This is a genomic window from Pseudomonas monachiensis, assembly GCF_047345015.1.
Classification (GTDB): Bacteria; Pseudomonadota; Gammaproteobacteria; order Pseudomonadales; family Pseudomonadaceae; genus Aquipseudomonas; species Aquipseudomonas monachiensis.
This window is the reverse complement of record NZ_CP178857.1, coordinates 662,501-777,843: the sequence shown is the minus strand read 5'-3', so window position 1 is coordinate 777,843 and position 115,343 is coordinate 662,501. Positions and strand designations below refer to the sequence as shown.

At 58.5% G+C, this 115,343-nt stretch carries 92 protein-coding genes, 3 tRNA genes, 2 rRNA genes, 1 other RNA gene and 2 pseudogenes (2 of these 100 running past the window's edge); 36 read left to right on the top strand and 64 right to left on the bottom strand.

The genetic code is table 11. From position 1 onward, the window contains the following. A pseudogene (locus tag ACMDB8_RS03385) lies at nt 1–602 on the bottom strand (DUF1631 family protein); its annotated part reaches 685 nt to the left of the window's first position; the annotation flags it as partial. A 262-nt stretch (nt 603–864) separates the two neighbouring features. On the opposite strand from ACMDB8_RS03385, the gene nadC reads away from it, so the two are divergent. After that, nucleotides 865–1,713, top strand: coding sequence for a carboxylating nicotinate-nucleotide diphosphorylase (nadC, locus tag ACMDB8_RS03380; protein ID WP_056728249.1), 849 nt, complete (start codon nt 865–867; stop codon nt 1,711–1,713). 52 nt (nt 1,714–1,765) lie between these two features. Here the strand turns inward: nadC and ACMDB8_RS03375 are convergent, their stop codons facing one another. The 17 genes from ACMDB8_RS03375 to rlmE form a co-directional block, all read right to left on the bottom strand. After that, a complete protein-coding gene (locus ACMDB8_RS03375; protein ID WP_056728247.1) occupies nt 1,766–2,071 on the bottom strand; it encodes a DUF6388 family protein in 306 nt (101 codons plus the stop codon). A gap of 133 nt (nt 2,072–2,204) precedes the next feature. Continuing rightward, a tRNA-Thr gene (locus ACMDB8_RS03370) sits at nt 2,205–2,280 on the bottom strand. Nucleotides 2,281–2,418: 138 nt separating this feature from the next. Next, nucleotides 2,419–4,524 carry a polyribonucleotide nucleotidyltransferase gene (gene pnp / locus ACMDB8_RS03365; protein ID WP_007915263.1) on the bottom strand — a complete coding sequence of 702 codons (2,106 nt, stop codon included), beginning with the start codon at nt 4,522–4,524 and terminating at the stop codon, nt 2,419–2,421. Between the two features lie 206 nt (nt 4,525–4,730). Further along, nucleotides 4,731–5,000 (bottom strand): 30S ribosomal protein S15, encoded by a 270-nt coding sequence (gene rpsO / locus ACMDB8_RS03360; RefSeq protein ID WP_015093441.1) that lies wholly within the window; start codon nt 4,998–5,000, stop codon nt 4,731–4,733. 143 nt (nt 5,001–5,143) lie between these two features. Next, nucleotides 5,144–6,061 carry a tRNA pseudouridine(55) synthase TruB gene (gene truB / locus ACMDB8_RS03355; RefSeq protein ID WP_056728245.1) on the bottom strand — a complete coding sequence of 306 codons (918 nt, stop codon included), beginning with the start codon at nt 6,059–6,061 and terminating at the stop codon, nt 5,144–5,146. Between the two features lie 3 nt (nt 6,062–6,064). Continuing rightward, a complete protein-coding gene (gene rbfA, locus ACMDB8_RS03350; RefSeq protein ID WP_007973108.1) occupies nt 6,065–6,466 on the bottom strand; it encodes a 30S ribosome-binding factor RbfA in 402 nt (133 codons plus the stop codon). 159 nt (nt 6,467–6,625) lie between these two features. Further along, complete coding sequence (gene infB / locus ACMDB8_RS03345) at nt 6,626–9,151, bottom strand: translation initiation factor IF-2 (RefSeq protein ID WP_056728243.1); 2,526 nt, start codon at nt 9,149–9,151, stop codon at nt 6,626–6,628. A 27-nt stretch (nt 9,152–9,178) separates the two neighbouring features. Further along, nucleotides 9,179–10,660, bottom strand: coding sequence for a transcription termination factor NusA (nusA, locus tag ACMDB8_RS03340; protein ID WP_007900474.1), 1,482 nt, complete (start codon nt 10,658–10,660; stop codon nt 9,179–9,181). Nucleotides 10,661–10,719: 59 nt separating this feature from the next. Next, nucleotides 10,720–11,178: a ribosome maturation factor RimP gene (gene rimP, locus ACMDB8_RS03335; protein ID WP_007915250.1), complete on the bottom strand. Its 459-nt coding sequence runs from the start codon at nt 11,176–11,178 to the stop codon at nt 10,720–10,722. 138 nt (nt 11,179–11,316) lie between these two features. After that, nucleotides 11,317–11,393, bottom strand: a tRNA-Met gene (locus ACMDB8_RS03330). Between the two features lie 97 nt (nt 11,394–11,490). Next, nucleotides 11,491–11,576, bottom strand: a tRNA-Leu gene (locus tag ACMDB8_RS03325). Nucleotides 11,577–11,598: 22 nt separating this feature from the next. Beyond that, complete coding sequence (gene secG, locus ACMDB8_RS03320; RefSeq protein WP_017336473.1) at nt 11,599–11,982, bottom strand: preprotein translocase subunit SecG; 384 nt, start codon at nt 11,980–11,982, stop codon at nt 11,599–11,601. Nucleotides 11,983–11,986: 4 nt separating this feature from the next. Beyond that, nucleotides 11,987–12,742, bottom strand: a complete 756-nt coding sequence (gene tpiA, locus ACMDB8_RS03315) for a triose-phosphate isomerase (RefSeq protein WP_056728241.1) — start codon at nt 12,740–12,742, stop codon at nt 11,987–11,989. A gap of 66 nt (nt 12,743–12,808) precedes the next feature. Then, on the bottom strand, nt 12,809–14,146 hold the full coding sequence (gene glmM, locus ACMDB8_RS03310; protein ID WP_056728239.1) for a phosphoglucosamine mutase: 1,338 nt from the start codon (nt 14,144–14,146) through the stop codon (nt 12,809–12,811). 16 nt (nt 14,147–14,162) lie between these two features. Beyond that, nucleotides 14,163–15,014 carry a dihydropteroate synthase gene (gene folP, locus ACMDB8_RS03305; RefSeq protein WP_056728237.1) on the bottom strand — a complete coding sequence of 284 codons (852 nt, stop codon included), beginning with the start codon at nt 15,012–15,014 and terminating at the stop codon, nt 14,163–14,165. Between the two features lie 8 nt (nt 15,015–15,022). Then, nucleotides 15,023–16,933: an ATP-dependent zinc metalloprotease FtsH gene (ftsH, locus tag ACMDB8_RS03300; RefSeq protein WP_056728235.1), complete on the bottom strand. Its 1,911-nt coding sequence runs from the start codon at nt 16,931–16,933 to the stop codon at nt 15,023–15,025. A gap of 199 nt (nt 16,934–17,132) precedes the next feature. Further along, a complete protein-coding gene (gene rlmE, locus ACMDB8_RS03295) occupies nt 17,133–17,765 on the bottom strand; it encodes a 23S rRNA (uridine(2552)-2'-O)-methyltransferase RlmE (RefSeq protein WP_056728233.1) in 633 nt (210 codons plus the stop codon). 105 nt (nt 17,766–17,870) lie between these two features. Here rlmE and ACMDB8_RS03290 point away from each other — a divergent pair, with 105 nt between their 5' ends. Continuing rightward, nucleotides 17,871–18,179 (top strand): YhbY family RNA-binding protein, encoded by a 309-nt coding sequence (locus ACMDB8_RS03290; RefSeq protein WP_007942889.1) that lies wholly within the window; start codon nt 17,871–17,873, stop codon nt 18,177–18,179. 9 nt (nt 18,180–18,188) lie between these two features. On the opposite strand, the gene ACMDB8_RS03285 is transcribed toward ACMDB8_RS03290, so the two are convergent. The 8 genes from ACMDB8_RS03285 to grpE all read right to left on the bottom strand — a co-directional run bounded on the left by ACMDB8_RS03285 (nt 18,189) and on the right by grpE (nt 28,655). Then, complete coding sequence (locus ACMDB8_RS03285; RefSeq protein ID WP_056728230.1) at nt 18,189–18,593, bottom strand: hypothetical protein; 405 nt, start codon at nt 18,591–18,593, stop codon at nt 18,189–18,191. Between the two features lie 28 nt (nt 18,594–18,621). Further along, nucleotides 18,622–19,098, bottom strand: coding sequence for a transcription elongation factor GreA (greA, locus tag ACMDB8_RS03280; protein WP_056728592.1), 477 nt, complete (start codon nt 19,096–19,098; stop codon nt 18,622–18,624). A 2-nt stretch (nt 19,099–19,100) separates the two neighbouring features. Further along, entirely contained in the window at nt 19,101–22,322 is a 3,222-nt protein-coding gene (carB, locus tag ACMDB8_RS03275) for a carbamoyl-phosphate synthase large subunit (RefSeq protein WP_056728228.1), read from the bottom strand. Nucleotides 22,323–22,439: 117 nt separating this feature from the next. After that, nucleotides 22,440–23,576, bottom strand: a complete 1,137-nt coding sequence (carA, locus tag ACMDB8_RS03270; RefSeq protein WP_046038697.1) for a glutamine-hydrolyzing carbamoyl-phosphate synthase small subunit — start codon at nt 23,574–23,576, stop codon at nt 22,440–22,442. 259 nt (nt 23,577–23,835) lie between these two features. Then, a complete protein-coding gene (gene dapB, locus ACMDB8_RS03265; protein ID WP_056728226.1) occupies nt 23,836–24,639 on the bottom strand; it encodes a 4-hydroxy-tetrahydrodipicolinate reductase in 804 nt (267 codons plus the stop codon). Between the two features lie 10 nt (nt 24,640–24,649). Further along, entirely contained in the window at nt 24,650–25,774 is a 1,125-nt protein-coding gene (dnaJ, locus tag ACMDB8_RS03260; protein ID WP_056728224.1) for a molecular chaperone DnaJ, read from the bottom strand. Between the two features lie 295 nt (nt 25,775–26,069). Beyond that, complete coding sequence (gene dnaK / locus ACMDB8_RS03255; protein ID WP_056728222.1) at nt 26,070–27,986, bottom strand: molecular chaperone DnaK; 1,917 nt, start codon at nt 27,984–27,986, stop codon at nt 26,070–26,072. 102 nt (nt 27,987–28,088) lie between these two features. After that, nucleotides 28,089–28,655, bottom strand: a complete 567-nt coding sequence (gene grpE, locus ACMDB8_RS03250) for a nucleotide exchange factor GrpE (RefSeq protein ID WP_056728221.1) — start codon at nt 28,653–28,655, stop codon at nt 28,089–28,091. A gap of 240 nt (nt 28,656–28,895) precedes the next feature. On the opposite strand from grpE, the gene recN reads away from it, so the two are divergent. Beyond that, entirely contained in the window at nt 28,896–30,569 is a 1,674-nt protein-coding gene (recN, locus tag ACMDB8_RS03245; protein ID WP_409078304.1) for a DNA repair protein RecN, read from the top strand. Between the two features lie 79 nt (nt 30,570–30,648). Here recN and fur read toward each other — a convergent pair whose 3' ends face one another. Beyond that, complete coding sequence (fur, locus tag ACMDB8_RS03240; protein WP_003197684.1) at nt 30,649–31,053, bottom strand: ferric iron uptake transcriptional regulator; 405 nt, start codon at nt 31,051–31,053, stop codon at nt 30,649–30,651. Between the two features lie 97 nt (nt 31,054–31,150). On the opposite strand from fur, the gene ACMDB8_RS03235 reads away from it, so the two are divergent. After that, entirely contained in the window at nt 31,151–31,678 is a 528-nt protein-coding gene (locus tag ACMDB8_RS03235) for an outer membrane protein assembly factor BamE (protein WP_056728218.1), read from the top strand. A 61-nt stretch (nt 31,679–31,739) separates the two neighbouring features. Here ACMDB8_RS03235 and ACMDB8_RS03230 read toward each other — a convergent pair whose 3' ends face one another. The 3 genes from ACMDB8_RS03230 to ACMDB8_RS03220 are packed head-to-tail and all read right to left on the bottom strand — an operon-like array spanning nt 31,740 to nt 33,892. Next, nucleotides 31,740–32,054 carry an RnfH family protein gene (locus ACMDB8_RS03230; protein WP_056728213.1) on the bottom strand — a complete coding sequence of 105 codons (315 nt, stop codon included), beginning with the start codon at nt 32,052–32,054 and terminating at the stop codon, nt 31,740–31,742. Beyond that, nucleotides 32,047–32,481: a type II toxin-antitoxin system RatA family toxin gene (locus tag ACMDB8_RS03225; protein WP_046038689.1), complete on the bottom strand. Its 435-nt coding sequence runs from the start codon at nt 32,479–32,481 to the stop codon at nt 32,047–32,049. The genes ACMDB8_RS03230 and ACMDB8_RS03225 overlap by 8 nt, the downstream gene beginning before the upstream one ends. Nucleotides 32,482–32,488: 7 nt before the next feature. Further along, on the bottom strand, nt 32,489–33,892 hold the full coding sequence (locus ACMDB8_RS03220) for a sodium-dependent transporter (RefSeq protein WP_223448143.1): 1,404 nt from the start codon (nt 33,890–33,892) through the stop codon (nt 32,489–32,491). 118 nt (nt 33,893–34,010) lie between these two features. On the opposite strand from ACMDB8_RS03220, the gene smpB reads away from it, so the two are divergent. Further along, on the top strand, nt 34,011–34,493 hold the full coding sequence (gene smpB, locus ACMDB8_RS03215; protein ID WP_008057382.1) for an SsrA-binding protein SmpB: 483 nt from the start codon (nt 34,011–34,013) through the stop codon (nt 34,491–34,493). Between the two features lie 116 nt (nt 34,494–34,609). Here smpB and ACMDB8_RS03210 read toward each other — a convergent pair whose 3' ends face one another. After that, nucleotides 34,610–35,377 (bottom strand): FCD domain-containing protein, encoded by a 768-nt coding sequence (locus ACMDB8_RS03210; protein ID WP_056728208.1) that lies wholly within the window; start codon nt 35,375–35,377, stop codon nt 34,610–34,612. 261 nt (nt 35,378–35,638) lie between these two features. Between ACMDB8_RS03210 and ACMDB8_RS03205 the strand changes: the two genes are divergently transcribed. The 12 genes from ACMDB8_RS03205 (at nt 35,639) to ACMDB8_RS03150 (ending at nt 54,102) form a co-directional block, all read left to right on the top strand. Then, nucleotides 35,639–37,333, top strand: a complete 1,695-nt coding sequence (locus tag ACMDB8_RS03205; protein WP_056728206.1) for a lactate permease LctP family transporter — start codon at nt 35,639–35,641, stop codon at nt 37,331–37,333. 150 nt (nt 37,334–37,483) lie between these two features. Then, nucleotides 37,484–38,308: a (Fe-S)-binding protein gene (locus ACMDB8_RS03200; RefSeq protein ID WP_056728203.1), complete on the top strand. Its 825-nt coding sequence runs from the start codon at nt 37,484–37,486 to the stop codon at nt 38,306–38,308. Continuing rightward, nucleotides 38,305–39,759 (top strand): LutB/LldF family L-lactate oxidation iron-sulfur protein, encoded by a 1,455-nt coding sequence (locus ACMDB8_RS03195; RefSeq protein WP_056728201.1) that lies wholly within the window; start codon nt 38,305–38,307, stop codon nt 39,757–39,759. Before ACMDB8_RS03200 ends, ACMDB8_RS03195 begins: the two co-directional genes overlap by 4 nt. Next, a complete protein-coding gene (locus ACMDB8_RS03190) occupies nt 39,759–40,430 on the top strand; it encodes a LutC/YkgG family protein (protein WP_056728199.1) in 672 nt (223 codons plus the stop codon). The genes ACMDB8_RS03195 and ACMDB8_RS03190 overlap by 1 nt, the downstream gene beginning before the upstream one ends. Then, complete coding sequence (locus tag ACMDB8_RS03185; RefSeq protein WP_223542508.1) at nt 40,427–43,237, top strand: FAD-binding and (Fe-S)-binding domain-containing protein; 2,811 nt, start codon at nt 40,427–40,429, stop codon at nt 43,235–43,237. The genes ACMDB8_RS03190 and ACMDB8_RS03185 overlap by 4 nt, the downstream gene beginning before the upstream one ends. Before the next feature lie 199 nt (nt 43,238–43,436). After that, entirely contained in the window at nt 43,437–43,712 is a 276-nt protein-coding gene (locus ACMDB8_RS03180; protein WP_056728196.1) for a hypothetical protein, read from the top strand. A 329-nt stretch (nt 43,713–44,041) separates the two neighbouring features. Continuing rightward, entirely contained in the window at nt 44,042–44,320 is a 279-nt protein-coding gene (locus tag ACMDB8_RS03175; protein WP_056728194.1) for a hypothetical protein, read from the top strand. Nucleotides 44,321–44,414: 94 nt separating this feature from the next. Then, nucleotides 44,415–44,811, top strand: a transfer-messenger RNA (tmRNA) gene (ssrA, locus tag ACMDB8_RS03170). A gap of 187 nt (nt 44,812–44,998) precedes the next feature. After that, a complete protein-coding gene (locus tag ACMDB8_RS03165; protein ID WP_409078305.1) occupies nt 44,999–46,255 on the top strand; it encodes an integrase domain-containing protein in 1,257 nt (418 codons plus the stop codon). Nucleotides 46,256–47,173: 918 nt separating this feature from the next. Then, nucleotides 47,174–49,771 carry a type I restriction-modification system subunit M gene (locus ACMDB8_RS03160; protein ID WP_409078306.1) on the top strand — a complete coding sequence of 866 codons (2,598 nt, stop codon included), beginning with the start codon at nt 47,174–47,176 and terminating at the stop codon, nt 49,769–49,771. Then, on the top strand, nt 49,758–50,915 hold the full coding sequence (locus ACMDB8_RS03155; protein ID WP_409078307.1) for a restriction endonuclease subunit S: 1,158 nt from the start codon (nt 49,758–49,760) through the stop codon (nt 50,913–50,915). The genes ACMDB8_RS03160 and ACMDB8_RS03155 overlap by 14 nt, the downstream gene beginning before the upstream one ends. Before the next feature lie 46 nt (nt 50,916–50,961). Next, nucleotides 50,962–54,102: a type I restriction endonuclease subunit R gene (locus ACMDB8_RS03150; protein ID WP_409078308.1), complete on the top strand. Its 3,141-nt coding sequence runs from the start codon at nt 50,962–50,964 to the stop codon at nt 54,100–54,102. A gap of 810 nt (nt 54,103–54,912) precedes the next feature. Here ACMDB8_RS03150 and ACMDB8_RS03145 read toward each other — a convergent pair. After that, nucleotides 54,913–55,947 (bottom strand): serine/threonine-protein kinase, encoded by a 1,035-nt coding sequence (locus ACMDB8_RS03145; RefSeq protein ID WP_409078309.1) that lies wholly within the window; start codon nt 55,945–55,947, stop codon nt 54,913–54,915. Continuing rightward, the gene (locus tag ACMDB8_RS03140) at nt 55,944–56,402 is read right to left on the bottom strand and encodes a hypothetical protein (protein WP_409078310.1); all 459 of its coding nucleotides are present in this window, start codon (nt 56,400–56,402) and stop codon (nt 55,944–55,946) included. Before ACMDB8_RS03140 ends, ACMDB8_RS03145 begins: the two co-directional genes overlap by 4 nt. Before the next feature lie 1,319 nt (nt 56,403–57,721). Between ACMDB8_RS03140 and ACMDB8_RS03135 the strand changes: the two genes are divergently transcribed. The 5 genes from ACMDB8_RS03135 (at nt 57,722) to ACMDB8_RS03115 (ending at nt 62,948) form a co-directional block, all read left to right on the top strand. Then, a complete protein-coding gene (locus ACMDB8_RS03135; RefSeq protein ID WP_409078311.1) occupies nt 57,722–59,119 on the top strand; it encodes a YfjI family protein in 1,398 nt (465 codons plus the stop codon). Further along, nucleotides 59,103–59,462 carry a hypothetical protein gene (locus tag ACMDB8_RS03130; RefSeq protein ID WP_409078312.1) on the top strand — a complete coding sequence of 120 codons (360 nt, stop codon included), beginning with the start codon at nt 59,103–59,105 and terminating at the stop codon, nt 59,460–59,462. Before ACMDB8_RS03135 ends, ACMDB8_RS03130 begins: the two co-directional genes overlap by 17 nt. Further along, a complete protein-coding gene (locus tag ACMDB8_RS03125) occupies nt 59,440–60,420 on the top strand; it encodes an integrase domain-containing protein (RefSeq protein ID WP_409078313.1) in 981 nt (326 codons plus the stop codon). The genes ACMDB8_RS03130 and ACMDB8_RS03125 overlap by 23 nt, the downstream gene beginning before the upstream one ends. Beyond that, the gene (locus ACMDB8_RS03120) at nt 60,417–60,710 is read left to right on the top strand and encodes a hypothetical protein (RefSeq protein WP_409078314.1); all 294 of its coding nucleotides are present in this window, start codon (nt 60,417–60,419) and stop codon (nt 60,708–60,710) included. The genes ACMDB8_RS03125 and ACMDB8_RS03120 overlap by 4 nt, the downstream gene beginning before the upstream one ends. A gap of 477 nt (nt 60,711–61,187) precedes the next feature. Further along, nucleotides 61,188–62,948, top strand: a complete 1,761-nt coding sequence (locus tag ACMDB8_RS03115) for a retron Ec67 family RNA-directed DNA polymerase/endonuclease (RefSeq protein WP_409078315.1) — start codon at nt 61,188–61,190, stop codon at nt 62,946–62,948. Nucleotides 62,949–63,182: 234 nt separating this feature from the next. On the opposite strand, the gene ACMDB8_RS03110 is transcribed toward ACMDB8_RS03115, so the two are convergent. The 3 genes from ACMDB8_RS03110 to ACMDB8_RS03100 all read right to left on the bottom strand — a co-directional run bounded on the left by ACMDB8_RS03110 (nt 63,183) and on the right by ACMDB8_RS03100 (nt 66,193). Continuing rightward, nucleotides 63,183–65,192 carry an ATP-binding protein gene (locus tag ACMDB8_RS03110; RefSeq protein WP_409078316.1) on the bottom strand — a complete coding sequence of 670 codons (2,010 nt, stop codon included), beginning with the start codon at nt 65,190–65,192 and terminating at the stop codon, nt 63,183–63,185. A gap of 249 nt (nt 65,193–65,441) precedes the next feature. After that, nucleotides 65,442–65,747 carry a hypothetical protein gene (locus tag ACMDB8_RS03105; protein ID WP_409078317.1) on the bottom strand — a complete coding sequence of 102 codons (306 nt, stop codon included), beginning with the start codon at nt 65,745–65,747 and terminating at the stop codon, nt 65,442–65,444. A gap of 182 nt (nt 65,748–65,929) precedes the next feature. Then, nucleotides 65,930–66,193 (bottom strand): hypothetical protein, encoded by a 264-nt coding sequence (locus ACMDB8_RS03100; protein ID WP_409078318.1) that lies wholly within the window; start codon nt 66,191–66,193, stop codon nt 65,930–65,932. Between the two features lie 204 nt (nt 66,194–66,397). Between ACMDB8_RS03100 and ACMDB8_RS03095 the strand changes: the two genes are divergently transcribed. The 3 genes from ACMDB8_RS03095 (at nt 66,398) to ACMDB8_RS03085 (ending at nt 67,634) form a co-directional block, all read left to right on the top strand. Next, nucleotides 66,398–66,859: an isochorismatase family protein gene (locus tag ACMDB8_RS03095; RefSeq protein ID WP_409078319.1), complete on the top strand. Its 462-nt coding sequence runs from the start codon at nt 66,398–66,400 to the stop codon at nt 66,857–66,859. Between the two features lie 174 nt (nt 66,860–67,033). Beyond that, nucleotides 67,034–67,384, top strand: coding sequence for a DUF6124 family protein (locus ACMDB8_RS03090; protein ID WP_409078320.1), 351 nt, complete (start codon nt 67,034–67,036; stop codon nt 67,382–67,384). Nucleotide 67,385: 1 nt separating this feature from the next. After that, complete coding sequence (locus tag ACMDB8_RS03085; protein ID WP_056728170.1) at nt 67,386–67,634, top strand: hypothetical protein; 249 nt, start codon at nt 67,386–67,388, stop codon at nt 67,632–67,634. Between the two features lie 58 nt (nt 67,635–67,692). Here the strand turns inward: ACMDB8_RS03085 and ACMDB8_RS03080 are convergent, their stop codons facing one another. The 4 genes from ACMDB8_RS03080 to ACMDB8_RS03065 all read right to left on the bottom strand — a co-directional run bounded on the left by ACMDB8_RS03080 (nt 67,693) and on the right by ACMDB8_RS03065 (nt 71,085). Beyond that, entirely contained in the window at nt 67,693–68,892 is a 1,200-nt protein-coding gene (locus ACMDB8_RS03080; RefSeq protein ID WP_056728167.1) for a type II toxin-antitoxin system HipA family toxin, read from the bottom strand. Further along, nucleotides 68,889–69,140 (bottom strand): helix-turn-helix domain-containing protein, encoded by a 252-nt coding sequence (locus ACMDB8_RS03075; RefSeq protein ID WP_056728165.1) that lies wholly within the window; start codon nt 69,138–69,140, stop codon nt 68,889–68,891. Before ACMDB8_RS03075 ends, ACMDB8_RS03080 begins: the two co-directional genes overlap by 4 nt. Nucleotides 69,141–69,548: 408 nt before the next feature. Beyond that, the gene (locus ACMDB8_RS03070) at nt 69,549–70,382 is read right to left on the bottom strand and encodes a phosphatase PAP2 family protein (RefSeq protein WP_056728163.1); all 834 of its coding nucleotides are present in this window, start codon (nt 70,380–70,382) and stop codon (nt 69,549–69,551) included. A 31-nt stretch (nt 70,383–70,413) separates the two neighbouring features. Further along, entirely contained in the window at nt 70,414–71,085 is a 672-nt protein-coding gene (locus tag ACMDB8_RS03065) for a histidine phosphatase family protein (protein WP_409078321.1), read from the bottom strand. Nucleotides 71,086–71,345: 260 nt separating this feature from the next. On the opposite strand from ACMDB8_RS03065, the pseudogene ACMDB8_RS03060 reads away from it, so the two are divergent. Together ACMDB8_RS03060 and ACMDB8_RS03055 are read left to right on the top strand one after the other, a co-directional pair. Next, nucleotides 71,346–72,359, top strand: a pseudogene (locus tag ACMDB8_RS03060) (methyl-accepting chemotaxis protein); the annotation flags it as partial. A 42-nt stretch (nt 72,360–72,401) separates the two neighbouring features. Further along, nucleotides 72,402–73,265: a methyl-accepting chemotaxis protein gene (locus tag ACMDB8_RS03055; RefSeq protein WP_413966579.1), complete on the top strand. Its 864-nt coding sequence runs from the start codon at nt 72,402–72,404 to the stop codon at nt 73,263–73,265. Between the two features lie 163 nt (nt 73,266–73,428). Here ACMDB8_RS03055 and ACMDB8_RS03050 read toward each other — a convergent pair whose 3' ends face one another. The 6 genes from ACMDB8_RS03050 to ACMDB8_RS03025 form a co-directional block, all read right to left on the bottom strand. After that, the gene (locus tag ACMDB8_RS03050; RefSeq protein WP_223542524.1) at nt 73,429–74,802 is read right to left on the bottom strand and encodes a DUF1329 domain-containing protein; all 1,374 of its coding nucleotides are present in this window, start codon (nt 74,800–74,802) and stop codon (nt 73,429–73,431) included. A 146-nt stretch (nt 74,803–74,948) separates the two neighbouring features. Further along, on the bottom strand, nt 74,949–76,904 hold the full coding sequence (locus tag ACMDB8_RS03045) for a DUF1302 domain-containing protein (protein WP_223542525.1): 1,956 nt from the start codon (nt 76,902–76,904) through the stop codon (nt 74,949–74,951). A 45-nt stretch (nt 76,905–76,949) separates the two neighbouring features. Continuing rightward, nucleotides 76,950–78,254 (bottom strand): phospholipase, encoded by a 1,305-nt coding sequence (locus tag ACMDB8_RS03040; RefSeq protein WP_409078322.1) that lies wholly within the window; start codon nt 78,252–78,254, stop codon nt 76,950–76,952. A 227-nt stretch (nt 78,255–78,481) separates the two neighbouring features. Next, a complete protein-coding gene (locus ACMDB8_RS03035) occupies nt 78,482–80,050 on the bottom strand; it encodes an FGGY-family carbohydrate kinase (protein ID WP_056728155.1) in 1,569 nt (522 codons plus the stop codon). Between the two features lie 20 nt (nt 80,051–80,070). Beyond that, nucleotides 80,071–81,660: a glycerol-3-phosphate dehydrogenase/oxidase gene (locus ACMDB8_RS03030; RefSeq protein ID WP_409078323.1), complete on the bottom strand. Its 1,590-nt coding sequence runs from the start codon at nt 81,658–81,660 to the stop codon at nt 80,071–80,073. Nucleotides 81,661–81,667: 7 nt separating this feature from the next. After that, complete coding sequence (locus tag ACMDB8_RS03025; protein ID WP_223542527.1) at nt 81,668–83,263, bottom strand: FAD-binding oxidoreductase; 1,596 nt, start codon at nt 83,261–83,263, stop codon at nt 81,668–81,670. 210 nt (nt 83,264–83,473) lie between these two features. Here ACMDB8_RS03025 and ACMDB8_RS03020 point away from each other — a divergent pair, with 210 nt between their 5' ends. After that, nucleotides 83,474–84,490, top strand: a complete 1,017-nt coding sequence (locus tag ACMDB8_RS03020; protein WP_409078324.1) for an AraC family transcriptional regulator — start codon at nt 83,474–83,476, stop codon at nt 84,488–84,490. A gap of 15 nt (nt 84,491–84,505) precedes the next feature. Here ACMDB8_RS03020 and ACMDB8_RS03015 read toward each other — a convergent pair whose 3' ends face one another. The 7 genes from ACMDB8_RS03015 to ACMDB8_RS02985 form a co-directional block, all read right to left on the bottom strand. Next, nucleotides 84,506–85,963: an N-acyl-D-amino-acid deacylase family protein gene (locus ACMDB8_RS03015; RefSeq protein WP_223542529.1), complete on the bottom strand. Its 1,458-nt coding sequence runs from the start codon at nt 85,961–85,963 to the stop codon at nt 84,506–84,508. Between the two features lies 1 nt (nt 85,964). Further along, complete coding sequence (locus ACMDB8_RS03010) at nt 85,965–86,825, bottom strand: MurR/RpiR family transcriptional regulator (protein WP_046038631.1); 861 nt, start codon at nt 86,823–86,825, stop codon at nt 85,965–85,967. Nucleotides 86,826–86,839: 14 nt separating this feature from the next. Further along, entirely contained in the window at nt 86,840–88,189 is a 1,350-nt protein-coding gene (locus ACMDB8_RS03005; protein WP_056728145.1) for a gluconate:H+ symporter, read from the bottom strand. Between the two features lie 185 nt (nt 88,190–88,374). After that, nucleotides 88,375–89,820 carry a SulP family inorganic anion transporter gene (locus tag ACMDB8_RS03000; protein WP_223542531.1) on the bottom strand — a complete coding sequence of 482 codons (1,446 nt, stop codon included), beginning with the start codon at nt 89,818–89,820 and terminating at the stop codon, nt 88,375–88,377. 210 nt (nt 89,821–90,030) lie between these two features. Then, nucleotides 90,031–90,924 (bottom strand): NAD-dependent epimerase/dehydratase family protein, encoded by an 894-nt coding sequence (locus ACMDB8_RS02995; RefSeq protein WP_409078325.1) that lies wholly within the window; start codon nt 90,922–90,924, stop codon nt 90,031–90,033. A gap of 103 nt (nt 90,925–91,027) precedes the next feature. Next, on the bottom strand, nt 91,028–91,939 hold the full coding sequence (locus ACMDB8_RS02990) for a LysR family transcriptional regulator (protein ID WP_409078326.1): 912 nt from the start codon (nt 91,937–91,939) through the stop codon (nt 91,028–91,030). A 141-nt stretch (nt 91,940–92,080) separates the two neighbouring features. Further along, nucleotides 92,081–92,671, bottom strand: coding sequence for an NAD(P)H-dependent oxidoreductase (locus tag ACMDB8_RS02985; protein WP_223459898.1), 591 nt, complete (start codon nt 92,669–92,671; stop codon nt 92,081–92,083). Between the two features lie 165 nt (nt 92,672–92,836). Here ACMDB8_RS02985 and ACMDB8_RS02980 point away from each other — a divergent pair, with 165 nt between their 5' ends. Beyond that, nucleotides 92,837–93,151, top strand: a complete 315-nt coding sequence (locus ACMDB8_RS02980) for a putative quinol monooxygenase (protein ID WP_008047557.1) — start codon at nt 92,837–92,839, stop codon at nt 93,149–93,151. Here the strand turns inward: ACMDB8_RS02980 and ACMDB8_RS02975 are convergent. Further along, the gene (locus ACMDB8_RS02975) at nt 93,141–93,905 is read right to left on the bottom strand and encodes a sulfite exporter TauE/SafE family protein (protein ID WP_409078327.1); all 765 of its coding nucleotides are present in this window, start codon (nt 93,903–93,905) and stop codon (nt 93,141–93,143) included. The two genes, ACMDB8_RS02980 and ACMDB8_RS02975, sit on opposite strands and share 11 nt — an antisense overlap. Before the next feature lie 225 nt (nt 93,906–94,130). Between ACMDB8_RS02975 and ACMDB8_RS02970 the strand changes: the two genes are divergently transcribed. The 4 genes from ACMDB8_RS02970 (at nt 94,131) to ACMDB8_RS02955 (ending at nt 96,508) form a co-directional block, all read left to right on the top strand. Continuing rightward, entirely contained in the window at nt 94,131–95,015 is an 885-nt protein-coding gene (locus tag ACMDB8_RS02970; RefSeq protein WP_409078328.1) for a LysR family transcriptional regulator, read from the top strand. A gap of 42 nt (nt 95,016–95,057) precedes the next feature. Further along, entirely contained in the window at nt 95,058–95,636 is a 579-nt protein-coding gene (locus ACMDB8_RS02965) for an NAD(P)H-dependent oxidoreductase (RefSeq protein WP_223542313.1), read from the top strand. A gap of 49 nt (nt 95,637–95,685) precedes the next feature. Then, complete coding sequence (locus tag ACMDB8_RS02960; RefSeq protein WP_056728128.1) at nt 95,686–96,057, top strand: MerR family transcriptional regulator; 372 nt, start codon at nt 95,686–95,688, stop codon at nt 96,055–96,057. A gap of 106 nt (nt 96,058–96,163) precedes the next feature. Next, nucleotides 96,164–96,508, top strand: a complete 345-nt coding sequence (locus ACMDB8_RS02955; RefSeq protein ID WP_046038617.1) for a cupin domain-containing protein — start codon at nt 96,164–96,166, stop codon at nt 96,506–96,508. A 138-nt stretch (nt 96,509–96,646) separates the two neighbouring features. Here ACMDB8_RS02955 and mmsB read toward each other — a convergent pair whose 3' ends face one another. Both mmsB and ACMDB8_RS02945 read right to left on the bottom strand, forming a co-directional pair. Then, nucleotides 96,647–97,534: a 3-hydroxyisobutyrate dehydrogenase gene (gene mmsB / locus ACMDB8_RS02950; RefSeq protein WP_046038616.1), complete on the bottom strand. Its 888-nt coding sequence runs from the start codon at nt 97,532–97,534 to the stop codon at nt 96,647–96,649. A gap of 10 nt (nt 97,535–97,544) precedes the next feature. After that, entirely contained in the window at nt 97,545–99,071 is a 1,527-nt protein-coding gene (locus ACMDB8_RS02945) for a CoA-acylating methylmalonate-semialdehyde dehydrogenase (RefSeq protein ID WP_056728124.1), read from the bottom strand. Nucleotides 99,072–99,234: 163 nt separating this feature from the next. Here ACMDB8_RS02945 and ACMDB8_RS02940 point away from each other — a divergent pair, with 163 nt between their 5' ends. The 3 genes from ACMDB8_RS02940 to ACMDB8_RS02930 all read left to right on the top strand — a co-directional run bounded on the left by ACMDB8_RS02940 (nt 99,235) and on the right by ACMDB8_RS02930 (nt 101,429). Continuing rightward, nucleotides 99,235–100,185 carry a LysR family transcriptional regulator gene (locus ACMDB8_RS02940; protein WP_409078329.1) on the top strand — a complete coding sequence of 317 codons (951 nt, stop codon included), beginning with the start codon at nt 99,235–99,237 and terminating at the stop codon, nt 100,183–100,185. 686 nt (nt 100,186–100,871) lie between these two features. Next, a complete protein-coding gene (locus ACMDB8_RS02935) occupies nt 100,872–101,126 on the top strand; it encodes a hypothetical protein (RefSeq protein WP_409078330.1) in 255 nt (84 codons plus the stop codon). 3 nt (nt 101,127–101,129) lie between these two features. Further along, nucleotides 101,130–101,429, top strand: a complete 300-nt coding sequence (locus ACMDB8_RS02930) for a hypothetical protein (RefSeq protein WP_409078331.1) — start codon at nt 101,130–101,132, stop codon at nt 101,427–101,429. A gap of 133 nt (nt 101,430–101,562) precedes the next feature. On the opposite strand, the gene ACMDB8_RS02925 is transcribed toward ACMDB8_RS02930, so the two are convergent. From ACMDB8_RS02925 to ACMDB8_RS02890, 8 genes are all read right to left on the bottom strand, one after another. After that, nucleotides 101,563–102,024, bottom strand: a complete 462-nt coding sequence (locus tag ACMDB8_RS02925) for an OmpA family protein (protein WP_263291790.1) — start codon at nt 102,022–102,024, stop codon at nt 101,563–101,565. Nucleotides 102,025–102,068: 44 nt separating this feature from the next. After that, nucleotides 102,069–103,337: a diguanylate cyclase domain-containing protein gene (locus ACMDB8_RS02920; RefSeq protein WP_409078332.1), complete on the bottom strand. Its 1,269-nt coding sequence runs from the start codon at nt 103,335–103,337 to the stop codon at nt 102,069–102,071. Beyond that, nucleotides 103,334–103,909 (bottom strand): YfiR family protein, encoded by a 576-nt coding sequence (locus tag ACMDB8_RS02915; RefSeq protein WP_056728113.1) that lies wholly within the window; start codon nt 103,907–103,909, stop codon nt 103,334–103,336. The genes ACMDB8_RS02920 and ACMDB8_RS02915 overlap by 4 nt, the downstream gene beginning before the upstream one ends. Before the next feature lie 119 nt (nt 103,910–104,028). After that, nucleotides 104,029–106,137, bottom strand: a complete 2,109-nt coding sequence (recD, locus tag ACMDB8_RS02910; RefSeq protein ID WP_409078333.1) for an exodeoxyribonuclease V subunit alpha — start codon at nt 106,135–106,137, stop codon at nt 104,029–104,031. Next, nucleotides 106,134–109,823 (bottom strand): exodeoxyribonuclease V subunit beta, encoded by a 3,690-nt coding sequence (gene recB / locus ACMDB8_RS02905; protein ID WP_409078334.1) that lies wholly within the window; start codon nt 109,821–109,823, stop codon nt 106,134–106,136. The genes recD and recB overlap by 4 nt, the downstream gene beginning before the upstream one ends. Continuing rightward, nucleotides 109,823–113,272: an exodeoxyribonuclease V subunit gamma gene (gene recC / locus ACMDB8_RS02900; RefSeq protein ID WP_409078335.1), complete on the bottom strand. Its 3,450-nt coding sequence runs from the start codon at nt 113,270–113,272 to the stop codon at nt 109,823–109,825. Before recC ends, recB begins: the two co-directional genes overlap by 1 nt. Nucleotides 113,273–113,426: 154 nt before the next feature. Further along, nucleotides 113,427–113,542 (bottom strand): 5S ribosomal RNA (gene rrf / locus ACMDB8_RS02895). 157 nt (nt 113,543–113,699) lie between these two features. Continuing rightward, nucleotides 113,700–115,343 (bottom strand): 23S ribosomal RNA (locus tag ACMDB8_RS02890) (it continues 1,248 nt past the right edge of the window).

The window sequence follows — 115,343 nt, the reverse complement described above, 5'->3', positions numbered from 1 at the left end:
AACAAAGTGAGGATGATCAGCTTGACCTTGATCTCCAGCCCCAACTGGCGTGCGGCTTGCAAAAAGTACTCGCAGAACATCGCCGGACCCAGGGGATTGTGCAGATCGCCCGGCTCCTTGCCCAACAAGGCACAGAGCCGGGCCGTCAGTTGGTCCAAGGCGAAACCGTCGCGGTCCAGCACCCGGTTGACCATCGCTTGCACCGCGACCGTGCGCTCGCGCTCGTCATCGGGTTGCACCGTCGAGGTATTGGTATCCAGGGTCTGGGGCAAAGCCGCAAGCACGCTTTCGTATTGGGCGAGACGGATAAACGCGGCGAAAAACTGTTCGAGAAAAACCCGTTCGATGCTTTTGCGCTTGAGGCGCAAATCGCGCATCGCTTGAAAGAAGATGTTCTGTTCGACGTCACAGTGGGCGCGGTCGGCCATTTCGAAGAGGGTGTCGTCGGCGTTATCGAACAACGCCTGCAATCCGTGCCGCAGCTGTTGCGCGGCCTTGTCGCGAACCTGGAGAAGAATCGCCGGCAGGCGGGCGAGTGGCGAGTGAGCCACCTGGTCGGTAGTTGCCTTGTGCAAAGGCACTACATTCCCGTCGTTGTGCATTCGGTCTCCCAGGAACGGTTTTGCTTCGACTCGTCAAACTCATGACGTCAAATACAAGGCGGATTATCTTGAAAAGCTCCCCTTTGCGCCAGAAGACTCTGCATCAGCTCTCAAACAGGCGTTTGCTCGGCAACAATGAACAACGCGACAACGGCAGGGATTCGACCAAATGCAGGCGCCAGTGCCAACGTAACGCTCTGATGCCTTGGGTTGGTCCGTGCCATGGCCCTATAATCGAGCCACTTTGTTTGTGGAGTCCGTTATGCCGAATCTACGTCTCGCCGATCTGACCGCCGAAATCGAAGCCAACGTGCGCCGTGCGTTGCGTGAAGACATCGGCAGCGGCGACATCACCGCACAGTTGATCCCGGCCGAACGCCTGGCCAAAGCCACCATCATTACCCGCGATGCGGCCGTCATCAGCGGCACCGCCTGGGTGGATAACGTGTTTCGGCAACTGGACCCACGGGTGGCGGTGCACTGGCAGGTTGCCGACGGTGAACGGGTGACACCCAATCAGGTGCTGTTCCACCTCGAAGGCCCTGCACGTTCGCTGCTGACCGGCGAACGCAGCGCCCTCAACTTCTTGCAACTGCTCTCCGGCGTGGCGACCCGTGCGCAATACCTGGCGGACTTCGTGGCCGAGACTCAGGTCAAGCTGCTGGACACCCGCAAAACACTGCCGGGGCTGCGCCTGGCGCAAAAGTACGCCGTAACCTGCGGCGGTTGCCATAACCACCGCATCGGCCTGTATGACGCCTTCCTGATCAAGGAAAACCACATCGCCGCCAGCGGCGGCATCGCGCAGGCCATCGCCGCCGCGCACAAGATCGCCCCGGGCAAACCGGTCGAGATTGAAGTGGAAAGCCTGGATGAATTGAAAGAAGCGCTGGCGGCCGGTGCCGACATCATCATGCTCGACGAACTGAGCCTGGACGACATGCGCGAAGCCGTGCGCCTGAACGCCGGCAAGGCCAAGCTGGAGGCCAGCGGCGGGATCAACGAAAATACGTTGCTGCCCATCGCCGAAACCGGGGTGGATTATATTTCGATTGGTGCGATGACCAAGGATGTGAAGGCGGTAGACCTGTCGATGCGACTGAGCCTCTGATCGCGCCGCGCCGCATGAAAAACGCCAGCCTCTTCAAGGCTGGCGTTTTTTGTCAGACCACCAGATTGTTCATCTCGCAGTACTCTTCCCACTCGACGCCCAACACCTCGGCCGCTTCTTTGTGCAGCTTCAGGCGTTCTGCTTCGTATTCTTCCGGCGTTGAGGTGTACTTGAGCGTCAGCTCCCACGGCTGCAGGCCCTGGGCTTCCGCCTCGTCCTCGAAAGCCCATTGAATCTGGTCTTTCTGATCATCGGGACTCAGGTCCTTGATCTCCTCCATCAGATCCGGCACATCCAGCACGTACTTTTTCAGTGCTTCTTCGTGTCGGGCTTCTTGGGTCAATTCTTTTATTGTCATGGCGTTCTCGTTGATCTGGGGAATGGAAGATGGATCTGGATCATCAAGGATCTCTCTGACGCAAAAAAACCGTATCAAGCATGGTTTTTCTGGCCTTCAGAACCATTCGGGATCATCTGAAAACAAGTGTTGCTGGTGCCCGAGACAGGAATCGAACCTGCGACCTTCGCGTTACGAGTGCGCTGCTCTACCGGCTGAGCTACACGGGCGGTGGGCTAAACCTAGCACTGACTTCAGGGGCAGGCAACTTCCGGAACGTCTCAATTTCCTGCAGACAAAAAAATGCCCCACAGCTTTCACTGCGGGGCATTTTTTATAACGTTGAAGCGGTCAGGCGTGAGGCGTGATTAAACGCCCGAAGCCTTGGCTGCCGCCACGTCTTTGATGGACAGCTTGATACGGCCGCGGTTGTCCACGTCCAGTACCAGTACTTCCACTTCCTGGCCTTCTTTGAGGATGTCGGTCACTTTCTCAACGCGAGCATCGCTCAGCATGGAGATGTGAACCAGACCGTCCTTGCCCGGCAGGATGTTGACGAATGCGCCGAAGTCGACGATGCGCTCAACCTTACCGACATAGATCTTGCCGATCTCGGCTTCAGCGGTGATGCCCAGAACGCGCTGACGAGCAGCTTCCGCCGCTTCCTTGGTTTCGCCGAAGATCTTGATCGAACCGTCGTCTTCGATGTCGATCGAAGCCTTGGTTTCCTCACAGATCGCACGAATGGTCGCGCCGCCTTTACCGATGACATCACGGATTTTGTCGGTGTCGATCTTCATCGCGATCATGGTCGGAGCGTTGGCCGACAGTTCGGTACGCGACTGGCCGATGATCTGGTTCATCTGGCCGAGGATGTTCAGGCGCGCTTCCAGGGCTTGGCCCAGAGCGATTTCCATGATCTCTTCGGTGATGCCCTTGATCTTGATGTCCATCTGCAGCGCGGTGACGCCTTTGGCGGTACCGGCTACCTTGAAGTCCATGTCGCCCAGGTGGTCTTCGTCACCCAGGATGTCGGTCAGGACGGCGAACTTCTCGCCTTCTTTAACCAGACCCATGGCGATACCGGCAACCGGTGCCTTCATCGGCACACCAGCGTCCATCAGGGCCAGGGAAGCGCCGCAAACGGAAGCCATGGAGCTCGAACCGTTGGATTCGGTGATTTCCGAAACCACACGGATGGTGTACGGGAACACGTCGGCGGCAGGCAGCATGGCCGAAACCGAACGACGGGCCAGACGGCCGTGACCGATTTCACGACGACCAGCGCCACCCATGCGACCACACTCGCCCACCGAGAACGGAGGGAAGTTGTAGTGCAGCATGAACGGGTCTTTTTTCTCGCCTTCCAGGGTGTCCAGCAGTTGTGCGTCACGGGCGGTGCCCAGTGTCGCGACTACCAGAGCCTGGGTTTCACCACGGGTGAACAGAGCCGAACCGTGGGTCTTTGGCAGAACGCCGACTTCGATGTTCAGCGGACGTACGGTCTTGGTGTCGCGACCGTCGATACGTGGCTTGCCGTTAACGATGTTTTCGCGAACGGTGCGGTATTCGATTTCGCCGAAGGCTGCTTTGACTTCGCTGGAAGAAGGCTGGCCTTCTTCACCGGACAGCTTGGCAACGACCTGATCCTTCAGCTCGCCCAGGCGAGCGTAACGGTCGGCCTTGACGGTGATCGTGTAGGCCTGGGAGATCGCTTCGCCGAACTCGGCACGGATAGCGCCCAGCAGTTCGGTGGCTTCTGGCGCAGGAGCCCAGGTCCAGGTTGGCTTGGCAGCTTCAGCGGCCAGTTCTTTAACGGCGTTGATCACAACCTGGAACTCGTCGTGAGCAAACAGTACCGCGCCCAGCATCTGGTCTTCGGTCAGCTCTTTGGCTTCCGATTCAACCATCAACACAGCGTCCGAAGTACCGGCAACGACCATGTCCAGGCTCGAAGCAGCTTGCTGCTCGTAAGTCGGGTTCAGCAGGTAGCCGGTGCTTTCGTGGAAGGCAACGCGGGCAGCGCCGATCGGGCCATCGAAAGGAATGCCGGAGATTGCCAGAGCAGCCGAGGTACCGATCATCGCAGCGATGTCCGGATCGGTCTTTTTGCTGGTGGAAACGACGGTGCAGACAACCTGCACTTCGTTCATGAAGCCTTCGGGGAACAGCGGACGGATCGGACGGTCGATCAGTCGGGAAGTCAGGGTTTCTTTCTCGGAAGGACGGCCTTCGCGCTTGAAGAAACCGCCAGGGATCTTACCGGCAGCGTAAGTCTTTTCCTGGTAGTGAACAGACAGAGGGAAGAAGCCCTTGCCTGGATCGGCTTGTTTTGCACCGACTACGGTCACCAATACGCTGACGTCGTCGTCAACGGTGACCAATACTGCGCCGGAGGCCTGACGGGCGATACGGCCAGTCTCGAGGGTAACGGTCGACTGACCGAACTGGAATTTTTTGATTACCGGGTTCACGGTGTCCTACCTTCTTTGTGGCTCTTGGGGGAACTGGTTTCTTGCGAAATTCTTGGGCAATGTCGGGAATCGGCCCGACCGGTTTGTCCAGGTGCTACTCAGGCAAAGCAGGTATCCAGATAAAACTTGAGGCTGGGAGCCTGCCATGCGCCAACGGGAAACCCGCTGGTGCACGACAGACAACCAACCTCTAGCGCAATCGCTTATTAGCGACGCAGACCCAGGCGACCGATCAGAGTCTGATAGCGACCCAGATCCTTGCCTTTCAGGTAGTCCAGCAGCTTACGACGCTGGTTAACCATGCGGATCAGACCACGACGGGAGTGGTGGTCTTTACCGTTGGCCTTGAAGTGACCTTGCAGTTTGTTGATGTTGGCGGTCAGCAGTGCAACTTGCACTTCTGGCGAACCGGTGTCACCAACAGCTTGCTGGTAGTCAGCTACGATTTGAGCTTTTTCTTGAACGTCGAGAGCCATGAGGCAATCCTTTTATCAGGAAACTGTTTGTCGAAAAACAGTTTCAACAGGCCAGGGACAAATCCCTGTATCTAAAAATGAGTAGTGACCGTGCCTGTTGACAGCCACCCTCGCCAGCCTGCTGTTACACAGACTGGTTTCGGTCATTCTGACCGAATCAGTCGACGCGGCGCGATGCGCCCGTCTTCGCTCACTTCACCGATACCGATGAAGCGACCATTGTGATCCTGTACCCGCACCATGCCGAACTTCGGAGCATCCGGGGCACGTACCGGCTGGCCGTTGAGCCAGTAGAACGCACTCGCTTCCGAGAACTGCAACAGTGGCCAATCCAGCAGGCCGCTGTCCGATGGCATCAGGAAGCGATCGACCGCTTCGTTGCCGCCTTCGGCATGTACCGCTTCCAGCTCTTCGAGGGTAACCGTCTGCGCCAGGGTGAATGGCCCGGCCTGGGTACGTCGCAGTTCTGCAACGTAAGCGCCACAACCGAGTTGCTCACCGATATCCTCCACCAGGGTGCGGATATAGGTGCCTTTAGTGCAATCCACCGCCAGCCGCGCAGTATCACCTTCGAAGGCCAGTAATTCCAAGCGCGTAATAGTAACAGAACGCGGTTCGCGCTCCACTACTTCGCCTGCACGAGCCAGCTTGTACAGCGGCTGGCCATCACGCTTGAGCGCCGAGTACATCGGCGGTATCTGACTGATTTGCCCACGAAATTTCGGCAGTACAGCCTCGATATCGGGGCGACCAACGGTCACCGGGCGTTCCTGCAAAACTTCACCCTCGGCATCCGCCGTGGTGGTGGTCTTGCCCAGTTGCGCCAGGGTTTCATAACCCTTGTCGGAGTCGAGCAGGTATTGTGAGAACTTGGTGGCCTCGCCAAAGCACAGCGGCAACACGCCGGTGGCCAAGGGATCGAGACTGCCGGTATGACCTGCCTTTTCGGCGTTCAGCAACCAGCGAACTTTCTGCAAGGCCGCGTTGGAGGTGAACCCCAGCGGCTTGTCGAGAAGGATAATGCCGCTGACGTTACGACGGATACGTTTGACCTGAGCCACCGATTACTCCTTGGTGTCTTCGGCTTCTGCCGCAACCGGATGCTGATTGTCTTCAGCCACTGCGCGCTCGATCAATGCCGACAGATGCGCACCACGCACGACGCTTTCGTCGTAGTGGAAGTGCAGCTGTGGAACGCTGCGCAGTTTCATCTCGCGAGCCAGCTGCATACGCAGGAAACCGGCGGCGGAGTTGAGCACCTTGATGCTTTGTGCAATTTCTTCGGCGCTGTCCTGCCCCATCACGGTGATGAAGATCTTGGCGTGACCGACGTCACGGCTGACTTCCACTGCGGTAATGGTGACCAGGCCGACGCGCGGGTCTTTGACTTCACGACGGATCAGTTGTGCCAGCTCGCGCTGCATCTGATCGCCGATGCGTTGGGTACGGCTATATTCTTTTGCCATGTCTTGTTACCTGTTACTGCCCCACGGTGAAACCCGTGAGGTCTGAAAGCGGCAAACGCCCGGCCTGACAAAAGCCAGACCGGGCGTTGCGTTTAGAGTCCTGGTGACGAGCTGCGCATTTGCATGCGACGACCCGTCACGGCTCCTGAAGTGCGCGAATTAGAGGCTGCGAGCAACCTGCACCTTCTCGAAGACTTCGATCTTGTCACCGACCTTGACGTCGTTGTAGCTCTTCACGCCGATACCGCATTCCATGCCGGCACGTACTTCGGAAGCGTCATCCTTGAAGCGGCGCAGGGATTCCAGCTCGCCTTCGAAGATAACGATGTCTTCACGCAGTACACGGATCGGACGGTTACGGTGCACAACACCTTCGATAACCATGCAACCGGCGATCGCGCCAAACTTCGGCGAACGGAACACGTCACGCACTTCGGCGATACCCAGGATATTCTCGCGAACATCGCTGCCGAGCATACCGGTCAGGGCTTTCTTGACGTCTTCGATGATGTCGTAGATCACGTTGTAGTAACGCATATCCAGACCTTCCTGCTCGACGATCTTGCGCGCGCCGGCATCGGCACGCACGTTGAAGCCGAACAGTACAGCGTTGGAGGCCAGTGCCAGGTTGGCGTCGGATTCGGTGATACCACCGACACCGCCACCCACTACACGCACTTGCACTTCGTCGTTACCCAGGCCGTTCAAGGCACCGTTCAACGCTTCCAGCGAACCACGGACGTCGGATTTGAGGACGATGTTGAGCGTCTTCTTCTCTTCCTGACCCATGTTTTCGAAGATGTTTTCCAGCTTGCCGGCGTGAGCACGGGCCAGCTTGACTTCGCGGAACTTGCCTTGACGGAACAGAGCCACTTCACGGGCTTTCTTCTCGTCGGCAACCACGCTCATCTCGTCGCCAGCATCCGGGGTACCGTCCAGGCCGAGGATCTCGACAGGGATGGCCGGACCGGCTTCCTTGATTGGCTTGCCGTTCTCGTCGAGCATGGCACGTACACGGCCATAGTTCGAACCGACCAGGACCATGTCGCCTTGGCGCAGGGTACCGTCTTGAACCAGAACGGTAGCCACCGGGCCACGGCCCTTGTCCAGACGGGACTCAACCACAACGCCACGGCCAGGAGCCGAAGGAGTTGCAGTCAGTTCCAGAACTTCGGCTTGCAGCAATACGGCTTCGAGCAGTTCGTCGACGCCAGTACCCATCTTCGCCGAGACCGGTACGAACGGAGTGTCACCACCCCACTCTTCCGACGTCACGCCGTGAACCGACAGTTCGCTACGGATGCGATCGAGGTCAGCACCTGGCTTGTCGATCTTGTTCACTGCAACAACCAGTGGCACACCAGCCGCTACCGCGTGCTGGACAGCTTCAATGGTCTGCGGCATCACGCCGTCGTCCGCTGCAACCACCAGGATCACGATGTCGGTCGCCTTGGCACCACGGGCACGCATTGCGGTAAACGCAGCGTGACCAGGGGTGTCGAGGAACGTCACCATGCCACGGTCGGTTTCAACGTGGTATGCGCCGATGTGCTGGGTGATACCACCGGCTTCGCCAGCAGCAACCTTGGCACGACGGATGTAGTCGAGCAGGGAAGTCTTACCGTGGTCAACGTGGCCCATTACGGTCACGACTGGTGCACGGGAAACTGCCTCGCCTTCAAACTTCAGGGACTCGGCCAGGGAGTCTTCCAGGGCGGTGTCGCTGACCAGGGTCACTTTGTGGCCCAGTTCTTCGGCAACCAACTGGGCAGTTTCCTGATCCAGTACCTGGTTGATGGTCGCTGGAGTACCCAGTTTGAACATGAACTTGATGATTTCAGCAGCCTTCACCGACATCTGCTGGGCGAGATCGCCAACAGTGATGGTTTCGCCGATCTTCACTTCGCGCACGACAGGGCCGGTAGGGCTCTGGAAACCGTGGGCGTTGCGCTTCTTCAGCTTGGCCTTGCCGCGACCACCACGACGGAAGCTATCGCTTTCTTCGTCGGTAGTACGTGGGGCAACACGTGGAGCCGGAGCCTTTTCCTTGACCGAAGCACGATGCGGAGCGTTTTTGCGCTCGCCATCGCCGCTACCGCGACGATTGCTGTCGTCGGCACGTGGCTTGTCCGGACGGCGCTGTTCGTCACGCTTGCGGGTATCGGCCGCAGGCGCTGGAGCAGCCGCCACAACCGGTGCGCTTTCGCGAACTGGCTCGGCCACCGCAGCAGGCGCTGCAACAGGTACGGCTTGAGCGGTCGACGCAGCAGCAGGCTGGCGACGCGCTTCTTCTTCGGCGCGACGCTTGGCTTCTTCTTCAGCCTTCTGACGAGCAGCATTTTCTACTGCGCGACGTTCATCCAGTTCACGCTTGCGCTCGGCTTCGATTTCTTCCGGGCTGCGCTGTACGAAGACCTTCTTCTTGCGTACTTCAACGCTGATGCTCTTGCTGCCAGCAACACGCAGGGTGCTGGTGGTTTTACGCTGCAGCGTAATCTTGCGTGGTTCTTCCACTTTCGCCTTGTGGCTGCTTTTCAAGTGAGTCAGCAACGATTGCTTCTCACTGTCAGTCACATGTTCTTCGGCGGCGGTGTGCGGCAGACCTGCCTCACGCATCTGCTGCAACAGGCGCTCTACCGGTGTTTTGACCTCATCGGCCAGTTGTTTCACCGTGACTTGCGTCATGCACTTCTCTCCTCAGGCCGCGCCTAATTACTCGAACCAGTGGGCTCGGGCGGCCATGATCAACTTGCCGGCACGATCATCGTCAATGCCGTCGATGTCGAGCAGGTCGTCAATAGACTGCTCGGCCAGGTCTTCGCGGGTAATTACGCCGCGCACCGCCAGTTCCATCGCCAAATCCTTGTCCATACCCTCAAGCGAGAGCAGGTCTTCGGCCGGATGGGCGTCTGCCAGCTTTTCCTCAGTAGCGATGGCTTTGGTCAACAAACGATCCTTGGCACGAGCGCGAAGCTCGTTGACGGTTTCTTCGTCAAAGCCGTCGATGTTGAGCATTTCTTCCAACGGTACGTAGGCAATCTCTTCCAGGCTGGTGAAGCCTTCATCTACCAGCACCTGTGCCAGGTCTTCGTCGACTTCCAGCTCGTCGATGAAGTTGCGCAGGATGTCGCCGGTTTCTGCTTGCTGCTTAGCCTGGATGTCCGATTCGGTCATCACGTTCAGGGTCCAGCCAGTCAACTGGCTGGCCAGACGCACGTTCTGACCACCGCGACCGATGGCCTGAGCCAGATTGTCTGCGCCAACGGCGATGTCCATTGCATGGGCATCTTCGTCAACGATAATTGCCGCCACTTCAGCCGGCGACATTGCATTGATCACGAACTGAGCCGGGTTATCGTCCCACAGGACGATGTCCACACGCTCACCGCCCAACTCGCCGGACACTGCCTGGACGCGCGAACCGCGCATACCGATGCAAGCGCCTTGCGGATCAATGCGTTTGTCCTTGGAGCGGACCGCGATCTTGGCGCGCGAACCCGGGTCGCGGGACGCAGCCATTACTTCGATCAGGCCTTCGGCGATTTCCGGCACTTCGATGCGGAACAACTCGATCAGCATTTCCGGCGCGGTACGCGACAGGATCAGCTGCGGGCCGCGGTTCTCGGTGCGGATTTCCTTGAGCAGCGCACGCAGACGCACGCCAACCCGGAAAGTTTCGCGAGAAATGATGTCTTCACGGGCCAGCAACGCTTCAGCGTTGTTGCCCAGATCAACGATCACGTTGTCGCGGGTGACTTTTTTCACGGTGCCGGAGATGATTTCACCCAGGCGCTCGCGGTAAGCGTCAACAACCTGAGCGCGCTCGGCTTCGCGAACTTTCTGCACGATGACCTGCTTGGCAGTCTGTGCAGCGATGCGGCCGAACTCGATGGACTCGATCTTCTCTTCTACGACGTCACCGACCTTGGCACCAGGATGCGTTTCGGCAACCTTGCTCGGCCAGGTTTCGATGGCCGGATCGTCCAGGTCTGCTTCTTCGACGACCGTCCAGCGACGGAATGTCTCGTATGCACCCGTGTGGCGGTTGATTTCCACACGCAGATCAACTTCGTCTTCGAAACGCTTCTTGGTAGCAGTGGCCAGGGCCAGCTCCAGCGCTTCAAAAATCACGTTTGCCGGTACGCCCTTTTCATTGGATACCGACTCAACAACCAGCAGTACTTCTTTGCTCATCGTACGCCTCGCCTTTCGCAAGCCATTGGATCCGCGGGATCCGCAGTATCTGGCACGCCTCAGTCAAAACTGGGAATAATGTTGGCCTTGTCGATCATATCGATCGGCAACAGGAACTCATGGTCATCTACCTGCACCACGACATCCTGCTCTTCTACGCCGCGCAGAAGGCCCTGAAAGTTGCGTCGTCCTTCAAAAGGCGAGCGCAGCTTGATCTTCACTTGTTCACCGGCAAATTTTGCAAACTGCTCAAGAGTGAACAGAGGGCGTTCCATGCCAGGCGAGGAAACTTCAAGGGTGTACTCAACGGAGATTGGATCTTCAACATCCAGCACACCGCTGATCTGACGGCTGACGATGGCGCAATCGTCCACCAGCACGCCGCCTTCTTTATCGATATAAACGCGCAACATCGAGTGACGACCCTGAGCCGAAAACTCGATACCCCAGCATTCATAGCCTAGGGCCACGACCACCGGGGCCAGCAAGGCCTGCAACTCTTCTAGCTTGCTCGACACCTGAACCCCCTAGTGCATGTATGTGCATGCTATGCAAAATAAAAAAATGGGCGAAACGCCCATCCTTGAAACGCCGTCGAACAGCGGCGTTGAAAGTGTCCAGCTAACAAAAAGCCCCTTAAAAGGGGCTCCTTAAACTGGTTGCGGGGGCCGGATTTGAACCGACGACCTTCGGGTTATGAGCCCGACGAGCTACCAGACTGCTCCACCCCGCGACAAAGCTGGGGCGGAAGTATACGACCGATCCCCTACAGGGTCAATGTAACCTTCCACCTGCAAGAAAGCCCGCAACAGCGGGCTCTCCTGACTAATTGGTACCGAGAAGGGGACTCGAACCCCTACACCCTATGGGCACAACCACCTCAAGGTTGCGTGTCTACCAATTCCACCACCTCGGCAATACTACGTTTGAAACCCTTCTTACTTCTGCTCTTGAGCTGGAGGCACGTCAGTCGCTGGAGTAGCCGACTTTTGCTCTTGAAGCACCGGGACATCATCAGAAGCCGGTTGTTGCTTTGGAACTTCCAGTACCGCTGGATTTGGGAGACCTACTTGAGTCAGCTGGTGAGCCTTCTCTTTAGCAAAGTAACCTAACCCCAAGCTGGTTATGAAAAAACCTGCGGCAAGTATAGCAGTAAACTTACTAAGAAAGGTAGAGGAACCTTGGCTTCCGAACACAGTATTTGAAGCACCTGCTCCGAAAGACGCGCCAGCATCCGCACCTTTACCCTGCTGCAGCAAAACCAGAGCTACTACGCCCAATGCACCCAGCAGATGAAAAACGACTACGACTGTTTCCAGCATTTTTTCAGTTTCCCGCGGCGCGACAGATCGCACCGAACTCATCTGCATTCAGGGAAGCCCCACCAATGAGACCCCCATCGATATCCGGCATGCCGAACAGTTCGACCGCATTGGCCGCCTTCACGCTGCCGCCGTATAGAAGCCGCACACCTTGTGCGACTTCAGAATTCTCTGCCGCCAACTGGGCGCGAATGGCTGCATGCACATCCTGCGCCTGTTGTGGCGTTGCAGTCAGCCCGGTGCCAATGGCCCAGACCGGCTCGTAAGCGATCACTGCCTTGGCAAAGACACCAACACCCAGCTCCTCGATGATACTGCCCAGCTGACGCGAGACAACCTCAAGAGTTTTTCCGGCTTCACGCTGCTCAAGGGTCTCCCCTATGCACAACACCGGAATCAAGCCACATGCCTGTGCCGCTGCGAACTTGCGGATCAGCACTGCGTCCTGCTCGCCCATGATCTGGCGGCGTTCGGAGTGCCCGACAAGTACCAGGGAACAACCTGCATCCACCAACTGACTCGGTGCAACTTCACCGGTCAACGCACCTTGTCCGGATTCCACCGCAGAATTCTGCGCACCGACCGAAATCGACTTTCCTTCCAGGCCATCAATCACTTGATTGATATGCAGCAAAGGCGGGAATACCGCGACATCAACACTGCTCGGCAACGCCAAGTCACGAAGGCCGTTGATCAGCTCAGCGACGCTGGCGCGGGTACCGTGCATCTTCCAGTTACCAGCTACCATAGGGCGACGCATGCTGTACCTCGTCGGTCAAAGTGGGCGCAGATGTTACCCAACACAATCATGGCTGGCAAGCCGAATTCAGGCAGAAACTTCAGTAACCAGTTTTGCCAGCTCTTCGGCATAGCCACGAACCTGCGTTTCGTCTTCGCCTTCGACCATCACACGCACCAGCGGTTCGGTTCCTGACTTGCGCAACAGCACACGCCCGCGACCCGCCATGGCCTTGGTCACCCGCTCGCTGGCTTCCTTGACCGACGGATGATCAAGAGGGCTTGCGCCGCCACCGAATCGCACATTGATCAACACCTGAGGGCACTTGCGCAGCGCCTGCCGGGATTGCGCCAGACTTTCGTCACGCGATCGCAGCGCCATCAACACCTGAAGCGCCGCAATGATTGCATCACCGGTGGTGGTGTGACTGAAGCACACGATGTGCCCGGAGTTTTCACCACCCACGATCCAGTTGCGCTCCAGCAGCTCGGCAATGACATAGCGGTCACCGACGTTGGCACGCACCAATGGAATACCCAGGTCAGCCAGGGCCAGCTCCAGCCCCAGGTTACTCATCAAGGTTCCGACCACGCCGCCTTGAAGCTTGTCGCGCTCATGCAGGTCACGGGCAATGATGAACAGCAGCTCATCACCATCCACCACCGCACCGGTGTGATCGACCATCTGGACGCGGTCACCGTCGCCATCGAAAGCAATGCCCAGATCGGCCTTCTCAGCCACGACGGCAGCCTGCAGCGGCCCCATATGGGTCGAACCGCAATTGTCGTTGATGTTCAATCCATTGGGTTGCGCCGACAGCACGACGACTTCAGCGCCCAACTCGCGGAACACGCTCGGCGCCACTTTGTAGGTCGCGCCGTGAGCGCAGTCGATGACGATCTTCAGGCCCGTGAAGCTGGTGCCGGTCGGCACGCTGCTCTTGCAGAACTCGATATAGCGCCCCGACGCATCGTTGATTCGCGAAACCTTGCCGATCTTGCTCGACTCAACCACGGTCATCGGCGTATCGAGCAACTCTTCGATCATCAGTTCGACTTCATCCGGGAGCTTGGTGCCCTTGCCGGAGAAGAACTTGATGCCATTATCATCATGCGGATTGTGCGACGCACTGATGACGATGCCTGCCTCGGCATGAAAAGTACGCGTCAGATAGGCGATTGCCGGAGTCGGCATAGGCCCCAGCAGCATCACATCGGCACCTGCCGACGTCAGCCCTGCTTCAAGCGCCGACTCAAACATGTAGCCGGAAATTCGAGTGTCCTTGCCGACCAGCACCTTGCAGGCGCCCATCTTGCGGAAAGCCATGCCAGCAGCCCAGCCGAGCTTGAGCATGAAATCAGGGGTAATCGGGTATTGACCAACACGTCCACGAATACCATCGGTGCCAAAATATTTTTTGCTCATAAGTGCTCCATCATTCTTATTCGGCTGATTCCACTGCGGCGATCATCCGCACCACATCCACTGTTTCGGCTACATCATGGACGCGCAATATACGCGCACCTTTCGCCAAAGCCAGCGCCGCGAGCGCCAAACCGCCATACAGTCGGTCCCCCACCGGACGACTCAACGCCTGACCAATCATGCTCTTTCGAGAAACCCCGACCAACAAGGGCCGCCCCAAGGCATGCAAGGCCTCCATATGTTTGAACAAGCTTAGATTGTGCTGCAAGGTTTTAGCGAAGCCAAAGCCGGGGTCAAGAATGACCCGCTCAGCGGGAATACCCACCAATGAACACTGATGCATGCGCTCGGCGAGAAACTCTCCAACCTCCCTTGTAACGTCCTGATACTGCGGATTGTCCTGCATATCGCCCGGCTCGCCCAGCATGTGCATCAGACAAACCGGAAGCCCGGTGGCTGCCGCTGCATCCAGAGCACCATCACGACGCAACGAACGTACGTCATTGATCAACCCGGCACCCAGGCGCGCAGCTTCACGCATGACGGCTGGCGTTGAGGTATCGACCGATATGATCACATCCAGCTCGCGACTGATGCGCTCGACGATAGGGGCTACGCGCTCCAGCTCCTCCAGTGGTGACACCACTCTGGCACCGGGACGAGTGGACTCGCCACCGACATCGATCAGCGTCGCGCCGGCCGCCACCATGGCTTCGGCGTGGCGCATGGCCGCGTCGAGCTGGCTATATTGGCCGCCATCGGAGAAAGAATCAGGAGTGACATTAAGAATACCCATGACATGCGTCTGGGCCAAATCAAGAACCCGGTTGCCGCAAGGCAACCGGGTCGAGGACTGAACAGAAGTCATTTCAAACCTTATACGTCAGCAGCAGGACCACCGATCGGTGTTTCCGGACGCTCATCCTGCACCGCCGGCGGGGTACCGGAAGTGCCCGTGCCACCCGACCAGTCGCGCGGCTCGCGAGGCGAACGACCCGCCATGATGTCGTCGATCTGCTCGGCATCGATGGTTTCGTACTTCATCAAGGCATCGGCCATCGCATCGAGCTTGTCACGGTTGTCCGTGAGAATCTGCTTCGCCGTGCCGTAGCACTGATCGATGATGCTGCGCACTTCGGAGTCGATCAGCTTGGCTGTCTCACCAGAGAAGCTTGCACCCTGACCGCCACCGCCGCGACCGAGGAACACTTCACCCTCTTCTTCGGCGTACATCAACGGACCGAGTTTTTCCGAAAGCCCCCACTTGGTCACCATGTTCCGCGCAATCTGGCTGGCGCGCATGATGTCGTTGGAGGCACCGGTGGTCACGCCGTCGAAGCCCAGGGTCATTTCTTCAGCGATACGACCGCCGTACAGCGAGCAGATCTGGCTGATCAGTGCGCGCTTGGACAGGCTGTAGCGGTCTTCTTCCGGCAGGAACATGGTCACACCCAGCGCACGACCGCGCGGGATGATCGACACCTTGTACACCGGATCGTGCTCAGGCACGACACGACCCACGATGGCGTGGCCCGCTTCGTGATAAGCCGTGTTCTGTTTTTCTTTCTCGGACATGACCATGGATTTGCGCTCGGCACCCATCATGATCTTGTCTTTCGCCAGTTCGAACTCTTTCATTTCGACGATGCGCTTGCCGGCACGGGCAGCGAACAACGACGCCTCGTTCACCAGGTTGGCCAGATCAGCACCGGAGAAGCCTGGAGTACCACGAGCGATCACGGCCGGGGCAACGTCGTCACCCATCGGCACTTTGCGCATGTGAACCTTGAGAATCTGTTCGCGACCACGGATGTCCGGCAGACCGACCACAACCTGTCGGTCGAAACGGCCCGGACGCAGCAACGCAGGGTCCAGTACATCAGGACGGTTGGTCGCGGCAATCACGATGATGCCGTCATTCATCTCAAAGCCGTCCATCTCAACCAGCAACTGGTTGAGCGTTTGCTCGCGCTCGTCATGACCACCACCCATGCCAGCACCACGATGGCGACCAACGGCGTCGATCTCGTCGATGAAGATGATGCATGGAGCGTGCTTCTTGGCCTGTTCGAACATATCGCGAACACGGCTGGCACCAACACCGACGAACATTTCGACGAAGTCGGAACCGGAGATGGTGAAGAACGGTACTTTGGCTTCGCCAGCGATGGCCTTGGCCAGCAAGGTTTTACCAGTACCCGGTGGACCGACCATCAGCACACCGCGAGGAATGCGGCCACCCAGGCGCTGGAACTTGCCCGGATCACGCAGGAACTCGACAAGCTCGCCGACTTCTTCCTTGGCTTCGTCGCAACCGGCGACGTCAGCCAGGGTCGTTTTCACCTGATCTTCCGAGAGCAGGCGCGCCTTGCTTTTACCGAAGCTCATCGGCCCGCCCTTGCCACCGGCACCGCCCTGCATCTGCCGCATGAAGAACATGAATACGGCGATGATCACGAGGATAGGGAAGCTGGCGACCAGAAGCTGAGTCCAGATGGATTGCTGTTCAGGCTGCTTGCCTTCGACTACGACGTGGTTATCCACCAGGTCACCGATCAGGCCGTTGTCCTGGATCGCGGGACGAATGGTCTTGAAGCTGTCGCCATCGTTGCGCTTGCCTGTAATCACGTAGCCATCAACCGCCACGCGCTCGACCTTGCCATCCTTGACCTGCTGGATGAAGTCGGAATAGTTGAGGGTCTGCGGCTCGTTAGGGCTGGAGAAGTTGTTCATCACCGTCACCAGGACAGCCGCGATGATCAACCACAGGATCAGATTCTTTGCCATATCGTTCAATTAACTACCCTCTGAAGCAAGCTCCGCTACTGACGCGCGCTTCGCATGATATTCACCGGCCTAACTTACTACATTACCTACAACTTGGCAGGCGCCGTCTGTAACCCTTTGTGAAACACTTCCTACACAATATTCGCTAATTCTGACAAGGCGTAATACAAAAAACCTATCACCCTGATCGAAAATTCACTCAACCTTCACTGCGCCCGCGGAAACCGCGACCCAGCAGGTACTGCTCGCGAGAACGGTCGCGCGACGAGGTCGGCTTGCGCATCTGCACCTTGTCGAACTGCTGGCGAACGCTCTTGTGGAACTCGTCGAAGCCTTCGCCCTGGAAGATCTTGATCAAAAAATCACCACCGGGCTTGAGCACCCGAGTCGAAAGATCCAGTGCCAATTCGCACAGGAACATCGCTCGTGGCATGTCTACGGCCGGTAATCCACTCATATTGGGGGCCATATCGGAAATCACAAGGTCTACTTCCTTATTTCCGACGGCATCGAGGATCTGGGCCAGCACGGCGTCCTCGGTAAAGTCGCCCTGAATGAAGGTCACGTCCGGGATGCTGTCCATTTCCAGAATGTCAGAAGCGATCAGCGTACCCTGCCCGCCAATCAGACGACTGGTCACCTGGGACCACCCACCGGGAGCCGCACCAAGGTCAATTACGCTCATGCCCGGACGGATCAGACGATCCTTTTCCTGGATCTCCAGCAATTTGTAGCTGGCGCGGGAACGGTACCCGTCTTTTTGTGCCATTTTGACGAATGGGTCGTTGAAATGTTCTTTCAGCCAGTTAAGGCTTGTCTTGGAACGGGCCACGGGATACCTCGGAAATAAAACGGGTCGTGATTAACTGGGCGGTCCCGGACTCGCTCGGGTAAACTGGCCGCCGCTTTTTACAAGATCAGACGCAGGGGTCAGATTATGCCGCTCACTCAAGAGCAGAAGAAACAGTACAAATCCATTGGCCACCATCTGAAACCAGTATTGATTGTGGCAGACAATGGTTTGACTGAAGGTGTGTTAGCCGAACTCGAACGCGCATTGGCGGATCACGAGCTGATCAAGATCAAGCTCAACATCCTCGATCGCGAATCGCGCCTGGCGTCCATTGCAGAGCTCTGCAAGGTCGGCAAAGCGGATCTGGTCCAGGTCATCGGCAAGATGGCACTGATCTACCGCAAGAACTTCAGCGTCAACAAGCAGCTGTCGAACGTCCATCGCTTCAAGTGATGACAAGGGTCAAGGGTGTGCTTCGCGCACCCTGCCACTCCATCCCGGCACCGGCTGCAACACCAGCACCAGCCCGGAAAAGCCCAGGACAAGATAGCTGAACGCCTGCCAACGCAGCGCATCCGGCCAGCCGAAACGCACCGCGAAGTACATCGCGCACGCACACAGCGCCATCAACAGCAGTTGCCCGCGAATATCCCGCCATAGACTGGCACGGCCCTCGGCCTTAACCAGCACCAAAGCCTGAAAAATCACACACGCCGTAGCGAATCCCACTACCAGCGTATTGAGCATGCCTGCGATTTCGTCGATCAGCAGCGGCGCCAGGCCAATTCGCCCCAGCACCGGCAACAGACCGATTTGCAACAGCCACAGGCCGCCGACCCACAACATCTGGGTCAGTTGCCAAAGCATGGCGCCCGCATGAAACGGGCGCCGGCTTTCAGATGTGGCGAACTTCGACAATCTCGTACTCGATAACGCCACTTGGCGTTTTCACCGCAACCACATCGCCCTCTTCCTTGCCGATCAAGGCACGAGCCAGGGGCGAGCCGACCGAAATCTTGCCAAGTTTGAAGTCAGCTTCATCCTCACCCACGATGTGGTAAGTGACGCTTTCATCAGTCTCGACGTTGGCGATTTCGACGGTGGTACCGAAGATAACCTTGCCAGTGTGAGGAATGGTCGTGACATCAATGATGACCTGATTCTGAATCCGGCCCTCGATGTCACGAATGCGCGCCTCGACCATACCCTGCTGCTCACGGGCAGCGTGGTATTCGGCGTTTTCCTTCAAGTCACCCAACTCGCGGGCCGTACCGATGTCCTGGCTGAGCTTCGGACGAACGACCTTGGTCAGGTGAGTGTGCTCTTCTTCCAGGGCGCGAGCGCCCTGAACGGTCATTGGGTACTTCGTTATGCTCATGCCTTCAATCCTGCGTGTAGATCCTGCAAGCGGCGCACGGTCTTCTCGGGACCGAATTTCAGCGCTTCACAGATGGCTTCGCCAGCAGCAATGGTGGTGGTGCAGTAAATCTTGTGCTGCAAGGCATTACGACGAATGGAGTACGAATCAGCGATCGACTGACGACCTTCGGTGGTGTTGATGATCAGCGTGACTTCGTCATTCTTGATCATGTCGACCACATGCGGACGACCTTCGGTCACCTTGTTCACACGGCGCACTTTCAGGCCTGCCGCCTCGATCAGCTTGGCAGTACCGGCAGTGGCAACCACTTCGAAGCCCAAGTTGATCAGATCACGGGCCACGCCCGCAACCAGCGGCTTGTCGTCGTCACGTACGCTGATGAACGCAGTACCGCCGGTCGGCAGCACTTCGCTGGCACCCATCTGGGCCTTGGCGAACGCTTCACCGAAGGTGTCGCCCACGCCCATCACTTCACCGGTGGACTTCATCTCCGGGCCGAGGATCGGGTCAACGCCAGGGAATTTGGCGAACGGGAACACCGCCTCTTTCACGCTGTAGAAGTTCGGGATGATTTCCTTGGTGAAGCCGATTTCCTTCAAGGTCTTACCGGCCATGACGCGAGCCGCGATCATTGCCAGGGAAACACCGATGCACTTGGAAACGAACGGCACCGTACGGGAAGCACGCGGGTTGACTTCGATGACATAGATGTCGTCGCCTTGCAGCGCCAACTGAACGTTCATCAGGCCGATTACGCCCAGTTCCAGGGCCATTTTCTTGACCTGGTCACGCATCTCGTCCTGGATGTGCGCTGGCAGCGAGTACGGCGGCAGCGAGCACGCGGAGTCACCGGAGTGAACACCAGCCTGCTCGATGTGCTGCATGATCGCGCCGATCACAACGTCTTTGCCGTCGCAGACCGCATCCACGTCCATCTCGATGGCGCAGTTGAGGAAGTGGTCCAGCAGCACCGGGCTGTCGTTGGACACTTGCACCGCTTCGCGCAGGTAGCGCTTGAGTTCTTCTTCTTCGTAGACGATTTCCATCGCACGACCGCCCAGTACATAGGACGGACGCACCACCAGCGGGTAACCGATCTTGCTGGCGGCACGAATCGCTTCGTCTTCGCTGCGCACGGTGGCGTTTGGCGGCTGACGCAGGTTCAGGCGCTGGACCATCTGCTGGAAGCGCTCACGGTCTTCGGCACGGTCGATGGCGTCAGGGCTGGTACCGATGATCGGCACGCCGGCGGCTTCCAGGGCGCGAGCCAGCTTCAGTGGAGTCTGGCCGCCGTACTGGACAATCACGCCTTTCGGCTTCTCGACGCGAACGATTTCCAGCACGTCTTCCAGGGTCACTGGTTCGAAGTACAGGCGATCGGAAGTGTCATAGTCGGTGGAAACGGTTTCCGGGTTGCAGTTGACCATGATGGTCTCGTAGCCGTCATCGCGCAGGGCCAGTGCCGCGTGTACGCAGCAGTAGTCGAACTCGATGCCCTGGCCGATACGGTTCGGACCGCCACCCAGGATCATGATCTTGTCGCGACCCGATGGCGCCGCTTCGCACTCTTCCTCGTACGTCGAGTAGAGGTAGGCAGTATCGGTGGCGAACTCGGCGGCGCAGGTGTCGACGCGCTTGTAGACCGGGAAGATTTCCAGCTTGTGACGGTGAGCGCGCAGGCTCTTCTCGGTCACCCCCAGCAATTTGGCCAGGCGCATATCGGAGAAGCCTTTGCGCTTGAGGCGGAACATCAGATCGCGGTCGATGCTGGTCAGACCCAGGGTCTTGACCTTCTCTTCTTCCTTGATCAGGTCTTCCATCTGCACCAGGAACCAAGGGTCGATCATGGTCATGCCGAAGATGTCTTCGACGGTCATGCCGGCGCGCATGGCGTCCGCCACGTACCAGATACGCTCGGCACCCGGCACGGTCAGCTCGCGCTTGAGTACGCTCATGCTTTCCGGGTTGGCCAGATCAACCTTCTCGTCCAGGCCGCAAACGCCCACTTCCAGGCCACGCAGGGCTTTCTGCAGGGATTCCTGGAAGGTACGGCCGATGGCCATGACTTCACCGACAGACTTCATCTGGGTGGTCAGGCGCGCGTCAGCCTTGGCGAACTTCTCGAAAGCGAAGCGTGGCAACTTGGTGACGACGTAGTCGATGGACGGCTCGAAGGACGCCGGGGTCTTGCCGCCGGTGATGTCGTTCGACAGCTCGTCGAGGGTGTAACCCACAGCCAGCTTGGCCGCGACCTTGGCGATCGGGAAGCCGGTGGCCTTCGAAGCCAGGGCCGAAGAACGCGATACTCGCGGGTTCATCTCGATCACGACCATGCGGCCGGTGTTCGGGCAGATACCGAACTGAACGTTGGAACCGCCGGTTTCCACGCCGATCTCGCGCAGTACCGCCAGGGAGGCGTTACGCAGGATCTGGTATTCCTTGTCGGTCAGGGTCTGTGCAGGAGCCACGGTGATCGAGTCACCGGTGTGCACGCCCATCGGGTCGAAGTTTTCGATGGAGCAGACGATGATGCAGTTGTCCTTCTTATCGCGGACAACCTCCATCTCGTATTCTTTCCAGCCGATCAGCGATTCGTCGATCAGCAGCTCTTTGGTCGGCGACAGGTCCAGACCACGGGCGCAGATTTCTTCGAACTCTTCACGGTTGTAAGCGATACCGCCACCGGTGCCACCCATGGTGAAGGACGGACGGATGATGCACGGGAAGCCGAGCTTCTCGAGGACCGCATTGGCCTCTTCCATGCTGTGGGCGATACCGGAACGCGGGCACGCCAGGCCGATGGACTTCATCGCCTTGTCGAAACGCGAGCGGTCTTCAGCCTTGTCGATGGTGTCGGCGTTGGCACCGATCATCTCTACGCCGAACTTCTCCAGAACGCCTTCGCGCTCCAGGTCCAGGGCGCAGTTCAGAGCGGTCTGGCCACCCATGGTCGGCAGCAGCGCGTCCGGACGCTCTTTCTCGATGATCTTGGCAACGGTCTGCCACTTGATCGGCTCGATGTAGGTGGCGTCGGCCATGGCCGGGTCGGTCATGATGGTGGCCGGGTTGGAGTTCACCAGGATGACGCGGTAACCCTCTTCGCGCAGGGCTTTGCAGGCCTGGGCGCCGGAGTAGTCGAATTCGCAGGCCTGGCCGATCACGATCGGGCCAGCGCCGAGAATCAGGATGCTTTTAATGTCTGTACGTTTTGGCATGGGTTTGTCACTCAAATCCGCAGGTCAGTCGGCAAGCCGTCTTGTTCAATCTCTGAAGCCTTGAGGGGGCCGCCGGTGCGGGGCCACCCTCAAGCTTTGCTACATCAGGGCGAGCGATCAGCGTCGCTTGGCCATCTCGGTGATGAAGCGATCGAACAATGGCGCTACGTCGTTCGGGCCAGGGCTGGCTTCCGGGTGACCCTGGAAGCTGAAGGCGCTCTTGTCGGTACGCTCGATACCTTGCAGGGTGCCGTCGAACAGCGATTTGTGGATCGCGCGAACGTTGGCCGGCAGGGTCGCTTCGTCTACGGCAAAACCGTGGTTCTGGCTGGTGATCATCACCACACCGCTGTCCAGGTCCTGGACGGGGTGGTTGGCACCGTGGTGGCCGTGCCCCATTTTCAGGGTCTTGGCGCCGGAGGCCAGGGCCAGCAACTGGTGACCGAGGCAGATACCGAAGACCGGGATCTCGGTTTCCAGCACATCCTTGATCGCCTGGATCGCGTAGTCGCAAGGCTCCGGATCACCAGGGCCGTTGGACAGGAACACGCCGTCCGGCTTCAGCGCCAGCACATCGGCGGCAGGAGTTTGCGCAGGCACGACAGTCACGCGGCAACCGCGCTCGACCAGCATGCGCAGGATGTTCACCTTGACGCCGTAGTCGTAGGCAACCACATGGTACGGCAGCTCGGAGGCTTCGATGGTTGCGTGGCTGTCGGTTTTCAGATCCCAGACAGTCGAGCGCCACTCGTAGCTTTCCTTGGTGCTGACGACTTTCGCCAGGTCCATGCCCTTGAGGCCAGGGAAACCCTGGGCGGCGGCGATGGCGGCAGCTTCGGAAATGTTGTCACCGGCCATGATGCAGCCGTTCTGCGCGCCTTTTTCACGCAGGATGCGCGTCAGGCGGCGGGTGTCGATACCGGCGATGGCCACAACATTGTTGGCCTTCAGGTAGTCGGACAGGGACATCGTGTTACGCCAGTTGCTCGCCACCAGTGGCAGGTCACGAATGACCAGGCCGGCAGACCAGACGCGGTTGGACTCGGCGTCCTCCGGCGTGGTGCCGGTGTTGCCGATGTGCGGGTAAGTCAGGGTAACGATTTGTTGGGCGTAGGAAGGATCGGTAAGGATTTCCTGATAGCCGGTCATTGCGGTGTTGAACACCACCTCACCAACGGTTTGACCGTCGGCTCCAATGGCTTCGCCGCGAAAAATGCTGCCATCAGCAAGGGCGAGTATGGCTGGCTTAGTCAAGAAGACCTCCCGTAAATAAAGCCTGAAAGGGCGATCGCAGGTTGTAAAAAAGCGGAGTGACGTATGGACACGTCACCCCGCTTCTTCACTGAATTATTCTGCGCGCTTTTAGTGGACACACTAAAGCTGTAGCTTACAGAAAAAGGCTTTTTTGGTCTACCGCCAATGAGCCTTAAAGGCTGGAGAATGCGACAGGACGTCGCTTGGCGGAACAAAACCGGGCTCAAACGCGGTGCGCGAGCCCGATTTCGGGTGCATATTAACGCAAATCGAGCACGTCTTGCATGTCGTAAAGGCCAGGCTCGCGCCCGTCCAGCCACAAAGCAGCACGTACCGCGCCCTTGGCGAACGTCATGCGACTGGAAGCCTTGTGGGTGATCTCGACACGCTCGCCGTCGGCAGCGAACAGCACGGTGTGGTCACCAACGATGTCGCCAGCGCGTACGGTGGCGAAACCAATGGTCTCGCGCTCACGAGCGCCGGTCTGCCCCTCACGACCGTACACCGCCACTTTCTTCAGGTCGCGACCCAACGCATCGGCAATCACCTCGCCCATGCGCACGGCAGTGCCGGACGGCGCATCGACTTTATGCCGATGGTGAGCTTCGGTGATTTCGATATCGACATCGTCGCCCAACACGCGAGCGGCCGTGTCGAGCAGCTTCAGGCACAGGTTGACCCCGACACTGAAGTTGGCCGCGAAGACAATCGGAATGTCCTTGCCCGCTTCCGCCAGCAGTTGCTTCTCTTCAACGCTGAAACCGGTGGTACCGATGATCATGGCCTTGCCGTGTTTACGGCAGAAAGCCAGGTTCTTCAGGGTCACCGTCGGGTGAGTGAAGTCGATCAGCACGTCGAACTCGTCGACCACCCGATCCAGATCACCGGACAGAGGCACGCCGATACGACCCAGCGCAGCCAGCTCACCGGCATCCGCGCCGACCAGCGTGCTGTCGGGGCGATCCACCGCCGCCGTCAGACCGGCGCCCGGAGTTTGCTGCACCGCTTCAATCAGGGTCTTGCCCATGCGCCCGGCGGCGCCCATCACTGCAATACGTCGCATGCCTGCCTCCTTACAAATCGCCGAAGAAACGCTTCACGCCTTCGAACCAACCGGTGGTTTTTGGCGAATGGCTGTTGTCATCCGCCAGCGAACTACGGAACTCCTCGAGCATTTCACGCTGGCGACGGCTCAGGTTGACCGGAGTCTCGACCGCCACACGGCACATCAAGTCGCCAGCACCACCGCCACGCACAGGCGCGACACCCTTGCCACGTACACGGAACTGCTTGCCGGTCTGGGTCCCCTCAGGAATCTTCAGCTTGACCCGACCATCAAGGGTCGGAATCTCCAGCTCGCCACCCAGCGCCGCATCGACGAAGCTGATCGGCACTTCGCAGAACAGATGCTTGCCATCGCGCTGGAAAATCGAGTGCTCGCGCACATTGATCACCACGTACAGGTCGCCAGTCGGCCCACCCTGGGCACCCGCCTCGCCCTCACCGGACAGACGAATGCGGTCACCGGTATCGACACCGGCCGGCACTTTCACCGACAGGGTCTTGTACTCTTCGACACGACCTTCGCCGTGGCAGGAGTCGCACGGATCGGAAATGATCTTGCCCTGGCCATGGCAGCGCGGGCAGGTCTGTTGCACCGAGAAGAAGCCTTGCTGCATGCGCACCTGGCCGATACCGCCGCAAGTCGGGCAGGTCACGGGCGCAGAACCCTTCTTGGCACCGGAGCCGTCGCAAGGCTTGCAGTTGACCAGCGTCGGAACGCGGATATTCACGGTCGTACCGCGCACCGCTTCTTCGAGGTCCAGTTCCAGGGTGTAGCGCAAGTCACTGCCGCGCTGAGCGCCGCCACGGGAACCGCCGCGACCACCACCGAAGAAGTCACTGAAGACATCGCCAAAGATGTCGGAGAAGTTCTGACCACCGAAACCGGCACCGCCGCCACCCATGCTCGGGTCGACACCGGCATGGCCATACTGGTCGTATGCCGCGCGCTTGCTGGAGTCGGACAGCACTTCGTAGGCCTCGTTGGCCTCCTTGAACATGTCTTCCGACGCTTTGTCATCGGGATTACGGTCCGGGTGATGCTTCATTGCCAGGCGACGGTAGGCCTTTTTCAGGTCCGCTTCGCTTGAGCCACGCTCAACACCCAACACTTCGTAATAGTCACGCTTTGCCATAAGTCTTTGCACTCTTGAGGACGTCCGACAAAACCCTCCTGAGTTTGCCGAACTCGTTGAGCCCCAATACAGGCCCGGACCCAACTCACGTCAATTCAACGATCCTGGTCTTTGATTCTTGCGGTACTTGCGGCACGAAAAGCAGGAGCATTCCCGGCCATACCAACAACACGCGACCGCTGTCGCATGCTGTAAAAATTCGCGTATTCCAGATACGCCAACGCGGGAGCAAGCTCCCGCGCGGCGACATCCTACCAGTCACCGCCTTGAGGCAGTCAACCGGCCGACCAACAACTTACTTGTGGTCTTTGACTTCTTCGAACTCGGCATCGACAACGTCGTCAGCCTTTTCCGCCTTGTCGTCGTGCGGTGCAGCGCCTTCAGCAGGCTGAGCCTGTTCGGCGTACATCTTCTGCGCCACTGGAGCGGAGACCTTGGACAGCTCCTCAACCTTGGCGTCGATAGCAGCCTTGTCGTCGCCTTTAACAGCGGCTTCCAGAGCAACTACGGCCGCTTCGATTGCAGTCTTCTCTTCAGCGCTCACTTTATCGCCGGCATCGGCAACCATTTTGCGCGTCGAGTGAACCAGTGCGTCACCCTGGTTGCGGGCAGCGGCCAGTTCTTCGAACTTGCGGTCTTCCTCGGCGTTCGCCTCGGCATCACGCACCATGCGCTCGATTTCTTCGTCGGACAGACCGGAGTTGGCCTTGATCACGATCGACTGAGTCTTGCCGGTAGCCTTGTCCTTCGCACCTACGTGCAGGATGCCGTTGGCGTCGATGTCGAAGGTCACTTCGATCTGTGGCACGCCACGTGGAGCTGGTGGAATGTCGGCCAGATCGAACTTGCCCAGGGACTTGTTCTGTGCGGCTTGCTTACGCTCGCCTTGCAGCACGTGAATGGTCACGGCGCCCTGGTTGTCGTCGGCAGTCGAGAACACTTGCGATTTCTTGGTAGGAATCGTGGTGTTTTTCTCGATCAGCGCGGTCATCACGCCACCCATGGTTTCGATACCCAGGGTCAGCGGGCTGACGTCGAGCAGCAGAACGTCTTTCACGTCACCAGCCAGTACCGCGCCCTGGATGGCAGCACCCATGGCAACCGCTTCGTCCGGGTTGACGTCTTTACGAGCTTCTTTACCGAAGAACTCGGTGACCAGCTTCTGAACCAGTGGCATACGGGTCTGACCGCCCACCAGGATCACGTCGTTGATCGCGCCAACGTCGATACCGGCATCTTTCATTGCGATGCGGCAAGGTTCGATGGTGCGCTGAACCAGGTCTTCCACCAGCGCTTCGAGCTTGGCGCGGGAGATCTTCACGTTCAGGTGCTTAGGACCGGTGGCGTCTGCAGTGATGTACGGCAGGTTCACGTCGGTCGACTGGCTCGAGGACAGTTCGATCTTGGCTTTTTCAGCGGCTTCTTTCAGGCGCTGCATGGCCAGCGGGTCGCCTTTGAGGTTCATGCCGCTTTCTTTCTTGAATTCGTCGACGAGGTAGTCGATCAGACGAATGTCAAAGTCTTCACCGCCCAGGAACGTGTCACCGTTGGTGGCCAGTACTTCGAACTGGTGCTCGCCATCGACTTCAGCGATCTCGATCACGGAAACGTCGAAAGTACCACCACCCAGGTCGTAAACGATCACGGTGTGATCGCCCTTGGCTTTGTCCATGCCGTAAGCCAGAGCGGCTGCGGTTGGTTCGTTGATGATACGTTTTACGTCCAGGCCAGCGATGCGGCCGGCGTCTTTGGTGGCCTGACGCTGGCTGTCGTTGAAGTAGGCCGGAACGGTGATCACCGCTTCAGTCACGGTCTCGCCGAGATAGTCTTCGGCGGTCTTCTTCATTTTTTTCAGGATTTCAGCCGAGATTTGTGGCGGTGCCATTTTCTGGCCGTTCACTTCAACCCAGGCGTCGCTGTTGTCAGCCTTGACGATCTTGTAAGGGACCATCTGGATGTCTTTCTGCACGACTTCTTCGTCGAAACGACGACCGATCAGACGCTTCACCGCATACAGGGTGTTATGCGGATTGGTCACGGCCTGACGCTTGGCCGACTGGCCAACCAGGATTTCGCCATCGTTGGCGTAAGCGATGATCGACGGCGTGGTACGCGCGCCTTCAGCGTTTTCAATAACTTTTGCCTTGCCGTTTTCCAGCACGGAGACGCAGGAGTTGGTAGTCCCCAGGTCGATACCGATAATTTTGCCCATGTTCACTCTCCCGAAACTTTGGATTTGGTTGCCGCAGCAGTGGTGGCTAACTGCGGTAGCACTTAAACGCTTGACTTATAAATGGGGGCCTTGCGGCGGATTTCAAGCCTGCTCGTCAATCGAAGGCGAAACCGGCGCAGGCGCCTTGCTGACCACGACCATCGCCGGGCGCAGCAGGCGGCCATTGAGCTGATAGCCCTTCTGGAACACCTTCAGAACGCTGTTCGGCTCGACGTCAGCGCTTTCCTGCATGGCCATCGCCTGATGGTGAACGGCGTTGAACGGTTCGCCATGGGGATCGATCGCTTCAAGCTGATAACGCTTGAGGGTGTCGTGGAACATTTTCAGGGTCAGCTCGATGCCTTCGCGCATCGGACGGATGCTTTCGTCGTCCGGGCTGGACAGTTCCAGGCCGCGCTCCAGGCTGTCGACGATCGGCAGCAGGTCGCTGGCGAATTTTTCCAGCGCGAACTTGTGAGCCTTTTCCACATCCTGCTCGGCGCGACGGCGGACGTTCTGCAGATCGGCGGCTACACGCAAAGCCTGATCCTGAGCGCCTGCCAGTTGCTCTTCGAGCACTTGTACACGAGCCGCCAGGTCATCACCCGAAGCCTCGGGCGCCTGGTTGGCGTCTGGGTTTTGCGTATCCACTGTCTGTTCGTCAGCCATAGATTTCTCCTTTCAATTTCGTCCGCGAGCTCAACTCGCGCTTCTGCCCAGCTATATGGGGCCGCAAAATCCGGCTTCAAGGGGGTCCGACGATTAACCCTACAAAAAACAACTGCTTTGTCATTCCCGGCCGCGATAAGGCTTTCGTCGGACCGAGCGAATCGAGCTAACGAGGGGCATTGTCAGCCGGAAACAAAACACTGTATAAATAACCAGACCTAACACCTGGGAGCGGCCCATATGCTGGTGCACCTGTCCGTACACAACTACGCCATCGTTGAACATCTCGATCTCGAACTCGATCGCGGGATGAGCGTGATCACCGGGGAAACCGGCGCGGGCAAGTCAATCATGCTCGACGCGCTGGGCCTTACCCTGGGCGATCGCGCCGACAGTGGCGTGGTCCGCCCCGGCGCCGACAAGGCCGATATCCTGGCCACCTTCGATCTGGTCGACATTCCGGAAGCCAGCGCCTGGCTGGCCGAACGCGACCTCGAAAACGACGGCCCGTGCATCCTGCGCCGGGTCATCACATCCGAAGGGCGCTCGCGTGGCTACATCAACGGCACGCCCTGCCCGCTTGGCGACCTCAAGGCGCTGGGTGAACTGCTGATCGACATTCACAGCCAGCACGAACACCAATCCCTGCTCAAGACCGATACCCACCGTCGCCTGCTCGATGAATATGCCGGCGCGACCGATCTGGCCCGCCAGGTTCAACTCGCCGCCCAGCGCTGGCGCCAGACCCGCCAGGAACTGGAGCGACTCTCCAACTCCGGCGATGAGCAACGCGCCCGCCATCAGTTGCTCAGTTATCAACTCGAGGAGCTGGAGAACCTTGGCCTTGGCGACAACGAACTGGAGCAGCTCGAGCAGGAACACAAGAACCTGACCAACGCCGAGACCCTGCTCGGCATCTGCCGACAAGTCGTCGAGCAATGCAGTGAGAGCGATTCCGGGAATGTCCTGAACGCCCTCACCGCCAGCCTCAACCGCCTGTCGAGCGTGAACAGTACGATCGGTGCACTGGGCGAAGCCAGCAGCTTGCTGACCAGCGCACAGATCCAGGTTGAAGAGGCCGTTGGTGAACTGAACCGCTTCCTCGACAACTTCGACGCCGATCCGTCGCGCCTTCAATACCTCGAAGAGCGCCTCGACGCGATCTACACCCTGGCGCGCAAACACCGCATCCAGCCGACCGAAGTCGCAGAGATGCAGCAGAAACTGCTGGATGAAATCGAAACCCTCAACGCCAACGACGAATCCATCGAGCGGCTGAGCGACGAACTGTCTTCATACGCTCGTCATTATCAGGAAAAGGCTCGGGAACTGAGCGACCTGCGTCATCAGGCCTCGAGCAGCCTGGCCAGCGCCGTGGAGCTGGAAATCCAGCGCCTGGGCATGCCTGGCGGGCGCTTCACCATCGAACTGCGCCCAAACAGCAGCGACGAACTGCTGCCTAACGGACTTGAACAGGTTGAACTGCTGGTCAGCGCCAACCCGGGCCAACCCTTGAAAGCCTTGGCAAAAGTCGCCTCCGGAGGCGAGCTGTCACGGATCAGCCTGGCGATCCAGGTGATCACCGCGCAGACCTCCCGCGTACCGACCCTGGTGTTCGACGAAGTAGACGTTGGTATCGGTGGTCCGACAGCAGAAATCGTCGGCCAACTGTTGCGGCGCCTCGGAGAACGCGGGCAGGTACTGACCGTGACGCACTTGCCGCAAGTAGCAGCGCAAGGTCATCAACATCTATTTGTGCATAAAGTGCGCGGCGAAGATGCCACCCGCACGGCTGTTTCCAAATTGAGCAAAAACGACCGCGTCGAAGAAGTCGCACGGATGCTGGGGGGCATCGATCTCACCAAGGAGTCCCTGGCGCACGCCAAAAAAATGGTGGTGGCCGCAAAAGCCTGAATAAATAAAGGCAGAAAGCACGAAGGCGACCCTGGGGTCGCCTTCGTTCGTTTCGCGAACCTGAGTTCGCGCGACATGCTTACTTTTTCTTGCGCACGTACAGCACCAGATTGTGATCAACCATCTCGAAGCCATACTTGTCGACGATTGCTTTCTGAAGCCGCTCGATTTCTTCGTCGAAGAATTCGATCACTTCGCTGGTTTCGACGTTGACCATATGGTCGTGATGCTTTCCGTCGTCCAGCTCGAAGACCGCATGGCCTCCATCGAAGTTGTGCCGCACCACAAGGCCAGCTGCCTCGAACTGGGTCAGAACACGGTAAACCGTGGCCAGACCGACGTCCTCACCAGCCTCCATAAGGGCCTTGTAGACATCCTCGGCACTCATGTGGCGCTGCTCGGCGGAATCGAGCATTTGCAGAATTTTGACCCGTGGCAGGGTCACTTTGAGGCCGGCTTTGCGTAGTTCGCTATTTTCAACCATGGTCAGCTTTCTCGCGATGCTGCTTCGCAGCTTCTCTTAATGCGGGTATGATCGGCGTTTACGTTGTCCCAGCCAAGATAGTGGAAGTCGCCCACCGATGCAAAACACCAAGCTCTTGCTAACCAGTTTCACCTTTGTGGGACTGCTCGCACTCGCCGGTTGTTCATTCCCCGGGGTTTACAAAATCGACATCCAGCAGGGCAATGTCGTCACGCAGGACATGATAGACCAGTTACGCCCGGGAATGACCCGTAAGCAAGTACGGTTTATCATGGGCAACCCTCTGCTGACCGACACGTTCCATGCCGATCGCTGGGATTATCTGTACAGCCTGCAACCGGGTGGCGGTGAACGCCAACAGGAACGCGTCAGCGTTATCTTCAACCCAAATGATCAGCTTGTCAGCCTCTCTGGTGATTTCATGCCAGGCGTGAGCCGTGACGAAGCCATTCTCGGCAAGGACAGCGGCACGACAGTGGCCGCCCCGGCAGAAAACGTCGAGAAGCCAAAACCGGAAAAACCGGTCAAGCCAGGTTCGTTGCTGGATCAGATCCAGAAGGACGTCGACGGTGTAGAAACCGTTCCGGTCCCGACGCCGCAACCACTGGACACCTCGCCGCAATAATTTGCGACGCAATAAAAAGCCCGGCATGCCCGGGCTTTTTATTGTCTGGCGTTCCAGCCAATCACTGATTCCGCGCCTTGGCCTCGGCCGCTTTCGCCGCACGCAGTCGGCGCACCTCTTTCGGATCGGCCAGCAACGGGCGGTAAATCTCGATGCGATCCCCAGCCTGGACTGCCCGACTCTCCGGATCAGCTACCACCTTGCCGAAGATCCCCACAGGGCAATGGGCCAGATCCAGTTCCGGAAACTCTTCAGCCACGGCCGACCTGAGCAAGGTCGCCCGCACGGTCGTTCCAACAGGCACGGTCACTGTCAGCAGCACCTGACGGTCTTCGGCCGCGTAGACCACCTCGACTTCAATCATGACCTCAACCATGTATCTGCTTGGCGCGCTGGCAGAACGCATCCACCAAAGTATTGGCCGCCTGATTGAACAGCGGTCCCAAGGTGGCACGAACCAGCGGCCCGGCATAATCGAACGACAGATCGAGGCTGATCTTGCAGGCTTTGTCGGTCAACGCCTTGAATACCCAGATGCCATGCAATTGGGTGAAAGGGCCCTCTTCGAGGTTCATTTCGATCGACTGCCCCGGAACCAGCGTGTTGCGCGTCACGAAATGCTGGCTGAGGCCGCCCTTCGCCACGCCGACGCTCGCCCGCATATGCTCAGGTGAGCTCTCCAGGACTTCGGCGGACGAGCACCACGGCAGAAACTCCGGATAGCGCGCCACGTCGTTGACCAGGTCATACAGCGCTTGTGCCGGGTACGGCAGCAAGGCCGAACGTGAAATGTGTGTCGTCATGTCAGCGTCACTTCCACAGCTGGGCGGCAAACACTACGAGAATGCCGATGGGCGCCACATAGCGCATCAAGAACAAGGACAGGCCAAACAGCGCAGGGTTACGGATCGACAACTCGTCGCGCACCGCTTCGCGCCCCATGATCCAGCCCGCAAACACCACGAAACACAAACCGCCAAGCGGCAACATGAGTCGCGAAGTGAAGAAATCGATCACACCGAAGAAGTCGAGACCACCGGCGGCTCCCCATTGGTAGAGGTGGAACATCCCGCCTTCGTTCACGAAGAACTTCGCCTCCTTCCAGATATTGAAGGAGAACACCGTGCCCAGGCCGACAAACCAGCAGCTGAACGCCAGCCAGAAGGTGACCCAGGCTCGGCTCACTTTAGTGCGCTCGACCAGGTAGGCCACCATCGGTTCAAGCAGGGAAATCGCCGAACTCCAGGCAGCGACCGCCACCAGCACGAAGAACACCACCCCCATCAATTGCCCGAACGCCACGTTACCGAAGGCAAACGGCAGGCTGACGAACATCAGCCCCGGCCCCTCGCTCGGATTCAGGCCCGCCGCAAAAACAATCGGAAACAATGCCAGGCCGGCCACCAGGGAAACGAAGGTATCGAGCAGCGCCACGCCAACGACCGTCCCTGAAATCGACGAGTTCTTCGGCATGTAGGCGCCGTAGATCATGATCGAGCCGACGCCCACGCTCAGGGAAAAGAACGCATGCCCCATCGCGGGCAACAAGCCGTCCATGACCTTTTCCGGGTGGAAGTCGAACATGAAATGCACGCCCTCCATGAAATGCCCGGTGGTCATGCTGTAGCCCAACAACACGAGGATCATCACGAACAGCAGCGGCATCATGATGCGCAAACTGCGTTCAAGCCCGGCAACCACGCCCTTGGCGATCACCACCGCGGACAACAGCATGAAAATGGTGTGCCAAAGTGTCAGGCGCCAGGGATCGGCGATCACATTGCCGAAGTAAGCCCCCACCTGATCAGGCGTCGCCCCCTGAAAATCGCCACGCCCCATGTCGATGATGTAGTCCAGCGACCAGCCGCCGACCACACTGTAGAACGACAGGATCAGCAACGCGGTGATCATCCCGGCAAAAGCGCCCCAGGACCATTTGGCCGAATGCCCCGCCTCTGTCGCCAGGATCTTCAAGGCATTGGCCGGGCTCTGCCGGGCACGCCGGCCGATCAGGGTTTCCGCCAGCATGACCGGCACCCCGATCAGCGCGATGCAGGCCAGGAACATCAGCACGAAGGCACCGCCGCCATAGACGCCGACCATGTACGGGAATTTCCAGATACTACCCAGCCCCACGGCCGAACCGGTCGCGGCGAGTATGAAGACCCAGCGGCTAGCCCAACTGCCGTGGACAGAAACCTTGTCTGTCGACATCGTTATCACGCCCAAGCGTTCAAAAAAGAGGCCGCATTGTCCGGGATTCAATCAACCTGCTCAAGCACGTAGCAACACCGTAGCCGACTCGCGTGCAACTCCCTATAATGCCGCCCCTATGGCTAAACAGAAGAAACACCCAACAGGGACCATCGCGCAAAACAAAAAGGCGCGACACGATTACTTCATCGAGCATCGTTTCGAGGCTGGTCTGGTCCTGGCCGGCTGGGAAGTAAAAAGTCTGCGGGCAAGCAAGCTGCAGCTGGTTGACAGCTACGTGCTGCTCAAGGATGGCGAAGCCTGGCTGCTCGGCAGCCACATTACGCCCCTGACGACCGCCAGTACCCACGTCATCGCCGACCCCGTGCGCACCCGTAAGTTGCTGCTCAACCGGCGCGAGCTGGAAAAGCTGGCCGCGGCCGTGCAGCAAAAGGGTTACGCCTGCGTGTGCCTGTCCTGGTACTGGAGCAAGCACATGGTCAAGTGCGAGATCGCCCTGGGCAAGGGCAAGAAGGAATACGACAAGCGCGATACCGAACGCGAACGCGATGCCGGTCGCGAGTTGCAGCGTGCGGTGCGCAACAAGGGCAAGGAAGACTGATTTTTCTGCCTGCGAATTGCGGCGCGAATAAAAAGATCGCAGCCTCCGGCAGCTCCTACAGGGAACGCATTCCAATGTAGGAGCTGCCGAAGGCTGCGATCTTTTGCATTAAACGGTCACATCCCCTTGCGCCGCTCCGCCCGGGCCACGCGCTGCACTTCCTGACGCACCTCTTCCAGCACTTCCTGCACATACAGAATGTGCCGACTGGAAACTTCCCGCGCCTGCTCCGCATGCCCTTCGATAATCGCCTGATACAACTCTCGATGCTGCGTGATCAGCATGTCGCGGGTTTCAGTGCGCTGCTTGTACATCCCACCGATGTTGGTCACCACGTTGCGCTTGAGCAGATCGAACAGCCCGCGAATGGTGTGCAGCAACACGGCATTGTGGCTGGCCTCGGCAATCGCCAGGTGAAACCTTGCGTCCGCCGCACCCTCTTCGGCACGACTCACTTCTTCGTGACGCGAATAACAGTCCTGCAATTCGTTGAATGCCGCGGTCAGCCGCTCGCGATCCACATCCGTGGCACGCAGCGCCGCATAGTAGGCGCAAGACGCTTCCAACGTATGGCGAAACTCCAGCAGATCGCGTTGCGCCTCGGGGTTGCTTTCCAGCAGATGCAACAAGGGATCACTGAAGGTGCTGCCCAGTGATTCCACCACATAGTTGCCACCACCCTGGCGACTGACCAGCAGGCCCTTGGCGGTCAGTTTCTGAATGGCTTCGCGCAACGAAGGGCGAGACACGCCAAATTGCTCGGCCAGCGCGCGCTCGGCCGGCAAGCGCCCACCCGCTTTGAGCGTGCCCTCGAGGATCATGCCCTCAAGCTGCTCGACAATATCGTCAGACAAACGGCGCTGACGAATCTGATCAAACCCCATAACTCGATTACTCCACGATCCGACGGCTCGCCGGCGCTCTATTCTGGCCTATCGGCGCCGCGCCAGCACCTGCCACAACGCATTTGGTCATACCAGGCAGACGACCTGCGCACTTCGCATTCGACAAAAGTTTTAGGGCGGCAAATTGACACACCGCCTACAAGGCTTTTACCCTAGCCAACAGCGATTGTAAATTGGTCTTACCAATTATCCAAGAACGCTGATCAGTGCCTGACCAACAACAATTAGGGGCCACCCCATATGCAAACCTGGCAACAGCTCTATACCCCGCTCGGCAGCCTCGGCCTGTCCGCACTCGCCGCCGTCATCCCCATCGTGTTTTTCTTCCTGGCTTTGGCCGTGTTCCGCCTCAAAGGGCATGTGGCCGGCAGCATCACCCTGGCTTTGTCGATCCTGGTGGCGATCTTCGCCTTCCAGATGCCGGTCGACATGGCGTTCGCCGCCGCCGGGTATGGCTTCGCCTATGGCCTGTGGCCGATTGCCTGGATCATCGTGGCAGCGGTATTCCTCTACAAACTGACAGTCAAGAGCGGGCAGTTTGAAGTCATCCGCAGCTCGGTCCTGTCGATCACCGATGACCAGCGCCTGCAGGTCCTGCTGATCGGTTTCTGCTTCGGCGCCTTCCTCGAAGGTGCAGCCGGTTTTGGCGCACCCGTGGCGATTACCGCTGCGCTGCTGGTAGGTCTTGGCTTCAACCCGCTGTACGCCGCTGGCTTGTGCCTGATCGCCAACACGGCGCCGGTGGCATTCGGTGCCCTGGGCATTCCGATCATCGTTGCCGGCCAAGTCACCGGTATCGACGCGTTCAAGATCGGCGCCATGACCGGTCGCCAATTGCCGCTGCTGTCGTTGTTCGTGCCATTCTGGCTGGTGTTCATGATGGACGGCCTGCGCGGTGTGCGGGAAACCTGGCCGGCAGCCCTGGTGGCCGGCTTGAGCTTTGCCGTGACCCAGTACTTCACCTCGAACTTCATCGGCCCGGAACTGCCGGACATCACCTCAGCCCTGGCCAGTCTGATTTCCCTGACCCTGTTCCTGAAAGTCTGGCAACCAAAACGCGCCGCCGGCCAACACATCGTCGGCGCTGTATCGGCCTCTGTGGTGAGCGCCAGCGTCGGTGGTTTCGGCCAGAAACGCACCACCGTGGCTTCGCCCTACAGCCTCGGGGAAATCTTCAAGGCCTGGTCGCCGTTTCTGATCCTGACCGTACTGGTCACCATCTGGACCCTGAAGCCGTTCAAGGCGATGTTCGCCGCCGGCGGTGCGATGTACAGCTTCGTATTCAACTTCGCCATCCCGCACCTGGACCAGATGGTGATCAAGGTCGCACCGATCGTAACCGCGCCAACCGCCCTTCCGGCAGTGTTCAAACTGGACCCGATTTCCGCCACCGGCACGGCGATTTTCTTCTCGGCCCTGATCTCCATGCTGGTGCTGAAGATCAACATCAAAACTGGTCTGACCACTTTCAAGGAGACCTTCTACGAACTGCGCTGGCCGATCCTGTCCATCGGCATGGTGCTGGCCTTCGCTTTCGTCACCAACTACTCGGGCATGTCCTCGACCATGGCCCTGGTATTGGCAGGCACCGGCGCGGCGTTCCCGTTCTTCTCGCCTTTCCTCGGCTGGCTGGGCGTGTTCCTCACTGGCTCCGATACTTCGTCCAACGCCCTGTTCAGTTCGCTGCAAGCGACCACTGCGCACCAGATCGGTGTCAACGACACCTTGCTGGTGGCGGCGAACACCAGCGGTGGCGTGACCGGCAAGATGATCTCGCCACAATCGATCGCCGTGGCCTGTGCCGCGACCGGTCTGGTGGGCAAAGAATCGGATCTGTTCCGCTTCACCCTCAAGCACAGCCTATTCTTTGCAACGATTGTCGGCTTGATCACGTTGGCCCAGGCCTACTGGTTCACCGGCATGCTGGTGCACTAAGGGCTACAGGCAACACGATAAAAACCGACGCCGGGCCACGCCCCCGGCGTCCGCTATTCACACCCCGGTCTGTAAGGCTACTGAAAGCTTCCGGCTCTATATTCAGCAGCCTCGACAGACGAATAACCGGGACCACCCGGAGACCGCCTGATGAGCGAGCTTTATTACAACGCCGTGCCGAATGCGACCCGTGTCGCCCCGCCACTGCCCGAGCCTCGGCAATACCCCAGCGAGAAACCGTCACGGGTCTACCTGTTCGGGACTTGCGTAGTCGATCTGTTCTACCCGCAAGCCGGGATGGATGCGATCCACCTGCTGGAGCGCGAAGGCATTCGTGTCGAATACCCGCAAGGGCAAAGCTGCTGCGGCCAACCGGCCTACACCTCCGGTTACACCGAACAGGCACGGACAGTGGCGCGCTCGCAACTGGCGTTGTTTGCCGGCGACTATCCGGTGGTGGTGCCGTCAGGTTCTTGCGCGGGCATGCTGCGCGAACATTACGCCGACTTGTTCAAGGACGAGCCGGACACGTTGAAACAGGTCCAGGCCCTGGCGGCCAGGACCTACGAGCTGGCCGAGTTTCTGTTGTTTGTCTGCAAGGTGCAGCTCAAGGACAGCGGCGAGCCGGTAAAAGTGGCGCTGCACACCTCGTGCTCGGCACGGCGTGAAATGAACACCCACCTGCACGGCCGCGAGTTGTTGTCGCAACTAAGCAATGTGGAGCGGGTCAATCACGATCACGAAAGTGAGTGCTGTGGCTTTGGCGGGACATTCAGCGTCCGTATGCCAGACATTTCCGGCGCGATGGTGGCTGACAAGACCCGGGCGCTGAAGGAATCCGGCGCGCACAAGGTGTTGAGTGCCGACTGCGGCTGTTTGATGAACATCAACGGCTCGCTGGAAAAACAGCAGGAAGCGTTGCGCGGTCAGCATCTGGCCAGTTTCCTCTGGCAGCGAACCGGAGGTGCGAAATGAGCACCTCGACGATTATTCCTACGGTTGCCGTAGAAGAAGATTTCCGCACCCGCGCCCACAACGCGCTGGGTGACGCGCAATTGCGAGGCAACTTTCGCAAGGCGATGGATTCACTGATGACCAAACGGGCAGCGGCGTTCAGCGATGCCCATGAAAGAGAACACTTGCGCGCACTGGGCAATGCAATCCGTGCCCGCGCGCTCTCCAAATTGCCCGACCTGCTCGAGCAACTGGAACAGAACCTGACCCGCAACGGTGTGACAGTGCACTGGGCGGAAACGGTGGACGAGGCCAATGGCATCGTCCTCTCGATCATCCGCGCTCACGAGGGGCGGCAAGTGATCAAGGGCAAATCGATGGTCAGCGAAGAAATGGAGATGAACCATTTCCTCGCTGATCGGGGCATTGAATGCCTGGAATCGGACATGGGCGAGTACATCGTCCAGCTCGACCACGAGAAGCCTTCACACATAATCATGCCGGCAATCCACAAGAACGCCGGTCAGGTCGCGTCCTTGTTCCATGACAAACTTGGCGTGGAATACACCAAGGACGTAGACCAACTCATTCAGATCGGCCGCAGAGTCCTGCGGCAGAAATTCTTCGAAGCGGACATCGGCGTCTCCGGCGTCAACTTCGCCGTGGCCGAAACCGGCACCCTGCTGCTGGTGGAAAACGAAGGCAACGGTCGCATGACCACCACGGTGCCTCCGGTACACATCGCCGTCACAGGTATCGAAAAAGTCGTGGAAAACCTGCGCGACGTGGTGCCGTTGCTGTCATTGCTGACCCGCTCGGCCCTGGGCATTCCGATCACCACCTACGTCAACATGATCTCCGGTCCGCGCAAGGAGCATGAGCTCGACGGCCCTCAAGAAGTACACCTGGTACTGCTCGACAACGGCCGCAGCCAGGCCTTTGCCGACAGCGAACTGCGCCAGACCCTGAACTGCATTCGCTGCGGCGCCTGTATGAATCATTGCCCGGTCTACACCCGAATCGGCGGCCATGCCTATGGGGAGGTTTACCCCGGCCCTATCGGAAAAATCATCACCCCGCACATGGTCGGCCTGGCGAAAGTCCCGGATCACCCGAGCGCGTCTTCGCTGTGCGGTGCCTGCGGTGAAGTCTGCCCGGTGAAAATCCCGATCCCTGCTTTGCTGCGACGCCTGCGGGAAGAGAACGTCAAGGCCCCGGACAGCCCCCATCAAGTGATGCGCGGTCAGGGCAGCAAGTATTCGCGCAAGGAGCGGTTCATCTGGAACGCCTGGGCCAAGCTCAACAGCTCGCCGACGCTGTATCGCCTGTTCGGTTTCTTCGCCACCCGGTTGCGCGCCCTCACGCCGAGCAACGTCGGCCCATGGACGCAAAACCACAGCGCACCAAAACCCGCTGCCCGCTCGCTGCATGACATGGCCCGCGAACATCTGGCCAAACAGGGAGACCGCTGATGAGCGCCAAGCAAAATATCCTCGCGAAACTGCGCAAAAGCCTGACAGGCACCACGCCAGTGGCCGACAACTTCGATGTCGATCTGGTGACCCAGCCTTACACCTACGCCCCTGAGCAGCGCATTGCGCAACTGCGCAAGTTGATGGAAGCGGTGCACACGGAAACACATCTGACGTCCGGCCAAGAGTGGCCGACGCTACTCGCGCAGTTGCTGCAGGACCGCCAGTTGCCAAGCCTGCTGATCGCACCGACAACGCCCCACGGTCAACGGATCACGCAGCACTGGGCGAATAATCCCGGCCTGCCAATGCTCAAGGCCTACGACCGTCCGGTTGAAGAATGGAAAGCCGAGCTGTTCAACGACACCCCGGCGAGCATCACTGGAACCCTCGGCGCCATCGCAGCCACGGGCAGCCTTATTCTCTGGCCGACCCGGGAAGAACCACGCCTGATGAGCCTGGTGCCACCGATGCATTTCGCCCTGCTCAAGGCCAGTGAAATCCGCGACAACTTCTATCAAATGCAGCAGGAATTCGAATGGGCCCAGGGCATGCCGACCAACGCGTTGCTGGTATCCGGCCCGTCGAAAACCGCCGACATCGAACAAGTGCTGGCGTACGGCGCCCACGGTCCGAAGGACCTGGTGGTACTGATCCTGGAGGACCAATGAGTCTACCGGCTGCTTTCCTGCGTGATGCACAGCAACTGATCCCCCTAGAGCGACGTTTCGACGACCCGTTGTCGACCCTGGCCTTCGGCACCGACGCCAGCTTCTATCGCTTGATTCCGCAACTGGTGATCCGCGTCGAGTCCGAAGACGAAGTGGTCGCACTGCTGCAACTGGCGCAACGGGATCAGGTGCCGGTGACTTTCCGCGCCGCCGGCACCAGCCTCTCCGGCCAAGCCATCAGCGACTCGGTATTGATCGTGCTGGGGGATAACTGGAACGCTCGCGAGATCCGCGGCCAAGGCACGCAAATCCGCCTGCAACCGGGGGTGATCGGCGCCCAGGCCAATGCCTGGCTGGCACCGTTCGGGCGCAAGATCGGCCCGGACCCGGCCTCGATCAATGCCTGCAAGATCGGCGGCATCGTCGCCAACAATGCCAGCGGCATGTGCTGCGGCACGGCGCAAAACACCTATCACACCCTGGCCGGCATTCGTCTGGTGCTGGCCGACGGCAGTCGTCTCGACACTGAAGATACCGCCAGTGTCGCGGCGTTTCGCCAAAGCCACGCCGCCCTGCTGGAGCGCTTGGCGTCTCTGGGCCGCGAGACCCGGGCAAACGCCGAACTGGCTGCGAAAATTCGCCACAAATACCGTCTGAAAAATACCACCGGCCTGTCGCTCAATGCCCTGGTGGATTTCGACGAGCCTGTGGATATCTTGAGCCACTTGCTGGTGGGCTCCGAAGGCACGCTCGGGTTCATCAGTGCCGTGACCTACGACACCGTGATCGACCACCCGAATAAAGCCTCGGCGCTGATCGTGTTCCCGGATGTCGAAACCTGTTGCAACGCTGTGACTGTGCTGAAAAGCCAACCGGTGTCAGCCGTGGAACTGCTGGACCGACGCAGCCTGCGCTCGGTACAGAACAAACCCGGCATGCCCGCTTTCGTACAGCATCTGTCGAACAATGCCTGCGCCTTGCTGATCGAATCCCGCGCCGCGTCGTCCACCTTGCTGCATGAACAACTGGCGCAAATCATGGCGTCGCTGAAGGCGTTCCCGGTGGAAAAGCAGGTCGACTTCACCGAAGACCCGCAGGAAAACGCCCGTCTCTGGGCCATCCGCAAGGACACCTTCCCGGCCGTCGGCGCCGTGCGCAAGACCGGCACCACGGTGATCATCGAAGACGTCACCTTTCCGGTCGAACAACTGGCTATCGGCGTCAACCGCCTGATCGAACTGTTCGACAAACATCACTACGACGAAGCGATCCTTTTCGGACACGCCCTGGAAGGCAATCTGCACTTCGTCTTCACCCAAGGCTTCAACAGCCCGGAAGAAGTCGCGCGCTATCAGGCGTTCATGGACGACGTGGCGCAACTGGTGGCGGTGGAGTTCGGCGGTTCGCTGAAAGCCGAACACGGCACCGGGCGAAACATGGCGCCGTTCGTCGAACTGGAATGGGGCAGCGATGCCTACCAGTTGATGTGGCAACTCAAACGACTGCTCGACCCCAACGGCATTCTCAATCCGGACGTGGTGCTCAGCGAAGATCCACAGATCCACCTCAAGCACCTCAAGCCCTTGCCCGCCGCTGACGAGATTGTGGACAAGTGCATCGAATGCGGCTTCTGCGAACCGGTTTGCCCGTCGAAAGGACTGACCCTGAGCCCGCGCCAGCGCATCGTGATCTGGCGCGACATCCAGGCGAAGAAACGCGCGGGCATCGATACGTCCGAACTCGAAGCCGCCTACGACTATCAAGGCATCGACACCTGCGCCGCCACCGGCCTGTGCGCACAGCGTTGCCCTGTAGGCATCAATACCGGCGAGCTGGTGAAAAAGCTGCGTAGCCGGAAGGCGACGCATACGAAAACCGCCAACTGGCTCGAAGGAAATTTCGCCACGGCACTTCAAGGTGCACGCTTCACCCTGCACGTGGCCAATGGCGCGCGGATGTTGCTGGGGGCGCCGAGATTGGCGAAGTTGTCGGCGACGTTGACGCGCCTGTCCAAGGGTCAGGTCCCGCAATGGACCAACGCGATGCCGCAACCGGAAAAGGCCATTCGCTTCAGCCCGACGGTGATGGACGCGCGCCCGCGCGTGGTCTATCTGGCGGCCTGTGTGTCCCGCGCCATGGGTCCGGCAGCCGGCGATACGGAGCAAATGTCGCTGCACGACAAGACCCGTGGCCTGCTGGAAAAGGCCGGTTACCAGGTGGTGTTCCCGGACAACCTGGACAATCTGTGCTGCGGTCAGCCATTCGCATCCAAAGGCTACGCCGAGCAAGCCGAGCACAAACGACAGGAACTGATCGGCGCCCTGCTCCACGCCAGCCGTGGCGGGCTCGACCCGATCTACTGCGACACCAGCCCCTGCACCTTGCGCCTGGTTCAAGACCTCGGTGAAGTCCGTCTGGACCTGTACGACCCGGTACGCTTCATCCGTACACACCTGATGGACCGCCTGGATTTCAAGCCTCAGGAGGCGCCGATCGCCGTGCACGTAACCTGCAGCACCCAGCACCTCGGAGAAAGCCAGGCGTTGATCGACCTGGCGCGCAAGTGCAGCAAAAACGTGATTATTCCCGAGGGTATCCACTGCTGCGGCTTCGCCGGCGACAAGGGTTTCACCACCCCGGAGCTGAACGCCCATTCGCTGCGCACGCTCAAGGACGCGGTGAAACAGTGCAGCGAGGGGATTTCCACCAGCCGCACCTGTGAGATCGGTCTGACGCAACATGGCGGCATTGACTACCACGGACTAGTCTATCTGGTGGACCGCGTTACCCAGGCTAGGGTGCCCTGATAGCAGGATCTAAAGGAGGGTGCATAAAGGTGCCCTTCGTTAACGCTTCTTGTCGGAATCGACAGCTCTACAGAAAAAAAGAACCCTGATGTGCCACCGCAGTCCACTGATCAAGCCCCGCAAATGCGGGATTTTCCCAAAACTCGGTAAACCGATTTGATGGCCAGCAATGCTGGACCTTCAGTTCAAGGAGAAACACATGAATCGTTCTGTGCTGTTAGGTTTGTTCGTTGCTGCTTCCATGATGGCTTCCACTTCGTTTGCGGCCGAAAAAGACCTATGCGCGGTCAACCTGCAAACCATCGAAAACGGCAAGGCACAGATTCCTCCGGAAATGACTGACCAGGTAAAAGCCTCTGTCGAGCAAGCCAAAGCCGACCAGGCAAAAGGCACCAAGGAAGGCACTGATGATTGCATCGCCGAGACCAACGACATCATCAAGGCCGTCACCGACTCGAAAAAAGGCGGGAAGTAACCCGGTTCACGGCCAACCTCCGGGTTGGCCTTCCGCGCCACGCTGGCGTACATCAACAACGGAGTACAGGCAGCCGGGAGTTCAAAGCCCGGCTGCACCCGCTACGAAGCAAACCAAAACCCGCCAGTTGCGGGTTTTGTTGCATCTGGGGTCTGGAAATTTGCCTACCATCGCTGGAAAAGCTCGACACACTTTCTTAAAAAACCGAATTCTTGCGTTGAATCGCAGTCTTTGAGGTAAGCCCCATCAGATCGTGGCTGATTTTTCGGGCTTGGCCTGGCTGTCCGCTCATACGCCAGCACCGAGACCATCAGCTCAAGGAGATACCCATGAAACGCACCACACTCGCTGGCCTGTTCATTGCTGCCGCCATGCTGGCCTCTCCTGTATTTGCTGCGGACAACAACCTTTGTACGAGCAAGTTGCAAGAGCTCAAAGGCAAAGTGAATGCGCTGCCGGCGACCGCCACAAACACCTCAATGGAGATCAAAAGGCTGATGTCCAGCGCCGAAGCCTCACAAGCCTCCGGGGACGACAAAAAATGCGTCACCGAGGCCACCCAGGCATTGGCACTTGCTGACAGTCAGGGCAACCAACCAAACCCATGATCTGTGGCGGTCAACCTTCGGGTTGGCCTTCCGGGGCGTGATGACGTACACTGTACAGGCCTGCTGCTCACTTGATTCACAGAGCATCAGGCTCGGGGCCGTTTAGGATTCGACGCCGGTTGCGAAACTTTAGGTGCATGCCGAGTTGGTAACAGAACTCGTAAATCCACTGTTGCAACTACTTATAGTTGCCAATGACGATAACTACGGCCAGGAATTCGCTCTCGCTGCGTAAGCAGCCTTAGCCCTGAGCTTCTGGTACCTTCGGGTCCAGCAATCACCAGGGGATGTCTGTAAACCCAAAGTGATTGTCATATAGAACAGAATCGCCGTGCAGTACGTTGTGGACGAAGCGGCTAAAACTTACACAACTCGCCCAAAGCACCCTGCCCGTCGGGTCGCTGAGGGTTAACTTAATAGACACGGCTACGCATGTAGTACCGACAGCGGAGTACTGGCGGACGGGGGTTCAAATCCCCCCGGCTCCACCACTTCATCATCTAAAGACGTCCACGGACGTCTTTTTTTGTGCCTGAAATCCAGTGAAATCAAGGATTTAAGCGCTACTGGGCGCTGGAGAGGTTTTTTGAGTTCCAGCCGTTTGGGTATTCCAAATGGTATTCCAAGCCATCCGGTGCTATTTTTTGGAATACCAAAACGGTGTCAGAGGTAGCTCTCATGCCTGCTCCAGCCCTTCGCCTTTCCGACCGCCAGCTCAAGGCAGTCAAGGCAAAAGACAAGGATTACGTCCTCAGCGATGGTGACGGCCTTCAGCTCCGAGTCAGGAGCAATGGCTCGATGCTGTGGAACTTCAACTACCGCGAGCCGATAACCAAAAACCGTATCAATATGGGGCTGGGCACGTACCCAGAGCTCTCGCTAGCGAACGCCAGGAAGAAAGTGGTGGAAGCACGCGAGCTGCTTGCACAAGGCATTGATCCCAAGGTGCAACGCAATGCACAGGACGAAGCCAAACGAGCGGAGACGGAACATACGTTCGAGAACGTGGCCACCGCCTGGTTCGAGCTGAAGAAGGACTCTGTCACGCCAGCGTACGCCGAGGACATTTGGCGATCGCTCACGCTGCACGTATTTCCAGACCTGAAAACAACGCCGCTCTCGAAAATTACCGCACCGATGGTCATCGAACTGCTTCGCCCAATCGAAGCCAAAGGCAGCCTCGAGACAGTGAAGCGATTGAGCCAACGGCTCAACGAAATCATGACCTATGGGGTCAATTCAGGACTGATCTTTGCGAACCCCCTCAGTGGCATTCGCGCAGTATTCAAGAAACCCAAGAAACAGAACATGGCCGCGCTACGACCCGATGAGCTTTCCGAGCTCATGATCGAAATCGCAAACGCCAGCATCAAGCGGATCACCCGCTGCCTGATCGAATGGCAACTGCACACCATGACTCGCCCTGCCGAAGCGGCTACCACTCGATGGGCAGACATCGACTTCGACAAACGCATCTGGACCATCCCGCCGGAGCGCATGAAAAAGCGTCGTCCACACACCATCCCGCTGACCGAACAGGCACTCGCGTTACTGGAGGCGCTCAAGCCCCTCAGCGGTCACAGGGAATACGTGTTCCCGGCAGATAGAAATCCGCGCACCCACGCTAACAGCCAGACCGCCAACATGGCGTTGAAACGCATGGGCTTCCAGGACCGCTTGGTCAGCCACGGCATGCGCTCCATGGCCAGCACCATCCTGAACGAGCATGGCTGGGATCCGGAGCTGATCGAAGTCGCGCTGGCGCATGTCGACAAGGACGAAGTCCGAAGCGCTTACAACCGAGCTGACTACATCGAGCGCCGGCGTCCGATGATGGCTTGGTGGAGTGAGCACATCCAGAAAGCGGCCACTGGCAACCTGTCGGCATCTGCGATCAATCAAACCAGGGACCACAACGTCGTGCCGATACGGTGAGCGCTCACCAGACGCCGCCAGTAACCGAGGATGACTCTCCAGATAGAGTGATGGTTGATTTGGCGACAGCGGCGACACCGGCGACAACCCGCGTAATACCTGGTTTGCAGCATGGCGACAGAAGTGGCGACTGTCGCCGCAGTAAGCCTCGCTCTTGGGGCTTTCTCGGCCAAGCCCACGCGAGCGGGAAGGCTCCGCATTCCCACTCGCATGGGCTATGCGTAATTACATCTCATTTGACCACCTAAATGCATTGCCACTGACCAGTCACTCGCATTCGCGCTGACCAACCGTTTGCAGTTGATGGATGTCAGCGGATGCCACTCAGCCGCGAGTGCGTCAGCCAAGCACTGAAGGACTGCAACCGCCCCATAGCTGTCGGTGGCGACAGACAAGAATCGGCCAAATGCTGACTCTGGCGACTTTCCGGCACGAATCGGACGGCGACGGTCTAGCCGCAGCCGTCGGGGAGGACAGTCAAACCTCGGTCTGCTCGGCCATTTCCTAGGTATCATCGACCTCTATTCCCTGAATCGCCCCTATCTCGTAGACACCTCCAAGCCTCATAATGAGGCCCGCTATGAGATGCCATGAGCAACCAGCGTTACCGAAGAATTCAAGATCTAAGAGGTCACGCAAGTGCCCGAAGAGTGCGACATCCTAAAAAAGTCCGCCGCGTACTTCGCCAAGGAGTCCGGCGGAAGTACGCCTTCATCAGTAAGCCGTCGGTGGAATACCCGTTACGACGTTTTTGCCAGAGACTCCACGTGTGTCCCGTGGCTACTGCGCTTGGCTGGCCGAGCCGAAAGGCCAACAACCTGATCAGCAGCATGACTCGAGGCGGCAAGCCGGGGCGATTCAAAAATCCCTGAGCAAACCTCCAATCGAAAACTCAAATTTCCTTGAATAGGACTCACAGTGAATAAGCAACAACTAGCGGCAAAAATCTGGGAATCCGCCAACCAGATGCGTTCGAAAATCGAAGCCAATGAATACAAGGACTACATCCTCGGCTTTATCTTCTACAAATATCTTTCGGATAAGCTTGAACGCTTTGCCAATAGCCAGGACTTGAGTAAAGAAGATATCAAGAGCCTTTCGGAGGAAGATCAGGAAACGGTCGATTTTTTCAAGCGTAATCTTGGCTACTTCATTGCATACGAGCACCTGTTCTCCACCTGGCTGGAATTAGGCGGCGATTTTCAAGTATCTAATGTGCGCGATGCACTCTCCGCCTTCAACCGCCTGATTCATGCTGATCACAAGCGACTTTTCGACGGCATTTTCAAAACGCTGGAAACCGGCCTGAGCAAGCTGGGCGACACGACGGCCAAGCAGACCAAAGCCATCAGCGAGCTGATTCAGCTGATCAAGGACATCCCGATGGATGGCCGCCAGGGCTACGATGTACTCGGCTTCATCTACGAATACTTAATCAGCATGTTTGCCGCCAACGCCGGCAAGAAAGCAGGCGAGTTTTACACCCCGCATGAGGTGTCGGTCTTGATGTCCGAGATTATTGCCAACCATGTGAAGGGTAAGGACAAAATCGACATTTACGACTCGACCAGTGGCTCGGGCTCCTTGCTACTCAACATCGGCAAGTCGATTGCCAAGTACATGGGCAACGACGCCAATATCAAATACTTCGCCCAAGAGCTGAAAGAAAACACCTACAACCTCACCCGCATGAACCTCATTATGCGCGGCATACTCCCGTCCAACATCGTTACCCGCAACGGCGACACGCTGGAAGACGACTGGCCATTTTTTGACGACAGCGACCCGATCAACTCCTATAACCCGCTCTATCTAGATGCCGTGGTCTCCAATCCACCCTACTCGCAAAAGTGGGACCCGCAGCACAAAGGCAGCGACCCCCGTTACGCCCGCTTTGGCTTAGCCCCTAAATCCAAAGCCGACTACGCCTTTTTGCTGCACGACCTCTATCACCTTAAGCCTGACGGCATCATGGCGATTATCCTGCCGCACGGAGTGCTGTTTCGGGGGGGCGAAGACGGTGCCATCCGCAAAAATCTGATCGAAAACGACCACCTCGACACCATCATCGGCCTACCAGCCAACATCTTCTTTGGCACCGGTATCTCCACCATCATCCTGGTGCTCAAGCAAAAGCGCACCAAGAGCGACGTGCTGATCGTGGATGCCTCCAAAGGCTTCGTCAAAGAGGGCAAAAGCAACAAACTGCGTGCCTGCGACATTAAGAAAATCAGCGATACCGTGATTGGCCGGCTTACTGTGCCGGGCTACAGCCGCGTGGTCAGCAAACAGCAAGTCCGCGACACAGACTACAACCTCAATATCCCGCGATATGTCGACTCCTCCGAACCTGCCGAAAGCTGGGATCTTTATGCAGCCATGTTCGGCGGCATACCGCACAGCGAACTCGATTCACTCGCCAACTACTGGCAGGCCCTGCCCAGCCTGCGCGCCACGCTGTTTGCCGACAACGGCACACCCTACGCAGCGCCCAAAGTGGACGACTTAGCCCAAGCCATCCACACCCACGCCGAGGTGCAGCAATTTACTGCTCGCTTTACCAGCTCGTTTGCTGATTTTCCTGCCCATCTCAAACAGCGCCTGATCGACAATATCGACACCACGCAGGTGCCCCAGCAGGAGGCGCAAATTGGCGAAGAAATTTTCAACCGCCTAGCCCCACTGCCGCTAATAGACAAATACCAAGCCTACCAACTGCTGGCCGAGCAATGGCAGCAGATTGCCGTGGATCTGGAGATCATCCAAACCGAAGGTTTTTCCGCCACCCGCGTGGTGGACCCCAACCTTGTCACCAAGAAAAAAGACGGCAAAGACGTGGAAGTGCAGGACGGCTGGAAAGGCCGAATCATGCCCTTCGAGCTGGTGCAAGCCACCTTCCTGAACTCACAACTGGCCGACTTGCACCAACAGGAAAACCGTCTGGCCGAAATCGGTGGCGCGATAGACGAAACTTTCGACAGCCTCGGTGAAGAAGAAAAAAGCAGCGAAGCCGTTAACGATTCTGGCGACAAATTCGTGCCCGCCGTCGTTACCAAAGAAGCCAAAGAGTTCAAAGCAGAGCAAGCGAAATCTGCCCCCTTTGCCGCTGACAGCTACGAGGTAAAAATCATCCAGGCGGCTGATTTGCTAGCGCAAGAAAAAACACTCAAGGCCACGGTCAAAAAACAAGCCGAAGCATTGCATCTGCTGACCAAATCCACCATCGAAGGCTTGAGCGATGCGCAAGTGCACCACCTGCTGGAACGTAAATGGATTACCCCGCTGCAAGAAGCACTGCAGCGCCTGCCGGGCCAGCAGATGGATGCCCTAAGCAACAAGCTGCAAGCCTTGGTGGAAAAATACCGCATCACCTATGCCGACAACGCACTCGCCATCCGGCAAAGCGAACGCGAACTGGCAGGCATGTTGGGCGAGCTGGAGGGCAATGAGTTTGACCTCAAAGGCTTAAGCGAACTGAAAACCTTGCTGATGGGAAATAATCATGAGCAGGAGTGAAGACTGCAAGGTGCCGCAGGTTCGATTCAGTGACTACGTTGAAGATTGGAAAGAAAAAACGGTTGGTGCCATTCTCTCCGAAGTGAAACGTACCATCGTCTTAGAAGACAATCAGCAATATGAACTAATTACAGTTAAACGCCGTAATGAGGGCATAGTTTCACGCGGTCATTTATTTGGCCGCAATATTTTGGTAAAAAACTACTCTCAGCTTCAAACTGGGGATTTTGTCATTTCCAAACGCCAGGTCGTGCATGGTGCAACCGGGATGGTTCCTGCGCATTTGAATAATGCAATTGTCTCCAATGAGTACCTTATTGCAACAAATAGTAAAGACATATCTACGGAATTTCTTACAATATTGTCCGGTCTGTCCGCGATGAAACGAAAGTTTTTTCTAAGTTCGTACGGCGTGGATATTGAAAAACTATTTTTTGACGTCGCCGACTGGAAAAAGCGAGTTGTAACAATTCCGGGTAAAATCGAGCAAGAGAAAATATGCTCGCACTTCAAAGAGCTGGATCAACTGATTCAGCTGCATCAATACAAGCACGATAAGCTGTTGACGCTTAAGCAGGCAATGCTGCAAAAGATGTTCCCACACGCCGGCGCCACTACGCCGGAAATTCGTTTTAAGGGATTTGAGGGGAAGTGGGCTGAGCAACGGTTGGAAAATATCGTGGAGGTATGCTCAGGGCGTGATTACAAACATTTGTCTGCTGGAAATATACCGGTATATGGAACTGGTGGTTACATGCTAAGCGTGGACAAAGCGTTATCATACGACAAGGATGCTGTTGGGATCGGTCGAAAGGGAACCATAGACAAGCCATATTTATTGAGATGCCCTTTTTGGACTGTTGACACCTTGTTTTATGCCACTCCCAAAAAAGGCCACAATCTAGATTTCATACACAGCATTTTCCAGAAAATTGACTGGAAGAAATACGACGAATCGACTGGCGTGCCCAGCTTATCAAAAACGGCAATTAATGAGGTTGGCACTTATGTTCCAGACCTCGAGGAGCAACAAAAAATCGGCCTCTATTTCAGCCAACTTGACGAGCTAATTTCCCACCACGCCACGCAGCAAAAAAAACTGAAGCAAGTCAAAGCCGCCTGCCTTGGGAAGATGTTTATTTAAACACTGCCAACCCCTCCATGAAAAAGACAGAACAAGGAACATCCGCATGAGCACCTTTGCCAAAGAAACCGACTTTGAAAAGGCCGTAACTCACGAGCTAAGTCAGCGTGGGTGGGAGCCAGAGGTGATCAAAAACCCGAGCGAGCAGGATTTGCTGGCCAACTGGGCGCGGATTTTGTTCGAGAACAATCGCGGCATTGACCGGCTGAACAATGTAGCCCTGACTGATGGCGAAATGCAGCAAATCATGGAGCAGATTAGCGCGCTGCGCACGCCGCTGAAATTGAACGGGCTGATTAACGGCAAAACCGTCGCCATCGTGCGCGACAATCCGGACGATATGCTGCACTTTGGCAAAGAAATCAGCCTGAAAATTTACGACCGGCACGAGATCGCCGCCGGTCAAAGCCGTTACCAGATTGTACAGCAGCCCCGTTTTGCGCGCAGCTCGCCACTGCTGAACGACCGGCGCGGCGATGTGTTACTGCTGATAAATGGCATGCCATTGATTCATTTGGAGCTAAAGCGCAGCGGGGTACCGGTCAGCCAAGCCTATGGCCAAATCCAGAAATATGCCCGCGAAGGCATGTTTACCGGGCTGTTATCGCTGGTGCAGGTGTTTGTGGCGATGGAACCGGAAGAGGCGCTCTACTTTGCCAACCCGGGGCCGGATGGCAGCTTTAATAAGGACTATGCCTTCCACTGGGCAGACTTTAACAACGAGCCGATCAACCACTGGAAATCGCTCATCTCGGCCTTGTTATCCATCCCCATGGCGCACCAGCTGATTGGTTTTTACACCGTGGCCGATGAGTCTGACGGTGTGTTGAAGGTGATGCGCAGCTACCAGTACTACGCCGCACATTCCATTTCCGACAAGGTAGCCAAAACCGACTGGAAAAATTCCGATCGATTGGGCGGTTTTATCTGGCACACAACCGGCGCGGGCAAAACCATGACCAGCTTCAAGACCGCCCAGCTGATTGCCAATGCCAAGGATGCAGACAAGGTGGTGTTTTTGCTCGACCGCATCGAGCTGGGCACCCAGACGCTGCTGGCGTATCGTGACTTTGCCGGCGATGGCACCGCGGTTCAGGCCACTGAAGATACCGGCGTGCTGGTCAGTACGCTGAAAAGCACCGACCCGGCCGCTACGCTGATTGTGACCTCCATCCAGAAAATGAGCCGCCTTAAAGATGAAGAAGACGGCCTGAAGGCACATGATCTGGAAAAAATACGGGCCAAGCGCATTGTGTTCATCATTGACGAATGCCACCGGTCAACCTTTGGCGATATGCTGATCGATATCAAGAAGAGCTTTAAAGGCGCGGTGTTGTTTGGCTTTAGCGGCACCCCGATCCATAAGGAAAACACGCGTAAGGACAACACCACCGCCGATGTGTTTGGTAACGAATTACACCGTTACAGCATTGCCGATGGTATCCGCGATAAGAATGTGCTGGGTTTTGACCCTTATCAGGTCAAAACTTATCGTGACCGCGATCTGCGCCAAGCCGTGGCGCTGGAAAAAGCCAAAGCGGCCTCCGTGGCCGAGGCCTTGGCAAACCCGAGAAAGAAAGCTGTTTTCAACCGCTATATAAGCGATGTACCCATGGCAGGTTTTCGGGATAAAGCGGGTGTTTACAAAAGAGGGATTGAAGATTATTTGTCCAATAGCCAGTACAGCCGAGATAAGCACCGGCACGCGGTGGTGCAGGATATTGCAGATAATTGGCTGACGCTAAGCCAAAACGGCAAATTCCACTCGATCTTTGCTACCCACAGCATCCGCGAGGCCATTACTTATTACCGGCTGTGCAAAGCACAATGCCCGCAGTTGAAAGTCACTTCGCTGTTTGACCCGAATATAGACAACGATGATGACGGCGCGGATGATCAAGCCTTCAAGACCAACGGCCTAGTGGAGATTCTGGAGGATTACAACGCGGCCTATGGGCAAAGCTTTGACCTTGCCAGCCATGCGCGCTTCAAGAAGGACATTGCCGTCAGATTGGCGCACAAAAGACCCTATACCCGTATCGAGACAACCCCCGATCAACAGCTAGACCTGTTGATTGTGGTGGACCAGATGCTGACGGGGTATGACTCCAAATGGGTCAACACGCTGTATCTGGATAAAGTGTTGCGGTACGAAAACATCATTCAGGCTTTCTCTCGCACCAATCGCCTGTTTGGGCCAGACAAACCGTTTGGCACCATCCGCTACTACCGCAAGCCGCACACCATGCAGCGGAATGTGAATGACGCAGTAAAACTGTATTCCGGCGATAAGCCAATGGGCCTATTTGCCGACAAGCTGGCCGGCAATGTGTCGCGGCTAAATGCCTGTTTTGCCGAGATCAGCGCCATTTTTTCGGCAGCGGGGATTGTAGACTTCAAAAAACTCCCCGAGGACCCAACTGAACGAGCTACATTTGCTAAACACTTTCAGACCTTCAGCGGCATTCTTGAGGCTGCCCGAATCCAGGGCTTCACCTGGGATAAAACCGAGTACCCGTATGAGGGGGCCTGCGCAGTAACTCTCGAAGTGACTCAGCAGCAATATTTTACGCTGCTGCAGCGTTACAAAGAACTGGGCAGCATCGGTGGTGGTGGCGGCGGGGAAGAGGTGCCGTTTGAGATTGACAGCCACATCTCAGAAATTGATACCGGCAAGATCGACGCCGACTATATGAATTCGCGTTTTGCAAAATACCTGAAGGTTTTGCAAAGTGGCGATGCAGAAGCACGAGAAGCCACATTGAGCGAGTTGCAACGCTCGTTCGCATCACTCTCGCAAGAGGAACAGAAGTTCGCCGAGATATTTCTGCGCGATATTCAGCGTGGTGATGTGGTGATTGATCCTGCCCGAATCTTCCGTGACTACCTTACCGATTACCAAGCGCAAGCAAAGCATCGAGAGATCGAAACCATTGTTAAACGCTTGGGTGTGGATGTTGGGAAACTGAATGCTTTGATGAATACCAGAACGACTGAAGCCAACCTAAATGAATACGGCCGCTTCGATGCGCTATTGGCCTCAATCGACAAGGAAAAAGCCAAAGCCTACTTCACGACGCTAGAGGGACAAGACATCGCTGCTTTTAAAGTGAATATTAAGTCAGCTGACCTGCTACGTACCTTCATCATTAAGGGTGGCTTTGAGCTCGATTCGCCCAGTAAATAGACGTGATATAGCAGCGGGAACGAGTCGCCCTTCATTGTAAACCCACCCACATCTGAAGGCGACCACCCGCTACCTAAGGAAATCCTTAAGAAGATTTTCCGTTTCTGCTGGAATACGCCGACCACATTGTGGATGGCCCACCGCATATGCTGACGAATGCAGAGGAGGTGTACCTAAAATTTGGGAACTGGCTGCTGAGAGGTGTCGCGGCGGCTCAAGACTCTGCACCCTAGCAAAAGCTTACGTAAACGGGCCAGCACAATGGCTGATTGCCGCAACCACACGCGATGCCTGCTCGCACCGCTCAGTTGACGGCGTCAGTGCCCGTTCCAGTGCGCTCATTTGCTCGCGATTGAGCGCGGTTCACCGCTCCTGAAGAACCGCGATTCGAGTTGACTGACTTCCTCAGGGCGTGAAGCTGCCGCTCGAAGCAAGCGGCTAGAGATTACCTATATCGATGGTATCGGCCGAACTGTATCTCGCTGCGGAGAGCGGCATGACTGCACAAAAGTATCGTCCGAAAAGTCGATCTACGTCAGGCTATTTGGGAGGGATTTCAAAGCCTTTCGCGAAGCCCAAGGCTGACTGCTTGAGGCGAACATGCATGGGAATAACTGCCCCCCACACCGCGCTTACAAAGGGCTCTAGAAGGGTCAGCGGCGATGGTAGATGATTTTCGAATCACCCATGAGGTCGTCCACGCTCACCAGCGGAACGGACGAGCGAACGCGACCAGAGCTGGTCTGGCTACGTCCTGTGGAGACCTGGGATCTGGTCAGATACCCGTCACCACCCTTTTTTCCTGTCGGCTTACCAGTCTGATGACATGAGGATTTCATGGATTCGCTCCGGGGTTGGGTTGGCTTCGCAGAGATTGGCTTTCCTGCGAAAAGCTCCGCCAGCCGTCTTCTTCTGGGCTGTGCATTGGCCATTATCGGACACCTCTACCAAAAGGGTCGTTCCGTCCGACGAAATGCTTTCCCAGCGCTGTACATTACCGACTGTAGAGAAACGCCAATCCAAGCCTAAATCTTCGATGGACGACAGGCCATTCAGTAAATCTATTACTGATTGATAGCGTGTATCGGGATCAAACTTCAAGCATTTCTTGATGATGGTCTTGAGCTTTTTCGGAACATGCCGAGGCAGCTGCGACAAATCTGGGTAGGTTTCGCTGCGTAGAGCACCCGCCAATTCAGCACCATTTCCGAATGCACGTCGTTGATTCTCCAGAGCGTCCAAGCCAGCCAGCAAACGGTACAGGGTCAAGCCGACCTGATAAATATCTGCACTGTTATTGAAGTCACGCGTGTGAGCACTCTCGGGTGGCAGATGGTAGCGGTAGGTCGCCTCAGGCGTAGCGAATCCATCCTCATCCATGATCTTGGCGAAGCCGAAGTCAGAAAGTAAGGCCTCATCACTGTCGGAGATTAAGATGTTGTCTGGCTTGATGTCGAAGTGGAGCAACCCTTTGGAGTGGATGTTGTTCAGCCCGCTGAGGAAATGCATTGAGTAGCGGATGAGCTGCCTGCAGGTCAGCCCCTGTGCTTCAGCGACTTGGTGCAACGATCCGTTCCGGTAGTAGGGCATGGCCATGTAGATGTGCTGCGCGTCCTTGCAGGCGTACAGCACCTGCACCACATACGGATGCGTGCTTTTGTAGAGCAACTGAGCTTCAAGCAGGTACCGCTCTTCATTGAATCCGTCAGTCTTGACCTGCTTTACCACGAGCTCGGCATCCAGGTGCTCGTCATGGACGACGTACACCTCGGAATTCTCACCATTCTCGCCAATACGCTCCTTCCTCTGGAAAGAAACCTGGGCCGTCTGGTATGGAATGATCATTTGGCGGCTCCTATGGCTACGAGAATGGCCTCTCGAACAGTCTGTGCCCTCCCTGCCGGCCAGCCTTCCACGCCCTCAAGCTCAGTCTCGCATTTCACGATCGAGTTAAACTGAGCAGAGGTGATGCCCAGCCGCGCGCTGATACTTGTCTTTCGTCCCACAAAATAGTTTTTGATGCTGCTGCTTGCGAACGACTCCATGAACACGGCCTCCAGGTACAACCGGTCAGCGTCTTGGTTCTGCGCGTTGCCCTCTGCGACCCGAATGCCCGCCGCGTCAACTTTGTACTCCCGGAGGATGTCGAGAATGTTGTGGCGAGCGAATTTTAGCTGTTCTGGCTTGTTCAAGATCTGAGGAATGATCAAGGACTCGACGTTCAAAATTTGCTTGGTTTCATCGTCGTATATGACGAACGTCGCCTTTTTGGGCTCTGCGCGGATTCCAAGTGATCGCATGGCGTTCCCTGCGGGTAGTGGCGGTTTCTGGAATGCATCTCTGGCCGCACACTAGCATCAGACTGCCAGCTATCACCATCCCCCCGAAGGTAGCCCCCGTCTGAGGAATGCCGGGCACTGTGAGACGAGCTCAATGTGCGGTCACGCTTCACAGATATCCTGTTGCTTACGGCGCTTCGACACAGATCGGCTGCTGCACTAACCCCTACTGCCGGCTACTGTAAGGATGCGATGCATGGTCGATGGCCAAACCCAGCAGATGGGGCACCACCTGATGCCGTGCGACGTTGGGCGTCTCCATCCGCAGCTACTATTAAATTGCCGAGTGGCAACGAGGTTAATTACCTCGTACCCGCAAGACACTCAGTGACTGCTTTTGGCTGTTCTCCGCCGGTCGTCACTATGGCGTTTGCTGGTCAAGTCGAATGCAAACGGTTGATCAGCACGAATGCAATTGACTGGTCAGTGACGATGCAAATGGGTGGTCAAGTCCATGCAATTTACGCAGGCTCACATTAAAAACCGACAAACGACCACTCGGCCATGGAAAGCCACCGGCCTCCAAGGTCTTCCAGCACTACCGATTGGCGCAAGATTCCCCCCCAAATCCGGTTGACCGCAAGCAGAACGAGCGCTAAACCAGAACCGTACCAGCGCTGTCCTAGACAGTACCCAGGTAGCCAGAACCTTTGAGGCTACGCCACATCGTGGTGGTTCTCCCCAAGTGCGATTAGCGTCCGGCGGCTCGCACGGTCACAGTGATGTGATGGATGCCACTTCTTCCAGAATGCCCACTGCGGCAACTCATGCCCCCTCCTGGCTGTTCTGCAGCAACTTATCCGCTTGGCCATTTCTTGCGCCAACCTTTTGCCCGTCTCTTTGCTCCCTAAAGAGACGGGCACTCCTACCGCTGCTGCAGCCCAACTCGTACAAGGCTTTGCGGCATTCCCCCTCGTGACAATCGGCGTGACAAACACCGAAGTCACCAGCAACAGCGATGCAGATGATGGTGCCGCAGCCCAAGGAATGGACTGCACCTGACTGACAGTCAGGCATGCCCCTGTCATCGCATCACTGCCTTCACCCGACTCAGGGTCTTGCGACACCGGTCTCGTCAGCCAGTGCAGCCTCCACCCGCCCACCGCTATCGGTGTTCAGGAGGCCAGATCATGAGATGCCCAAGCTCCCGGCCGTAAGGAGCCGTCAGTCCCGCGTTAGTGGACAAACCTCACAGGTCGCAGGGGCCTTGATCCCTGATAACACTCAACAACCGTGGCGGGATGAGTGAGGACGAAGTCGATAATCTCAGGAGAATTTCGATGCAACTGTGCGAAGCGTTCGAGCCCCCACAACCATTGCTGGAGTACCAGCAGGCGCCACTGCCCTACCCGGTCGAAGCACTCGGGGATCTGTTGGGCCCTGCGGTCGAACGACTGGCCGAGGTGATCGGCGTGCCCTGCGCCATGGCTGCACAATCGGTGCTGGCCAGCGTCGCCCTGGTGAGCCAGGGTCATGCCAATGCCCAACTCGACGGCCGAACCTATCCGTTGTCCCTTTACCTACTGACGGTGGCGTCCTCGGGTGATCGCAAAAGCGCGGTGGACCATCTGGCCCTGAAGGCGGCGCGCGACTGGGAACGACAACAGTGGACCCTGTATGCGGAAAAACTCAAAGCCTATCGCGCCGCTACCAGAATGACCAAACCCAAAACCTCAACAGAGCGTGCTGAGGCGAAAAGCGGTGAGCTGTCCGAGCCGGTACCACCGAGACTGATCATTGCCGAGCCCACCATTGAGGCCCTGGTCAAAAGCCTGTGTCAGGGCTTGCCCAGCATGGGCTTGTTCAATGATGAAGGTGGCCAGTTCTTGGGCAGCAGCACCATGAGCAAAGAGAACCTGCTCAAGGCGATCACCACCTTGTCGACACTGTGGGATGGCAGCCCGATCGATCGGGCACGCTCCATGGCTGGGGAAAGCCTGCGTGCCTATGATCGCCGTCTCAGCCTGCACCTGATGCTGCAACCCTACCTGGCCAACCAGCTGTTCAAAGACCCTGTGATCAATGGCCAAGGCATCCTCGGCCGTTGCCTGATCAGTTGGCCAGAGCGCTTGGCCGGCCAACGACTCTACAAGGCGATCGACCTGACCCGAGATGCCAAAGTCCAGCGCTACCAACAGCGGATCACCGCCCTGCTGCAAAAGCCCTGGTCGCTTCACAAGGATGGATCCCTCAATCCCGCCACGCTGGAGCTGACTCCCCGTGCCCGTCGTGCCTGGATTGATATTCACGACACCATCGAGTGCCAGTCTGGCGAGTTTGGCGAGCTGGCCGGCGTCCAGCCTGTCGCAGGCAAGGCGGCGGCGAATGTACTGCGCATCGCGGGTGCGCTGGCCATGGTTGAAGAGGCCAGTGCGTTGGACGAAGCGCACATCCAGCGCGCCTCCACGTTGATGGATTACTACCTGGCCGAGATCCAGCGCCTGACCGAACAGGCGCCGGTCAATAGCCGATGCGAAGAGGCGGATCGGCTGCTGCGCTGGCTGGTACAAAATGGTTGGACCCACTTCACTATTCGCGACGTCAATCGCAACGGTCCTCGTTTTGCCCGCAAGAGCGCTGACCATACCGCCTCTTTATTGGTCGTGCTGATCACTCATCGCTGGCTGAGCAGTCGCGATGGAAGAACCTTCGAGGTCCGCCATGTTCCGCCTCAATGACGCGGTGCGCCGCTACCAGGCGCAACATCAACCGCAGCCAGAATCGCAGCGTGTCGCCACCTCTGTCGCCACCCTGTCGCCGCGCCCCAAGCCAGAAACGACGCGGATTGTCGCCACTGTCGCCGCTGTCGCCACACCACCCCTGGAGCCTGCCAACCTCGCCCTGCTGATCGAGCAATTGCGTGAGGAAGGAGCACTGCTGCAACACCACAAAAACGCCCTTCTGGTCCGCCCGACGCATTGGCAGCAGGTGGACAGACTCAGCCCTCACTGGAAAGCCTTGCTGCTCTTTCTACAAACAAACGAACACGGTGATGAAGATGGCTCTGTTTGGTCGGCGTGAGGGTCGCAACTTTGGTTACGGCCGCCAGCTGAGCTACGCCGGCCCACAAGCGCTCAAGGATTTGTTTGCCGGCGGCCACTTCGCCACGGTCAAAGCGCATTGCGATCGCTGGCAAGCGTTTGTGCGTTGGTGTCGGTCAGAGGACGGCCCCGGTTACAACGATGCGCGCCAAATCGATCGACAGACGCTGCACGACTACGCCGCATATCTGCGCCAGCAGATCCAGCAAGGTGAACTCTGCATCGCGACGGCGCAGAACCGCCTGAGCAGCGTCAACCGTACCCTCGCGGCGCTGCGCGGTGATCAGGACGTGAGGATCGTCAGTCCGAGCCAGGCGTTGGGACAGCAGCGCTCGAGCGTACGCACCCGCGCGCCCGATGGCCAAGACCACCAACAAGTGCGGCGAGTACTCGAGGCGCTTGGCGAACAGCAACACGCGCGGGTGGCCGCGATTGTCCTGTTGGCCCGAACAACCGGTATGCGCCTGCGCGAAGCAATCCTGGCTGACCTGCCACGCTTGCGCCGCGAAGCCGAACACTTCGGCCGCATCAACATCCAGGACGGCACCAAAGGCGGCCGCTCAGGCGCTTCAGCGCCACGCTGGGTTGTGGCCAATGAAGAGGTGAAGGCGGCGCTACAGTTGGCTCGTCATGCATCGCCGCCCCGCAGCCGCAACTTGCTGGCCCGAGACGAAAGCTACGTCGCGTTCCTGCAACAGACCGTGCTCCCCGCCCGAGAAACGCTGCATGAACACGGGCTGAAGGGTTTCCATGAACTGCGCGCGGCCTATGCCTGCGAGCGTTACGAACAGCTCACTGGCCACGCCGCACCGGTCAATGGTGGTCACTGCTATCGCATTGACCGCGACCTTGATCGACAGGCGCGACAACAGATCAGCCTTGAACTCGGGCATAACCGGATCGATGTGATGTCGGCCTACATTGGAGGCAGAGCGTGACTAAGCCCTTCGATATGGCGCTGTTCCTGAGCGGAGTACTGACCGGCTCGAAGGTCACGCAGCAACGACACCTACGCCAAGCCCGAATCATGCAAGCGGCCATTCAACAGCGATGGCAGCGAGACAATCCCTGGACTTGGCAGCTCAAGCATGTGCGCTGGTTTTTCACCCAGCACCTGAAAGACCACTCCGACGCCACCCGCTATTACTATCGGCTCACTGCCCTATTGGTCTGGAAGCGATTAGGGGATGACCGAGAAATGCTGATCGAACGCTCGAGTCGTGGGTAGGCAGCCTTCCAGGCTCGCTTGTCCGCCTTCATCTATCTCAGCGTGGATATTCTCTTGCAGATAAACCTGCTCGAAAAACACCGTCGCAATGGTAAAAAACAACCCCAACCGGTTAGTCGTGACAGGCCGAAACGGCCAATTGCAGCCCCTCGTGACAGGCAGAAGACGGTCCATAAAGGAAGCTCACCCATGACAGCCGCTCCGCGTTGGCAACTATCAGTCAGCATCCTTGCAGCTGCGGGCACACAACTCCAACGCGCAGCCACTATTGGGGCGGACAATCAAGCTATTGCAGAAGTGAGCATCAATTGGTAGCCTCCGCGGCGGCTTATGGGCAGATTTTGGGTCGCGTATCGCGATCAGTGGAAACAATGTCCGTAAGGATTGCCCTTGTGAGACCTGTCGCTTCTTAATGGTCCCTTAGTAGCATAAGAGTGCCCATAAGCCACTTTCCCCTCCCCAGCTTGAAGCGAAAAAATGAGAAAAATCGACGTCCTTCGAGCGATAAGAACGAAGCGTGAGCTTGCGTTAATTCTTGGTGTTAAAGCTACTTTTCTCACACATGTGCTGTATGTGGTGAAACCTTCTTCACAGTATTCGAGTTTTACAATTCCAAAGAAAAGTGGCGGAACTCGAACAATTTTTGCGCCATCTGATCGCCTGAAATCATTGCAGTCATCCCTTTCGGAGCTTTTGCAAGATTGTATCGAAGAGATCAATAAGGCGAAGGATGTTGATGGTGATTTTAAGCCCACGCTCTCCCATGGTTTTGTGCGAAACCGTTCGATCATCACAAACGCGATGATGCATTTACACCAAAAAAATGTATTGAACGTGGATTTAAAGGATTTTTTCGACAGTTTCAACTTTGGGCGTGTTCGGGGTTTTTTTATACAGAACAAAAATTTCCTGCTAGACCCACATATTGCAACAGTTCTTGCACAAATTGCTTGCTATGACAACAAGCTTCCGCAGGGCAGCCCGTGCTCTCCGGTCATCACCAATTTAATCACGCACCCGTTAGATATTAGGCTCGCATCTCTCGCCAAAGCCAACTCCTGTACATATTCCAGGTACGCCGACGACATCACTTTTTCGACTCGGGAAAAAACCTTTCCAGCACGAATCATGGCCGAAGTGGCGGGAGAGTATATCCCCGGAAAAAGGCTTAAAAATCAAATTCGACGAGCAGGCTTTGGATTAAACGAAAAGAAAACGCGGATTCAATACAAGGATTCTCGTCAAGATGTTACCGGACTAGTAGTAAACCAAAAGCCGAACGTAAAAAATGAATATTGGCGTACGGTCAAATCCCAGTGCCATTCTCTCTTTAAAAATGGCATGTTCACCAAAAAAGTAAACGGAATTTTGGTTGATGGGAGTGTCTTTGAGCTGGAGGGACAGCTAAACTTCATTGACCAAGTCGACTATTATAATCGTTTGCGTCAAAAGCCGCCGCTAAACCCTGAGTATGCGCTTGCAAAACATGGTCAAAATACGCGCGAGCTTTTGAGCGGGAGAGAGCGGACCTTCAGCCGTTTTCTTTACTATCGGTTGTTTTATGCGAATCAGCAGCCGACCATTCTTTGCGAAGGAAAGACCGACAACGTCTATCTAAAATCAGCGATTAGTAGACTTGCTGCCTTTTACCCGAAATTGGCTAAGCCGAAGACCGCAACTGGGCCGTATAAGCTACTCGTGTCGTTCCTTAACTACACTGCAAGGACACGTTTTTTACTCCAACTCTTCGGCGGAGCTTCATACCTTCAGTCTTTTATCTCGGAATTTGATGACCATTTCAAATTCTATAAAGCACCAACTCCGATCAATCCGGTGATCGTCGTTCTGGATAATGATAGTGGCTGCGGAAAAATTTGTAGTCTTCTTATCGGCAAGACACCAGCGCAACCGTATCCAACAAGTTTGGCAAAGGCAGATGTGCGCAAGGCAGACTTTGTCCATGTAATGCACAATTTGTATGTGGTATTTACGCCACTTGACACCTCGGGTAAAGATACAGCCATCGAAGATCGGTTCACGAAAGAAACTTTAAGTGAAACGCTCTCCGGAAAAAAATTCAATCCCAAAAATGATATGAATCCCGCGACCGAGTATGGGAAAGAATTTTTTGCTAAGAAAGTAGTTCTAGCGAAAAAATCAAGCATAGATTTTTCGGGCTTCCACGTGTTACTTACTCGTATCGCGCAATGCATTGAGCATTATGACTCAATAAAATGATGTATCTGAGTCATCTGTTGCATCGGCCGGTTAAATCAATAGTCGGACGCGACTATGAGACAGTCCGCTTCTGGCTGGTTGCAGCCTGTCAACGAATGCACATAATCAGCGGCCGAGTATGCTAGCGCAGATCGTTGATTTCAGTTCGCCAGGCCGCTCCACCACCTGGAAATAGTACAGGGTGTTGCAGCTGAGGAGCGCCGTTCCGTTCAAACGACGCCGCGTGATCGGTACCTATTCGACATCTTCAGTGAGTGCCTCCAATAGTTCATCTTTAGTGGACTCAATTTCTAGGCTGTCTCGTTGGGTTTTCAAGGTGCTCAGCATAAAGTCGTGCGAAATTTGGAATTCTTCGATGATGGTTTGCCAAGTTTTTACATATTTTTTAATCGGATTAATGGGGGTGCCGGCGCCTATTAGCCCTGGATCATTCTTATCAGTCAGATTGTTGAGTCGTTCCTGAATATCAAAATTGGACTCTGAGATTTTTCGCCCTACAAGAACGATTTCATACTTGGTTCTTATACCGTTGAATTCTGGATGTCGAGACAAAATAGTGGCATAGTCATCCACCTGTCGCAGATGCTTTGTGTTCAAGGATACGCTTGGGCGCTTTATTTCAATAATCACACACCTAAAGTATGGCTGATTGTTAGAGTCGTATTGCTTCTGCCTTCTTACTAGGAATAGATCAACCTGGCGATTAGCGCCATCTACAGTGGCACCACCATCAAGATCGTCCTTTTCAACGAGGTCAATATCCTTAACCGAATCTCTAAGATTTTGGGCGATTTTTGTAAACGTGTCTTCTTCAGCCCCAATGCTTTCATACTGATTACCAAACAGCCAAGTGTTACTTTCGATAACTCCCTGGAGGTCAGGTGTCTCAAGCGTTGTCCTATAGTGATTTCGCATTATTTCAGCGATTCTAGCAATTGCATGCTCACGTTTTTGTAGCGACTCAATGGTTTGAATAATATTCTGGAGTTTTGCACGCTTGATTTGCGTCGCAAAATTTTCCATAGCGACGGCATCCAGATTTAACACACTATCTAAAATTTCAAACAGGGAACTATTTTCACTAGATACGGAAATCTTATCTAACAGCCTTATTATTATTTTTCTTTGTTTTTTGTTACCGTTTTTGAATAGCTTTGGGTCGGCAAGTATGATGCCTTTTACGATGCGTTTGGTATTGCCGAGCCGCCAGCTAGAGTACGCAGGGTCAATATCTTTATAGTCTGGAAAATCACCCTCTTCAATAAACCCTTCTATCTGCTCGTCTGCTAACCGCGCGAGAAATTCTTGATAATGATTTTGAGTAAAGACCGAAAGTTTCTTGGAAAACTCTTTCCAGACTTTTGATGCGGACAATTCATTGAATGTCGAACGCAATTGAGTATCGCCGCCCGACAAAGCATCCAACCAAGGAGACGAAACCAGTAGGCTTGTGTAATATCCAGGCTTCTGATTCAAGCTGCTAGGCATATGATGCAACGGTATGCCTTCACTTCCTCTAAGATATGTATAGGATTTTTCAGAGTTAAGTTTTTCGCCCCACTGTATCAGCTCGACAGAAAACTCGATACCTTCAGCGTCGATTGTGCTCTGCGTCAGAACATGTGAAGGCGGGCATATTGGCGTAGCATTAAGTGTCAAGCTTTTCTCAGGATTGAATGCCAGATGCCATCCAAGCTCCAGCTGTAACTGATGGATTAATTTCTCTTGCTCAGGAAGGATATTAATAAAATTTGTAAGTTCTACGCATGTACCCTGATGCATAGGGGATAAAAGGGCATTTTGTTCATTTTCAGGAATCTCACGCCCGCTAATCGTACTTAGAGACGAGCTTTGTATGCCGATTATCGCATTTCGGCCACGAAATTTTGTATTCCAAACGGCGTTGGCGCAAATCTTGTGGAACGCTAACCTCCCTCTTCCTTTAGAACCGTGCGTGGAATGTGATCGCCTCTTCAAGGAATCATTGAATCGCCTAAAATTATCCATAGGCTTAGTAAAGTCGATCCCTTCACCATCATCTAATACCGTAACAGATATAGTTCCACCCATATCGTTTTCGCGAGTTATAACTCGGACGGATTTAGCTCCTGCGTCGAACCCATTCCATATGAGCTCAGCGATTGGCTGCCACGGTTCGAGATCCCTTTTGAAGTGATTTCTAATGCCTTCGTCAGTGATAGTGGTCGAACCTGAAAAGTCGAAGGTAGCTGGTGAAGAGGTCAACTTAGTAGTCCTTTATTTTCGTGTTTTGATACTAGATCTATTTGCATTCCTAGCCAGCAACATCTTCGCATGCCCGATTGTCCGAGAATCGCCTGTAGTGATCCTCGTCCACACTCATGATTCGCTTGGTTTAGAGCTACGGTGCCAGGTGAGCACCTACACCCCGTGGCGCAACACCGAACATAGCAAAAATCCGTTGTGTCGTCGCCGTCCCCTTCCAACCGGAGGCTACCTTTGGATAAGCATCCGCTATTGGCCGACTGTGTTGAAAAAGTCGGTTTTCTGAAAAGGCCAGGAGAGCGATCGGTGAAAACGCCTTTTTAGGACGCCGCCACGTGAAATCTGAGTCCAGCAACCTCTCTCGAAAGTAATGATTTCAATCTCAGACGCATGCTTTTCTGCTGCGGAAACCATTGCCGATTTTTTTTCAACAGAATCGGCCGATTTCTGCCTGTCGCCACCGGAAGCTATGGGCAGTTCACTGCCAATCATGGTTACGAAGAGTGCTGGCAGATCGAATGCAAACGGGTAGTCCAGTGGAATGCAGTATTCCAATTGGTATTCCAACTAAAAATTAAAATCGCTATTAATGTTATGAATCAATAAGTTACTGAGCCAATTCAGATTACCCCGGCCCACCAATTGAGACACCAACGAAGCCCGCCCCGTGCGGGCTTCGTTGTTTCTGGGCGTATCACAAGCCCTGCAACAGTCTGAAGAAGAACCCACACCAACGATCAGTACTTGATGTCCCGGGCTGTGCGACGGGTATCCTGCTTGGTGCTGCGCTTGTCCTGGCGACAGTCTACGTTGCTCTTGTCATTGCCTTTTCTACAATCATCCTTGGTTTGCCGGGCAGTGGAGCGCCCTTCCTGCCTGGTATCGCGAGCTTCACGCCGTTGTTGACCCTGCTCGGTCGCGTAGGCGGGTAGCGTCACCCACTGCACGCCAGTGGCGATGAGCAGCATCGCCAGGGCTTTCAAGTAGTGCTTGCGAGTCATGATTTTTCTCCAAAGCCATATCACTCAGTCGCTTCGTTCGCTCCCCCCCAGGAATTCCGCGAAAACGTGAGTTACATCGTACGCTCACAACTCACAAAAGCACTTTGTGGCAGGTGAAATCTGACGATAGGGTTACATGGACAGTCGCGCGATGCCGCTATGTGCACAGTCGCCCCTAACACTGCCATCACCTCGGAGAAGCCCATGCGCCAAGCCCTCCTGATCATCGACGTACAACCCGGCTTCGCCCCGCCCCAGTGGTTGATCGACGGTATCCAGGCGCTCATCGGCACCCTGCCCAGTATCGCCACGGTCGAGCGCCACGACGAGTCCATAACCCCCTTCGAAAAACAGCTCGGCTGGCACCCCGCGCCGGACGATGACAGCCTGATCCCGGCCGACCGCATTTTTATCAAGCACGGCTACGCGCCCACACCGGAAACCATCGACTACCTGAGAAGCCTCAACGTCAAACGCGTGCTGGTGTGCGGCCTGCAGACCGAAACCTGCTGCCTGGCGGCGGGGTTTGCGCTGTTTGATGCGGGTTTGCAGCCGACGTTGATCACGGATTTGACGGTGGGGTCATCGCTGGACCGGACGGGTAGGTTGGGGGTCAGGCTTTGGGAGCATCATTTCAAGCACACGGTGAAATCGAGTGACCTGTGATCGGTGCAACGACTTCACCGCGTCCTAGGACATTTCCCGCAAAACGCGTCGCCTTTCATGAACTGGCGGATGCTGCACCTCACAGATAGCCTTTAGAGGTCGCTGCAAATCAGTGACCAGTTTTGACAGACTGAAAACCGGGGCAGCTCCTATGAATAGACCAGGATCTCCATCATGAAAAAAACAGCCCCAAATCCACCCGACTCGACTATCGAAACACCCGACTTATCCCAACTCTCCAAAACCACCGAACCCACCATCAGCGCCCGCCTCCGCGACCCCAATCACCTAGATCCCATCAGCCACGTCTTCACCCTGCGCCCCAACATCGACACACCGGCCCTGCTCACCCACGCCAGTGAAACCCTGGCCTCGCTCAACGTCATGAGCACCGACCTTGCCTGCGAGCTTGAGAGTTCGCCTCGCAACATCGCCCTGGCGATCCAGCAGTTGGCCGTGCTGGCGCAATTGCTGGTGAACCGGGCACTGGACAACATCGCGCCACTCGACGAAGTGGAGGCTTGAGATGGATCGATACATGCCGATGACCGGCATCGACTGCACCATCGCGTCGCTGCTGATCGACACCGAAGCACCACTGGATGTACTGCATGAAACAGCTGCCTACCGCATTCGAACCGCGACGCAATTGCTAGAGAGTTTCGCGGCTGATGAGGGTGTTTACAGCGAACTGGCGCGGGTGCTGGTCACGTCCCTGCGCGATGGATGCGATTTGCTGGATGTGGTTGGGCGGCGGTTGCGGATGCAGGTTTGATCTCGGAAAACAAAATGGGCGACTTTCCTGAAATCGCCCATTTTAATTGATGTTGAAACTACCCAAACGTCAGGGCGAAAGGGGCTGCCGCGTGCTGTATTGCCTTCACCACATGAGGCGCCTGCTCCCGAAACTCAGGGTAGCGCTTCAGCACCAACTCAACTGCCGCAAGCAATCGCTGAATCCGCAACTCAGGATGTTCCACCTCACACGTCTGTGCAAACTCCAACAACCCCTGACGGGAAGCAAACAACGACTTGTTACCCATAAGGTCTAGCGCCAAAACATCTTCAGGGATATAGGCCGTCGTATTAACGATGTCGTATGCCGGCGCGAGGCGCGCGTCACGTTGGGTCGGCTCCGAATAGAGCAAGCCGAAGTTCTTTAAATGAGCATCGCCGTTCCCAACGATGCAGCTCAGCGCTATGTAATCGAAAAGTTGATCAAGCGAGGTTCGTTGATTGTTTGCCGGGCAAAACAGCCGAATCGCTTTGGCTATGGCAGCATAGCTTTTGCTGTATTTCTGATCGGCCGAGAGCCCCATCAGTGCGGCCATGTCCTCGAATCCAATCGGGTTAAGCTGGTCGTCCCGATCAAAGCGACGCATGACAAACAGCCTTGCATTGTCGGACAGGTAAAACTGCGGGACTGGAATGCCCGCCTCCTTGGCAATGGACATGCAAAGGAACTCATTGATGGCCAGTCCTGGAAACTCATCCCGGCCACTCTTGATTATCAAGTCAGAGGTTTTCGAGGTGGCTCGTCGCAATTCGAAATCTTGCTGCTCAGGCACCAAAACCTTCGGCTGAACACCCGATATACCTGCCCGTAAAATATAGCGGTCAAGAAGGTCGGCGAAGATATCTTCCGCTCCATCCCAGGTGAGAATTTCTTCGAGTTTTTCTCCAGGGAACTGCTGTTCGCCAAGCAGGGCATCAACGGTTTCGGAATGCACCTGAATCCTGCCAATTGGCGAACTGCTGCCAGAAAGAGCAAGCAACAACATTGGATCGACATTTACGGTTTTCGCCAGGCGATTGCGCAACTGCTCCAACATATAGCCTTCAGGAAGGTTCATCTGGAATACGGGATGCAGATCCCGCCGACGAAACTCGTCAGCCCGCACGGGCATCGACAGACTGATGGAGGTGTTGGGTAAAGCGTCTTCTAGATAGCGAAAAATATAATTATCGCCGCTGGTGAGGATTCGGCCGCTATGGCCCTCTGGGGTACTGACTTTGAGGGAGGTCATTTTCATTCGAACAACTCCCCAAGCTCTTCAAGGGTCGGCATGGCCGCCGGTATAACGGTGAGCTGGCAGTCCAAAGCGCTCAAGACTCTTGCGTAAGCGTTCATGGCAACAGTATCGACACCCTGCTCGACAGCAATGACTTTCTGCCGCGTCAAACCGGCGAGCTCAGCAAGTCGAGCTTGTGTCAGACCGCGCCTGATACGCGTTTCACGTATTTGGCTACCGAGTCGGGATATCAGCAGGACGTATTCCATGTTCAGTTACCGTGACATTTATATTTAAATGTATCGTATACAGAACATTATTGCGAATTTGCCTTACACCCCGTCTCCCCCCACCAATATCCCCAACACAATCGACACCAACGCTGCCGCAAGGGCCGCTTGCGTGCCCGGTCGGAGGTCGACCTTGCCGCGGATCATTTGCCGTAGCGGTGTCGCAAGCTCTGGTACAGGGCTTTGATCCAGATGAATTTTTCTTCACCCCACCCCCTCACGCCAGCCTGTACATTGCCCTCGCTCATTCAAGAAACTACGGTTTGCCCGCCCTCCCGCGGGCTTTTTTTTGTCTGCGAATTCGCAATCCGAGACTCACTGAAGGTTTCCTCGGGCAACAAAAAACCCGCCCCTTTCGAGATGCGGGTTTTGCGCTTCAACAACGACTCAATTCACAGGTTGAGTCTGAGTCGCCAACACCGGTTGTTCCGCTCTGGTGAGCACCGGCTGTTCCAGCCTCGCTCGCCCGTAAAACGCCAGCGCCGTCAGCAAACACGCCAGCCACACGAAGATCCCGGCCCAGAAGGTGTGGGACATGTAGTGCCACCCTTGCAATACTCGCGTGGTGCCATAGATGAAACCGAGTGCCAGCGAGCCGTACATGATCGCTTTCGAATAGCGCCAGCGATAACGGCGAGCCACGAAGTACAACGCCAGCATGGTGAAGCCGCCCGACGCATGTCCGCCCGGCCAGCAGCGCCCCTCTCCAGCGACTTTCAGCAGGTCGAAATTCTCGTACCACTCGACGTGCTCCATTTTGCCGCCGTACAGGGTCGTCTCGATCGGGCAATACACGCTGGTGTGGCCCTTGAGGTAGTGAATCACCCCGGTGCTGATGGAGAACGCGAACACCACGTAGAGAAAATCGCGTCGATGGCGGTTGGCAAAGCGCAGTATCGGTGCGACTTTGATTTTTTCCAGGAAGGCGATGATTTTCGCGTGTTTTTCAGCCTTCAGGCGTGGCCAGAGAAACGACAGCAAGGCACCGATAATCGCAATTTCGCCGGTCCAGTTCGGAATGATTCGCGCCCATTTGTGGGTGATTTTTTCGAACAGATGGACCTGGTCCAACGGGTACGTCTGCGTCACCGGATCAAAAAAGTAATTGTTGAAAGCGATGTCGATGCTGGTCATGTCGAACATCAGGAATACCGCGACCGCGCAGGCCAGCGGAATACCAAAATTCATCCAGTAAAAGCGGTAGCGGGAAGCGGTCAGCATGCTCAGTCCTGATTCAAAGGGATGGTGAAATTCAACGGGGCGTCACCGTCGGCCAATCCGATGCTTCGATAAAGCCAAGCATGCGCGGAGCCTGTGGCGATTCGGCGGAGATAAACAGAGAGGCCCCGTAACCCAGGGTCGAAGTCGGCAAATGGAGCTCTTTTTCCAGTTGGTCCATGCATTCGCTGTGGGTCACCAGAATCATGTTGCGCCCGGCCACCTTGTGCGCCAGCGCGTCGCGCAGCATGGTGCCCTTGCAACTGATCAGCCAGTCTTCCCCCGTGCCAACCTTGTTGAACATGAAGTTGGCAGTCTGCGCAGTGCGCTGGATCGGGCTGTTGTAGATATCGACCTTGCCCAGGCCAAGGTGTTTGAACTGTGCCCCGAGGTTCTCGGCAACACGACGAGAACGCTCGGTAATGCCATCGTTGCCAACCAGGCAAGGCGCCGAGGAGTGATCGCAGCGCTCGACGTGGCGCACCAGAACGATCAGGTCGCCCTTGGCCCATCCGGTCATCAACGCCTGTGCACCGCTCACATTGCCGTGAGCCAGGTCCGGAACGGCGGCAGGTCGCAGCAAGAACACCGTCAACGGGATCACCAGCAGCGCCGAGGCCAACACTACCGCAGCGTTGCGATAACGGGCGAAGCGGCTCAGATCGATCGAGCGCTTTATCCCGAAAAGACTCAGTCTTAATTCCACATCACGCTGCCTCGCCAGCAAACACTGCCTCATTAGATCCCGGCAGGTTAAGGAAACGTGCGTCGGTGACTGGTGAAACGTTTGTGAAAAAAAGCTTAAAAGCGCTGTAAAAATTTTGTTACAGAATCCGTTCGGAAAAATCCTTTCAGCTCCCGGGATTGCTGCCGATACATCCTGCTTACACAGCTTGGCGGCTTCCAAAAAAAACAATCTTCCAGCCAACCGACGATAAAGAAGTACCAAGTTCCTGGAGGAATGAGATGAATAGCTGGTTCGGCAACATCAGCGTGAACCTGAAACTGGGCCTGGGGTTTGGCCTGGTCCTGGCACTGACCTGCGTCCTGGCCCTGACCGGCTGGACCAGCCTGGGCGGGTTGATCGACCGCAGCAACTGGATGAGTGACATCACCCAGCTCAACGCCGGCCTGACCAAGCTGCGCGTGGTTCGCCTGCAATACATGCTGACCAACGGCGACGAAACCGCCGCGCAGAACGTACAGACTACCCTCGACGCCTTCTCGGCCCAGCAGCAAGCCCTGCTGGCGAAGTTCAAGAGCCCGGAAAACCTCAAGCTGCTGCGCGAGCAAGGCGCCGTCATCGACGCCTACAGGACGTCCCTGGGCAAGATGCGCAGCGCCTATCGCGCCGGCAACAGCGCCCGCGACGCCATGAGTGCCAACGCCGAAACCGCCAACACGCTGATCAATGACATCAATGCCCGCGTGCAGCAAATGCCGTTGAACGACCAGCGCTTCGAACAGTTCCAGGCCATCACCGCGGCCAAGGAAGCGTTCCTGCTGGCGCGCTACGAAGTGCGCGGCTACACCGCCAGTACCAATGCCGAGACCGAGCAAAAAGCCGTCGGCCAACTGGACGCCGCCATCGCCAGCCTGAAACCGCTGAACACGCATTTCGCCGACTCCCAGCAAGACGCCCTGCGTCAGCTTGAAACGGCGCTCGGCAACTACCGCAGCGCCTTGCAGGCCTATAAAGCCGCCAGCAATGACGCGGTGCAAGCGCGCAAGGAAATGACCGACCAGGGCGCGGCCATCGTGTCCCAGAGCGATCAGCTGTATCAGATCCAGCTCGACCGACGTGATGCCGAAAGCGCCCAGGCCCGGACCCTGCAACTGATCAGCACGTTGCTTGCACTGCTGGTGGGCATCATTGCCGCCGTGGTCATCACTCGCCAGATCACCCGGCCATTGCGCGAAACCCTGGCGGTGGTCGATCGCATCGCCAGCGGTGACCTGTCCCACAACGTGCTGGTCACCCGTCGCGACGAACTCGGCGTGTTGCAGCAAGGCATCGCGCGCATGGGTGTGACCCTGCGCGACTTGATCAGCGGCATCCGCGACGGCGTGACCCAGATCGCCAGCGCCGCCGAAGAGCTGTCGGCCGTGACCGAGCAGACCAGTGCCGGGGTCAACAGCCAGAAAGTCGAGACCGATCAGGTGGCCACCGCCATGCACGAGATGACCGCCACCGTGCAGGAAGTCGCGCGCAACGCCGAAGAAGCCTCGCAAGCCGCTGCGGCGGCGGACGGCGAAGCCCGTGAGGGTGACAAAGTGGTCAACGAAGCCATTGCCCAGATCGAGCGCCTGGCCAACGAAGTGGTGCGCTCCACCGAGGCCATGAGCGTGCTGCAAAAGGAAAGCGACAAGATCGGCAGCGTCATGGACGTGATCAAGGCCGTCGCCGAACAGACCAACCTGCTGGCACTCAATGCCGCCATCGAAGCGGCACGTGCCGGTGAAGCCGGTCGAGGTTTTGCGGTGGTGGCCGACGAGGTCCGCGGCCTGGCCCAGCGCACACAGAAATCCACCGAGGAAATCGAAGGCCTGGTAGCCGGCCTGCAGAACGGCACGCAACAAGTGTCGGCGGTGATGAACAACAGCCGCGTCCTCACCGACAGCAGCGTGGCCCTGACCCGCAAGGCCGGCGAGTCACTGGAGAACATCACCCGCACGGTGTCCAACATCCAGTCGATGAACCAGCAGATCGCCGCCGCTGCCGAACAGCAAAGCGCCGTGGCCGAAGAGATCAGCCGCAGCATCATCAACGTGCGCGATGTGTCCGAACAGACCGCAGCGGCGAGCGATGAGACCGCCAAGTCCAGCATTGAACTGGCGCGGTTGGGTGGTCAATTGCAGCAGATGGTGAGCCACTTCCGCGTCTGACCGTATACCCACGGTGATTGGAAGACCCATTCGCGGGCAAGCCCGCTCCCACAGGTAAAGAGTCGAACATAGAATCTGTGAACGGCTCTGAAAACCCTGTGGAAGCGAGCCCGCTCGTGATTGCGTTCTCACAGACTGCATCTGAAAGGGTGTGCTGCGCCGCTTACCGCGTCCCACGCTGGCGCAATGCCGACGGCATGAAGTACGCGTCTTCCGGCACCGGTTGGGCGAAGTCCACTGTGGCCGGCTCTTCGTTGTCCAGGTTCTGCACGTAGTAACGACGCGCCTGCAAGTCATGGAATACGTCCAGTGCGCTCCAGGTGGTGGGCAGGTCGTAGAAGTTTTTCAGGTAGGCCATCGACACCCGCCACAACTCCCCTCGCCCGTCGTATTGGTCCACCAGGGCGGCGCCCCAACTGTCCTCGTCCAGAAACAGCACGCGCTTGGAATAGATATGCCGCGCACCCGGCTTGAGCGTGCCTTCGACCACCCAGACCCGATGCAGCTCATAACGGGTGAATTGCGGGTTGAGATGGCCCGGTGTGAGCAACTGCTCGTACTTCACCTCAGGGCTGCCGACTTTGTAATTGTTATAGGGAATGTAGACCTCTTGCTTGCCCTTGAGCTTCCAGTCGTAGCGGTCTGGCGAGCCGTTGAACATGTCCGTATCGTCCGCCGTGCGCAGGCCGTCGGATGAGGCGATCGGGGTGTCATACGCGAGGTTCGGCGCCCGGCGTACACGGCGTTGGCCCGCGTCGTAGACCCAGGCCTGGCGCGGGTCCTTGAGCTGGTCCAGGGTCTCGTGAACCAATGCCGCACCGCCCGCCAGCCGGGCCGGGCTCTTCACGAATGCCAGGTAGTAGAACAGGATGTTTTTCAGGTCGGCAAACTGGCCACCCGGGCGGTAATAGTTGAAGAGCCCCTCTTGCTGCGAGGTTACAAGCGCGAAGCTGCCGTTGCGTTGTACCGGCGCTTCGGAAGCACGACGGACCACATAGATGCCGCGATAACGGGTGATGTGGTTCCACAGCACCTCGATGCCATCCTTGGGCACCGGGAACGGCACACCGCCGTAGCCTTCGGCAAAACCGGTCCCGCCATCGAGCAGCTTGGCCGAGGTCGCGTTTTTCAAGGTGTTGTCGTACAGCCACTGCGGTGCCGAGCCCGACCGGCGAGAGGGATAGACCGGCATCTGGAAGGTGTCGGGGTAGCTGTTGAACAGTGCGATCTGACCCGGGCTGAGGTGGGCCTTGTACTGTTCAAGGTTGGCTTTGGTGATGGTGAACAGCGGCTTGTCCGCCGCATAGGGGTCCAGGTGATGCTGGCCCGGCTTGTAGCCTGCCGGCGCCTGGGTGATACCGCCGTTCCAGGCCGGAATGGTCCCGGCCGCGTTGCCGGCACGCTCGGCCCCCAGCGGCGTCAGCGTGGTTTTCAACTGCTCGGCTTGCTGGGGCGTGATCGCAGCAAGTGCGCTGCCGGCGGCCAGGCTCAGGAACAGCGCCAGCGTGGTCTTGGTCAGTTGTGAAGTGTGAAACATGATCGTTCTCCGAATTAAAGGCAGATGCACTGCACCCAGTCCTTGTGGGAGCGGGCTTGCCCGCGATAGCGGTGGATCAGTCAACATGGATGTCGAATGTGCTGCCGCCATCGCGGGCAAGCCCGCTCCCACAGGGGAATGAGCTTTCACAAGAAGTACTTGAGGTTGAAGCCGACGTTGTCGCGATCACGCAGGCCGTTGTCCTGCCCGCCGCCGTAGAATTCGGTGTATTGCAGCTCGGCCTCCAGCTTGTTCTGGTAGTTGGCCTTGATCCCCAGGGTGTAGGCCTTGCGGCCCTCGATGATGTTGCCCGCCTGGTAGCTGTTGCCCTCGAAGTCATCCTTGTAGACGACATAAGGCGAGACGTTGACCCCGGCATACACGTCGTTCCAGGTGCCGTTGAGCATCGCGGTGTAGCTGTAGGAGTTGCGGTTGACCTGGTCGCTGCGCTCGCCGCCGGACACATAGGAAAAGTTTCCGGTGCCAGCGTAGTAACGGGTACTGCCGTCATACGCGGTGTATTGCAGGCTGCTGCCGCGCAGGTGCTCGGACGCCAGCTCGAATACGCCGAACAGCGAGTCGAATGACAGGCTCGGGCCAAAGTTGTAAATGGTGCCCAGGGACGTATTGAACGCTTCCACCCGCTCGGCGTTATTGATCTGGCTGTCGAGCGTGACCTGCTGCCCGCCGATGTTGATGGTCTGGCCGCCTGCCGCTGCAGCGGCGCCGTTGGCCAGGTCGCCGATCAGGTCGTTGGTGGCGGCGACCCCGATGGGCAGGTTCGGCCGATAGGCCACTTCACCGAACACCGACGCCTGGCCCAGGGTGGTGTTGAAACTGAAGCCGTACATGCGGATGTCTTCGGCGTAGCGCCGATGCGCCTGGATATTGCCCAGCACATCCATGGTCGCCAGGCCATTGGCCAATTGCCCCGCCTGGCTGCCGGCGACACCGGTCAACAGGTTGGTCAGGGCATTCATGTCGATGCCCTGGTACCCGCCCAGATCGGCGGAAATGGTCGGCTCCTTGGCGTGGTAGTTGACCATGTACAACCCGAACTCGGTGCTGTTGAGTTCTTCTGCGATGTAGCGAAAAGCGAAACCGAACTGGCCGTCGTTGCGCGCATTGAAATCCTTGCCGACCGTGGCCACTTTGACGGTGTTGCCAAAGGCCGGGGTGACCCCGTTGGCGTACAGGCCGGTGGTGCTCAGGGCCTGGTTGAGCAACGGGTTGTTGCCCAGCGCGCTGTACAGATCGATCACGTTGCCGAAGCCAGGCACCGGGGTGTCCAGCGCGGTACCGCTGAAGTTGTTGTAGGCGGTGTTGCCGCCGTCGGCGAACAGGTCCGTCTGCGAGTAGAACGTACCGACCGGGTCGATGCGGGTTTCCTTCCAGTTCGTCTGGTAAAAGCTTTCCATGGTCAGGCTGTCGGTCAGGCCAATGTTGAAGCTCAGCGCTTCCACCGGTACCAGCACTTCCTTGACTTCAGCCCCGGGCAGACGGTACTTGGCCGCATCCACCGGGTTGGTGGTGTTGATCCCGCCACGGTAGAAAATCCCCTCGCCCCAGTTGAACACCTGGCGCCCTATGCGTGCCGTGAGCGGCATCTGCGCGACGTCCCAGTTGCCGTAGAGGTAGGCGTCGAGCATCTCCACCCGGCTGCCGGCGATATCGCGGGTCTGGTCCGTGAAGTGGTCGTCCTGCGGGAAACTCTGGCTGGGTTGCGACGGGTTGTTGTTGCGGTAGTAATCGTTGCGCTTGTCCATCAGTTGGGTGTCATAGAACGCGGTGCCGCGCACGAACATCCCGTAGTTCTGATAGTTGGCCTCGAGCTCCGAGGTGATCTTGTACACCTCGGAAACCAGCCCGGTGTCGAAGTTGCGATTGCCGTCGTTGGTGTTGACGTCATCGTTGTTCTTGTCCCGGCCCTGGACCCGCCACAAACGGCCATAAGACAGGGTACTGTCGAATGAACCGGTGATCTGGTTGTCCAGCACGCTGAACTCCTTGGCCTGCACGCCGTCGACCGCGCACAGTTGCAGCAGCCCTGCCAGGCCCACGCCGGGAAGCGCCGCGCCAGACAGGCGAAATCGAGTGCTCATGATCCTTTCCTCTTTCCCTGGTTTTATTGTTTTTGTGTTCTGAAGCTATTGCTGCGATGGCTGTGGCGCCATTCCCGCACGGGCGTAAATCCGGCTGTGGGCGCCGAAATGCCCCAGCAGTTTGAACAGCTGCTGGTTAAGTGCCGGATGGTCGAAGTCTTCGCGCTGCAGCTGATTGCCGCCGCTGAAATCACTGGTGATCGGTGCCGTGTCCAGCCACTGGCCGATGGCTTCATCAAATACCGCCGATTCGTCGACGGACTCGGCACTCACTACTTCGCGCAGGTAGTCCACCGAGTACGGCGGATAACGGGCGTCCTGTGCAGAGTCGGCATAAACGTCGAGCATCGGGTGTGCCTGGCCGGCGCGCAGCAGGCGACGAAGCCAGGCCGACTGATACTTCTCCACTTCCATGTGCCGGGTGGCGACCCGTTCGATGGCCGCATGCTTGTCCGCATCGAAGCCGGCCAGGGCCTTGCCTTCCAGCACCAGCAGGCTCGCCAGTTCGACACCGGGCAGCGGCTTGGCGTGATAAGGCTGGGTCAGGTCCTGAACGTGGTGCAGGCCCCAACCTAGGAATCGATAACCCCAATAGGGATGGCCAGTGGCAAACGCCAGTCGCGCCAAGCCCATGTACTGGTAGGCGCGCCAGTCCGGCCAGCTGCGCTGAAGAAATCCGGCGGCGGCGTATACCACCGGATTTTCATGGAAGAAGCCCATATGGAAAGGCGCCTGGGAACTGTACTGAAACCGCGCGTCACCGAAGGGCTGCGGGCCGAAGCCGTACAACGCGCCGACGTCGCCGGGGTTGTCGCTGAACAGGTTGATGTCGTGGCCGTAATCCGGCTCATCGGCGGCGCTGGCCAACACGGCCAGGGGCGCGACTTTTTCGTTGTCGGTGACGCGGATGAAGCGCTGGCGAGTCCACGGCGAAAGCGTCTGCTCCACCATGACTTGTTCGGCCTTGAGGTGCTCACGCTCGGGCAGATCCTTGCCCGGCAGCGGCTGGATGACCATCGCCAGATGAACCCCGGGATTGATGCGCAGTGCGGTGAGGAAGTCGTGGCGCAGATTGTCCCCGGGCATGGCCGGCAATCGCAGGTTGTCGGGGCGCGGCGGGTATTGGGTGAAGTGCTCTCGGGCGAAGTTTTCCTGCTCATCGAGCAGCGCACTCACGGCCTGGTATTGCTGCGAAAGAAACTGCTCCAGCGGCTCGACTTCGACCTGTGGCGCATCACGCAACGTCGGCAGATCCTGCAACGCCAGGTAGCTGCCCACTGTATGGTTCGACCAGCCCCAGGCAGTAGGGGCCGTTGCACAAAGCAGCAACAGGAGGAATGTCAGCTTCATTGCCTGGTTCTTATTGGATGTGCCGTGGGGGTTGAGCCTAACAACCGACCCTGCCCCTGACACTGTCCAATCTCACCAGAAAAGTTCTCCGATAGCGCCACGTGCAAAGTTGCCTATGGTTCTCTGTAGGAGCTGCCGAAGGCTGCGATTTTTTGATTTTGGCGGACTCGAAGATCAAAGGATCGCAGCCTTCGGCAGCTCCTACAGGGGAGATCTGCGGTGTTCTTTCAGGCCGGGTAACCAGTGATTTTGCGGATGCTCTGGTACAACGGCTTGAGCTGTCGATACATGCGCAGGTAGACCTCTTTGTACAGTCGCTCGTAGATCTGCTGCGCCTCGGGTTGCGGCATGAATACCGCACCGACCCGAGTCATGGCGGCCATCGCCGTGGGGAAATCCGCGTGCAGCCCCAGGCCCACCGCGCAGCAAATGGCCGCGCCCAGGCCGGACGCTTCGTAGACATGCGGACGCTCGGCCGGCAGGCCGAAAATGTTCGCCGTGAGTTGCATCGCGGCATCACTCTGCGAACCGCCTCCGGCAACACGCAAGCGCGTAATGGAGACCCTCGAGCGCTTCTCGATTTTCTCCATGCCCTGACGCAAGGCATACGCCAGGCCTTCGAGGATCGCCCGGTAAATGTGGGCGCGGGTATGCACGTCGCCGAAGCCGATCATCGCGCCCTTGGCCTCCACACCCGGCTCGCGGATGCCGGGCGACCAGTAGGGTTGCAGCATCAACCCCATGGAACCCGGCGGCACGGCGTCGACCAGCGCATCGAAGAGTTGCTCGGGCTCCACGCCCTGGGCTTTGGCCTGCTGCATTTCCCGCAGGCCGAACTCGTTCTTGAACCAGCTGACCATCCAGTAACCGCGATAAATCATCACCTCGCAGTTGTATTGATCCGGCACTGCGGACGGGTAAGGCGGAATCAACGGGACGATTTCCAGGTAGCGCGAGCGGGTGCTGGTGATCGTCGCCGTGGTGCCGTAGGAAAGGCACACGGTGCCTGGGTCGACGACACCGGAACCCACGACTTCGCAGGCCTTGTCGGCACCTGCGGCGATCAGCGGCAGCCCCTCGGGAATGCCGGTGTGGCGGCTGGCCTCGGCGCTGATATGGCCGAGGGTTTCACCAGGCTTGTACAGGCTCGGCAGTTGCTCGGGACGCACCGCCAGCGCCTGCCATTTCCAGTCGGTGGGGGCGGCCCATTTCAGGCGTTTGAAGTCGAACGGCAGGTAACCGACGCAACAACCCACCGAATCGACAAAGCGCCCACAAAGGCGGTGGGTGAGAAACCCCGAAAGCAGCAGAAACTTGTCGGTCGCCGCCCAGACTCCAGGCTGATTGCGGGCGATCCAGTTGGCCTCGGCCTGGGCGCGAAAGTAGTCCACCGTGGCTTGCGCGCCGACCAGTTTGAACAGCCAGCCCCACGGCCCCTTGATGCCGCCCTTGACTTCGGCCTGGCGTTGATCGAGCCACAGGATCGCCGGACGCAGCGCCTTGCCCTGGGCATCGACGTTGATCACGGTGCCGCGTTGGGTGGTCAGGGAGACTCCGGCAATCTGCGAACGATCGATGCCGGTCTGCGTCCACAACTGCTGGCAAGCTTCACCCAGTTTTGCCCAGTAATACTCAGGGTCCTGCTCGGCCCAGCCGGGTTGAGTCGAGTAATAGGCCTGCAACTCGACCTTGCCTTTGCCCAGCAGATTGCCCTGCAGGTCGAAGAGCAGCGCGCGCACGCTCTGGGTGCCATTGTCGATGGCCAACAGGTAACGCTTGTTCGGGTGGTTATCCATGGAGCTCTCTTCAAGGGGCATCAATGCGCGGCATCCGGTAAACCATGATGGCGTTGCCACAACGCCCGATAACGCTGTAATTCCTGCTGCCAATGCTCATCGTCCCAGCCCAGTCGCGGTTGGCAGAGTTGGCCAATGGCAGCGAAATAATCCTCGCCACCGCGCGGCAACAACAAGCCAAGGCGGGTTCGGCGCAGCAGCAGGTCATCCAGGTGCAGGACCATTTCTGCATCGCAGGCAACGGCCAGTTCCACCCACAAGGTGTCAGTGCCGCCGATGGTGTCGTGGCCCAGTTCGGTGATCAGCTTCGCCAGCCTCGGCAGGTCACGGCCATGCCGCCCGGCCAGGCGCCGCCACCGATGGGCGCTGAGCCCCGGTATCGCCAACGGTGGCACAGCGGCGAACACCGGCGCGGCGTCATCAACGAATGGACGATCGAGCATGGCCGCGCAGGCCTTGAGCACTTCGATGGACTGAGGGCGAAAGGTGGTCAGCTTGCCGCCGGCCAGGGTCACGCAACCCGGCTCCTGCCACAGTACATGCTCGCGGGTTTCATTCGACGGTTTGAGCTCACCCGCCGCACTGCCCACCACCGGGCGCACACCCGACCAGGTCGACAGCACATCGGCAGCGACCACTTCGGCCTGGGGGAACTGCTGGCTGCAGGCCGCCAGCAGATAGTCGAGTTCATCCAGGCTGATGCTCGCGCTCTCATCCAGATCCTCGCGATGATCGAGGTCCGTGGTGCCGACCACCGTGGCACCCTCCCAAGGGAAAACGAACACTGGTCGACGGTCGCGCTCGTGCAGGAAAGTGAAGGCTTGCGCCACTGGCAGGCGCCAGCCCGGCAACAACAGATGACTGCCACGCAACGGGCGCAACTGGCGAGGGGCATCGGGCAGGCGCAAGCGCTCGGCCCACGCGCCGGTGGCCACGGCCAGCACACCGCAACGCAATGTCAGTAATCCGCCGCCCTCGCAGTCTTCGACCTGAACCCCGCAAACGCGCCCCTCTTCACGCAGCAATTGCTGCACGCGCAAGCCGTTGAGCACCACGCCACCGTCGGCCCGGGCCTCGCCCAATACGCGCATCACCAGACGGGCATCATCGGTCAGCGCATCGATAAAACAGGTGCCGCCCAGCAGGTCATGTTCCTTCACCCCGGGCGCCAGATAACGCAGTTGTTGCGCGTCATGGAAGTGATGGCTGCGCCGCCCGGCCAAGGCGTCATAAACGGACAACAAACCACCCAGCATCCGAGGTCCGGGAAAGCCGCCACGGTAGTGCGGCATCATGAAACTCATCGGTTCCACCAGCCCCGGCGCTTCGTCGAGCAGGCGCTGGCGTTCACGGACCGAGTCGCGGGTCAGGCGCCACTGCCCCTTGGCGATGTAACGCAAGCCGCCATGGACCATTTTCGAGGAGCGACTGGAGGTGCCCCAGGCGAAATCGCGCTGTTCCAGCAGCAGGCAACGCCAGCCACGGCGCGCAGCTTCGCGCAGGATGCCGGCGCCGCTGATGCCGCCGCCGATGACGATCAGGTCCCAGGTTTCATCCGCCAGCGTCGGCAGCACCCGCTGTCGCCACGCCGCGTTCCAGTCCAGGCTCATGGCGCCGTCACTCCTGCAACAGCGTGCCAGGGTTCAGTCGCCCGGCCGGATCAAAATGCCGACTCAATACCTGCAGGGTGTCCATCGCCAGCGCGCCCTTCTCCCGCCGCAGGTACGGTGCGTGATCCTTGCCCACGCCATGCTGGTGACTGATGGTGCCATGGTTGTCGACGATGGTCTGACTGGCCGCGTGCTTGAGGGCCTGCCAGCGCGCCAGGGTGGCGGGATAGTCCGCCGCCGGGCGAAACACGTAGGTGGTGTAGATGCTCGACCCTTCGCCGTAGACATGGGAAAGGTGGGTGAAGACATGCACCCGCTCGCCTTCGGCAGCCAAGGCGTCGCGCAGGCTGTTTTCGATCAGCGTGAGCAGGTTGTCGACGTTGCTCCAGTCAGTGGCCGTTTCCAGGGTGTCCACCACGTAACCGGCGTTCCACAGGTTCTCGCGCAGGTAGGGAAAACGAAAACGGTTCTGCGCCCACTTCTTGCCGAGCAAGGTGCCGGTAAACACCCCGCCGAACGCCTTGAGGTGCTGCCGGGCCTGACGCAGGGACAGCGCATTTTGCCGACGATTGCCGGTCACGCCGAACGTCAGCAGGCATTTGCCCGCGCTGGCGCCACGCAGGGCCAGGTACTTTTCCAGCCAGGCGATCTGCTGCGGGTGACCGGCCAGCGCCAACTGGGTTTCGGTTTCCACCGCGTTGGACAGGCGCAACATCGACAGCGGCACGCGCGCCTGGGCCAACTGGCGGATAGCTTGCAGCGCCTTGGGCCAATCGGGCAGAAACACACCATAGAAACGCTCATCGGCGGGCAGTGCGCTGACCCGCACCTTCACCTCGGAAATGATCCCGAAACGGCCCTCACAGCCCAACACCACCTCGCGCAGATCGGGCCCGGCCGCCGAGGCCGGAAAGGAGGGAATGTCCAAAGGGCCGGCAAAGGTTTCCAGGGTGCCGCCGGCGAACAGTTGCTCGATCCGCCCATAGCGCAGCGACTGCTGGCCACTGGAGCGGCTGGCGACCCAACCACCCAGGGTCGACAGCTCCCACGACTGCGGGAAATGCCCCAGGGTGTAACCACGGGCACGCAGCTGACTTTCCACCTGCGGTCCACTGGTGCCGGGGCCGAAGGTGGCCAGCAGGCTCTCTTCGTCGAGGTCCAGCAGGCGATTCATGCGGGCCAGGGAAACCGTCACCACCGGCCGCGCGGAACTCGGCGGGTTGATGTGACCGGCCACCGAGGTGCCGCCGCCATAAGGAATCAGGCACAGGTCCTGTTCATGGGCGAGCAGCAGTAACCGGCGAATCTGTTCAGCACTCGTGGGATAGGCCACGGCGTCGGGATAATTTCCCAGCGCGCCCTCACGCAACGCCAGCCAGTCCGGCAGGCTCTGGCCCCGCGCATGCAGCAAACGATCATGGGCATCCACGCTGTACAAGAAGTGTTGCTGCAACCGCGACGGGGGCACGCGGGCCAATGCCGCCTCAAGCGTCGCATCGGGCAGCGCTCGACCGTCACCCACCCGCCGGGCGAGAAAACTCGCGCCCTGGGCCGGCAGCTCGACCACCGTGGTTGCATCTCCCCAGCCGTTCCAGCGTCGCATGCGTGTGTCCTTTTGCGGTTCTGATCAGTGATATTTCAGGCCCCCATACTAGTCAGCCGCCCGAAAGTGTCACGGTCGCATCGGGCCAGTTCGAGTAGCCAATTGAGTCAAACGTCGCGCAGGCGTCAGCCATTTACTTTAGCCGTGGTTTCAAATTACCTTTCAGGGCATTCATCCGCGCACGCGGGCCTTGATCAAAGGAATACGATCATGCAATCCCTGGGCTTCACTTCAGTTCCGCCGCTGCTCAAATACCTGCGTCATGCCGAACAACTGGGCATGACCATCGAGCCTGCGTTGGCGGCTGCCGGGTTGCAGGCACAGCAGTTGAGTGACAACAGCCTGCGGTTGCCGGGTGAGGCCCACGAACGGCTGCTCGATTACTTCTGCGAACACTCGGGCGATGCGTTGTTCGGTCTCAACGCCGCGCGGTTCGTGTTGCCCAACTCCTGGAGCGTGCTGGGCTACATCACCATGAACTGCGCGACACTGGGCGACGCCATGAGCCGCATCATGCCGTTCGAGAAACTGGTGGGCGACATGGGCGTCAGCCGCGCCGAGGTGCAAGGCAGCGAGGTGCACCTGATCTGGACATGCCGCCATCAGCGCCCGCGAATTCGCCGGCACCTGGTGGAAAACGTGCTCGGTTCCTGGCTGCAATACGCGCGCTGGATCGCCGACACGCAGATGTCGCCGGCCGCCGTCTGGCTGGAACATGCCTGCCCCGCCGACACGACGCTGGCCGAGTACGAGCAGTTCTTCGACTGTCCGGTACTGTTCGACCAGCCTTATTCGGCGCTGATTGTCCCGTTGCCGTATTTGCAGTTGCCATTGCGCCAGGCCGATGCGCAATTGCTGCGCACGCTGGAAGAACATGCCCAGGGATTGATGGCCACTCTGGAGGACGCGTCGCTGGAACAGCGGGTCAAAAGCATCCTGCGAAAGTTGCTCAAGGAAGGCCTGCCCCGCAAAGAGCAGGTGGCCGAGCATCTCGCCGTGTCAGTGCGCACGCTGCAACGCCAACTGCATCTGGCCGGTACGTCGTACCAGCAGATCCTCGATGACCTGCGCCAGGAGCTGGCCGAGCATTACCTGCTCAACAGCACCCTGCCGATCCAGGACATCGCCCAGTACCTGGGTTTCACCGAACCCCGCTCGTTTCACCGCACATTCAAAAGCCGGCGCGGGATGCCGCCCGGCGAGTTTCGCCAAACCCACCGGGTTTGACGCAGTCCTCGAAACTCACTGAAAACCCGTGCGCAAATCCCCTTCCCGGGCCAGGAACCGCCCTTCCCTGCGCCCGTTGGCCTGGCCATCGCGGTAGCTCAACACACCGTTGACCCATACCCCTTCGATGCCTTGCGCCGCCCGCTGCGGATCGTTGAAATCGGCGACATCACGGATGGTCGCCGGATCGAACAACACCAGGTCAGCCCAATGGCCTTCGCGTATTTCACCGCGCGCCTTCAAACCGAAGCGTGCCGCCGACAACCCGGTCATTTTGTGCACGGCGGTGTGCAGCGGGAACAGTCCTACGTCACGGCTGAAATGTCCGAGCACCCGAGGGAATGCGCCCCACAACCGTGGGTGCGGAAACGGATCTTCCGGCAAGCCGTCGGAGCCGACCATCGACAGCGGATGCGCGAGGATTCTGCGGACATCCGCCTCATCCATGCCGTAGTACACCGCACCGGCCGGTTGCAGTTGGCGAGCGGCCTCCAGCAACGGCACATTCCATTCGGCGGCGATGTCCATCAGGTCGCGGCCACCCATTTCCGGGTGCGGCGTCGACCAGGTGATGGTGATGCGATGGGCATCGGTCACCTGCTTGAGGTCCAGGGTCGAAGAGCTCGCCGCATACGGATAACAATCGCAACCCACCGGGTGGGTTTTCGCCGCCTGTTCGAGGGACGCCAGCAGCTGCGGACTGCGCCCCCAGTTACCGGCGCCGGCGCATTTGAGGTGGGAAATGATCACCGGGCTTTGCGCATGGCGGCCGATCTTGAACGCCTCGTCCATGGCCTCCAGCACCGGTTCGAATTCGCTGCGCAAATGGGTGGTGTAGACCGCCCCGAACGCGGTCAATTCTTCGGTCAGTTGCATCACTTCCTCGGTGGATGCCGAGAAGGCGCTGGCATAGGCAAGGCCAGTGGACAGGCCCAAGGCGCCGGCCTCCAGGCTTTCGCGCAATTGCTCGCGCATCGCGCTGATTTCATCCACCGTGGCGGTGCGGAACAGGTCGTCCAGATGATTGCTGCGCAACGCCGTATGGCCGACCAGTGCGGCAACGTTCAGCGTGGTGTTCGCCGCTTCAACCGCCGCGCGGTAGTCGCCGAAGGTCGGGTAAACGAACGCAGCGGCCGTGCCCAGCAGGTTCATCGGGTCCGGCGGATCGCCACGCAAAATCACCGGTGACGCGCTGATCCCGCAGTTGCCGACGATGACCGTGGTCACGCCCTGGCTGAGCTTGGGCAGCATCTGCGGCTGACGGATCACCACGGTGTCGTCATGGGTGTGCACGTCGATGAAACCCGGCGCCAGCACATGGCCCTGCGCGTCGATTTCCTCGCTGGCACGGGCATCGCGCAAGTCGCCGATACGCTCGATGCGCCCGTTGAGAATGGCCACGTCGGCGGGGTATCCGGGGCTGTTGCTGCCGTCGATGATCAGGGCGTTGCGAATCAGCGTGTCGTACTGCATGTCAGTCTCCCAGCGGCAAGTGATCGTCGCCGCCGCGGTATTCGTCGAGGGCGAGTTTGATCCGCCGCAGACGTTCTTGATTGTCTTCAGGATTGGCCAGCGCCAGCTCGGTGGCGAGCACGTCGATGGCCAGCAGCATGCCGTAGCGCGCCGCCGTGGGTTTGTAGATGAACGAGGTTTCGGCGCTTTGCAGGGGCAGGACGATGTCGGCCAACTGCGCCAGCGGCGAATCGGCCCGGGTGATGGCCAGAATGCGTGCGCCGTAGTTGCGCGCCAGCTCCACCGTTTCAATCAGCTCCGGGGTGATCCCGGTCAGCGAGCAGACAATCACCACGTGTTCAGCGCTGAGGCTGGCGGCGGTGACGCGCATCATCACCGCATCGTGGCACACCGCAATCGGATAGCCGAGGCGTACCAGGCGCACTTGCAGTTCATCGCTGCACAGGGTCGAGCAACCGCCCATGCCGAAAGCGTGAATCATCCGCGCCTTGCCCAGCAGCTTCACCGCATCGGCGAAACGCGACTCATCGAACGCGGCCAGGTGCTGGCGCAAAGTCGACTCGATGTCGCCCACGATCTGCCCGTAGAACGCCGACTGCTCGGGCGTGCCCGCCGGGTCGAGAAAGCGGCTGCCGACGCCGCTGGCCTGGGCCAGTTGCAAGCGCAGGTCACGCAGGTCCTTACAGCCGACCGTGCGAGCGAAGCGCGACAGCGTGGCGCTGCTGACCTCCGCCCGCAGCGCCAGCTCATCGAGGCTGGCGGAGGCGGCAAATCCTACGTCGTCGAGCATCAGGCGAGCGATACGTCCTTCACCGGCGCTGAAGGAGTCCTGACGGGCGCGGATCTGGTAGAGGATGTCCATGCAAGTGGCTCCGGCTAAATCAGGTAAGAAAGGCCAACGGTCAGGCCGAAGGCAACGACCGAGATCAACGTCTCGAGCACGGTCCAGGTCTTGAAGGTTTGGGTAACGGTCATGTTGAAGTATTCCTTGATCAACCAGAAACCGCCGTCATTGACGTGGGAAAAGATAACCGACCCGGCGCCAGTCGCCAGCACCAGCAGCTCTGGATGGGGATAACCCAGACCAATGGCCACTGGCGCGACCACACCTGAAGCGGTGGTCATGGCCACAGTGGCAGAACCGGTGGCGATGCGCATCAGCGCGGCAAACAGCCAGCCCATCAACAGCGGCGACAAATGAAACTCGTGGGCCAGGCCGACGATCTGGTCGGTGACGCCGGCGTCCACCAGAATCCGGTTCAAGCCACCGCCGGCGCCCACCAGCAACGTGATGCTGGCGGTCGGCGCCAGGCATTCGTTGGTGAACTTGAGGATCGACTCGCGGTTGAAGCCCTGGGCCAGGCCGAGGGTCCAGAAACTCAGCAATGTGGCCAGCAACAGCGCGATCACCGAGTTGCCGATGAACAGCAGGAACTGGTTGAAACCGGTGCCCGGCGTGGAAATCAGGTTGGCCCAGCCGCCGATCAGCATCAGCACCACCGGCAACAGGATGGTCGCCATGGTGATGCCGAAGCCCGGCAGGCTGTCGCGCGGTTCACGCTCAAGAAACTGGCGTTCCAGCGGGTTTTCCGCCGGCAACTGAATGCGCGGCACGATGAACTTGGCGTACAGGGGACCGGCGATGATCGCGGTCGGAATGCCGATCAGGATCGCGTACATCAAGGTCTGCCCCACCGATGCCTGATACACCTGCACCGCCAGCATCGCCGCCGGGTGCGGCGGTACCAGCGCATGCACCACCGACAGCCCGGCGACCATCGGCAAGCCGACCATCAGGATCGAGACGCCCACGCGCCGCGCCACGGTAAAGGCAATCGGCACCAGCAAGACGAAACCGACTTCGAAGAACAGCGGCAGCCCCACCAGAAACGCGATGCACACCATCGCCCAGTGCGCGTTCTTCTCGCCGAAACGGTCGATCATGGTCCGCGCCACCTGCTCGGCGCCGCCGGACTCGGCCATCATTTTGCCGAGCATGGTGCCCAGCGCCACCACCAGCGCGATGTGCCCCAGGGTCTTGCCGACCCCGGCCTCGTACGCCCCCACCACACCGGACGGCGGCATGCCCGCCACCAGCGCCAGGCCGATGGAAATCAGGGTGATGACAATGAACGGGTTGAGCCGGTAGCGAGCGATCAGAACGATCAGAGCGATGATGGCGATGGCGGCATACACCAGCAGCCAATAGCCGAAGGACAGGGTCATGCGGTACTCCTCGAGAGGGTCACGTCGAAATACTTGTGAAACTCTTAAAACATTTCGGCAGGCGATTTTCAAACGAGGTGAAAGTAATTTTCGTACAGAGGTAAGGCGTGTCGCAAAGAGGTATGAGTTGTCGCAAATAATGAAAATCGGGCAGGCGGATTTTCATCGCGCCTGCCTGTTTGATTTCAGTCGTGTTGCATCCGGGCGCGCTTGAGCAATTTCTTGCAGCGTTCGGACAAATGCAGCACCCGCAGGTGCTTGCCGGCCTTGGTGTAGCGCTCGCGCAAGGTGCCCAGCGCGGCGATGGCCGAGTAGTCGACAAAACTCAGGTGCTGGCAATCAAGTGTCACCTGCGCCGGGTCATTGGCCGGATCGAACTGATTGAGAAAGGGTGTGGTCGAGGCGAAGAACAGCGTGCCATGCACCCGGTACAGCTTACTGCCGTCGGTTTCCAGATGACTGTCGGCATACAGCTGACGCGCCTGCTGCCAGGCAAAGTTCAGCGCCGCAATGATGATGCCGCAGAGCACCGCGATGGCCAGATCGGTGAAAACGGTAATCACCGTCACCGCGATGATCACCAGCGCATCGTTCAGCGGGACCTTGTTCATCACCCGCAGCGAAGCCCAGGCGAAGGTCTGTTGCGCCACCACGAACATCACCCCAACCAACGCGGCCAATGGAATGCGCTCGATCAGCGGCGACAGAAACAGGATGAACAACAGGATCGACACCCCGGCCACCATCCCGGACAAGCGCCCGCGCCCGCCGGAACTGAGGTTGATCATAGTCTGGCCAATCATCGCGCAACCGCCCATGCCGCCGAACGCACCGGACACGATGTTCGCCGCCCCCAGCGCCACGCACTCGCGATCCGGATAGCCGCGGCTCTCGGTGATTTCGTCGGTGAGGTTCAGGGTCAACAGGGTTTCCAGCAACCCCACCAGCGCCATCAGGATCGCGTAGGGCGCGATGATGCGCAGGGTGTCGAGGTTCCACGCAATGTCCGGCAGCGCCAGCGTCGGCAAGCCACCGGCAATGTGCGCCATGTCGCCCAGGGTGCGGGTCGGCAGGCCGAGCAGATACACCGCCAGGCCCACGCCGAGAATCGCCACCAGTGCCGGCGGTATCGTACGGGTCAGGCGCGGCAGCACATAGACAACCGTCATCGTCACCGCGACCAGCCCGAGCATCATGTACAGCGGCGTACCGCTCAACCAGGTCTCACCGCTCTTGAAGTGCTCCAGTTGTGCCAGGGCAATGATGATCGCCAGGCCGTTGACGAAGCCAAGCATCACCGGGTGCGGCACCATGCGCACCAGTTTGCCGAGCTTGAGCAGTCCGAACGCCATCATGATCAACCCGCCCAGCAACACTGTGGCCAGCAGGTACTGCACGCCGTGTTGCACCACCAGCGCGACGATCACCACGGCCATCGAGCCGGCCGCGCCGGACACCATGCCCGGTCGCCCGCCGAACAGCGCGGTCAGGGTGCAGATGATGAACGCGCCATAGAGCCCCATCAGCGGATTGAGATGGGCCACCAGCGCGAACGCGATGCACTCGGGCAACAGGGCGAAGGAAGTGGTAAGCCCGGCCAGGACATCGGCGCGTAGACGTTTTGCTTTCATGGGGAACCGCACACAGGGAGAGACGAAAAAGAGTGTGCGGATGTTACGGAAATGCAGTCAGACCGACCAGTCGTTGTGCCTGCGCAAACGCCATCGCGAGCAAGCTCGCTCCCACAAGGGATCTGTGTCGAACACAAAATCCGTGCCCTATGCAGATCAAATGTGGGAGCGAGCTTGCTCGCGATAGCCGCAACTCGGTCTAAAGCGAACTCACACCATCTCGTCGCGAATCCACTCCACGACCGACGTGCGCTTCGGCACCCAGCCCAACAGTTCCCGAGCCTGCTTGCCGCGCACCCGACTGTTGGAACCCAGGCCATAGTTGGCCATTTCATAGCCCCACTCGGCTTCCGCGTCCTTGAGCGCCCAGTCTTGCGGTTCGCCCAGGTTCAGCGCCTGGGCCATGGCGGTGGTCATGTCGATGAATGACGCTTCACCGCTTTCGACGAAGTAGAACGTGCCCGGTACGTTTTCAGTCAGCGCCAGCAGGTACAGCGCCACCACGTCCTCGATGTGCACGTTGGACCAGATGTTCCGGCCAGTGCCGACATGGCGCACCACCCCGCTTTTGCGTGCCTGCTTGAGCAGGCGCGGCAGCTGCACGCTGTCGCGATGCACGCCCAGGCTGTGGCCGTAGATCAGCGTGTTGCAGATCACCGCCGAGTTCACCCCGTCCATGGCCGCCGCCAGGATCAGATTGTCGATGGCCACGCGCGCCGCCTTGTCGACTGTCGGTTCCGGCAGGTTGTCTTCGTAATAGAGGATGTCGCTGGACTTGCCGCCCGAGGCATCACCGACGATGCTCGAACCGCTGGTGTGCAAAAACACTTTGCCGGAACCGCGCAAGGCATCGAGCAAGGCCTCCACCGCGCCACGATGATCGCTGCTGGCCGCGTTGATCACCGCGTCGGCAGCAAGCGCCTGATCGGCCAACAGGGCGGAGTCGTCGAGGGTGCCGATCACCGGGGTGATGCCCAGTGCGCGCAGCTCATCGGCTTGTTCGGCGCTGCGCACCAGACCGGTGACGTTGTGGCCGGCCTGGACCAGGCCCGTGGCGATGGAACCGCCGATAAAACCGGTGGCACCGGTAACGAATACGTTCATGGAGAAACTCCCTGCGTGGATAAGTGATGCAAGGAGTATCCGGCAGCGATCCCGGAGGAAAAATCCCTGCCGCCCCAATTCACTTTTGCGCAGGAATCACGAATCAGCCCTTGAAATCCGCACTCGCATATTCGGCCAGCTTGCCCTGGATAAAGTCCAGGAAGCATTGAATCCGCAGGGCCAGTTGCGAGTTGCGGTAGTACACCGCGTTGATCGGCTGGCGATAGCCGCTGTTGAACTCGGCCAGCAACACTTTCAAGCGTCCGGCACGAATGTCCTCGATGGTCATGAAGTGCGACAGGCTGGCGATGCCCTGGCCGTCCAGTGCGAGATGGCGGATGGTCTCGCCGCTGGAGGCGCTGATCGATGCCTGGATCGGCCAGCGATCGCCATGCACATAACGCAGCGGCCATTGGTTGAGGCCTTCGTTCTGGGTGAACCCCAGCAGCGTATGGTTGGCCAGGTCAGCCACGGCTTGCGGTGCGCCGTGCTTTTCCAGGTAGGCCGGGCTGGCGACGATGTGCAGCGGGCTGCAACCCAGGGAGCGGGCATGCAGCGTCGAATCGGTCAGGGTGCCGATGCGGATGGCGATGTCGGTGCTTTGCTCCAGCAGGTCGATGATCAAATCGTTGCTGTTGAGTTCGAGCTGGATGTCGGGGTAAAGCCTGCGAAATTCATCGATGTAGGGCACGATGGCGTGCAGCATGAACGGCGATGCTGCGTTGATCCGCAGCCGCCCGGACGGCGTTTGCTGGCGTGAGGACAGGCGCTCTTCGAGCTCATCCATCTGATCGAGAATGCGCTTGGCATGTTCGAAGAAGTACTTGCCCTCTTCGGTCAGGTCCATGCGCCGCGTGGTGCGATTGATCAAAGTGGTGTCGAGCTTGGCCTCCAGCCGCGACAGCGTACGACTCACCGCCGAAGGCGTTTGCCCGACCTGCTCGGCCGCCGCGGAAATCGACCCGCATTCAATCACGCAGACGAAAACCTGCAATTCATCGGATCTGGCTTTCACGTGTGTCCTCGTTTGGAATCGGCGCGGCAAGAATCGCCAAGATCGCAGCCTTCGGCAGCTCCTACGGGTGTACACAAAACCCTGTAGGAGCTGCCGAAGGCTGCGATCTTCCTGGCCGTTGCATCGGATAGTAGCCGAGCGTCATGCCTTCAGGCCAAACACCTCAGCCAAATGCTGCTCATAACGCGCCACGTCGCCTTCGATGTTCGGGCGCTTCATCACGTCCACGCAGAGGAAAGTTGGCAAACCGGTCATGCCCAGGAACTCGTTGGCCTTGTGGAACGGGAAGTACACCGCGTCCACGCCTTTGGCCTCGAAGAAATCGGTTGGGTCGTCGAAGGCTTGCTGCGGAGCGTTCCAGGTCAGCGACAACATGTATTGCTTGCCGTGAATCAGGCCGCCGCTGCCGTACTTCTGCGACGCGTCCGAACGGGTGCGACCGTCGCTGGCATAGAGGCTGCCATGGCCCTCGGTGAAGACTTCATCGATGTACTTTTTCACGGTCCACGGCGCGCCCATCCACCAGCCTGGCATCTGGTAAATGATCACGTCGGCCCAGAGGAACTTGGCCACTTCTTCGGCGATGTCGTAACCCTCGTCGATGAAAGTGGTTTTCACATCCATGCCACCGCGATCCAGCACGCTCAATGCGGCTTCATGCAGGGTGGCGTTGTAGCGGCCGTCGGAGTGTGCAAATTTTTTGCCGCCATTGAGCAACAGGACTTTTTTCATGGGAGGTGGTCTCGGGAAGGTCGGGAATCGGATGGCGGCAGAGTACCGATCGACCTTGCGCGGAGTAAGCGTCGATTTGGCAAAATACATTTGACCTACAAGCACGAATCGATAAGCGATTGTTGCCTTAAACTGGCGCCAGTTCTGACTTGAGGAGAGATGTAGATGAGTGAAATCCAGGGCTTTATCCTGCACGCCAAGACCCGCCCGGAAAAATCCGACGCCTTCGAAGCGTTTTTCAGCGGCTATGTGCAAGCGAGCCGAGCCGAACCGGGTTGCATCGAATACCACATGTTGCGTGACAAACAGGACCCGACCCTGTTCATCTTCTACGAGATCTGGCAATCCCAGGCCCACCTCGACGTGCACTCGAACCTGCCGCACATGAAGCAGTTCCTCGAGCAGCGTGATGAATACCTGGAGCGGGACTTCGAGATCCGCGCCATCGAGATGATCAGCCCGTCGTCCGCTAGCCGCTGATCAGCAAATGGCCGCCGAGCAAACCCAGGCCAACGAAAAATACGCGTTTGAACCACAGGGCGCTGATCCGCTGGCGCAGCGATTGCCCCAGCCACATGCCGAGCATGGCCGGGATCAGCGCCAGCAATGACGCGCTCAATTCGCCCCCGCCGAGCGCGCCACGCCATAACAAGCCACCGGCCAGGGCCAGGGTCGAGACGGTGAACGACAGGCCCAGCGCCTGCACCAGTTCGTCCTTGCTCAAACCCAGCGCTTGCAGATAAGGCACCGCCGGAATTACGAACACGCCAGTGGCCGAAGTGATGACGCCGGTCAGCACGCCACACAGAGGACCGAGCCAGCGTTCGCTGCTCTGCCCTACGCGCACAGTCGGCAGGAACAAACCGCTCAGCGCATACAGCAATAATGCCGCCCCCAACCCTCGCACCACCCAATGGCCACCGCTCATGCCGATCCATAGCGTGCCCGCCCCGGTGCCGATGAAAATCGCCAGCACCATCGGCCACAACCGTTTGACCAGACCCGACAGATGCCCGCCGAATGCCAGTTGCCAGACGTTGGTCAGGGTCGCCGGAATGATCAGCAACGCCGCAGCCTGCGTCGGCGCCATAGCCAGACCGAGCAGACCCATGGCGACGGTCGGCAGGCCGAGACCGATCACGCCCTTGATCATGCCGGCCAGCACAAAGGTGCCGATAACCAACAATGAAAGGGCCAATCCGAGATTCTGATAAAACGCCGAAAGTGTATTCATGGGGCCATGGTGGGCCCGCGGGGGTTGATTGAAAATCTGCCATATACTGAGGCTGCCTCTTGCCTTGACAGAGGCTGAAAATTTCGCTGAAGCGACTGGCCTCTTCGCGGGCAAGCCCGCTCCCACAGGGGACCGAGTTCTCGCAGAAGAAATACGATCCCCTGTGGGAGCGGGCTTGCTCGCGAAGGCGCCCTTCCAGACAACATTCAACTCGGGATTGTTGTAATGCACTTCGACCTGACCGACCTGCGCCTGTATCTGAACATCCTCGATACCGGCAACATCACCGCCGGCGCCGCACGCAGTCATTTGTCCCTCGCGGCAGCCAGTGCGCGCATCCGCGCCATGGAGGCGTCGCTGGGCGTCGAGTTTCTGCAGCGCAATCGTCGTGGGGTCAGCCCGACGCCGGCCGGCAATGCCCTGGCCCGACACGCCCGGGTCCTGCTGCAACAGGCCGAACGCCTGCAACAGGAACTGGCCGAATACGCCCAGGGCGTCAAAGGCCAGGTGCGGCTGCTGTGCAACACCACGGCGATCACCGAGTACCTGCCAGAGTTGCTCGCGGACTTCCTGCACAGCCATCCCAACCTCGACATCGACCTGCAGGAACTGCCCAGCACCCGCATCACCCATGCCTTGCGCCAAGGGGCGGCGGACCTCGGCATCGTGTCCGACGCGGTGGACACCGAGGACCTGCAGACGCGAGCGTTCCGCGATGATCCGTTGGTGCTGATCATGCCCCGGGAACATCCCCTGGCCCAGGCGACCTCAGTGAGCTTCACCGACACGCTGCATCACGACTACGTCAGCCTGAATGCCAATAGCGCCCTGGCGGTGTACCTGGAGGAACAGGCGCTGCACGCCGGCCTGCGCATGCAGATTCGCATCCGCGCCGACGGCTTCGATGGCGTGATGCGCATGGTCGCCCGAGGGGCTGGACTGGCAATCGTACCGCTGGCCGCGGTCGAACGCAGGTCAGGTGGACTGTCCTTCAAAAGCCTCGCCCTGCAAGAACCCTGGGGCCAACGCAAACTGTTGCTCTGCGCCCGGGACTTCGCCGCATTGCCCGGCTATGCCAAGGCCCTGCTGCACGCCTTGACTCTCCCCTGAGGGGCAGACTTTATCCTTGAGGTTTGATCCTCAAGGACAGCGATGATGGGTAAGCGAATACTGGTGATACTCGGGCATCCGTCCAGCAACAGCTTCTGCGCCGCCCTTGCCGAGCGTTACACACAGTCGGCAATGCGCGCCGGGCATGAAGTGCGGCCGTTGTTTCTGGGCAGCATGGATTTTGACCCGGTGCTGCGCGAAGGCTATCAACAGGTCCAGCCGCTGGAAGCCGACTTGCGTAACGCCCAGGCCGATATCCTCTGGGCCGAACTGTTGGTGCTGGTTTATCCGATCTGGTGGGGTGGCGTACCGGCCTTGCTCAAGGGCTTTTTCGACCGGGTGTTCTTGCCGGGTTTTGCCTTCAAGTATCGCCAGGGCAAAGCTTTCCCCGACAAACTCCTGCGCGGCCGAACCGCCCACCTGCTGGTGACCATGGACACACCGCCCTGGTACTACCGCTGGATCTACCGCATGCCCGGTTTGCATCAGGTCCGCAAAACCACGCTGGAGTTCTGTGGCATCAAGCCAACCCGAACCCTCACCTTCGGGCCAATTCTCGGCGCCAGCGTAGACCGGCATGCGGCCTGGTTGCGGCAAGCCGAAGCTATCGCCAGCGCTTGAGTCGGTCGATAATGCGCCGAGCTCTATCCTCGGAGAAAAGGACCTTCCCATGTACATCGGCCAAGCCGCGCAACGTTCCGGTACCACGGTCAAAAGCATCCGTCACTACGAGTCGATTGGCTTGTTGCCTGCCGCTCGCCGCTTGGGCAAGTACCGCATCTATGACCAGCACAGCGTCGATCTGCTGATGTTCATCAAATGTGCACAACAGTTGGGCTTCAGGCTCAAGGAATTGCAGTCGGTCTTCGCCGGCCATCAGGGCCCGCAGTTGCCATGGGAGCGGGCACACCAGGTCCTCGCCAGCAAAAAGCAGGAAATCGCCGAGCGGATAGCGGCGCTGTCGCAACAGCACGCGCAATTGGTCGAATTCGAGAACAGCCTCGAACAATCCAGGCTCGACTGCCCACTGAACCGGAATTGAAGAACGTGCGTTTCTGGACAGCTCAGTGTCGAGCACAGACAACTGAGGGTTGGGCAGGCGCTATAGGGTGCGACTTCAGTTCTTGAGCCCACTGCCCGGAGTCATCATGACCGCACCGATTACCGTTCTTCGCGACACCCACCCGCTGCCCGTACTCGACGCCTGCAAATGGGAAAAACTCGAAGGCGACCCGCACACCGTCAACCTCAATGCCTACACCAGTGAAGACGGCAGCAAGATCATGGGCACCTGGATCTGCACGCCGGGCAAGTGGTACGTGGAATACGTGAAGTGGGAGTACTGCCACTTCCAGGAAGGCTACTGCATCATCACCCCGGAAGGCATGGCGCCGATCCACCTGCGCGCCGGCGACATTTTCGTCGTTGAACCGGGGATGAAAGGCACCTGGGAAGTGGTGGAAACCGTGCGCAAATATTTCGTGTTTGCCTGACAAAGCAAAAGATCGCAGCCTTCGGCAGCTCCTACGGGGTGTATACATTCCCCTGTAGGAGCTGCCGAAGGCTGCGATCTTTTCTTGCCAAATTAAAAAACCGGGAATCCACCCGACGCGGATTCCCGGAAATATCCCTTATTGCGGCTTGCGATAGCCGTTGATGATCGCCGAGAAGTCCTGTCCACCCTCCCCACGCAAACTCATCGCCTGATACAACTGCTGGGCCACCGCGCCGAGAACCACCGGCTGGTGCGCCTGACGCGCAGCCTCAGTGGCCAGCCCCAGATCCTTGAGCATCAGTTCGGCACCGAAACCACCGGTATAGCCGCGCGACGCCGGCGCCGTTTCGACGATGCCCGGCCACGGGTTGTACATCTCCGAACTCCAGCAACGCCCGGTGGAACTGTTGATGATGCCCGCCAGCACCTTGGTGTCGATGCCCAATGCATCGCCAAGCGCCATGGCTTCGCTGACGCCGACCATGGAAATCCCCAACAACAGGTTGTTGCAGATTTTAGCGATTTGCCCGGTGCCGACCTCACCACAATGGACGATGTTGCGGCCCATTTGCGCCAGTACCGGTTGCAGGGTGGCGAACAGTTCAGGCGTGGCGCCGACCATGAAGGTCAGCGTCCCGGCGGCTGCACCACCGGTGCCGCCAGAAACCGGCGCATCGGCCATGGCCACGCCCTGTTTGGCAGCGGCGGTGGCAACGTCCCGCGCGGTCTGCGGATCGATGGTGCTGCAATCCACGGCCGGAACACCTTTGCCGATACCGGCGAGCACGCCGTCTTCGCCCAGCCACACGCTGCGCACATGCACAGCGGCAGGCAGCATGGTGATGACCAGTTCGGCGCCTTCTGAAGCTTCGCGGGCCGTTGGGCTGATACTGCCGCCCAGTTGTTCCAGTTCCGCCAGCACGGCTTTGTTCAGGTCCACCAGGCGCAGTGCATGGCCGGCCTTGATCAGGTTGCGCGCCATTGGCGCGCCCATGTTGCCCAGACCGATAAAAGCGATTTTCATGTCCGGCTCCTTATCGCAGGTTGATGGTGGTGTTCACACCGTCGTTGACGCTGTCGTCATCGAACCAGCGACTGGTGACGGTCTTGGTCTGAGTGTAGAACTGCACCACTTGCTTGCCGTACGGGCCGAGGTCGCCGAGCTTGGAACCGCGCGAACCGGTGAAGCTGAAGAACGGGACCGGCACCGGAATCGGGATGTTGATGCCGACCTGGCCGACGTCGATTTCGTTCTGGAATTTACGTGCCGCCGCGCCGCTCTGGGTGAACAGACCCGTGCCGTTGCCGAACGGGTTGGCGTTGACCAAGGCGATGGCCTCGTCGAGCGTATTGACCTCCAGCACCACCAGCACCGGGCCGAAGATTTCCTGGGTGTAGATCTGCATGTCGGTGGTCACGCCGGAGAACAGGGTCGGGCCGACAAAGTTGCCCTTCTCGTAACCGGGAACCGTGATCTCGCGACCGTCCAGCTCCAGTTTCGCGCCTTCCTTGATGCCGCTTTCGATCAGGTCGAGAATCCGCGCCTTGGCCTTTTTCGAGATCACCGGGCCGACATCGGTGCCCGGCTCGCTGCCGGCATTGACCTTGAGCTTCTGCGCCAGCGCCTTGAGATCCGGCAGCCACTGCTTGGCCGCGCCCACCAGCACCACCACCGAGGTGGCCATGCAGCGTTGACCCGCAGCACCGAAACCGGCGCCCACCAGCGCATTCAGCGCTTGTTCGCGATTGGCGTCCGGCAGCACCACGGCGTGGTTCTTCGCGCCCATCATCGACTGCACGCGCTTGCCGTGTTTGCCTGCCAGGTCATACACATGGGTACCGACGGCAGTTGAACCGACGAAGGAAACCGCCTTGATGTCCTTGTGGGTGCAGAGCCCGTCCACCACGTCCTTGCCGCCATGCACGACGTTGAGCACGCCGGCCGGAATGCCCGCCTCGATCGCCAGCTCCACCAGAAGCATGGTCGACATCGGGTCCTGTTCGGACGGTTTGAGCACGAAGGTGTTGCCGCAGGCGATGGCCATCGGGAACATCCACAGCGGAATCATCGCCGGGAAGTTGAACGGGGTAATGCCGGCGCACACGCCGATTGGCTGGCGCAGGGTGTAGGTGTCGACGCCACCGGCGACGTTTTCAGCGAACTCGCCCATTTGCAGACTGCCAATGGAGCAAGCGTGCTCGACCACTTCCAGGCCACGGAAAATATCGCCTTCGGCATCGGCAATGGTCTTGCCCTGCTCGGCGCTGAGGACCGCGGCGATGCGCTTGGAGTGTTCGCGAATCAGCGCCTGGAGCTTGAGCATGATACGCATGCGGGCGCCGATCGGGGTCAGCTTCCAGGTCTGGAAGGCTCGATGGGCCGCGCTGATGGCCGCGTCGACTTCTTCAGCGGTGGCAAACGGCACTTTGGCCAGCACTTGCTGGGTCGCCGGGTTGATGATGTCGTGCCATTCGGTAGTCTTGGATTCGACCCACTCGCCGTCGATCAACAACTTGACCTTTTGTACGGTGGTGTCGGTGGGCGTGAGCGATACGTTCATGTGGGTCTCCGGATGTTTGCTTTTTTTATTGAGAGCTATCTTGGGAGCCGGGGCGAGATAGTCGCCCTGAGATGAGCCATGTGTCGCGAATTGGTTGTCGGACTGTTTTTGGAGTATAGATGTGCAAACTTCTGATAAGAACGCACATAAAAACCGGTCCAACATGCAAAAAAACATCACCTCCCTCGGTTCGCTGAACTGGGATGACCTCAAGTTTTTCCTCGAAGTCGCCCGCACCCGCAAGGCCAGCACCGCGGCCAAGCGCCTGGCGGTGGACTACACCACGGTGTCGCGACGCATCAGCTCCCTGGAAACCGCGCTGGGCACCTTGCTGTTCGAAAAATCCCGGACCAACGGCTTTGTCCTGACCGCCGAAGGCCAGCGGTTGATGGGGTATGCCGAGTCGATCGAAAGTACCTTGCACATGGCGTGCGAGCAGGTTTCCGGGTCTGGCGTGGCGCTGTCCGGTCATGTGCGCATGGGCTGCACCGAAGGCTTCGGCAGTTTTTTCATCACACCGCAGCTGAGCCACTTCGTCGACACCTACCCGGCGATCTCGGTGGACATCCTGCCGCTGCCGCACTTCATCAGCCTGTCCAAGCGCGAGGCCGACATCGTCATCGCCCTGGAGCGCCCGGAGCATGGCCCGTACGTCTGCTGCAAACTGTGCGACTACCGATTGCAGCTGTACGCGACCCAGGACTATCTGGACAACCACCCGCCGATCCGCAAACCAGCCGATTTGGCCAAGCATTCATTTATCAGTTACGTCGACGACCTGGCGTTCAGCTCGGAGCTGTTGTACCTGGCCAACGTATTGCCCGGCGCCAGCGCCAACCTGCGCAGCACCAGCGTGATCGCACAGTTCGTGGCCGCGCAGCAAGGACGCTCACTGGCGATCCTGCCATGCTTCCTCGCCACCCAGGACCCGCGGCTGCTGCCGGTGTTGCCACAGGAAATCAATATCACTCGGCAGTTCTGGATGTACTGCCGCGAAGACCTGCGCAAGCTCAAGCGGATCACCCTGTTGTGGGATTACATCCGCCAGGTCACCGAGCAGAATCAGGGGCTGTTGATGGGGGAAAGTCGGGAGATGTTGTTCGCCGACACATAGTTCTTCAGGAATCAGGTGACCTCATCGAACGACGCGGGACACACCGTTGCAATGACTTGTGACAAAGGTTGTAACAGCACTTGTGACACCAGCGTACGGAGCACTTCTTTCAAAGGCAGAGACGGGGGCTGCCAGTAAGATAACTTATGTCTATGGGGACTACGGTAAGCGTAATGAGCAGCCCTGAGTCCAAGGCGAATGCGTGGTCTGGCAGTAATCCTTTTTGAGCCGAAATTTAGGATAAGGTCCGCACGTTTAAAAAGCTGACCAGACTTTTTATTTGTTGAAAATCGTTGAAAAAAGCTCCGATCCAGCGGTGTAGCGGCTTACACGCTGCTTCCCTCTTTCACACACAATTTACGCACAGGTTTATCCACAGGCGGTACGTTGCAACCCCCCCAAAAACGCATTATCTTGTACCCAGACGACAAAAAAACCCTAGATATAGGGTTTGTCGTTAGTTGCTGACCTCGAATGAGGTGCTTAGAAAAGTCTGCGAGTGATCGTGTTCTAGTTGTGGAGACCGAAGCACAACCACCCGCACCTACTAAAGCTAAACAGTAGCGATTACGTTAGCCCTAGGGGGATTGCATTGAGCCAAACATTGACGGGATCGTCAACGGTTCTCTGCTGGCCGGTAATCCTTGGGGCTGACAAATTTGTCCTTATCCAAGAGATTAAATGTCATGCCCAACAATACAAAGCAATCCTCATCGAAATCGGCCAAGCTGGCCTCTGAAACCCTGCGTAATCCCAATGCCTCGGCTACCGCGAAGAGCCTTGCAGCTTCGGTGTTGTCCCAATCCAGCACCGGTAAGCAAACAGGTGCTGAAATGGAAGCCAAGGCAGGCAAAGTGCTCCAAAGCGAAAAGTACAGCGATGACACGAAAGCCCTAGCGGGCTCTGTTGTATCTCAAGCCAACAAAGCGCGGGGTGAGTGAATCATGCCCTTTCATGCAGTCGTAACGGTCGATTTGGATAACGGCGTAAGCTCAACAGCTCGCACCAAATTCAATGAAGAGCTGAAGAAAAAATATTTTACGAAGCACAAGCTCACAACGCTCTGGACCGTAGTATTCGCAGCGGGCGCAGTGAGAGAGGCTGCTGTCAAATATGCTCGTGACAGTATCGATGCTGCCGCTGCTATAGCTGGTATTTCCACCTATGAAGCTTTCGTATCCATTAGTGAGGCTGCCCCAGTCGAGTGGAAGAAAGCCGCGAGAGAGACAGTATTGGGGCGCTAAGATGCAATTCCAGAACTAACGCTTTAGACCCCACTCCGGTGGGGTTTTTTACATCTCGCAATTACATTCATGAGGTCACGGAGCGCAATCAGGGCCTGTTGATGGGCGAAAGTCGGGAGATGCTATTTGCCGATTAGTCGGAGCTGACCACAATCGCCACCCGGCGATTTTCGGTGCGGCCACTGGATGTGCTGTTGCTGGCCACCGGCACGCTGCTGCCCAGGCCACGCAGCTGGATATTTTCCTGTTTCATGCCGACGGTGTTGAGCACCTTGGCCACGCTTTTCGCCCGGCGCATGGACAGTTGCTCGTTGTACGCCTCTTTGCCCGATGCATCGGTGTGGCCATCGACCCGTACCCGCTCGATACCCACCCCCAACAGCGCCTTGCCGATGCGTTCGACGATGTCGGTGCTCTGCTTGTTCAGGCTGTCGTCGTCACTGCCAAACAGGACCTTGCCGGACAAGCCGAAAGCCCAGCCATCGTCTGTCAGCTCGAACCCCTGCTGTTTCAGCACGGCGATTTGCGCCGGGGTCAGGCCTTTGGGAGTGGTTTGGCAACCGGCCAGGCCCAGCAAGGCCACGAGCAGGGTCATGGTGAAAAAACGCAGGGAACGCGGGTTGAAAGTGAACACGTAAATCAGCTCCTGTTTTGAACATCGGCGGCAGGGTGCTCCGACCCTGCCGTGTACTGTGCGCCTCGGGACAGGCGCTTGGCCTGGTACATCGCGCCATCGGCGGCGTTGAGCAGGGCACCCGGCGTTGCGCCATGATCCGGGTACACCGCGACGCCGATACTGAGGGAGGTCAGTACCTGGGTACTGCCCGGCAATGGAATCGGCATGTCCATGCTGGCCAGAATCTTGTCGGCAATCCGTTCGGCGTCTTCGGTCTTGTGCAGTGGCGTCAGCAGCACGGCAAACTCATCGCCACCCAAGCGCGCCACCAGGTCCCCTTCGCGCAGTTGCGCCCGAACCCGATTGGCCACGGCCACTAACACCGCATCGCCCGCCGCATGGCCGAAACTGTCGTTGATCTCCTTGAAGCGATCGCTGTCGAGAAACAGCACCGCCACTCGCTCGCCGAGCTTGTTGGCGCTGCGCAGTGCGCGCATCAGGCGACCTTCGAAAAACGCCCGATTGGGCAATCCGGTAAGGCTGTCGTGGTTGGCCTGGTGAGCCAGGGATTCGTTTTCGCTTTGCAGGTGCGACTGCCAGGCTTCGAGCTCATCGAGCAGGGCATTGAAGTCGTTGCCGAAATTATCCAGTTCGGCAATGTCGGCGGGCGGCACTCGCTTGTCAAAGGCGCGGTCAATGCGCGCGGCGTGGGCGACGGCGGCCAGGTTGCGCAGGGGCTTGATGATCCCGCGAAGTTGTCGGCGCGCCAAAAAGAGTGCAACCCAGGCGCTGATGGCCGTGCACAAGATGATGCCCACCAGACCGCTGAGCAAAAAGCGCATCAGGCTGGCGCCATGACCGGTGAGCCTGATGCTGCCGACTTCCCGCCCTTGATGGAGGATCGGCATGCTCATGGGTTCTTCCAGAAACGCTTTGGCGATGTGCAATTCGAGATCGGACACCCAACCGGTTTCCGGTCGTTGCCAGCGGGCCAGCAACTGGCCCTGCTGGTCGAACACCTGGGCGTCGGCCACCTCTTCGTTGGAGGCAATCAGCGCCAGCGCTTCGGTGGTGGCGGTTTTGTCGTCGAACACCACCGCGGCTTCCACGGTGTAGCTGATCGAGCGGGCGATCAGGTGCAGGTTGTTGTCGGCGTACACGCGCAAGGCCAGCACACCGAGCAACGTCAGTGAAACACTGGCCATGGCGACGCCTACCAGCGCAACGAGCAGGTTGCCGCGACCGATGACCGAATGCAAAGTCGGGCGATTGCCCCGTTTCAGTATTTTCATGGCGCCGCCGGTTTGCGACGGGACAGTTGCAGCACGCTCGGATGAATGCGTACGCCGCTGCGGGCGACAGAGTCGAGATTGACCTCGAACGACACCTGCTCGTCGCTGACCCGCAAGCAAAACAGACTGCCGACGGTGCATTGCTCGTCGCTCTCACTGATGCTCAACACCGGATGCCCGATCAACGCGGCAAACAATCGGCTGCGTTCTACGCCGGTCAGCTTGCCGATATAAACCGCATCGCAGTCACTGACAATCGAAGGGTTGTCGGCCAACAAACGCTGCACCGCGACAGGTCGACCGGTCGCCTGGGTCGTGCCTTTGACCAGGTCGTCGGTGTATTCGGTAGGGCCGACCAGGCACAAGCGCAGCAGCAAAGGCTCGACGGGCCAGCGGGCATAGCTGAGGATTCCGAGGACTACCTGGGTAACCGCTTTGGCACGTTGGTCCGCCATGCCCACCGGGGCTTGCGATTGAGCGAAAACGACGCTGGCCAGCAGACAAAGAAGGATGGCAAGCAGCGCTTTTCTACAGCCAACGACGCACTCTGTCGTCCTGACAGCCACCTTCATGCAGGGATACTCTTTGACCGTAGCGAAATGATGCCGCAACGATAGCACAGCGAGGAAATGCCAGCGAGGCCACGTACTACGCAGCCTCGGACATTTTCCTACAGCCTGTTACTGACCTTTCAACCTGTCGGCTCGCTGCCGTCCTTGAGCTCCAGCATCAGCCCGCTCAAGCGTTTGACCCGGCGTTTCACCGCCTCTTCAAACACCCCCGCACGGGACTCGATCAAGGTGAACCAGTCCTTGGCCCGGGTAATGCCGGTGTAGATCAATTCCTTGGTGAGTACCGGATTCAAGGCATCGGGAAGAATCAACGCGGTATGCGCGAACTCCGAGCCCTGGGATTTATGCACGGTCATGGCGTACACGGTTTCGACATCATTCAGGCGGCTGGGCAGGACAAATCGCACGCCACCCTGGCCATCATTGCGTGGGAATGCCACACGCAGAACCTGCCTTCCAGTCCCCTGGCCTTCCTGCTCCGGGAGCTTGAGGGCGATGCCGATATCGCCGTTCATCAACCCTAGCCCGTAATCGTTGCGGGTCATCAGCACAGGGCGACCTTCGTACCACTGCTGGTCGCTGTCGATCAGGCGCGCCCTGAGCAATGCCTCCGTCACCCGCTGGTTCAAGCCCTCTACACCCCATGGCCCCTTGCGCACGGCACATAACAACTGGAACGCGTCGAAAGCCTGCAGCACTTGTCGAGCCCAATCAATCCAGCGTGAATCTTCCAGCGGGCTGTCCAGTGGCGGTCGCTGATTGCGCAGCACGCTCAGGTAATGTCGATAACCCTGCGGCCCCTCACCATGGCCGTCGAGAAGCAAGCGTTCCAGGGCCCGATCCTGCTCCCCCTTGAGGGACAGGCAATGCACATCGTCATGGCTGCGCGCCGACAACAACTTGCGGGCTTCATCGGGTTGCTGCTGGTTGACCCAGCGAGCCAGTTGGCCAATGCCACTGCCTTCACCGAATCGCCGGGAATGGCGCAACATCACGACCTGTTGAGCCAATGGATGAGTGCCCTGCGCATCCTCCTGCAATCCGCTGGCCTGCAGGTTTTCGCCACTGACGGCTTCCAGCCACCGGCGTGTCTGCGGGCTGTACCAGCCAGCCTCCGCGTCGCGACACAGATCCCCCAATACCGCACCGGCCTCTACCGACGCCAATTGGTCCTTGTCCCCCAACAGCACGAGGCGCGCATGGGGCGGCAAGGCATCGAGCAGGTTGGCCATCATTTCCAGGTCGATCATCGAGGCCTCGTCCACCACCAACACATCCAGCGGCAGGCGATTGCCCGCGTGATGACGGAAATGACGAGTCCCGGGCCGGCTGCCGAGCAGGCGGTGAACGGTGGTGACGTCGGAGGGGATCTTTTCCCGAACGTCCTCCGTGACCTTCAAGGTCCGGACCTGCTGGCTGATGGATTCGGTCAGACGCGCCGCGGCCTTGCCGGTAGGCGCGGCGAGGCGAATGCGCAGGGGCATGCCGGCCTCGACCGCCGGCGCCTGGAGCAACGCCAGCAAGCGTACGACGGTGGTGGTCTTGCCGGTTCCCGGCCCCCCCGTGACGATGCTGAAGGCACTGCGTGTCGCCAGGGCGCAGGCCAGCTTCTGCCAGTCGATCACTTCACCCGGCCGGGCTGGACCAAACAAACCGGTGAGGCGCTGGAGCAGGTCGCTCGGCGTGGATTCGTGTTCCGTCAGACGCTCGCGCAAGGAAACGTCGATCCGCCGCTCGTAGGCCCAATAGCGGCGCAGGTACAAGCGCTTGCCCGATAACACCAAAGGCCGGTCGCGTACGTTGTCACGACTGTCAGCGGCCAGCGCGACCAGGTTGCTGGCGGCCAGCACCTTGCACCAATGAGCGCCGTCCAGCGATCCCAGCAATTGCGAGGGCAGCAGCATCGCGCCGCCTTGCACGTCACCTTCGGGTGGCAGCGACAGGGCGAAGTCCGGTTCTTTCAGCGTCTCGAACAGGTCGAGGCAGACATGCCCGTGGCCCAACTGGTGGCTGGTCAGCGCGGCTGCCAGCAACACCAGCGGATCATCCTCTGGGGCCAGCTCATGCAGAAACGCCACAAAGGCTTTGTCCAGCGCGCGCAACCAGCCACGCTCGACCCAACGCGTGAGCAATAACAGCAAGTCGTCGGCACGCCTCAGCGGCACCAGATCGGCCAGGCTTTCGGCTGCCAGCGATGTGGGCAACAAATCGGTGAATGTGCGACTCATAACAGTACTCCCTGTTCCCAGGCGGGCTCGGCCTTGGGTTCTGGCTTGCCCTGGAACAGCCTGTCCAGGCGTTCGATCAGCTCTCTTGGCGGCCGGGCGAAAAACACCCCCTGGCTGGCCGCGCGCGTACCGCGCAAAAACAGGTACAACGCACCGCCGACATGCCGGTCGTAGTCGTAATCGGCGAGCCGCGCCTTGAGTTGGCGGTGCAGGGCCAACAGGTACAACACGTATTGCAGGTCATAACGGTTGTCGAGAATCGATTGCTCCATGGCCTGCGCGGTGTAGGCCGCATCATCGACGCCGAGCCAGTTGGATTTGTAGTCGGCCACGTAATAGCGGCCGTCATGTTCGAACGTCAGGTCGATAAAGCCCTTGAACATGCCGTTGAGCAACACCGGTTCCGCGGCCACCCGGGCCACGCCGTTATGGGTGTATTGGCACACCAGCGCATCGAGCTTGAGCACATCGACCTTATGGCTGGCGAACCAGAACTCCATCTCGACCTGGTACTGCGTCAACTGGCCAAATATCACCGGTGCCTGTCCGCCGCCCAGTTGCAACGGCGACTTGAGCAGATGCTGCAGCCAGTCACTCAAGGTGCTGATCCAGCCCTCCCAGCCTCGACGGTTGCAGCGACGGGCAATGGCGTCGATCACCTCTTGTGGTGCCGCAGCAAAACCCTCGCCTCCCGCCCATTCGAGCAAGCCATGAAGAAAGGTGCCGGGGTTCGGGCCGCGCGGGAAGCGATGGATATCGCCGCCACCGGCCACCACTTCCCTGGGGGCCTGCGGGTCGAGGCGCTCGTCGTCGAACAGTTTTTGCGCCTGCGGGCTCTCCGGCGCCTCGTCCGTGCCGACACTCAGGGTGTCGCCAATGCGCAACGCGCTGTAGGAAGCGATCCACCAGTTTTCACTGGCCTTGCGTTTCGGAACCAGCGGAACCAGCAGCGCTGCGTCGTTTTGCGGTGGCTGGTAATGCTCCGCTGTCGCTTCAGGCATCTCGGCATACGCCAGCGCCGGGCAGTCCTGTTGCAGGTCCCGCAACCAAAGCTGCAACGCCGGGGAATCGGCCAAAGGCGCACCGCCGCCCAGCAGATAACCCAATGCCGACAGATGCAGCACCGAGCCATTGTTGTTGCCGCGCTTGAGGTCGGCCACCCCCAGCCAGCAGGCGTGTTGCGCCCGGGTCAGGGCGACATAGAGCAAGCGAAGATCCTCGGCCAGACGCTCATCGTCAGCCAGGGCAATCAATTCTGCCGTCGGTTTCAACGTGACCTGGGCATTGCCGGATTCATCGTGGTAGTGCAACGGCAGGCGGCTGCCATCCACCGGTTTCGCCGAGCAAATGAACGGCAGAAACACCAAGGGGTATTCAAGGCCCTTGGACTTGTGAATCGTCACGACCTTGACCAATTGCTCATCACTTTCCAGACGCAGGATCTGCTCTTCGCCAGCCTGCCCGGACAACGCCAGATGCTCGGACAAATGCCGGATCAGGGCTTGCTCGCCATCAAGCTCCGCGGCGGCTTGTTGCAGCAGTTCGAAAAGGTGCAGAAGGTTGGTCAACACGCGTTCGCCGTCACTGCGGGCGATCAGCGCCTGGGGCAGGCGGAAGTCGTGCAGCAGGCGTCGCAGCATCGGCAGTACGCCCTGCTTGCGCCATACTTCGCGATAGCCACGGAACTGCATGACCCGGGATTCCCAGGCCAACTCGTCCTGATTCAGTCGCTCCAGCTCAGTCAGCGAAAGGTTCAACGTGATGCTGGCCAACGCGGCCCGCAGCGGTCGCTCGACATCCGGCTCGGCGCAGGCCTTGAGCCAGGTCAGCACGTCATGCGCCTCCTGGGCGGCGAACACCGAGTCCTTGTCCGACAGGTAAACACTGCGCACGCCACGGGCGGCCAATTGCGCACGAACCGCCTGCGCCTCCTTGCCATCGCGTACCAGGATGGCGATGTCCGCCGGCAGCAGGCCCCTGAAGGCCTTGCCGTCCTGGGAGAACCCCGCATGCCCCTGCTGCCCGCCATTGAGCAACGCCGTGATTTCACTGGCGCAGGCAGCCGCCAGGTGTTGCCGGTACACCGCACCGGACAACGGTTGTTCGGCCGGCAAGTGCCAGATGTTCAAGGCCGGGATTGCCTGGTCATTGATGCGCAAGACTTCTTTGCGACCCTGGGAGGCAACCGGCGTGAAAGGAACCGGGTTGTCGCCATTCTTCTGTCGGAAGAGGAAAGCGCCGCGGCCCGACTCCCGTGCCTCGGCGCGCTCGAACACATGGTTCACCGCGTTGACCATGCCATGGCTTGAGCGGAAGTTGGTGCCCAGGGTATGCAGGCGGCCGGTGGTGGCCTGGCGGGCGCGCAGGTAGGTATGGATGTCCGCACCGCGAAAAGCGTAGATCGCCTGTTTCGGGTCGCCGATCAGGAACAGGCCACACTCGGGGCTGTTCTCTTCAATGCGATAGATGCTCTCGAAGATTCGGTATTGCACCGGGTCGGTGTCCTGGAACTCATCGATCAGGGCGACCGGAAACTGTTCACGAATCAGGGTTGCCAGGCGTTCGCCGCCATCGGACTGCAAGGCCGCATCAAGGCGCAGCAACATGTCGTCGAAACCCATTTCCGCGCGGCGGCGCTTCTCTTCCTCGAATCGCGCCCCGACCCAGCGGGCCGCGTGTTGCAGTACGGCGGCATCAGGCGTTGGCAGCCCATCGAGACAGGCCTTGAGTCCGGCCATCGCATCGAGCCCCGGATGTCGAGGCGCCTCACCCTTCCAGGCTTCAGCCATGCCGTCCGGGGTCAGGCGAGTGAAGCCAGTGCCGATATCCAGTTGCTCGAGGGATTCGTCTTCGGCCCAGGCTTTGATCTTTTCAAACCAGGGCTCGAAATAGCGTGCCTGCATCTTGCGACCGTCGACAGCCTTGGTGGCAACGCCCTGGTGACAGATGACAAGCAACTCGTCCGCCCACTGCAGCCAGGGTTTCTTGAGTTCGATCAGGGCCGTCCGTCGTTCTTGCAGGCATTGCGAAATCACTTCGGCGGGTTCTTTCCCTTCATGCGCATCCCGCTCGCTGGCGAACAGCGCACGAATCCGCGGCAGCAGCGCCGCCGGCCCGCCCCAATTGCCGCGCACCCAATTCAAGGCGTCACCTTGCATCGGGTAACAGAACAGCCGCCAGTAATCGCGCAGGACCTCCCCCAGCAAGTCGCTGTGGTCGGTTTCCAGGGTCTGGGTAAACAGGCTGCCGCTGTCGAATGCGTGCTCGCGCAACATACGCTGGCACCAACTGTGGATGGTCGACACCGCTGCCTCGTCCATCCACTGGGCGGCGATATCCAGGCGGTTTGCGCAGCCGGGCCATTGCTCGGGCAGGTACTGATCACGCAACTCGGCAATCAGGCTGTCGGGGGCCGGGGTTTCATCGCGGAAATAGCGTGCGGCCTCGGCGAGCCGCGTGCGGATGCGTTCGCGCAGCTCTTTGGTCGCGGCGTCGGTGAAGGTCACGACGAGGATCTGCGGCGGCAACAGTTCTCGTCCGAAACCACTGTCCTCCCCGCCATTGCCCAGCACCAGGCGCAGGTACAACGCGGAAATGGTGAACGTCTTGCCGGTCCCGGCGCTGGCTTCGATCAGTTGGCTGCCGCGCAGCGGGAATGCCAGGGCCAGCGGTGTCTTCGTGCTCATCAGCGCGACTCCTCGCTGGACAGTGAACGCCAGGGTGCTTCAAGAAGCGGGCGATAGAGCGCGTCACACCACTGGGGGAACGTCTCGTCGGCGACCAAGGCATCGTAATCGGCGAATTGGCGCGCGAGTGCCGGGCTTTCGCGACGCTCTCCGTCCGTCGTCTGCCCATCCCCTTCATAGGCCTTGCGCGCAGCGGCTTGGGCTTTGACCGGATCGGTTTGCCCCAGCCACGCGAAGGCTGTCTTGACCGCGATCGGCAGAGGCTGGCGCATACCCGACTGCCAGGCCATCAACAGGTCACCGAGAATTGTCCGCGCCGTGGACTGCTCCAGTGGACCGAGCAACAGACTGTCGTCGCTCGCCACCAATGCGGTGGTCAAGGCCATGCCACTGGCACAAGCCATCAAATGATTGACCCATGGGCGGGTCAGGCGATGCCATTTGCGCGACTTGATCGAGCCGATACTGTTGGGGATCGTTGTGACAGACAACAAACCACCATCAGCACGCTGATGCAGACCGCTGAGCCAGCCCTCGATGTGCAGGCCCTGCAGTTCAAGACTGACGGGCAACGCGCTGCTGAGGGGGGTTGGCCACAACGCCAGGAGCTGTTGGTGGCGTTGCAGCAAGTCAGGCAATGGCTCGATCAATTCGCGTTGCAGGCACTCACCGAATCCGGCCATGGGCAGCAGCCCGCTGTTCTGCAAACGTTTCGCCTGATCCTGCAGTGCCTGCCCGGAATTTCCAGGATCTGCCAGCGCCGCTTCGAGCAAACGGTCACTGAGGCTGTAACGCTGCAACGCATCCAGGACAAAGGGCTCTTCATCGGCCAATGGCACTTCTGCCGCCTCGAAGAAGACCTTCAGCCGCTGGCTGAAAAAGTGCCGTACCGGATTGCGCAGGAAATCCTGCACCTGACCGAGACTCAGAGGTTCGTCCTGGACGTGGGGCGCGAGCACTTCGGCGCTTGCCTGTTGCTCTGCCGCCTGATGAAGCACCTGCCATTCGCTGGCGTAGCTGAACGACTCATCACCGTCGTGAAAGTAGCGAGCACTGAAGGGTTGTAATGGGTGTTCCCGGGTCATGGCTTCCAGCAGATCCTCGTCGCCTTGCAGCAATCGCCAACCGCTGGCCAGGTGGTCACGCAGTTGGCCAATCAGCACCGAGGCAGGCCGCTCGCTGTTATCGCGGATGCTACGGCCCACCCAACTGATGTAGAGCTGGTCCCTTGCCGACAGCAAGGCTTCCAGTAGCAGGTAGCGGTCGTCTTCGCGCCGGGAGCGGTCACCCGGACGGTAATCACTGCCCATCAGGTCGAAATCCAGCGGCGGTTGCGCGCGCGGATAATCGCCGTCATTCATGCCCAGCAGGCACACCAGTTTGAACGGGATGGCGCGCATGGGCATCAAGGTGCAGAAGTTGACCGCACCGGCCAGAAAACGTTGGGACAAACGGCCCTGATCCAGACCTGCAAGCCAGGCTTCGCGGACGACGGTCAGCGGCAACTCGTCCTGCAACCCGACTGACTCGCAGGTCTCGAGCCAGGTCTCGCGCAGCTCTTCGAGTTGGGCCAGCAAGTAGTCATCGTGTTCGTTACCGGCAAGGAAGAACAACTGCACCAAAGCCTGCAAGCGCAAGCCCCATTGCCCCGGCGATGCTGGCTGAGAGAGCTCGTGGTGAGCCATTTCCAGCGCGTCGAGCAACGCAACCAGCGGACCGATGAGCGCAGCGTCCAGACCACCGATCTCGTCGTAGGGTTCGATCCCCTCATAAGCATCGGCGCTGCCAACGGCATAACCGAGCAGCATCCGTCGCAAGCCGAATCGCCAGCTGTTTTGCTCCAGTTCATTGGGCAACCCGAGCCCGGCACGTTGCTCGGCATTCATGCCCCAGCGAATGCCGGCACCTTCGATCCAGCGGTGCAGCGTCGGCAGGTCACGCTCCTCAACGCCAAAACGAGCGCGCAGTGCCGGGACGTCCAGCAGATCGAGAATCTCACTGACGGGGAATCGGCTGTCAGGCAGCTTGAGCAAGTGCTCCACAGCAATCAGCAATGGATCACGACCGCGCTGGCCCTGGTCCGCCAGGGTAAACGGAATGAAACGCGGATCCTGGCGGTCAAGCTGACCAAACACGGCACGAATATGCGGGGCGTAGGTGTCGATGTCCGGAACCATGACGATGATGTCCCGGGGCCGCAATGTCGGGTCGGAGCTGAAACGTGCTAGCAGCTGATCGTGGAGGATCTCGACTTCTCGCTGGGCGCTATGGGCGATGTGAAAACGGATCGATTCGTCCTGTTCAAGATCGATGGCCGGCCAATGCTCCCGAGTCTCGTTGAGGGGACGCAACTCGAGGATGTCGTCCTGCAACTGGTTGAGCACGTTCAGCGGCAGACCATCACTGAACAGGTCGATGCGCCCGTCGCGGAATGCCGAACGATAGCTGCTGGGATCGTCATAACTGTCGAGCAGGTTGATGTAGTCCCGCCCCTGCTTGCCCCAAGCGGCCAACAGCGGGTGAGCATGTTGGTGGAGGGTTTGCGGATCGATGACTACCGGCATGCCGCTCTTGCGGGCCTGACGCTTGTATTGATGGCGCAGCAGGTCTTTATCGGCGACGATGTCCGCCCAATGGTGACGACAGGGGTTGTGTACGCACAGCAGGACCTGACTGAATCGCGCCAGTCCCGCCAGTGCTTCCAGGGCTTGGGCAGGCAGCGAAGAAATCCCGAAAACGATCACTCGCGAGGGTAATCCCTTGGGAGCTGTTTCGAGGTTATTGATGCGCTCGACAAATCGCTGATGGACGCCGGCACGGCTTTGCGCCATGCCTTCTTCTCCCACGTCCAGCAAGAGGGCGCGCCATAGCTCAGCCTGCCAGCAATTGGCCGGGGTCAGGGGTTTGGTTTCGCCCCTGGCGTTTCGTGTTTGATGTCGACCTTGCGCCCAGTCTTCGAGCCAGTCAGCTCGGTACACCTGGTATTGGTCGAACAGATCCGCCAGACGTTCAGCCAATTGATAACGTTTGCGCAGATCGGTGTCGTGGGTCAGGAAACGTTGCAGCGGCTCGAAGTGCGGCTGGTTGATCAACTGCGGCAGCAGGCGCATCAGACGCCAGGTCAGCGGGGCTTTATCGAGCAGGGAATTGACCGGGATTTCGTCGCGGCCAAGGACCATGCGATAGAGCTGCCACATGAAGCTGCCGGGCAACTGCACGTCGATGGCGGCAGCGATTCCGCAGCCTCCCATGTCGTCGTCTTCAGCATCTTCCGCCAGTGCCAGCTTCAGCCATTGGGCAATGCCATTGCTTTGCACCAACGCGATTTCATTCTCCAGGGGAGCCAGCGGGTAGCGCCGCATCCAGCTGACCACCAGGCTGCGCAATTCGTCCAGGCGGTTGCCGTGAACCACCATAAAACCAGCACTGAGGGACGTCGCGTCCGGCATAAAGGCTTCCTTGGAAAATACAAACGCCAGGGGCGAACCTTAGCATTGTCGGGAGACGGTGACAGCGTGAACCTGCTCGTTGTTGCTGTGCGAACTTTCCTGCGGACAAAAACAAAACCCCAACTGCTTTCGCAATTGGGGTTTCGGAATTTAATCTTGACGATGACCTACTCTCACATGGGGAAACCCCACACTACCATCGGCGATGCATCGTTTCACTGCTGAGTTCGGGATGGGATCAGGTGGTTCCAACGCTCTATGGTCGTCAAGAAATTCGGGTACTGAGTCGTGGCCGGATGGCCTCGCTTCAGCAAATTGGGTATGTGATAGTTTGGTGTTTTGTGAGTATCTCGAACTTTCGGTTCGTTTCGTCTTCACACACCGCAATCTGATGCTCTTTCGAGTAGTCAAATTGCTTGGGTGTTATATGGTCAAGCCTCACGGGCAATTAGTATTGGTTAGCTCAACGCCTCACAGCGCTTACACACCCAACCTATCAACGTCGTAGTCTTCGACGGCCCTTCAGGGGACTCAAGGTCCCAGTGAGATCTCATCTTGAGGCAAGTTTCCCGCTTAGATGCTTTCAGCGGTTATCTTTTCCGAACATAGCTACCCGGCAATGCCACTGGCGTGACAACCGGAACACCAGAGGTTCGTCCACTCCGGTCCTCTCGTACTAGGAGCAGCCCCTCTCAAATCTCAAACGTCCACGGCAGATAGGGACCGAACTGTCTCACGACGTTCTAAACCCAGCTCGCGTACCACTTTAAATGGCGAACAGCCATACCCTTGGGACCGGCTTCAGCCCCAGGATGTGATGAGCCGACATCGAGGTGCCAAACACCGCCGTCGATATGAACTCTTGGGCGGTATCAGCCTGTTATCCCCGGAGTACCTTTTATCCGTTGAGCGATGGCCCTTCCATACAGAACCACCGGATCACTAAGACCTACTTTCGTACCTGCTCGACGTGTCTGTCTCGCAGTCAAGCGCGCTTTTGCCTTTATACTCTACGACCGATTTCCGACCGGTCTGAGCGCACCTTCGTACTCCTCCGTTACTCTTTAGGAGGAGACCGCCCCAGTCAAACTACCCACCATACACTGTCCTCGATCCGGATAACGGACCTGAGTTAGAACCTCAAAGTTGCCAGGGTGGTATTTCAAGGTTGGCTCCACGCGAACTGGCGTCCACGCTTCAAAGCCTCCCACCTATCCTACACAAGCAAATTCAAAGTCCAGTGCAAAGCTATAGTAAAGGTTCACGGGGTCTTTCCGTCTAGCCGCGGATACACTGCATCTTCACAGCGATTTCAATTTCACTGAGTCTCGGGTGGAGACAGCGCCGCCATCGTTACGCCATTCGTGCAGGTCGGAACTTACCCGACAAGGAATTTCGCTACCTTAGGACCGTTATAGTTACGGCCGCCGTTTACCGGGGCTTCGATCAAGAGCTTCGCGTTAGCTAACCCCATCAATTAACCTTCCGGCACCGGGCAGGCGTCACACCCTATACGTCCACTTTCGTGTTTGCAGAGTGCTGTGTTTTTAATAAACAGTCGCAGCGGCCTGGTATCTTCGACCGGCGTGGGCTTACGGAGCAAGTCCTTCACCCTCACCGGCGCACCTTCTCCCGAAGTTACGGTGCCATTTTGCCTAGTTCCTTCACCCGAGTTCTCTCAAGCGCCTTGGTATTCTCTACCCAACCACCTGTGTCGGTTTGGGGTACGGTTCCTGGTTACCTGAAGCTTAGAAGCTTTTCTTGGAAGCATGGCATCAACCACTTCGTGTTCTAAAAGAACACTCGTCATCAGCTCTCGGCCTTAGAATCCCGGATTTACCTAAGATTCCAGCCTACCACCTTAAACTTGGACAACCAACGCCAAGCTGGCCTAGCCTTCTCCGTCCCTCCATCGCAATAACCAGAAGTACAGGAATATTAACCTGTTTTCCATCGACTACGCTTTTCAGCCTCGCCTTAGGGACCGACTAACCCTGCGTCGATTAACGTTGCGCAGGAAACCTTGGTCTTTCGGCGTGGGTGTTTTTCACACCCATTGTCGTTACTCATG

What these genes read in the sequence shown, in the direction of transcription:
- ACMDB8_RS03015 (WP_223542529.1), bottom strand. Translation starts at nt 85,963, where the DNA reads ATGCAGTACGACACGCTGATTCGCAACGCCCTGATCATCGACGGCAGC.
- nadC (WP_056728249.1), top strand. Translation starts at nt 865, where the DNA reads ATGCCGAATCTACGTCTCGCCGATCTGACCGCCGAAATCGAAGCCAAC.
- dapB (WP_056728226.1), bottom strand. Translation starts at nt 24,639, where the DNA reads ATGCGACGTATTGCAGTGATGGGCGCCGCCGGGCGCATGGGCAAGACC.
- ACMDB8_RS03080 (WP_056728167.1), bottom strand. Translation starts at nt 68,892, where the DNA reads ATGAAAATGACCTCCCTCAAAGTCAGTACCCCAGAGGGCCATAGCGGC.
- ACMDB8_RS03025 (WP_223542527.1), bottom strand. Translation starts at nt 83,263, where the DNA reads ATGCGACGCTGGAACGGCTGGGGAGATGCAACCACGGTGGTCGAGCTG.
- ACMDB8_RS03005 (WP_056728145.1), bottom strand. Translation starts at nt 88,189, where the DNA reads ATGACCCTGTCCTTCGGCTATTGGCTGCTGGTGTATGCCGCCATCGCC.
- ACMDB8_RS03050 (WP_223542524.1), bottom strand. Translation starts at nt 74,802, where the DNA reads ATGTTTCACACTTCACAACTGACCAAGACCACGCTGGCGCTGTTCCTG.
- ACMDB8_RS02935 (WP_409078330.1), top strand. Translation starts at nt 100,872, where the DNA reads ATGCCCAACAATACAAAGCAATCCTCATCGAAATCGGCCAAGCTGGCC.
- ACMDB8_RS02955 (WP_046038617.1), top strand. Translation starts at nt 96,164, where the DNA reads ATGACCGCACCGATTACCGTTCTTCGCGACACCCACCCGCTGCCCGTA.
- ACMDB8_RS02985 (WP_223459898.1), bottom strand. Translation starts at nt 92,671, where the DNA reads ATGAAAAAAGTCCTGTTGCTCAATGGCGGCAAAAAATTTGCACACTCC.
- tpiA (WP_056728241.1), bottom strand. Translation starts at nt 12,742, where the DNA reads ATGCGTCGCCCTATGGTAGCTGGTAACTGGAAGATGCACGGTACCCGC.
- folP (WP_056728237.1), bottom strand. Translation starts at nt 15,014, where the DNA reads ATGACTTCTGTTCAGTCCTCGACCCGGTTGCCTTGCGGCAACCGGGTT.
- infB (WP_056728243.1), bottom strand. Translation starts at nt 9,151, where the DNA reads ATGACGCAAGTCACGGTGAAACAACTGGCCGATGAGGTCAAAACACCG.
- secG (WP_017336473.1), bottom strand. Translation starts at nt 11,982, where the DNA reads ATGCTGGAAACAGTCGTAGTCGTTTTTCATCTGCTGGGTGCATTGGGC.
- ACMDB8_RS02930 (WP_409078331.1), top strand. Translation starts at nt 101,130, where the DNA reads ATGCCCTTTCATGCAGTCGTAACGGTCGATTTGGATAACGGCGTAAGC.
- rbfA (WP_007973108.1), bottom strand. Translation starts at nt 6,466, where the DNA reads ATGGCAAAAGAATATAGCCGTACCCAACGCATCGGCGATCAGATGCAG.
- dnaJ (WP_056728224.1), bottom strand. Translation starts at nt 25,774, where the DNA reads ATGGCAAAGCGTGACTATTACGAAGTGTTGGGTGTTGAGCGTGGCTCA.
- ACMDB8_RS03130 (WP_409078312.1), top strand. Translation starts at nt 59,103, where the DNA reads ATGTTCCGCCTCAATGACGCGGTGCGCCGCTACCAGGCGCAACATCAA.
- ACMDB8_RS03070 (WP_056728163.1), bottom strand. Translation starts at nt 70,382, where the DNA reads ATGCTGACCGCTTCCCGCTACCGCTTTTACTGGATGAATTTTGGTATT.
- ACMDB8_RS03000 (WP_223542531.1), bottom strand. Translation starts at nt 89,820, where the DNA reads ATGAAAGCAAAACGTCTACGCGCCGATGTCCTGGCCGGGCTTACCACT.
- ACMDB8_RS03290 (WP_007942889.1), top strand. Translation starts at nt 17,871, where the DNA reads ATGCCGCTCACTCAAGAGCAGAAGAAACAGTACAAATCCATTGGCCAC.
- ACMDB8_RS03035 (WP_056728155.1), bottom strand. Translation starts at nt 80,050, where the DNA reads ATGGATAACCACCCGAACAAGCGTTACCTGTTGGCCATCGACAATGGC.
- ACMDB8_RS03155 (WP_409078307.1), top strand. Translation starts at nt 49,758, where the DNA reads ATGAGCAGGAGTGAAGACTGCAAGGTGCCGCAGGTTCGATTCAGTGAC.
- ACMDB8_RS03230 (WP_056728213.1), bottom strand. Translation starts at nt 32,054, where the DNA reads ATGGTTGAGGTCATGATTGAAGTCGAGGTGGTCTACGCGGCCGAAGAC.
- ACMDB8_RS03100 (WP_409078318.1), bottom strand. Translation starts at nt 66,193, where the DNA reads ATGACTCGCAAGCACTACTTGAAAGCCCTGGCGATGCTGCTCATCGCC.
- ACMDB8_RS02970 (WP_409078328.1), top strand. Translation starts at nt 94,131, where the DNA reads ATGCACTTCGACCTGACCGACCTGCGCCTGTATCTGAACATCCTCGAT.
- ACMDB8_RS03225 (WP_046038689.1), bottom strand. Translation starts at nt 32,481, where the DNA reads ATGACGACACACATTTCACGTTCGGCCTTGCTGCCGTACCCGGCACAA.
- smpB (WP_008057382.1), top strand. Translation starts at nt 34,011, where the DNA reads ATGGCTAAACAGAAGAAACACCCAACAGGGACCATCGCGCAAAACAAA.
- ACMDB8_RS03210 (WP_056728208.1), bottom strand. Translation starts at nt 35,377, where the DNA reads ATGGGGTTTGATCAGATTCGTCAGCGCCGTTTGTCTGACGATATTGTC.
- ACMDB8_RS03140 (WP_409078310.1), bottom strand. Translation starts at nt 56,402, where the DNA reads ATGCGATCACTTGGAATCCGCGCAGAGCCCAAAAAGGCGACGTTCGTC.
- ACMDB8_RS03150 (WP_409078308.1), top strand. Translation starts at nt 50,962, where the DNA reads ATGAGCACCTTTGCCAAAGAAACCGACTTTGAAAAGGCCGTAACTCAC.
- ACMDB8_RS03220 (WP_223448143.1), bottom strand. Translation starts at nt 33,892, where the DNA reads ATGTCGACAGACAAGGTTTCTGTCCACGGCAGTTGGGCTAGCCGCTGG.
- ACMDB8_RS03115 (WP_409078315.1), top strand. Translation starts at nt 61,188, where the DNA reads ATGAGAAAAATCGACGTCCTTCGAGCGATAAGAACGAAGCGTGAGCTT.
- ACMDB8_RS03375 (WP_056728247.1), bottom strand. Translation starts at nt 2,071, where the DNA reads ATGACAATAAAAGAATTGACCCAAGAAGCCCGACACGAAGAAGCACTG.
- recB (WP_409078334.1), bottom strand. Translation starts at nt 109,823, where the DNA reads ATGAGCACGAAGACACCGCTGGCCCTGGCATTCCCGCTGCGCGGCAGC.
- ACMDB8_RS03235 (WP_056728218.1), top strand. Translation starts at nt 31,151, where the DNA reads ATGCAAAACACCAAGCTCTTGCTAACCAGTTTCACCTTTGTGGGACTG.
- ACMDB8_RS03175 (WP_056728194.1), top strand. Translation starts at nt 44,042, where the DNA reads ATGAAACGCACCACACTCGCTGGCCTGTTCATTGCTGCCGCCATGCTG.
- rpsO (WP_015093441.1), bottom strand. Translation starts at nt 5,000, where the DNA reads ATGGCTCTCGACGTTCAAGAAAAAGCTCAAATCGTAGCTGACTACCAG.
- ACMDB8_RS03090 (WP_409078320.1), top strand. Translation starts at nt 67,034, where the DNA reads ATGAAAAAAACAGCCCCAAATCCACCCGACTCGACTATCGAAACACCC.
- ACMDB8_RS03055 (WP_413966579.1), top strand. Translation starts at nt 72,402, where the DNA reads ATGGGTGTGACCCTGCGCGACTTGATCAGCGGCATCCGCGACGGCGTG.
- ACMDB8_RS03195 (WP_056728201.1), top strand. Translation starts at nt 38,305, where the DNA reads ATGAGCACCTCGACGATTATTCCTACGGTTGCCGTAGAAGAAGATTTC.
- ACMDB8_RS03135 (WP_409078311.1), top strand. Translation starts at nt 57,722, where the DNA reads ATGCAACTGTGCGAAGCGTTCGAGCCCCCACAACCATTGCTGGAGTAC.
- ACMDB8_RS03030 (WP_409078323.1), bottom strand. Translation starts at nt 81,660, where the DNA reads ATGAGCCTGGACTGGAACGCGGCGTGGCGACAGCGGGTGCTGCCGACG.
- ACMDB8_RS02960 (WP_056728128.1), top strand. Translation starts at nt 95,686, where the DNA reads ATGTACATCGGCCAAGCCGCGCAACGTTCCGGTACCACGGTCAAAAGC.
- ACMDB8_RS02965 (WP_223542313.1), top strand. Translation starts at nt 95,058, where the DNA reads ATGATGGGTAAGCGAATACTGGTGATACTCGGGCATCCGTCCAGCAAC.
- mmsB (WP_046038616.1), bottom strand. Translation starts at nt 97,534, where the DNA reads ATGAAAATCGCTTTTATCGGTCTGGGCAACATGGGCGCGCCAATGGCG.
- ACMDB8_RS03010 (WP_046038631.1), bottom strand. Translation starts at nt 86,825, where the DNA reads ATGGACATCCTCTACCAGATCCGCGCCCGTCAGGACTCCTTCAGCGCC.
- ACMDB8_RS03180 (WP_056728196.1), top strand. Translation starts at nt 43,437, where the DNA reads ATGAATCGTTCTGTGCTGTTAGGTTTGTTCGTTGCTGCTTCCATGATG.
- ACMDB8_RS02945 (WP_056728124.1), bottom strand. Translation starts at nt 99,071, where the DNA reads ATGAACGTATCGCTCACGCCCACCGACACCACCGTACAAAAGGTCAAG.
- recC (WP_409078335.1), bottom strand. Translation starts at nt 113,272, where the DNA reads ATGCCGGACGCGACGTCCCTCAGTGCTGGTTTTATGGTGGTTCACGGC.
- ACMDB8_RS02995 (WP_409078325.1), bottom strand. Translation starts at nt 90,924, where the DNA reads ATGAACGTATTCGTTACCGGTGCCACCGGTTTTATCGGCGGTTCCATC.
- ACMDB8_RS02980 (WP_008047557.1), top strand. Translation starts at nt 92,837, where the DNA reads ATGAGTGAAATCCAGGGCTTTATCCTGCACGCCAAGACCCGCCCGGAA.
- fur (WP_003197684.1), bottom strand. Translation starts at nt 31,053, where the DNA reads ATGGTTGAAAATAGCGAACTACGCAAAGCCGGCCTCAAAGTGACCCTG.
- grpE (WP_056728221.1), bottom strand. Translation starts at nt 28,655, where the DNA reads ATGGCTGACGAACAGACAGTGGATACGCAAAACCCAGACGCCAACCAG.
- ACMDB8_RS03200 (WP_056728203.1), top strand. Translation starts at nt 37,484, where the DNA reads ATGAGCGAGCTTTATTACAACGCCGTGCCGAATGCGACCCGTGTCGCC.
- dnaK (WP_056728222.1), bottom strand. Translation starts at nt 27,986, where the DNA reads ATGGGCAAAATTATCGGTATCGACCTGGGGACTACCAACTCCTGCGTC.
- ACMDB8_RS03085 (WP_056728170.1), top strand. Translation starts at nt 67,386, where the DNA reads ATGGATCGATACATGCCGATGACCGGCATCGACTGCACCATCGCGTCG.
- ACMDB8_RS03145 (WP_409078309.1), bottom strand. Translation starts at nt 55,947, where the DNA reads ATGATCATTCCATACCAGACGGCCCAGGTTTCTTTCCAGAGGAAGGAG.
- ACMDB8_RS03075 (WP_056728165.1), bottom strand. Translation starts at nt 69,140, where the DNA reads ATGGAATACGTCCTGCTGATATCCCGACTCGGTAGCCAAATACGTGAA.
- ACMDB8_RS03020 (WP_409078324.1), top strand. Translation starts at nt 83,474, where the DNA reads ATGCAATCCCTGGGCTTCACTTCAGTTCCGCCGCTGCTCAAATACCTG.
- ACMDB8_RS03185 (WP_223542508.1), top strand. Translation starts at nt 40,427, where the DNA reads ATGAGTCTACCGGCTGCTTTCCTGCGTGATGCACAGCAACTGATCCCC.
- ACMDB8_RS03205 (WP_056728206.1), top strand. Translation starts at nt 35,639, where the DNA reads ATGCAAACCTGGCAACAGCTCTATACCCCGCTCGGCAGCCTCGGCCTG.
- carB (WP_056728228.1), bottom strand. Translation starts at nt 22,322, where the DNA reads ATGCCAAAACGTACAGACATTAAAAGCATCCTGATTCTCGGCGCTGGC.
- recN (WP_409078304.1), top strand. Translation starts at nt 28,896, where the DNA reads ATGCTGGTGCACCTGTCCGTACACAACTACGCCATCGTTGAACATCTC.
- ACMDB8_RS02915 (WP_056728113.1), bottom strand. Translation starts at nt 103,909, where the DNA reads ATGAAGGTGGCTGTCAGGACGACAGAGTGCGTCGTTGGCTGTAGAAAA.
- nusA (WP_007900474.1), bottom strand. Translation starts at nt 10,660, where the DNA reads ATGAGCAAAGAAGTACTGCTGGTTGTTGAGTCGGTATCCAATGAAAAG.
- ACMDB8_RS02920 (WP_409078332.1), bottom strand. Translation starts at nt 103,337, where the DNA reads ATGAAAATACTGAAACGGGGCAATCGCCCGACTTTGCATTCGGTCATC.
- ACMDB8_RS03165 (WP_409078305.1), top strand. Translation starts at nt 44,999, where the DNA reads ATGCCTGCTCCAGCCCTTCGCCTTTCCGACCGCCAGCTCAAGGCAGTC.
- recD (WP_409078333.1), bottom strand. Translation starts at nt 106,137, where the DNA reads ATGAGTCGCACATTCACCGATTTGTTGCCCACATCGCTGGCAGCCGAA.
- ACMDB8_RS02925 (WP_263291790.1), bottom strand. Translation starts at nt 102,024, where the DNA reads ATGACCCTGCTCGTGGCCTTGCTGGGCCTGGCCGGTTGCCAAACCACT.
- ACMDB8_RS03040 (WP_409078322.1), bottom strand. Translation starts at nt 78,254, where the DNA reads ATGAAGCTGACATTCCTCCTGTTGCTGCTTTGTGCAACGGCCCCTACT.
- ACMDB8_RS02975 (WP_409078327.1), bottom strand. Translation starts at nt 93,905, where the DNA reads ATGAATACACTTTCGGCGTTTTATCAGAATCTCGGATTGGCCCTTTCA.
- ACMDB8_RS03045 (WP_223542525.1), bottom strand. Translation starts at nt 76,904, where the DNA reads ATGAGCACTCGATTTCGCCTGTCTGGCGCGGCGCTTCCCGGCGTGGGC.
- ACMDB8_RS03095 (WP_409078319.1), top strand. Translation starts at nt 66,398, where the DNA reads ATGCGCCAAGCCCTCCTGATCATCGACGTACAACCCGGCTTCGCCCCG.
- glmM (WP_056728239.1), bottom strand. Translation starts at nt 14,146, where the DNA reads ATGAGCAAAAAATATTTTGGCACCGATGGTATTCGTGGACGTGTTGGT.
- ACMDB8_RS03125 (WP_409078313.1), top strand. Translation starts at nt 59,440, where the DNA reads ATGGCTCTGTTTGGTCGGCGTGAGGGTCGCAACTTTGGTTACGGCCGC.
- ftsH (WP_056728235.1), bottom strand. Translation starts at nt 16,933, where the DNA reads ATGGCAAAGAATCTGATCCTGTGGTTGATCATCGCGGCTGTCCTGGTG.
- ACMDB8_RS02940 (WP_409078329.1), top strand. Translation starts at nt 99,235, where the DNA reads ATGCAAAAAAACATCACCTCCCTCGGTTCGCTGAACTGGGATGACCTC.
- ACMDB8_RS03190 (WP_056728199.1), top strand. Translation starts at nt 39,759, where the DNA reads ATGAGCGCCAAGCAAAATATCCTCGCGAAACTGCGCAAAAGCCTGACA.
- ACMDB8_RS03285 (WP_056728230.1), bottom strand. Translation starts at nt 18,593, where the DNA reads ATGCTTTGGCAACTGACCCAGATGTTGTGGGTCGGCGGCCTGTGGCTG.